The following is a 115,343-nucleotide window of genomic DNA, read 5'->3' on the forward strand; positions in this document are numbered from 1 at the left end:
AAATGCCTATTTCCACCGGGCCGATTACATTACCGCTAACACGACTTGGCGCACGGACAAGCCCCACGTCATTATTAATGCGAACAAAGTGCTTCCCGGCGCAACTACGCCTTCCTTATTTGGGGTACTCGTGGGCCAGGGTGTCACCCTAACTATTCCTAAAGGAGCCCGCATCTATTCCCACGCTGGCTCTTACATTCAGGTGAATGGTACGTTACGAGTTAACGATGACTTCGTGCCCGGCACCGGCCTTACTGATACCGTAAAGGCCAAAAATCTCAACCTCGTCCGTTTCCAGGGCGACCGGCTGGAGCCGTTCTATGCCGACATTCCCAGCCAGTGGGGCGGCATCATTTTCACCAGCACCAGCCGCAACAACAGCATCCGCTACGCGGAAATCAAGAACGCCACGTTCGGCGCATTGCTCTACAACCGCGATGCGTTGCCGGCTCACCCCAATCTGACGCTGAACAACACCGTTTTCCGGAATATCTCGGGGTCGAATGTCTCCTTTGCCAATGCGAACCCCGGCACCGGCGGCGGCGTCATCAGCTATTCCGGCGATGTTACGGCCACCAACTGCCTCTTCACCAACTGCGGCGAATACGCCATGGTAGGCATCGGCGGCACTTATAATCTGAACTTCTGCACCATCGCCAACTACACGCCCGCATTTCGGCGCGAAACCTCTTCCCTCACGTTCACCAACGTGGACGATGCCCTGAAGAACCCGCCGAAAATGACCACCAGCGTCACCATCCGCAATTCCATTGTGTGGGGTTCTTTTGAGGATGAGCTGTTTTTGCAGAACAACGGTGACGCCGGTTTCACCTTCAATATCCTGAACTCGCTGCTGCGCACCAAGGAATATCAGGCTACTACTGATGCCACCGGCAAGCCTGGCCTGGCCCTCGCCGCCCGCGCCAATATCGTCAACAAAGACCCGCTGTTCGTCCGCACCTCGCTCACCAGCAGCCAAGCCGATTACAGCCTCCAGGCTACCTCGCCGGCTACCTCGCCCCGCCAGCCCATAGCACCAGGTTCAACAATACTTTTACGCGACCTCATCAATCTGCCGCGCAACAACCCGAATATGCCCAGCCTGGGTGCCTACGAGCACAAATAAGCCGTGCCGGTAGCCTTACTCTACTCGCCCGGCCGCCGAGTAGCGCAACGTATCAAACAACACCAACTTCTGGGTTCCCACCACCTCGTAAGTGCGCAGCTGGCCATTTTCCAGCTGCACACGCAGCTGCTTCTGCGCCGAAAACAACGGGTTATTCTGAATAATAGTAGCCGCGATTTCCTGCGGCACCGCGCCTTGCTGCACCACCGTCAGGCTGGCCACGGGCGCATTGGGCTGGCCCGGTAGCCGCGTGTAGGTGTGGCGCAGCAGCCCACCGGGCAGCGCCACAGAATCCACGGCGTAAGCCCCGCGCAGGGCGGCTTTATTAATGTCGGCCTGAAAGAAGATTTGGAGCTCGTCGTTCCACTTCACGGTGGGCACGCGCACGGTTTCGGGCGCGTTGCCACGTAGGCTCACGTGCTTGGTCACGGCGGCGTGGCGCTGCTCCAGCTGCGCCACCTGCCGCGTGAGCAGGCCTTTCACATCGAAATACAGCGGCTTGCGGGCGGCGGGCGCGGCCGGGCCGGCCTCGCCGCAGCTGGCCAGTAGCACCACACCCAACGCCCACCCGCCTATCGCCAGGCCGCGCTTACGCATTCGGGGCGGTGCTGGGCCGCAGGATGCTTACGCCCGTCATCTCGGCTGGCTTGGGGATGCCCATCAGCTCCAGGATGGTGGGGGCCAGGTCGCCGAGCTTGCCATCGGCCAGGGTGCCGTGGTAGTCGTTGTCGGCCAGGATGCAGGGGACCAGGTTGGTGGTGTGGGCGGTGTTGGGCGAGCCGTCGGCGTTACGCATAAACTCGGCATTGCCGTGGTCGGCTATGATGATGCTGGCGTAGCCAGCTTCCAAGGCGGCTTCTACCACGGCGCGGGCGCAGGCGTCGGTCGTTTCCACGGCCTTCACCACGGCCTCAAATACGCCTGTGTGGCCCACCATGTCGGGGTTGGCAAAGTTCAGCACCACGAAATCAGCCGACTTGGCCTTCAGCTCCGGCACCAGCGCGTCGCGCAACTCGGCGGCGCTCATTTCGGGTTGCAGGTCGTAGGTCGCCACTTTGGGCGAGGCCCGCAGGATGCGCGTTTCGCCCTCAAACTCATTTTCCCGGCCACCCGAGAAGAAGAACGTGACGTGCGGGTACTTCTCAGTTTCGGCAATGCGAATCTGGGTTTTGCCGTGCGCCGCCAGCACTTCGCCAAGCGTATTGTTCAGGTTGTCCTTCTCAAAAATGGGCGTCACGCCCACGAACGTATCGTCGTAGTTGGTCAGCGTGAGGTAATGCAGGTTGAGGCGCTGCATCTGGAAGGCGTTCATGTCCTGCTGGGTCAGCACTTCCGTAATTTCGCGGCCCCGGTCGGTGCGGAAGTTGAAGCACAGCACCACGTCGCCCTCCTGAATGGTAGCCAGCGGCTGGCCATCGGCCCCCGTCTTCACAATGGGCTTCAGGAACTCATCCGTCACCCCTTCCTTATACTGTTCCTGAATGGTTTGAATCAGGTTTTGCGAAGGCGTGCCGATGCCGTTTACCAGCAGGTCGTAGGCAACTTTCACCCGCTCCCAGCGGCGGTCGCGGTCCATGGCGTAGTAGCGGCCCACCACCGAGGCGATTTTGGCCCCGCTGCGCACCATCGATTCTTCCAGCTCGTTCACGAAGCGCACACCGCTTTTGGGGTCGGTGTCGCGGCCATCGGTGAAGGCGTGCACGAACACGCGCCGCACACCCGCCTCGTGGGCAATGGTGCAGAGCGCCTTCACGTGGTCGATGTGCGAGTGCACACCGCCATCGGAAAGCAGGCCGATGAGGTGCAGCGGCTTATCATTGGCAATGGCGTAGTCGAAGGCTTTCACCAGCGCGGGCATCTGGCCCAGCTTACGCTCCCGAATGGACTTGCCGATGCGCACCAACTCCTGGTCGACTACGCGCCCGGCCCCAATGTTCATGTGCCCCACTTCGGAGTTGCCCATCTGGCCCTCCGGCAGGCCCACAGCTTCGCCCGACGCCTGCAGCGTGCTGTGCGGAAACCGCTGCAACAGCTCGTGAAAGAACGGCGTACTAGCCGCGTCTACTGCCGAAACTGCCGTGTTCGGGGCAATGCCCCACCCATCCAGAATTACCAATAATACCTGCTTACTCATGCTGCAAAGATACGGCGGGTCCGCGCCTCTGGTTGAAATTTTCTACCTTCGTACCCGCTTTAAGTTGGGACATTTTTCGGCTGCTTTTCGGCTCGGCTGAAGCCATTCATTACTTACTGGCACCATTTTCGCTTGACTGCTTTTGTGTATGACGCACTTATTACCCTTATAATGAAACGCTATTTAATTAGGACTCTATTCATCGGATGGCTGTTCCTGCTCGGTTCTGTCGCGGCTCACGCGCAGGCCGATAACCTCGGAGCCGTTCGGTCGGCCTTGCGCAACGCCTCTTCCCGCGAGTTGTCGCAATATTTTGCTGCTACCGTTGAAATTGGTTTCGATGGGGATAAGCAGGGCTACAACGCCACCCAGGCCGAAATTGTCATCAAGGATTTTTTCGGCAAGACCGCGCCCAGCAGCTTTGAATTTATTCATCAGGGCGAAAGCCAGGAGCATATTCAGTACGCCATTGGCCGCTACGTGGGCCGCAGCGGCACCTACCGCGTGTATGTGAAGCTCAAACCCTCGCGCGGCGCGCCGGTGATTGACACGCTGGATTTCACGAAAGAATAACCTTAGCCCCGGCCCCCACAGGCCGGGGCTTTTTCGTGAGAATCTTCCGCTTTATTGGCCGCCGCAAGGGCCGTACCTTTGCGCCGTGCAAACTCCCTCCGCTTCCTATTCTTATCTCACGCCCGAAGCGCTGACCACCTTCATCCGCACGGCTTTGGCCGAGGATGTGGGCGACGGCGACCATTCGGCCCTGGCCTCCATTCCGGCCGATGCCCGCAACCGCGCCCATCTGCTGGTGAAAGGCGAAGGCATTCTGGCCGGCATGGCCTTGGCTCCGCTCATTTTCAAGGAAGTGGATGCCTCGCTGGTGGTCACGCCCCTGCTTGCCGATGGCGACCGGGTGAAGCATGGCGACATTGCCCTCACCGTGGAAGGCCCGGCCCGCAGCATTCTCACCGCTGAGCGACTGGTGCTCAACTGCATGCAGCGCATGAGCGGCATCGCCACCTACACCGCGCACCTGAACACGCTGCTGGCCGGCACCTCGGCCAAGCTGCTCGACACGCGCAAAACCACGCCCAATTTCCGCATCTGCGAGAAGTGGGCCGTGCTCATCGGCGGCGGCGTGAACCACCGCTACGGGCTGTTCGACATGATTATTCTTAAGGATAACCACGTCGACTACGCGGGCGGCATTGCGCAGGCCATTGCGGCCACGCACGCCTACCTCGCCAAGACTGGCCGGCAGCTCCCCATCGAAATCGAAACCCGCTCGCTCGATGAAGTGCAGCAGGCCCTGGACGCGGGCGGCATCGACCGCATCATGCTCGACAACATGAACCCCGACCAGCTGCGCGAGGCCGTGGAACTCATCGCCGGGCGTTTTCCGACGGAAGCCAGCGGCGGCATCACCGAGAAGACCATTGCCGAAGTAGCCCGCACCGGGGTTGATTATATTTCAGTGGGTGCCCTCACACACTCCGTCAAAAGCCTGGATTTGAGCCTGAAGGCATTTTAGTTGTCGGTTGTTGGTTATCAGTTGTCAGGGCATGGCCCATCAAAACTGAGACTAACAACTGACAACCAACAATTAACAATTACCCCATGAACCAACCTAACCAACGCGGCGGCGGTGGCGGCTTCCGCCAGGCCCAGCAGGCTCCGTCGCTGGCCATTCGCACCAAGAAAACCCAGCTTACCACCGACACCTACACCAAAATGGTGATGGGCGAAGTGTGGAAAAAAGACTGGGTATATGCCCTCATTCCCTTCGCGCTGGGGCTGCTGCCGGCCATTTTTGTGCACTCGTGGTGGTGGATTGTGCTGGCCGTGGTGCTCACTATTCTGTTCGTGCTATTCCGCTCGGCGCAGGTGACGGGCGTGACGCAGATGGAGCAGAGCAAGCCCCTGTTTGAGCGCATGGCGTTTGAGATGGACAACAAGCAACTGTTGCTGCGCGTGGGCCCGGAGAAGGAAGGCAAAGCCATGCAGCTGACCTGGGACATGATTGGCCGGGTTCGCCGCGATGTGGATGCCTACGTACTGTACCTCAAGCCCGGCACGCCCCCGGAGGGCATGGCGGCTTGGCGTTTGTGGCTGGCGCGCACGTTCGATGTGCCGGTGTTTTTACATTTGCCTTTCAAAATTTTCAACGCCGACAACGACCGCCGCTTGTTTGAGTCGATGTTGCGCCGCAAAAACCTGCTGCCCGCCGAAGCCGGCGCGGCCACCGTCTAAATTTCAACCCCTGCTAATTTTACTTCGATGAAATTGACCTCCACCCTGTTGCTGGCTGTTTCCGCCGCTACTTTGGCCCTGACTTCTTGCAGCAGCGAGCCCTCCGACTGGCGCCCCGATGAGAAAGTATCGACCGACGTGGTAGCCCCCGGCACCCGCGACGACGAGAACTTCGACCACTCGGTGCCGAACGGCTCCATCGAAAACGCCAACTCGCCCCTGATAAAAGAGGCCAAAGGCGAAGCTGCCGAAACCGAAGCCAAGCACCCGGCCGCTGAGTCGGCCATCTCGGCCAACGCTGAGGAAGGCATGCGCAAGCGCGGCCAGTTGCACGACGCCGGCAAATCGGGCCAGGCAGACACGGCCGAAAACGGCCACCAAATCCAGCGCTAAGGCGCGCTGATTTTCAGGTTTCTCTCGTTTGGGTGGCAGCTTTGCCCGCCGGCTGGCGGTAGCAGAGCTGCCGCTTTGCGTCATTTCAGAATGAAGAATGAGGAATGAAGAATGAGGAACTGACGCTTGTGCTGTCAGTCCTTCATTCTTCATTCCTCATTCTTCATTCCTCATTCTTTACTGTATGGGGTTTGCAATTTTTCTGCTGCTGCTCACGGTGCTGGGCGCGGGCGCGGCGGCAGCCTGGGTGCCAGTGGCGCGCGGCGGGCAGTGGCTGAAGCCGCTGCTGGCCTTTAGCGGGGCGTATCTGTTCACGCTCACGGTCACGCACATTCTGCCCGAGGCGCTGCAATTGCTGCCCGAACACCCGACACGGGTAGGCTACTGGGTGCTGGCCGGCTTTTTTGGGCAATTGCTGCTGGAGGTGCTCTCGCAAGGCGTGGAGCATGGGCACGTGCACCACGAAGCCGCCCACAGCCCGCACGAGGGTGTAGGCAGGGTGCCTTTTTTGCTGCTGGCAGCGCTGGTGGTGCACTCGTTTCTGGAAGGCAGCATTCTGGTGCACAGCCCGGAAGTGGGCCAAGTGAGCCAGAATTTCTACGCCATTGTGGTGGGCGTGGCGCTGCACCACATGCCAGCGGCCTTTGCGCTGGCCACGCTGCTGCGGCTGCGGCTGGGCAGCTTCCGGCGGGTGTGGCCGGGGCTGCTGATTTTCGCGCTGGCCTCGCCGGTGGGTATTATCATCAGCAACTATGTAGTGCTCTCGCAGCTGCTGAGCAGCGGCTGGTACGCGGCGCTACTGGGGCTGGTAGCGGGCAATTTCCTGCACGTTTCGACCACCATTCTGTTTGAAACCAGCCCGGAGCACCGGCTCAACTGGCCCAAGCTGGCGGCCACGCTGGCGGGGTTGCTGCTGGCGCTGGCCGTGGCGTGAGCCGACAGGGTGAGCTTAAGTTAGAAATAGTAGCGTGGATTTTATCGTTGCGGGCAGCATGTTAAAATAACTACCCTTATTTACATCTTATTTTTCTGCTAAACACCACTCATGGTGCTTCTAAAGAGAAGGAGGTGTAACATCCAATATGCGCGATAGAATGCCTTATACGTTTACCAGTGTCCGCCTAATTGTTGGGTGGGTGCTGTGCATCGGCTTGTTCTTGGGCAGGGCAAGCAGTCCAGTCCAAGCCGCCCCTCCGCGGCACTACACCATCGGGTTCTCGCAATGCACCACCGGCGATGCCTGGCGGCAAGCCATGCTGGCCGGCATGCGTAAAGAGCTGAGCTTCTACCCGAATGTGACATTCCGCCTGAAAGACGCGCGCGACAATAGCAACCGCCAGCAGCAACAAATTCAGGAATTTCTGAAGGAGGGAATTGACCTCTTAATTGTATCGGCCAACGAAGCCGAGCCCGTAACGCCGGTGGTGGAGGAAGCTTTCAATCGCGGCATTCCGGTGGTCATCCTGGACCGGCGCATTGCCTCCAAGTTGTACACGGCCTACGTGGGAGGCAACAACCTGGAAATAGGCCAGGCTGCGGGGCGGTACATCGGCAGCCTGCTCGCTGGTCGCGGAAATGTATTGGAAATCGAAGGGCTGGCCGGGGCATCGCCGGCCGTCGACCGGCACCGCGGGCTGGCCAACGCCCTGGCGGCCTACCCCGGCCTTCACCTGGTGGCCCGGGTGCAAGGCGACTGGAAGCGGCCGTCGGTGATTACCCGCCTGCCCGCCGTGCTGCGGGCCCACCCCGAGGTGAATGTGATTTTTGCGCACAACGACCGCATGGCCCTGGGGGCCTACCAGGTGTGCAAGCAGCTGGGGCTGGACCGCCGCATCCGGGTGGTGGGCGTGGACGGGCTGCCGGGCCTGCACGGCGGCATTCAGTTTGTGCAGGACGGCGTGCTGACGGCTACGCTGCTCTACCCGCCGGGCGGCGAGGAAGCCATTCGCACGGCCATGAACATCCTGGAGCACCGCCCCTATGCGAAGGAGAATATTCTCGGCACCATGGTTATCGACTCGACCAACGTGCTGACCATGAAGATGCAAACCGAGCAGCTGTCGAGCCAGCAGCAGGACATTCAGCGGCAGCAGCGGCTGCTGCAGCAACAGCGCGATACCTACGCCAGCCAGCAAACCGTGCTGTACGTGCTGGCCGGGGCGCTGCTGGTGGCAGCGGCGCTGGGCCTGCTGGCGTGGCGCGCGCTGCGGGCCAACCGCCGCATTACCCGCGTGCTGGCCGGGCAAAACGATGAAATCCGCTCTCAGCGCAACCAGATTCAGACGTATGCCGAGCGGGCGAAGGTGGAGACCGAGGCCAAGCTGCGCTTCTTCACCAACTTCTCGCACGAGCTACGCACGCCGCTCACCCTCATTCTGGGGCCGGTGGAGGAAATGCTGACCAGCGGCACTTCCTTTGATGCGGCCCACCGCCACGACCTGGGCCTGGTGCGCCGCAACGCCCAGCGCCTGCTGCGCTTGGTGAACCAGCTCATGGATTTCCGGAAGATTGACGTGGGCAAAATGCCGGTGCACGCCACCGAGGGCAACCTCGTGGCCTTTGTGCGGGAAATCCTGGATTCCTTCGAGAAGTCGGCCCGGCAGAAGGGGGTGACGCTTTGTTTTTTGCCCGCCGAGCCCGTCATCAGCCTGCCCTTTGATGTAAACATTCTGGACAAGGTGTTCTTCAACCTGCTGGCCAACGCCCTGAAATTCACCCCGGAGCACGGGCAGGTGACCGTGAGCATTGAGGCCCTGCCCACTGAGCGCACCGTGCGGGTGAGCGTGGAAGATACCGGCCGGGGCATCAGTGAGCAGGACCAGGCGCACATCTTCGAGTGGTTTTACCAAGGGCAGCACCCGGGCGCGCAAGGCTCGGGTATGGGCCTGGCCCTGGCTCTGGGGCTCACCCGTTTGCACCTGGGGCAGCTCACGTTTGCGAGCCGGCCGGGCCAGGGCAGCACCTTTGTGGTCACGCTGCCCCTCAACCTGCCGGATGCGCTGCTGGCACCGGGCAAAGCCAGCATGCCCAGCCTGGGGCCGCTGGTAGAGGAAGCCCTGGTGGCGGCCCCGATGGCGACCGATGAGGACTTCGAAGCCCGCTTTGCCACCGGCGAAGGCCGGGACGCGCTGGTGCTGATTATCGAAGACAATGAGGAGGTTAACGCCTTTCTGGCCCAGAAGCTGCGCCCGCATTTCCAGATACGCACGGCTACCGACGGAGCGGCGGGCCTGCGCCTGGCCGCCGAGTTGATTCCCGACCTCATCGTGAGCGACGTGATGATGCCCGAAGTCAGCGGGCTGGAGCTGGTGGTGCAGCTAAAGGGCGACTGGCGCACTTCCCACATTCCCATTGTGCTGCTCACGGCCCAGGGCGCGCCCGAGCAGCAGGTAGAGGGCGTGCAGGCCGGGGCCGACCTCTACCTCACCAAGCCCTTCAACCCCACCTTCCTGCTCGAAAGCCTGCGCACGCTGCTCGGCAACCGCGAGCGGCAGCGCGAGCACTTCCGCCGCGAACTGAGCGTGGACACGGCCACCGTGGCCCCGGCCCAGCGCGTCGACCAGAGATTTCTGGCCACCTTCTCGGCCATTGTAGAGGCCAATCTGGAGCGGGCCGACCTGAGCGTGGAGGACGTGGCGCGCAGCTTGGGCATCTCGCGGGTGCAGCTCTACCGCAAGGTGAAGGCCGTGCTCGGCACCAGCCCGACGGACTTTATCCAAAGCGTCCGGCTTACCAAAGCCCGCCAGCTATTGCTTGATGAATCCCTCACCATTGCGGAGGTGGCTTATCAATTGGGGTTCAATTCGCCCTCCTACTTCTCCACCAGCTTTAAGGGGCGTTACCAGATTTCGCCTTCCGAGTACCGCGCCTTACACATTGCGCCCGTGGGCTGAACGGAAAGTGAAAGCCAGGTAACATGGGTGTAATCTGAAATAGATTCCCAATCGTTTGCAATGACGTAAGTAGTTGACAATCAAAAAACAAAATACATTTCATGCAGTGAACGAATAGTTAACGCTTTTGAGAGGATTGAGCAAGCCCGCCGGGGATTGCCGCCGGAAATTTGAATCATCAATCAACCCGCTGCTTAGGGTAGCCGGGAGGTGACTGGTTCTTTTCTCTGCTGTTTCATCCCACTCAAAAACGCATGAACTCACTGCTACATTCTCTTCCGCAAGCGGCGCTGGTGGCGCTGCTCGCCGGCGGCCCGGCCCTGGCGGCGGGCCCCGCCGAAGCCGGCCGGCCGGCCGGCCCCGCTCACGCCAAGATGGCCGACCGGCCTATCACGGGTAAGGTGACCGACGAGAAAGGCGAAGGCCTGCCCGGCGTGACGGTACTTGTGAAGGGCACGGCCCTGGGCACCAGCACCGGCCCCGATGGCAGCTTTGCCATCAGCGTACCCGACAACGCGACGCTGATTTTCTCCTTCGTGGGCTATAAAACCCAGGAGGTGCCAGTGGGCAGCCAAACGACGGTAGCGGCCCAGCTGGCCGCCGACGTGGCCGCCCTGGATGAAGTAGTGGTGACCGGCTACCAGACCCAGCGCAAGGCCGACCTGACGGGGGCTGTGTCGGTCATCAAGGTAGATGAGGTGAAGGGCATGGCCTCGAGCGACGTGACGCGCAACCTGCAGGGCCGTGTGCCGGGCGTGAACATCACCACCGACGGGGCCCCCGGCAGCGGGGCCACGGTGCGCATCCGCGGCTTCGGCACGCTGGGTAACAACGACCCGCTCTATGTCATCGACGGCATTCCGACCAAAGAGGGCATCGGGCAGATTAACCAAAACGACATCGAGAGCATTCAGGTGCTGAAAGACGCTTCGGCGGCCAGCATCTACGGCTCCCGGGCCGGCAACGGCGTGATTATTATCACCACGAAGAAGGCCAAGAAAGGCGCCACCCGCGTCGATTTCTCCACCTTTTTTACCCTGCAGAAAGCCGGGCCGCACATTCAGATGCTGAACACGCTGGACTACGGCAAGGTGTACTGGCAGGCCTCCGCCAACGACCACACTCCCCCCAGCATCCCGTTTTATAGCTATCAGTCGCACCTGGATGCCACCGGCCAGCCAGTGCTCGACCAGGTGGTAGTCCCCGAGTTCATCGATGCCGACAAGACCATGCGCTCGGCCGATACCGACTGGTTTAAGCAAACCCAGCAGGATGCCCTCATCCAGCAGTACAACCTGAGCGTGAGCAGCGGCGGCGAGCGGGGCGGGGCGCTGTTCTCGCTGAACTACTACGACAACTCCGGCACGCTGAAGTACACGGGACTGAACCGTTTCACGGCCCGCCTGAACTCGGATTACAACTTTTTCGGCGGCAAGCTGAAAGTGGGCGAAAACCTGACGCTGGCCAAAACCCAGCAGGCCCAGTACGACCTGAACCTGATACGCGACCGCAGTAGCCAGCTGCCCTCCATCGTGCCGGTCCACACTGTGGACGGCGTGGGCTGGGGCGGCCCGGTGGCCGGCATGAGCGACCGCGACAATCCGCTGCGCCTGCTCACGGATAACCAGCAGAACCGCTCCAATACCGGCCGGGCGTTCGGCAACGTGTTTGCCGATGCGGAAATCCTGAAGGGCCTGCACCTGCGCACCAGCTTCGGCGTCGACTACAGCCTGTTTAAGTACACCGAGCTGTATAAGACGTTTAAGGCCGGCTTTCTTTCCAACCAGGATAACCGGGTGACCGTCAACAATAATTTTGGGGGCAGCTGGACGTGGCAGAACACGTTGAACTACAGCGTGCCCCTAGGCGAAAAGCACCAGCTGGACGTGCTGCTGGGCAACGAGCGCATCAGCTACAATTTTGAGAGCACCTACGCCTCGCGCACCAACTTCGCCACCGAAGACCCCAACTACGTGGTGCTGGACGCCGGCTCGGCCAATAAGGACAACGGCGGCTCGGCCACGGCCTACCGGCTGGCCTCGTACTTCGCTAAGGTCAACTACGCGTTTGCCGATAAGTACCTGGCGTCGGCCACCATCCGGCGCGACGGTTCGTCGCGCTTCGGAGCAGCTAACCAGTTCGGTATTTTCCCGGCGCTGTCGGTGGGCTGGCGCCTGAGCGAGGAAGCCTTCGTGAAGAACAGCGCGCCGTTTATCTCCGACTTCAAGCTGCGGGCGGGCTGGGGCCAGACGGGCAACCAGGACATTGCCAACTTTGCCTCCCGGGGCCTGTACCAGTCCCTGCTGGGCACCCTGGACCCTAACTTCGACTACGACCACGGCACGGCCTACGACATTTACGGCAACAACACGGCCCTGCCCTCGGGCTACCGCCGCGTGCAGCGCGCCAACCCCAACCTGAAGTGGGAAACCACCACCCAAACCAATGTGGGCGTGGACTTTGGCTTCCTCGACAACAAGCTGACGGGCTCGGTCGACTACTTCGTGAAGAACAGCAAGGACATTCTGGTGAACCTGCCCTACCTAGCCGTAGTGGGCGAGGGCGGCGACCAGTTTGTGAACGGGGCCTCCATCCAAAACAAGGGCTGGGAATTCCTGCTCGGCTACCAGAACAAGCTGGAGAACGGCCTGACCTATAACATCACAGGCAACGTCTCGACCTTCCGCAACAAGCTGACTTTTCTGCCCGATGAGGTGATTAACGCCTACGGCGGCAACGGCAAGGACGTGACCCGCCTGGGCCACTCCATCAACGCCACCTACGGCTACGTGGCCGACGGCCTGTTCCAGAGCGCCGCTGAGGTGAGCGGGGCCGCCACCCAGGTGGGTGCCGCCCCCGGCCGCATTCGCTACAAGGACCTGAACGGTGACGGCAAAGTCGACAACTTCGACCAGACATGGATTTCGGAGGGCGTGCCGGCCTACAGCTACGGCCTGAACTTAGGCGCTGGCTACAAGGGGTTTGACCTGCAGGTTTTCCTGCAAGGGGTGCAGGGCCTCTATGCCTACAACAACTCCAAGTTCCGCACCGACTTCTCCTCGCTGGCCTCCGGCGAGAACTGGGGCCAGCGCCTGCTCGATGCGTGGACGCCCTCGAACACCGGCTCGACCATTCCGGCGGCCACCCTCATCAACTCCAACAATGAGGGCCGCGCTTCTACCTACTTCATCGAAAATGCTTCTTACCTGAAGCTGCGCAACGTGCAGCTGGGCTATTCACTGCCCACAGAGGTGGCCGGTAAAGTGAAGCTGCAAGGAGTGCGCATCTACGTGCAGGCGCAGAATTTCCTGCTCGGCAAGAGCAAGCAGTTCACCGGCCCCGACCCCGAAGTGACGAACTACCAATACCCGGTGCCGCTGATTTACACCACCGGCCTTAACCTCTCCTTCTAAAGCCAGCAAAATTCCCTCGCCATGAAATCGATTAAAACCCTCGCGCTGGCCTGTTCCCTGCTGTCGCTCTCCTTCGGCTGCTCCGACAAGAAATTCCTCGAAGTAGACCCCACCGGTGCACTGACCGATGAGCAGCTGAATACCCCCGCCAACATTGAGAAGCAGGTGATTGCTGCCTACTCGCAGCTGGGCAACGACGTGTACCGCACGCCCTACACCTCCATGTGGCCCTACGGCAACGTGCGGGCCGGCGATGCCTACAAGGGCGGCGGCGGCACCGCCGACGTGGACGCCTTCCACTTCTACGAAACCTTCGCTTTTAACCGCGTCGACGTGGGCAACACCGACGAGCTGTGGTTTCTGCTCTACATCGGCGTGTCGCGCGCCAACGATGCCCTGCGCCGCCTCGATGCCGTGAGCGACGCGGCCATGCCCAACAAGGCCATTCGCCAGGGCGAGGCCCGCTTCCTGCGCGGCCACTTCTACTTCCTGCTGAAAGAGGTGTTCAAGCGCGTGCCCTACATCGACCAAACCGTGGCCACGAATGACTACGCCACCGTTTCGAACGTGGCCCTGAGCAACGACGCGCTCTGGGGCAAAATTGCCGATGACTTCCGCTTTGCGGCGGCCAACCTGCCGGCCACGCAGCCCGAAGTCGGCCGGGCCACCAAGTCGGCCGCCCAGGCTTATCTGGCGAAAACCCTTCTCTACCAGGCTTACACGCAGAACGATAACAACGCCGTGACGGGCATCGACCAAGCGAAGCTGACGGAAGTGGTGTCGCTCTGCGACCAGGTGAGCACCGCCGGCTACGCCCTGAACGCCGACTACGCCACCAACTTCCTGACCGTGGGCGACAACAGCCGCGAATCGGTGTTCGCCATCCAGTTTTCGCGCAACGACGGCACGCCCAAGGGCCGCACCGACCGCGGCAACGAGCTGAACTACCCCATGAACCCCGACTACGGCTGCTGCAGCTTCCACCAGCCCAGCCAGAACCTGGTGAACGCCTACAAGACCGACGCGCAGGGCCTGCCGCTCTTCACCACCTTCAACAACAGCGACCTGCGCGCCGATGTGCCCGCCGACTTCCAGGCCAACGCCGTGGACCCGCGCCTCGACCACACCGTGGCCATCCCCACGCACCCTTACAAATACGACCCCACGTTCGTGTTTCAGAACTCGTGGGTGCGCGTGCCGCAGGTGTACGGCTACTTCATGTCGATGAAGGAGAATGTGTTGCCTTCCGACCCCAGCTTCCAGAAGAACCCGCCATTCATGAGCACTTCGAAGAACTGGACCGTCATCCGCTACGCCGACGTGCTGCTCTGGAAGGCCGAAGCCCTGATTGAGCTCAACCGGGCGGCCGAGGCACTGCCCATCATCAACCAGATTCGCCAGCGCGCCCAAAACAGCACCGCCCGGCTGAAAAACAGCGCCGGCCAGCCCATCTCCAACTACCGCATCGGCCTCTACCCCAGCAGCGGCTGGACACAGGCCTACGCCCGCGAAGCCCTGCGTTTCGAGCGCCGCCTGGAGTTTGCCATGGAAGGCTACCGCTTCTTCGACCTCACCCGCTGGGGCATCGCTGCCACGTACCTGAACACGTATTTCAGCGTGGAAAAAACCAAGCGCCAGTACCTGACCACGGCTAATTTCACGGCCGGCCGCGACGAGTACATGCCCATTCCGCTCAACCAAATCAACTTCAGCCGAGGACTATACCAGCAAAACCCCGGCTGGTAGTGCCGCGCTTACCCAACTCAGCTTCTGCCCCGCGCCCCGGCGGCGTGGTGGGAACAAGTGCCCCGGCAAGTGGGGCGGGAGTTTGAGTTGAGGCGCATGGTTTCACCTTTTCATCAATCCATTGTGAAAAATAACGTCTTCTTCTGGTCCATCGTGGTGGCGCTGGGCGGCTTCCTGTTCGGCTTCGATACGGCCGTGATTTCCGGAGCCGAAAAGGCCATCCAGCAAGTGTGGAACCTCACGGCCTGGGAGCACGGCTTCACCATTTCCATCGCCCTCATTGGCACGGTGATAGGCGCCATCTTCGGCGGTATTCCGAGCGACGCGCTGGGCCGCCGCCGCACCCTCACCTGGATTGCGGTGCTGTACCTGGTGTCGGCGGTGGGCGCGGCGCTGTCGCCGGCCTGGGTGCCGTTTATGATTTTCCGCTTTTTGGGCGGGCTGGGGGTTGGCGCGTCGTCGGTTACGGCGCCGCTGTACATCTCCGAAGTGTCGCCGCCCGAGTCGCGGGGCCGCATGGTGGGCATGTTCCAGTTCAACGTCGTATTCGGTATTCTCATGGCGTACCTGTCTAACTATCTCCTGAAAGACATCGGGCCCGACGCCTGGCGCTGGATGCTGGGCGTGCAGGCCGTGCCGAGCATCGCCTTCTTCCTGCTGCTGTTCCGCATCCCCGAAAGCCCGCGCTGGCTGCTCCGCCAGCACCGCGTGGAGGACGCCCGCGCCGTGTTCGAGCGCATCGACCCCGCCACAGCCAACGAGAACGTGCAAACCATTCTGGTGGCCAACGCCGCCGAGGCCGGCCCTGGCGAGTCGCTGTGGGCGCCGCAGTACCGGCGGCCGGTGCTGCTGGCGGTGCTGTTTGCCATGTTCAACCAGCTGGCCGGCATCAACGCCATCATTTACTACGCGCCGCGCATTTTCGAGATGACGGGGCTGGGCCAGGGCACGGCGCTGCTGTCGTCGGCCGGCATTGGGCTGGTTAATTTCTGCTTCACGCTACTGGGCGTCAATATCATCGACCGGTTTGGGCGGCGCAAGCTCATGCTGGTGGGCTCGGTGGGGCTTATTGCCACGCTGGGGCTGGTGGCGCGTGCGTTCTACCTGCAGGAGTTTGGCGGCATGCTGGTGCCGGTGCTGCTGTTTGTGTACATCGGCTTCTTTGCCTTTTCGCAGGGCGCGGTTATCTGGGTGTTTATCAGCGAGATATTCCCCAGCGCGGTGCGGGCCAAAGGGCAGGCGCTGGGCTCCAGCACGCACTGGGTGATGGCAGCGGCCATTGCCTTCACATTTCCCTGGTTTGCCGAGCACCTGGGCGGCGGCAACACGTTTGCCTTCTTCTGCGCCATGATGGTGCTGCAATTGCTGTACGTCTGGAAAATGATGCCGGAAACCAAAGGCACCACCCTCGAAGCCGCTGATAAGGCACTGGTGCTGCATTGATTTCCCATGCAATTCGCTTGTCCTGACCACAAATAACTGACTACTGCTATGGCTATGTTTCCTTCTGTTGCCTGCTTCGGCGAAATCCTCTGGGACATCCTGCCCTCCGGCAAGCAGCCGGGCGGCGCGCCCTTCAACGTGGCCGTGCACCTGCACCAGCTGGGGCTTCCCGTGCGCTTCATCAGCCGCGTGGGCGACGATGAGCTAGGTACTGAGCTGCTCGATTTCGTGGAATCAAAAGGCGTGGCCACCGACCTTATCCAGCGCGGCAAAACCCACCTTACCGGCATCGTTAAAGCCAACGTGGACGACGCCAACGAGGTGACCTACAAGATTGTGCAGCCCGTGGCCTGGGACTACATTCACTTCGACGCCGCTCTGGAAACCGCCGTGGCCGGTGCCGATGCTTTCGTCTTCGGCAGCCTAGCGGCCCGGCAGGCCAGTACCCGCGAAACGCTCTACCGCTTGCTCGAAAGCGCAAAGTTCCGGGTGTTTGATGTGAACATGCGCCCGCCGCACTACCACCGCGAGGGGGTAAAATACCTGCTCAAAAAAGCCAATCTGGTGAAAATGAACCACCACGAGCTGGCCGAAATCATCGAATGGTTTGGGGTGGCCAGCGCGCCGGCCACAGCCATTCCCTGGCTGGCCCAGCGCTTCAACCTGGATGCGGTGTGCGTAACCTGCGGGGCCGATGGGGCCCTGCTCTGGACCAACAACCAGCTCTACCGGGCGGGCGGAGTATCGGTGCAGGTGCAGGATACCATTGGCAGCGGCGATGCCTTCTTGGCGGCTCTGCTCAAGGGCTGGGTTACGGGGCAAGCCCCGCAGCAGGCCCTAGACTTTGCCTGCGCGGCCGGGGCGCTGGTGGCCACCCACCAGGGCGCCACGCCGGCCTTTGAAGAAGCCGATATCCGAGCGTTGATGAGCGCACCGGTCACGCAGTAGTTCAACCCACCAACTTTTACCGTCCATGAAACGCCTTCTCCTTTCCGTGCTTTGCAGCGTGAGTTTGCTTGCCCATGCCCAGCAGGCCCCCGTGCCGCCCGCCACCCCCCAGTACCGCCCCGGCTACCATTTCAGCCCGGCCGCGCACTGGATGAACGACCCCAACGGCATGGTGTATTATGAGGGCACATATCACCTCTTTTACCAGTATTATCCCGATGCTTCGGTGTGGGGGCCCATGCACTGGGGCCACGCCACCAGCACCGATTTAGTCAGCTGGAAGGAGTTGCCCATCGCCCTGTTTCCCGACAGCCTTGGCTATATTTTTAGCGGCAGCGCCGTGGTCGATGCCAAAAACACCTCTGGCTTCGGCAAGGATGGTAAGACGCCGCTGGTAGCTATTTTCACCCACCACGACCCCAAGGGCGAGAAGGCCGGCACCCACACCTTCCAGAACCAAAGCCTGGCTTACAGCCTCGACGCCGGTAAAACCTGGACCAAGTACGCCGGCAATCCCATGCTAAAAAACCCCGGCATTCACGATTTCCGGGACCCGAAGGTGAGCTGGAGCGAGGTGGCAAAGAAGTGGATAATGACCCTGGCCACCAAGGACCGCATCACCTTTTTCTCTTCACCCAACCTGAAAGACTGGACCAAGGAAAGTGAGTTTGGCGAGAAGCTGGGCGCGCATGGCGGCGTATGGGAATGCCCCGACCTGTTCCCGCTCACGCTCAATGGCAAAACCCACTGGGTGCTCATCGTCAATCTGAACCCCGGTGGTCCCAACGGCGGCTCGGGAACGCAGTATTTCGTGGGCAGCTTCGACGGCCACAAATTCACCCCGCTGAATGACAAGACCAAGTGGGCCGACTACGGCCCGGACAACTACGCGGGCGTAACGTGGGCCAACACCGGCGCCCGCAAGATTTTTCTGGGCTGGATGAGCAACTGGGAGTACGCCAACCAAGTGCCCACTTCGCCTTGGCGCAACGCCACCACCATCCCCCGCGAGCTGGGCCTGCGCCAGGTCGGGTCGGAAATCTACCTCACCTCGCAGCCGGTGAAAGAGCTGGCCAAGCTGTCCCCCCGGCCGGCGGTGGTGCTGCGAAACCTCAAAGCCTCTACCAGCGCGGTTAATCTGACCAACCGCCTGCAGTTTACGGGCGATAAGTTCTCCCTAGACCTGAGCACCGCGCAGCTACGCGATTTTGCGCTGGTGCTGAGTAATACGGCGGGCGAGGAATTGCGCATCGGCTACGACGCAAAGGCCCGGCAGTACTTCGTTGACCGCCGCAAGGCGGGCCCGTCGGGGTTCAGCACCAAATTTGCCGGGCGACACACCACCCCGCGCCTGGCCACGCTCCCCGCCGCCGACCTCACCCTATTCTTCGATGCTACTTCCGTAGAGCTGTTTGCCGATGGCGGCCTGAGCACGGGCACGGAGCTATTCTTTCCCAGCAAGCCGTTCACGGCCATTCGGCTGGAAGCCCCCGAGGGAATGACCATGCAGCGCCTGGCGTATAGCCAGCTAGCCAGCCCTTTGTTGAAACAGGCTGATTGATTGCTCCTTTCCCTGAACGGCTCCCTACTGCCCAATATTGGGGGAGTAGGCCTCTGCAGGGCCCGACGATTGGACAAAACCCGTCTACGAATCAACGTTTGCGAAATGCCCCGAAGGGATGAGTTTCGTAAACGTCAAACAAGAGCCGCCGGTCGTGCCCTGAGCGGAGAATAAAAACCATTCCAATCCCCAAAGCATCCGCTAAGCACCCTTTTGTTTAGCCACTTACCAGTAGCAACTGCGCCACTGCTGCCCGTTGTATTTTCCTACTGAAACAGGCTGCTCTCAGCTCTCAATATTCAGCACCTCCCCGCCGCCCAACAGGAAATTCTCCAGCTGCCGCGCCCGCGCCGTTTCACGGGCCAGGCTGGCTTGCAGGCGCACCAGCCGCTGGCGCATGGCCAGGATGATATCCAGCGCTTCCGGGGATAGGCCCAACTCATGGTGCAGGCGGGCGAGGCGGGGCAGGTCGTCAGGCTCGTCCACGATGACGGTTTCGGGGGCGGGGGCGGCGCGGAGCAGGCCGGCTTGCAGGAAGTCGCGCAGGTCAGCCGGGGCTAGGCCGTAGCGCACCGAGCATTCCTGGAAGGTGAGGGTGATGAAGGTCGTTTCCATGCTGAACAAGAGGATGGGTTAGGCTTCGGTAGGGCGCAGGGCTGCCAGCTGCTGAATCAGTTCTTTTTCCTGGTCGGTGAGGTGCTGGGGCAAGGTCAGGTTCAGGCGCAGGTAGAGGTCGCCGAACTGGCCCTCCTTTTTATACACCGGGAAGCCCTTGCCGCGCAGCCGCAGGCGGGTACCGTTGGCCGTTTCGGGTTTGAGCTTGATTTTGACGGAGCCACTGAGGGTTTCCACGGTTTGCTCGCCGCCCAGCAGGGCCTTGTAGATGCTTACGGGCACGTCCTGCGTGAGGTCGTCGCCGGTGCGGGCATAGCGAGCATCGGGCCGGATGCGGAAGGTGATGAGCAACGCGCCGTTGGGGCCGCCGTTGCGGCCGGGGCCGCCCTGGTCGCGCAGGCGGATGGTCTGGCCGTCGGCCACGCCGGGCGCGATGGTCAGGCGCAGGTTTTTGCCGTTGACGGTGATGGTGCGGGGGCCGCCGTGGTAGGCTTCCTCCAGGCTCATTTCCAACTCGGCCTGGTAGTCGGGGCCGGCGCCGGGGCGGGTGCCGCCGGGCCGCCGCCCGCCGCCGCCCATGTTGCCGAAGAGCGAGCCGAAGAAATCCGAGAAGTCTTCGCCCTCGCCAAAGGGGTTGCCGCCGCCCCCGCCGCCTTGGGTGTACTGGCTCCAGTCGAAGCCGCCGCCGGGCTGGCCGCCGCGGCCCGCGCCACCGCCGGGCTGCTGCTGGTAGCGCTGCCAGTCGGCCCCGAACTGGTCATACTTCTTCCGCTTCTCGGGGTCGCTGAGGACTTCGTTGGCCTCATTGATTTCCTTGAATTTCTGCTCTGCACCCTTGTCGTTGGGGTTCACGTCGGGGTGGTGCTGGCGGGCCAGCTTGCGGTATGCCTTCTTGATTTGCTCGGGCGTGGCATTTTTATCCACGCCCAGCGCCTTGTAATAGTCTTTGTAGTCCACGGGATGGGGGAAATGCGATGGAGTTATTCGGCGGTCAGGGGCGGCCGGCCGCCCTGCAAATTCAGCATTAATGCCCAATTTCTGCTGCGGGCAATTTTGCGGGGAGCATTACGCTACGAGCCGCCCGTTCTCGTATAGTGATTCCGGGCGATGCAGAAACGGAGACGCTTGATTTTCGGCACCAAAGTTGGATACCCTACTGAACGCAAGCGGTGCCAGAATGTTGACTTTTCGTCCCCATTAATCACAAATCCTATTTTGCACTCCTCTCTAACATAACACAACTGTTATGTTCTGAAAAAGGCTTATATTTGCCTACTGGAAGCATTTATTGTTGCGCTTTTCCTTATTCTATTTTTAAATTTTCCATGAAAATCAAAAACTCCCTCCTCGGTGCTTTTGCGTTGGCTTTGCTGAATATGGCCGTGGCGCAGGCCCAGACGGCGCGGCCGGGCCGCGTGCAGCCCAAGCCGCGCGTAGCCGCCGCTACTACCGAAGGGATTAAGGACGGTATCTCGATGCAGAAGGGCCGGGTGGTGCTCACCGAACTCGGCATCAGCAACCCGCTCACGGCCGATAAAAAGCTGATTAACGGCACCACCATCACCCCGGCCGGCGTGGTGACGGCCTCCGACGGCACCACCACCCAAATCACCGAGGGTGACTACGTGTCGCTCACCGGCCGCGTGACCAGCCGCAAGGCCATTGCTGATGCCGACAGCATTGCCAAAGTCATGGTTTTCGACGCCAAATACCCCGGTAAGCGCAAGAAAATGGAGGAAGCCGCTGCCAAAAAAGCCAAAGAGAAAGAAAAGCGCGACGAAGAAAAGGCCAAGGCGAAAGCCAAGGCCGAAAAGAAAAAGAAGAAGTAGCCCGCCGCTCATCGCAGCAGCAGCAAGCGCCGCCAAGCCCCTGGGTTTGGCGGCGCTTGGCGTTTGGGGGCGGCGCGGGCCTATCTTTCGGGGCCACACGCCGTATTCCCGCCCATGCTCTTTTATACTGTGATGAAACCGCTGGTGCAGGTAGCGCTGCGGGTCTTTTTCCGCCGCATCGAGGTGCGGCACCCCGAACGCCTGCACCTACCCGGCCCGCTCCTGCTGGCCGGCAACCATCCCAACACCCTCATGGACCCGCTGCTGGCGGCCGTGAACCGCCGCCAGCCCATCGCCTTCCTGGCCAAAAGCACGTTTTTCGTCAACCCCATTCTGCGGGCCATCATGGAATCGGGCAACTCCATTCCCATCTACCGGGCGCAGGACGCGGGCCAGGGCGGGCCAGTTACACCCGAGCAGCGGGCGGCGCAGAATGAGGCTACGTTTGGCCGCTGCTACGATTATTTGGGTAAGGGCGGCACCATCATGATTTTCCCGGAGGGCACCAGCGTGAGCGAGCGCCGCCTGCGCCCCCTCAAAACCGGCGCGGCCCGCATCGCGCTGGGGGCCGAGGCCCGGCACCACTTCAAGCTGGGCCTAAAGGTGGTGCCGGTGGCTACCAATTATTTCGACCCCAGCAAATTTCGGTCGGATGTGCTGCTAAACGTGGCCCCGCCCATCATCGTGGCCGACTACGCCACCGCCTACGCCCAGGACCCCGACCTGGCCGCCGACCAACTCACCGAGGCCATTCGGGTGGCGCTGGAACGCCGCCTGGTCATCACCCGCGACGCGGCCGAGGACACCTTTGTGCAGCAGATTGAGCGCACGTTCGGCAACCACCTCAACCCCGACGACGACCCCGACACGCTCTACGACAACTTCCAACTGAGCCGTACCCTGCTGCAAGCACTGCCCTGGGCCGAGCAGCACTTTCCCGAGCGTCTTACCGCTGCCCGCACCCAGTTTGCAACCTACCTGGCCGACCTGCGCCGCTACGGTATTACCGACGAAGCGCTTGATAGCCAGCGACGCGGCTCCGTGGTGGGCCTGCTCAACCTGGTGTTTGGCGCGCCGGTGTGGCTTTATGGGGTGATTAATAACTATTTGCCCTACATTCTGCCCTCGGCCGTGGCCAAGCGCGCCACCAAGGATGTGGAGTTTGTAGCGCCCATCATGCTGGTAATGGGTATGATAACCTTCCCGCTGGCCTATGCGCTGCAAGCAGCGGCCGTGCAGCACTACCTCACCCACGACTGGCGCCTGACGGCCCTCTACGTGCTCAGTCTGCCCCTCACCGGCTTCTACGCCCTTAGCTATTGGAACACGCTGGAAGCCCGCCTGCGGCGGCTGCGCGCCGCCCGGCTGTTCCGCCGCACTCCAGACGTGGGGGCAGAACTGCTACGGCAACGCGCTACCCTATTGGTCGAGCTGGAGGATGCCCGGATGGCTTATTTAACCGCGAAATCGGAGGTTTGAGTTAAGCCCCCATCAGCGCCCCCGCCAGCAGGGCCACGGCAATGATGACCACGCTCGGCACCTTTTCCCAGAGCAGCAGCAGGAAGGTGAGGCCCACCAGCAGCGGGTTCAGGGGAAGCGAGTCGATGGGGCCGAGGTGGAACGGCAAATCCAGCAAGCGGTAAGGCAGCGGGTGATAGAGCAGGAACGTGGCCGCGCACACCAGCCCCGCGCTCACCGCGTTGATGCCTTCCAGCGAGGCCTGCACCACCCGGTACTGCCGCAGCCGGTCCCAGAAGCGAATCACGAAGAAGATGAGGAAAGTGCCCGGCAGAAAGATACCCGCCGTGCCCACCGCCGCGCCCAGCACCTGCATGCCGGTGCCGCCCTCCGGCCGCATCGCCAGCGCCCCGATGTAGGCCGCAAAGGAAAAATTAGGCCCCGGCATGGCCTGCACCAGTCCCAGCCCCGACAGAAATTCTGGCCCCGTGAGGTACTTCTTGAACTCCACGAACTCGGCGTAGAGTAGCGGGGCCAGCACCTGTCCGCCCCCAAACACCAGCGAGCCGTTGCGATAAAAATTCTCGAACAGCCGCACCGGCAGCCAGCGCGTGTAGTGCCCCAGCACCGCCGCCCCCACCAGGATGCCAAACCAGAGGAAAAAATTGGCCCATTCTACGCGCAGGGGCTTTTTCTCCTGCACGATGGCGTGCTTGCGATAGCGCACCGTGGTCACGGCCCCGCCGGCCAGCAGCAGCAGCGGCAGCATCCAGGGCAGCTGGAAAAAGTAGGCCATCATGGCGGCGGCCACCATCAGGGCCACGGCCGTTTTGGTGTGAATAACCTTCTCCGCAATCTTATAGGCCGAAAACGCCACAAACCCCACCGCCACCGGCTGCACAAACTGCACCAGCGCCGTCACCCGGGCCGGGTCGAGGTGGCTAAGGGTAAGGCCAGCCAGCGTCATCAGCGTCACCGCCGGCAGCATCCACACCAGCAACGTGAGGTAGGCCAGATTAGGCCCCCCCAGCCGGAACCCAATCACGGTAATGGTCTGGGTCGAAGTCGGCCCCGGCAGCAGCGCGCACAGCGCCTGCAATTCCAGCAGTTCGGCCGTGCTGATGTAGCGCCGCTTATCTACCAGCAGCCGGAAAAACATGGCCATGTGCGCTTGCGGCCCGCCAAAGGCTGTGAGGGCCAGTACGGCCACATCCTTCAAAAAAATAATGCCCCGCACCCGCCGCGTGCGCTTGCCCGAGCGCCGCGGGGGCGGCGTGAGCGAAACGGGGGCGGCGGGGTGCGGGGCAGGATTCGGAACGGAGGCCGGAACGGTCATACTAGGACAAAAAAGAACGTCATGCTGAGCTTGTCGAAGCATCTCTACCGCTTCGTTGCTCCGATTGGATTACTTGCGTGGTAGAGATGCTTCGGCTACGCTCAGCATGACGTGCTGATGGCGGTTTTACCCAACCTTACTTCTTCTTCAAGCCCAGCTCAATCAGGCGCTCGTTCAGGAACTCGCCGGCCGTGATGTCGGCCTCCTTCTTGGGGTTGTCGGGCGTGATGCAGTGCTCCAGAGCCGCTAGGCTCATTTCCGAGCGCGGGTGCATGAAGAACGGGATGCTGAAGCGCGAGGTGTTCATTTTCTCACGGGCGGGGTTCACCACGCGGTGGATGGTGCTTTTCAGCACGCCGTTGGTGAGGCGCTGGAGCATGTCGCCCACGTTCACCACAATCTGGTCGGGCAGGGCCGTGATGGGAATCCACTTGCCGTCGCGGCGCTTCACTTGCAGGCCGTCGGCGCTGGCGCCCATCAGCAGGGTGATGAGGTTGATGTCGCCGTGTTCGGCGGCGCGCACGGCATCGGCGGGCACCGCATCCGGGTCTTCGATGGGGAAATAGTGAATGGGGCGCAGGATGCTGTTGCCATTTTTCACCTTGTCGTCGAAATAATTCTCGGGCAGGTGCAGGTACAGCGCGATGGCGCGCAGCACGTCCTTCCCTGCCGACTCCAAGGTGCGGTAGGTGGTCAGGGCCGTGTCTTTAAAGGTGCTGAGCTCCTCGGGCCAGATGTTGTCGGGGTATTCGCTCTTGATGGGGTCCTCGTCCTGAACTTCCTGGCCGACGTGGTAAAACTCCTTCAAGTCGCCGGTATTGCGGCCCTTGGCGTGCTCCTTGCCTTTGCTGATGTAGCCGCGCTGGCCGGCCAGCTCGGGCTTCTCGTAGCGCTGCTTGGCCTCGTCGGGCAGCCGGAAGAAGGCCTGCACGTCGGCGTATAGCTGCCGCGTTTGCTCGTCGTTGAGGCCGTGGTTTTTCAGGGCTACAAAGCCAATGTTTTGGTAAGCCTCGCCGAGCTGCTGCACGAAACGGGCTTTGCGCTCGGGGTCGCCGGAACGGAAATCGGCGAGGTCGAGCGAGGGAATATGGTCAAGAAGTTGGTCTTGCATAATAAAATTGAGTTTACTTTGGGGCCGCGTAGGCCTGTTGGTGGGCAACGGCGCAAGTTAAGCAAAACCCGGCACCGGTCCTTCACCGTAAGCGACTTCGTTTATGGTTCCTATCAAATAAACCACTACCTCTTTTTTTAAAGTTCGATTCTATGAAACGCCCCCTCTGGCTGCTGTGCAGCACTACCGTTACGCTGGCATTGCTGGCTAGCTGCGAAACGAGCAAGCCCGCCACCGACGTAAGCGCCAATGCCGGCGGCAACAGCCCCAGCGCCACCCGTGCCGGCGGCAGCGGCGAAAGCATGGAATCAAACGGTATCCGCCTCACGCCCTTCGGCGATTCGCCCAAATTCCCCGAAGCCCAGATGCAGCTGCGCGCTCCCATCGCCGGCTCTACCGTACCCAGCGGCGAAGTAGCGTTCGACTACCAAATCAGCAACTTCCTGCTCACCAAAATGAGCGGCGGCCCCCACATGGCCGAAATGGCCAACTCGATGAAAGGCCAGCACATCCACAACATCGTGGACAACGAGCCCTATACGGCCCACTACGAAACCAAATTCAGCAAACCGATTCCTGACGGCCAGCACGTGGTGCTGTCCTTCCTGTCGCGCTCCTACCACGAGAGCCTGAAGCACCGCGGCGCCTACGACCTGCGCATCATCAACGTGGGCAACACCCCGGCTCCCGCCACGCCAATCATCGACACCAAGGCTCCGAACCTGTTCTACAGCCGTCCCAAAGACACGTATTCGGGCGCTGATGCTAAGCGCATCATGCTCGATTTCTATCTGGTGAACACCACGCTGGAGCCCGGCGGAAACCGCGTCCGCGCCACCATCAACGGCACCGAGTTCATGCTCGACCGTTGGATGCCTTACATGATGGAAGGCCTGCCCGCCGGCGAAAACACCGTGAAACTGGAACTGGTAGACGCCAGCGGCACCATGATTCCCGGCCCGTACAACTCGGTAACCCGCAAGTTTACGGTAGCGCCCTAGTCTCGGAGGCGTTATTTCTTCGTTACGATTTCATCTTCAAAAGTCTCTCGGCCCGGCCGGGGGACTTTTTTGGTTAAAGCCGTTTGTTATCCCGGTTCTACCTTGCTTGCTATGCCCGTTGCCCCTGCCGAATCCACTCCGCTGCTCACCCGCGAGCAGGTGCTGCGCGCCCTGCGCCAGATAGCGCGCGAAGGCCGCCCACTGCCGCCCAGCACCGTGTATGAGCTGGTGTACCGGGGCCGGCGCTACCCACCCCGCGCCGTGGCCGAGCTGGCCTACCGCCTGGCCACCGGCAATCCCGCCGCCCGTTGGCCCCGCCCCGCCGGCGCGCCCACCAACGCCCTGCTCGAAAGCCTGGACTTCACCATCAGCACGAAGCGGCCGGTGCTCACGTCCGGCTCCGGCCCCGATGGCGAGGAAGTAGCTCACCAGCAAGCCGAGGACTTGTACACCGGCCTGGCCAAAAACGCTGATGCCCTGCCCGCCCACGTCGCCGAGCCGGGCACTGCCTACGCCGCGCCGGCTTATACCCGCGCCGATGCATTGGCCGAGCTATTTATTAATGAAGCTGACCTAGATGCGGCTTTGGCTGGCCTGACGCGCCGGCGCAACCTGCTGCTGCAAGGCCCGCCCGGCACGGGCAAAACCTTTCTGGCGCGCCGCCTGGCCTGGCTCCTGCTGGGCGCGCAGGACGAAAGCCGCATCGAGCTGGTGCAGTTCCACCCCAGCTACGGCTACGAGGATTTTATGCTGGGCTTCCGGCCCGATGCCAAGGGCCGGTTCCACCTGGTGCCCGGCGTGCTGCCGCTGCTCTGCCAGCGCGCCGCCGCCGACCCCAGCCGGCCCTATTTCCTGCTGATTGACGAGGTGAACCGAGGCAACGTGCCCCGCATTTTCGGCGAGTTGCTGCTGTTGCTCGAGGCCGACAAGCGCGGCCCGGCCCACGCCCTGCGCCTGCCCTACGCCCCACCCGACGCCCCCAAATTCTTCGTCCCGGACAACCTCTACGTCATCGGCACGCTCAACCTGGCCGACCGTTCGCTCAGCCCGCTGGACTATGCGTTGCGCCGCCGTTTCGCCTTCGTGGCGCTGGGGCCGCAGTTTGGCGCGCCGCTCCGGCAGCAGCTGGCGGCCCGCCAGATATCTACCGACCTTATCGAACGGCTCTATACCCACATGGCCGCCCTCAACCAAACCATTGCCGACGACCCCGAGCTGGGGCCGGATTTTGAAATCGGCCACAGCTACTTCTGCCAACCGCCAGCCCGGCCAGAGCAGGCTTCGGAATGGCTGCGCCTGATTTTCGAGCAGGAAATCGGCCCGCTGCTGGCCGATTACTGGCGCGAGCAGCCCGCCACGGCCGCCGCCCAGCTGCGAAAGCTGCTGGTGTAGCGCCGAATCAGATGGAGCGGCAAGCAGGTATTTCCAGGCTTCATGGATAAAATACAAGTTGCATTATCGGCAGACAGCTTGCCTCAACTTACGCTAGACATTATATTTTTGGGAATAAGCTAGACATCAAGCCGCATAACTAGCTCAAAATGCATCACAACCTGATAGCAGCTTACCCAATTTGGGAATGGCTCAACCTTGGATTAAAGGCATGCGTTTGCAAAGTATATTCAAGCCATCAAGGCATTATATTAGAATAGTCATAGGATTCTGATACGATTCTGATACGGTTGCCCTCGGGCAATGGTAGGTAGCCGATGAACTCATCTTTAACCTACCGGCAAGCATTTGCCGCCCCATGTTAAGCAACGCAATAACTGCCACGGCCGCCCATCGGACTACTGTAGCGCCCCCGGAAACGACCACTGCCCCCACTGCCCAGCACCGCTACCTGCCTTCGGCGCAACCAGGCCAGCACCCACCGGCTAAGCTCAGCAAAGCCCAACTAGTGGCCCGCATCAAAGACACGATTGCGGAGTTGGTACACCGGGAAGAACCGCTCAAAATCAAAAACTCGCTATACCTCAGCCAGCAGCTTGACCAGGAGTACGCCTACCTGGCCCGGATTTTTTCGGCTGCGACGGGCAGCACCATCGAGCGCTACATCATCGCGCAGAAAATCGGCTGGGTGAAAGAGCTGCTTTTGGAAGAAGAACTCAGCATTAGCCAAATTGCTTATCGATTGAATTACAGCAATGTTGGGCATTTGTGTAATCAGTTCAAGAAGGTGACCGGAGTCACGCCCAGTTTCTTCCAGCAGCTCATGCGCCAGCGGGCCATTTCACTGAGCTATTTGAGCCAAGAGGTGGAAAATGATGTAATTATTTTCTGTAATCCCGTAATAATCAACTTAGTCCGACACTCGAATTTTGCACCGTGAAAACAATTTCACTCGCAATCTTCCCGTTGTATGTCAGTACGTTTATCCGGATTTCTATTACCCTTGCTATGCTGTTTTTTCGCGCAGGCCAGCCAGGGCCAAGCCCTAGCTCCTCCTTTGGGCACGGCGACGGGCTTCGCCTTGTTCACGGCCGCCGGAGCCTTCAATAACTCGGGGCCAACCGTGGTACAGGGCAATATCGGTACGCAGGTTGGGGCTTTCTCCGGGTTTCCGCAAGGCACCGTTACCGGTAGCATCAACGTTGCCAATACCTACGCCGGCCAAGTGGCTACCGATGTGGCCACGGCCTACACCTACCTCACCACCTCCGTGCCCTGCGGCACCACCGCCATCTCGACACTGGGCGGCAGCCCCGCCCAAACCCTGCTACCCGGCGTGTACTGCCTGGGCGGTGCCCAAACCCTAACCGACCAGCTGATTTTGGACGGAGGCGGCAAAGCCAATGCCGTGTTCATCTTTAAGCTGGGTGGGGCGCTAACCACGGCCGATTTATCCACCATCACGCTCATCAACGGCGCTAATGCCGACAATGTGTACTGGCAAATAGGTGGCCGGGTCGACCTAGGGGCTAACTCCGTTTTTAGAGGCACGATAGTAGCCGACGGGGCCATCAACCTGATATCCGGAGCCGCGCTGCTGGGCCGGGGCTTATCCATTGCCGGGGCCATCAGCCTGGATACCAACATTGTGACTGGCCCGCTGGTGGAAGCACCCCTGCCCGTTACGCTGGTCACGTTTTCGGCTACCAAGCAAGGCCGCGCCGTGTTGCTGCAATGGTCTACGGCCAGCGAAAGCCACACCCAGGACTTCACGCCCGAGCGCAGCACCACAGGCACCACCGGCTGGGAACCCGTTGGCACGCTGCCGGCGGCGGGCAGCAGCAGCACCCTGCGCCAATACCGCATGGCCGACAACGGCGAGCGCCACCAGGCCTGCTACTACCGCCTGCGCAGCACCGATACCGACGGCACCTTTTCCTTCAGCCCGGTGCGGTTTGTGGCTTTCGACGACACCGCAGCCCCGCTGGCGGCCTTCCCCAACCCCGCCGCCAATTTTGTAGTGGTAACGGGGGCCGCCCCCGGCAGTACCCTCACGCTGGTGAACATGGCCGGCAAAATCTGGCAGCAACCTTCAGCCACTGAAAACGGGGTGAATTATCTGGAAGTCAGAAATATTCTACCCGGTACGTACCTGCTTAAGGCTGTTTCTGCAACTGGTGAAGTTACCAGCACCAAGCTGGTGAAGGAGTAGCGTCATTGGCCGGCCAGGCCACCTGATTCAGGCATAGAAAGGTCACCCAAAGGCCCGGAGTCAGAAATTTTCCATCAGTGGAAGATTTCTGACTCCGGGCCTTTGCGATATCGGGCCGGAAGCGCACCCGTAACTTTCCCCTATTGATACCGCTCCCGACCCTCTACTACTTCCTCTGCTACGCCTGGAACCGGCTGCCTGAACCCGCCGTGCTGCTGGCCAGCGAGGCCACGCCCTTCGAGCGGCCGCTGGGGCTACTGGCGCAGGTGCTGCTGCACGCCACCCGCCGCCTGCTACGCACCGGCCTGCCGCGCACCTTCGAAACCCAGCAGGCCGAACTTACCAGTCTGCGTGGCCGCGTGGAACTGGCTCCCACGCTGGGCCGGGGCCTGCTGGGCCAGGGCCGCGCCATCTGCACCTTCGATGAGTTGAGCACCGCCTCGCCCCTGCACCGCCTCATCGCCCAAACGCTGGGCGTGCTGGGCCGGGCGGCGGCTTTGCCTCCAGCATTGCGGCGCGAGTTGCACCAAATCGGCCAGCGGTTTCCGGCGGGGCTGAATGATACTACGCTACCGCCGCCGACTGCCGCCACGTTTCGGGAGCTACGGCGGCAGCGGCCGGATAGCCAAGCGGCGTTTCTGATGCACATCTGCGAGTTGGTGTGGCTCACGGCCCTGCCCGAACCTACTGCTACCGGCCGCAAGCGCTTCACCGATTTCCGGCGCGACGAGGTACTGATGGCGCGCATCTTCGAGCAGTTCACCCGCAATTTTTTCCGGCGCGAGCAGCGCCGCTACCGCGTATTTGCCGAAACCATTGCCTGGCAGGCCGAAGCCCCATTGCCCGCCCACCTCGACCTGCTGCCCACCATGCTCACCGATACCACGCTGGAGGCGCCCGACCGCAAAATCATCCTCGACACCAAATATTATGCTGCCGCCCTGCGCCCGCGCTACGACCGGCAGCGCCTCATCGCCCCGCACCTCTACCAGCTCTACGCCTACCTCCAAAACCAGCGCCCCGCCCCCGGCCAAGCCCTGGAAGGCATTTTGCTCTACCCGGCCGCCACGCAGGACGTGGACGTGCGCTACACGCTGGGCGGCCATCCGGTGCGCGTCGTCACTCTCAATCTGCACCAGCCCTGGCCCGGCATTGCCGCCGATTTGCTGGCGTTGGTAGTATGATGCGTGCCAAAGCGGTTGACCACAGCCTAAACGATTCAGAGCAAACAAATTGCTGCTTAAAAAAGCAGAGTGTTACCCTGTTGCGATATTCACTGAACCGGACAAACCCCCAAGGCTCATTCCGCTTCGATTAAGCACTTATTGCCCTTAGCTAACTGCAACTCCGCAACTGTTAATTAACCATTGAGGCAGAGCCATTTGGCTTTTGCTTTTTTTATGCCCATTTTTCCCAAAACCAATCCCGTTTTCTATGAAAAAACCATTTACTCATCTTTTCATGCTGCTGGCGCTGACTGTTGGCGCGGCCTCCTCGGCCCGGGCCCAGACGACCTACAGCCTGGTGCCGCTGACGGCGGCCAGCTTCACGGCCGACATCGTGGCCAACGGTGCGGCGGCCAGCCCGCCCACCGCCTCCACCACGGCCGATGTGGACGGGGCCGGCTACTACCTGATTTCGCAGGACTACTACACGGCTACTACATCTCATACCTCGGGCATTCCCAACAACGGGGCTATTTCGAACACCATTGTCGGACCGGCGGCCCTGACTTACCAGCTGGCTTCGCTGAGCGCCAACAACGCGCTCCGGCTGGCCGGTGCCACCAGCGGAACCCTCACGTTTGCTACGCCCATAACGGCCTCCGATGTTTATGTGCTAGGGATTAGCGGTTCGGGCGTTTCGACGGTGGACGTGACCGTGAACTACGCCGATGGCACGACCACCGCATTTACGGGCCAAACCTACCCCGACTGGTTTACGGTGGATGCTACTCGCAACGTGTTCGGCACCTCGGGGCGGGCCAGCGTGACGACGCCCGTTTCGGCTACGGCAGCGTCTAACACTGCGCCCTTCCTTACCCAACTAAGGCTAACGGTGCCAACGGCCAGCCTCAACAAGAACATTACCAGCATCACGTTTGGCAAAACCTCTATCGGGGGCGTGCTCGACCTGCTGGCCGTGAGCGTGGGCTCGACCCCGCTCTGCAACGCCGTGCCTACCGGCCTGACGACGGTGGCCAGCACCACGGCCGCCGGCGGCACGGCCCTGACCACGGCCTGCTCCGGCACCAGCATCTACTTGTCGGTGAGCGGGGTGCCGGCCAACGCGGGCTATACCTACCAGTGGCAGTCGAGCACCACCAGCGCTACCACCGGTTTCGCTAACATCAGCGGCGCTACCGGTGCCACCTACACCGCCACCGGCCAGACGGCGGCTACTTACTACCGGGTGCTGGTGGGCTGCCAGTTTGCCACCGGCAGCACGCCCACACCCTCGACGGCGGTGCAGGTGACGCAGTCGCCCGTTACGGCCTGCTACTGCACGCCCACCTACAGCAACGGCGGGAGCGGCGACATAGTGGCCCGGGTGCAGTTGGGCACGCTCGACAACAACACGACCGCCGCCGGCAACGTGGCACCGTACTACCACGACTACGCCGGCCAGCAGACTGGCACCGCACCCACGCTGCAAATTCCGACCCTGGTACCGGGCAGCACCGCGACGGCAACGCTAACGTTCGGCACGGACGGCACCCAAAACAGTGCTATCTGGGTCGATTTCAACCAGAACGGTACGTTTGAAGCATCGGAGTTTTTCGTAGGTGCCCGGGCCGGTGCCAGCGGCACAACCCCCATAGCCATAGCGGTGCCGGCCACGGCCACGGTGGGCACTACCAAGCTGCGCGTGCGGGGCGGCGACGACGCCGCCCTGACCAGCGGGCAGGCCTGCGGAGCCAGCGGCTCCAGCTACGGCGAAGCGGAGGATTACCTGGTGAGCATCTCGGCGGCGACCTGCACGCCCTCAACAGCCACCTTCAGCTACGGCAGCACCAGCAGCTATTGCGTAAGCGGCACCACCAACCCGACCGTGGTGCTGGCCGCAGGGGCCACGGCAGGCACTTTCAGCTCCACCACCGGCCTGGCCATCAGTGCCACCACCGGCGCAATTACGCTCAGCAGCAGCACACCGGGCACCTACACGGTGACGAATACCGTGGCCGGCACGGCGACGGCCTGCGCCTCAACGGCCACTGCTTCGGTAACGGTCACGGCACCTCTCACGGCGGGTTTCAGCTACGGTGCCGCACCGGGCCCGGGCGCTGCCTGCGCCGGAGGCTCGGGCACGTTTACGCCCGCGCTGGCTGCCGGAGCTACCCGGGGCACGTTTACTTCCACGGCGGGCCTGGCCCTGAACGCGACGACAGGCGTCATCAGCCTGACGGGCTCGACGGCCGGCACTTACACCATCACCAACGCGGTGGCGGCCAGTGGCGGATGCGCGGCGGCCACCAGCACGGCCACCTTTACGGTGAATGCCCTGCCGCCGAGCCCCACCCTGACCGTGAGCGGCACCCCGGCCACGGGCATCACCCTAACTTCCTCGGCCGCCACGGGCAACCAGTTTTCGCTCAATGGCACGGCCATCACCGGCGCCACGGGCCAGACTTATCTCGTCAATTCAGGCACCCGCAACGGCTCGTACACCGTGACGGTTACCAACGCGGCGGGCTGCTCGGCCACCTCGGCGGCCCAGAGCGTGACCGTGACGGCCACCGCGCCCGCACAGGCCGCCACCGGCATCACCGCATCGCCCAACCCCACTGCCGACGGCTACCTGCTGCTGGAGCTGACCGGCTTCCGCGAACCGGTGGCCCTGACGGTAGTAAACATGCTGGGCCAGCGCGTGTACGAAGGCCACGTATCGGGCACCTCCCCGAAGCAACAACAGGCCCTGGACCTGCACCGGCTGCCTACTGGCGTGTACCTGCTGCACGCCCGCACGGCCAGCGGCCTCGCCCAGACCCTGCGCTTTGCGCGCGAATAGCCCCTCGCACAGCCGCGTCCCGAGCGGCCGGGTAAAATTAAAAAAGGCCTGCCGATAATTCGGCAGGCCTTTTTTATTGCTTGCGGCAATCAGTTCCGGCACCAGCCCGCTGCCGATTTGCTGCGGCTGGTGGAATAATGACAGGCGGGCACAAAAAAACAGCCCGGACTTTCCAAAAGGAAAATCCGGGCTGTTGGCGTCGAATGACGAAGATTTGCGCTGGCCACGCGGGCCAGCAGCAAACTACTTCTTCACTTCGGTCGTAGTCGTGGTGGTAGCAGCAGGAGCAGCAGCGGGAGCAACCGAGTCAGCAGCGGGAGCAGCCATAGCGGTGGTGTCGGTGCTGGTGGTGGTGGTGGTCTCCGTGCCGGTAGCAGGGGTCTCAACGGTGGTGGTTTCTTCGGTCTTCTTTTCGCCGCACGAAGTCAGACCAGCGGTGAGGGCGAGGCCCAGGGCAGCAGCTTTAAACAGATTTTTCATCTTTGGGGGTAATTTTGGAAACGGTTAACTTTTAAACCGCCCTTTATCCCCGCTTTTCGGAAAGGTAACCCGCCCCGGAAAAAAATTATTTCGGCGGGTTACTTGTAGCCTTCGCCAGTATTAACTCCCAAAGTGAATGAGCAGGGGCAATCCAACTTCCTCTTCTTTGACTCCTACCGACGACGCGCTGATTGCCGCCATTCGCGGCGGCGATGAGCGGGCCCTGGCCCACCTCTACCGGCTGCACTGGCCCATGGTGTCGCACTTCGTGCTGCAAAACAGTGGCACCGAAGACGATGCCCAGGACGTGTACCAGGAAGGCGTGATGGTGTTTTATGAAAAAGTACGCGACGGCTCCCTCGAGCTCAGCTGCCAGATTAAAACATACCTATACGCCGTGTGTCGCCGCCTGTGGCTCAAGCGCCTGACCAGCAAAAGCCGCTTCGGTGTGCGCTTGCTGGACGACGAGGAGCACGGCCCGTACCTGAACACGGGAGCCGAAGAAGACCTGCTGGCCGCTGAGGAACAGGACCGCCGTTTCGCCACCATGAGCGAGGCCCTGAACCACCTCGGCGAACCGTGCCGCTCGCTTTTGGAAGGCTTTTACCTGCTCGATAAGTCGATGCAGGACCTCACGGCAGAATTCGGCTACACCAACGCCGACAATGCCAAAAACCAGAAATACAAGTGCCTGGTGCGCTTGAAAAAATTATTCTTCGCCCATTATAAAGAAGAGCCTATCTGATATCGTTAGCCGTCGGCAATAGTCGGCGGAACCTCCCATCCGCTTACCGCCGCCGGCCCTGGCCAGCAGCATTTACCCATGATGACTGAAGCAGACTATTACGCATTATTTGAAGCCTACTCGAACGGCGAGTTGGCCGGGCCCGCCCGCGCCAACCTCGAAGCGCGCCTGGCAGCTGACCCGGCCCTGGCCCTGCGCTATGCCGACTTCACCGAGATGACCGGCACGCTGCGGGCCTACGGGCAGCGCCAGCAGGCCCGACAGCAGCTGCGCGGCATTCACGCCGCCATGCTGGCCGCCGATGCCCCCGAAGAAATTGCCCTGCCCGCCACCGGCCTCACCCACACCGTGCACCCGATGCTGCGCATTTCGCGCACCGAGCGCAAGCTCCGCGAATTCTGGAGCGGGCACCGCGCCACCGTGGGCGTAGCCGCCTCGGTAGCCGTGATGGCGGTGTTTGCCACGCTTTTGGGCTTGGATTTGTGGAAAACTTCCCACCTGCCTGTTCCGGCCAGCTACCAAGCGCTTCGCCGCGATATAAACAACCTCAAGCACAACCAGAAGGTGCTGAACAGCACTATCAAGCGTATTGATGGCAGCGCCACGCCGCCGCTGGCCCCGGTGAGCAAGTTCAGCGGCACGGGCTTCGCGCTTACCTCGGAAGGCTATTTGGTGACCAGCTACCACGTTATTCAGGGTGCTGATTCGCTGCTAATTGAAGGCCGCAACCACCAGCGCTACCACGCCGAGCCGGTGTATTCGGACATCAAGCACGACCTCGCCATCCTGCGCATTACCGACAAGAAATTCACCGGTTTCGGCCGCCTGCCTTATGCGGTGAAGTCGGGCCAGGCCGATTTGGGCGAGCGGGTGTTCACCCTCGGCTACCCGCGTGAGGATGTAGTTTATGGCGAAGGCTCGCTGAGCGCCCGCTCAGGCTTTGAGGGCGATACCGCCTTTTACCAGGTGAGCATTCCGGTGAACCCGGGCAACTCGGGCGGCCCGCTGCTCGATGAGCGCGGCAACCTGATTGGCGTGGTGAGCGGCCGGCAGAACGACGCACAGAGCGCCGCCTTCGCTACCAAGTCGTCGTACCTCGTACGGCTCGTTGATTCGCTGGCCGCAGCTAAATCGGCTACTACCTACCCCTACCATTTGCCTCGCTTCGGCCAGCTGGCCGGCACCGGGCGGCCCCAGCAGCTCCGGAAGCTGCAGGACTATGTATTCGTAGTTAAGGTGTTTGAATAGGCTGGCATTCGAAATCTATGCTGGGCAACGGCCTGTTTCTTTATCGAAGCAGGCCGTTGTTTTGTAATGGCTTTTCGAGCGGGGCGATTATTGTGCGTAGAACATCGAAACAAGCCGGTTATTCTAGCGTTTGGGGAGGCTAATGCACGGCTTTTTCATAACCTTAGGTTCCGTAATGTAGTATTCAAGCTTAGATGAGCGGTGCTTGTCCTTCAATTCTTTCGTCTTTTTTAACCTCCGCATTCCGTGACTCAAAACCAACAAACCCCGCCGAGCAGCAACGACGTTGCTGGTTCCGCTATTTTCAAGAAGTTTCTGAATACCGCCGAGGGCTACATCAAGCAGCCCACGCGCATGAAGTCGTTGCTGACCGATGCCTATAAAAAGGCCAGCGAGAAGAACGACGTGGGCACGCTGGCCCACGAAGCCTGGGAAACCCTCCAGACCATGTTCCGGCTCATTAAGGCGTCGATGTCGGGTGAGTACACGGGTGTGCCCGGCACCACGGTGGCAGCCGCTGTAGCCGTGCTCATCTACTTCCTGAGCCCGATTGACCTGATTCCGGACTTCATTCCGGTGCTGGGCTTGCTCGATGACGTGGCCCTGGTAGCCTGGTTCTCGACCACGCTAAAGGGCGAGATGGACAAGTTTCACGAGTGGGAGCTGACCCGCCCCGCCGAGGTGAAAACCAGCGCCACGGACGTTACCAACACCGCCAGCGGCCTGACGCCGAAAACGGCGACTCCTGCCGCCCAGCCCTCGCATTCCAACGACCCGGCTGCTCCCACCGCGCACGTAGCCGAAGAATCGGCTAAGCACGCCGGCACCGGCAGCATAGCCGCCAATACCACCGACAGCAGCCGTGAGCCCAGCACCACGGCCACCGATACCGGCGGCAACGTACGTTAAGCGGCACAGCAGCCAGAAACAAAAAAGCCCCCGCAACCTGAGTTGCGGGGGCTTTTTTTACGGGTATAATAATGCTAGGCGGCGGCGGCGTGGTCGCGCACGAAGCGAACGAAGTCGCCCACGGTGTAGAGCGGCACTTCGTCGGGGATGGTGATGCTGAAGTTGCGCTCCAGTTCCAGAATAATATCTACTACGTCGAGGGTTTCGAAGCGCAGGTCGCGGGCGAGGCTGGCGGTTTTGCGCACGCGGCTGGCCCGGATGGCCTTGCGCTTGCTGATAATGCGGAATACCTGCTGCTCGATAGTAGGTGTGTGCGTGGAGCTAATGGTGGATACGTACATAATAGAGTTGCGGAAAAAGATGGTGAGGCAAGGGCTGGTGCTTGGTTTCAATAGCGCCCCGCGGCGGCGGGGGAAAGTGCCCACCGGCGGCCGCTGCTGCAACAACAGCCGACCAGCGGGCACCAACGCCAGAAACGTTAGGCTAGTACAGCCGGCGTAGCCGCCTGTATTTCTTCAGAGTCCACCTCCTCGGAAATGGTTGCAACGTTGTCGGGGTTTTTTCCGGAAATTTTTCCCTTCAGCGATTCGCTCAGCAAATACATAACTGGCACGACCAGCAGGGTGATGCCCGTGGCGAACACCAGACCGAAAATAATGGTCCAGGCCAGCGGGCCCCAGAACGTTACCGACTCGCCGCCGATGAAGAAGTGGGCGTTGCCGGAGTTGAACAGCTCGTAGAAGTCGATGTTCAGACCAATGGCCAGCGGGATGAGGCCCAGCGTGGCGGCCGTGGCCGTGAGGATAACCGGGTTGAGACGGGTGCGGCCGGCCAGCACGATGGCCTCGCGCAGCGGCATGCCCTGCGCCCGCAGCATGTCCATGAATTCGACCAGTAGAATCCCGTTTTTCACTACGATACCGGCCAGGGCGATGATGCCCACGCCCGTCATCACGATGCTGACGCTCTGACCCGTGATGGCCAAGCCCCAGAACACGCCGGCGATGGAGAACAGCACTTCGGAGAGGATGATGACCGGCTTGCTGAACGAGTTGAACTGCGTGACGAGAATCAGGAAGATGAGGCCCAGTGCGCCGATGCCAGCCAGCGGCAGGAAGTCGCTGGTTTCTTTCTGGTTTTCCTGAGCGCCGCCCATGTTGATGGTGTAGCCGGGGGGCAGCGGGAACGACTTGAGGGCCGTCTGGATGTTGCGCACCACGTCGGGGCCGGTGTAGCCGCCCAGCACGTTCGAGCTGATGGTGATGATGCGCTTGGTGTCTTTGCGCTTGATGCCGCCGTAGGTGCTGCCGTAGGTGACATCGGCCACCGACGAGATGGGCACTTGGCGTACAGCGCCGGTAGCGTCGCGGAAGGTGAGCGGAGCGTTGATTACGGCGTCCACGTCGTCGCGGTAGGGCTTGGCGTAGCGCACCTGAATGGGGTATTCGTCGTCGGCCGTTTTGAATTTGCTGGCCTCGGTGCCGTAGATGGCGGTGCGGACTTCCAGGCCAATCTGGCCGGTGCTGATGCCTTCGCGGTTGGCGCGGGTGCGGTTGATGTTGACGGCGATTTCGGGGTTGCGGTCTTCGAGGTTGGAGCGCAGTTGCTCGACGCCGCCGATTTTCAGCGAGTCGACGTAGCGAATCATCTTTTTCGAGAGGGCAGCCAGTTTGGGGTAGTCGTCGCCGGCTAGCTCGATGGCGATTTCCTTGCCCGTAGGCGGGCCGCTGGCTTCCTGGTCCACCGATACTTCAGCGCCGGGAATGCCTTTCACCACTTCGCGGATTTTATCCATGTAGGTGTGGGTGGCCGGGCCGGTACGCTCGCTGAGCTCTTTGAAGGCCACGCCGACTTTGCCCATGTGCGACTGCGACACGCCGGCGGCGGTAGCTTCGCCGGGGTCGCCGGCACCGATGGCAACGTTGGTAATCACCGATTCCACGTCGTGGTTATGCTCGCCGATTACGCCGTAGATGCGCTTTTCCAATACTTTGGTAATCGAATCGGTGACGGCTACGCGGGTGCCGACGGGCATTTTCAGGTAAGTGTAGATGAACTTGGGGTCGCCTTTGGGGAAGAAAGCAACCTGGGGCTTGCGGATGCCCACGGCCACAAACGAGCCGATGAACAGCAGGAACACACCCACCATCACCAGAACCGGGTGGCCGATGGCCCAGCGCACGAGGTTGGCGTAGCCGTTCTGGAAACGCGGCAGGGCGCGCGTCTGGAACCAGGCAATCATCTTCACAAACACGAACTTATCGAGGAAGCAAAGCAGGATAACCGTGATGGACAGGTTGCCCACGAAAGTCGAGTGCGACACGTAGCCGATGATAGCAATCAGCAAAAGCACGCCCATGGCAATCATGAAATTGCGGGTGAGCTTGGGCTTGCTGTGCAAATCCTCCTCAAAATGTTCTTCGCGCTCCATGAAGCTCACGGCGAACACCGGGTTCATGATGAAAGCCACGACCAACGAAGCCATCAGCGTGATGATGAGCGTCACGGGCAGGTAGTACATGAACGAGCCCACGATGCCGGGCCAGAACAGCAGTGGCACGAACGGCGCCACCGTGGTCAGGGTACCGGCCAATACTGGCACGAATACCTCGCCGGCGGCGAATTTGGCGGCTTTCGGCGTGGTCAGGTTGGGGTGCTCGTGGAGGAGGCGGTGGGTGTTTTCGATTACCACGATGGCGTCATCGACCACGATACCGAGGGCCAGCAGGAAGGCGAAGAGCACAATCATGTTCAGCGTGAAGCCGAACACGGGGATGACAAGGAAGGCCAGGAACATCGAAATCGGCACCGAGAGGCCCACAAATAGGGCGTTGGTGGTGCCCATGAAGAACATCAGAATCAGCGTCACCAGCAGGAAGCCGATGATGATGGTGTTGATGAGGTCGTGGAGCGTGACGCGGGTGTCGTTGGAGGTATCGCCGGTTACGGTGATGGTCAACTCCTTGGGCAGGCTAGCTTTCGATTCTTCAATCAGGGCCTTGATTTTGTCCGATGCGTCAATCAGGTTTTCGCCCTGGCGCTTCACCACGTTCAGGGTAATGGCGGGCTTGCCGTCGAGGCGGGCATAGCTTTCACGGTCCTTGAAGCCGTCGGTGACGGTGGCGATGTCGCCGAGGCGCACGGGCGAGCCGTTCAGGTTCTTAATCTGGATGTCGGCAATGTCGGCGGCCCGGACGTACTGGCCGGCCACGCGCACGGCACGTTTCTGGCCGCCTACGTCGATGGAGCCGCCCGAGATGGTGAGGTTTTCGCCGCTGATGGCGCGGGAAATGTCCGTGAAGCCCAGGCGCGAGGCGCGGAGCTTGTTCAGGTCCACGTCCACGTTCACCTGCTGGTCGAGAGCACCCACGATATCCACGCGGGTGATTTCGGGCAGGGCCTCAATCTTGTCCTGGAAGTCGTCAGCGAACTTCTTGAGTTGGGCGGCGGGGAGGTTGCCGGCCAGGTTGACGAACATGATGGGCTGCTCGGAAATGTTGATTTCCTTCACCAGCGGCGCGCTCGGCAGGTCGTTGGGCAGCTCGGTGCTGGCCTTGTCTACGGCATCCTTGATGAGCTGCTTGGCGGCCTGCACGTCCACGCCGGATGTGAATTCCACGTCCACGATGCAATAATCCTGGTTCGAGGTGGAGTTGATGTGCTTCACCCCGTTCACGGATTTAATCTCCTTTTCGAGCTGGCGCGTGACGAGGTTTTCGATGTCGGTGGGCGAGGTGCCGGGGTACACCGTGGCCACGATGATGCGCGGAATCACGATGTCGGGAAATTTCTCCTTGCCGAGCTTGATGTAGGCAAAAATGCCCGCCACGCACAGCAGCACCGTGATGATGTAAATGCTGGTCTTGTTATTAATGGACCAACTGGTTGGGCCAAATTCTTTTTCGATGTCCTGCATGGTTTCTTCTCTAAAAGCTTGAGAAATAATTGCGTCTCTACGCGCCCTGCACGGCCACTTTCTGGCCTTCGTTCAGGTTCTGGTAGCCGCCTGAGATAATCTGGTCTTCGGCGGTGAGGCCGCTGGTCACCTCTACTTTGCCGTTGTAGGTGTTGCCGGTTTTGATGACGCGCTTCTTGGCCACGGCCTTGCCGCCCTCCTGGGCCACCACGTACACGTAGCTGTTTTCCTCGTCGTGCTGCACGATATCAACCGGGATAACCGTGGCGTTGGTCGCGTTGTAGTTCTGGATGCGCACCGTGGCCACCATGTTGGGGCGCAGGTTGGCGGCTTTGGCGCTTTTCAGGCGCAGCTCCACGGTGAAGGTGCGGCTGGTGGCGTTGATGCTCCGGCTCACCACGCGCACGGTGGCGGGCATTTCCTCGTCGCCCAAGTCTGGGATGGTTACCACGGCGTTGTCGCCGGCCTTGATGCTGTTGCCGTAGGCTTCCGATACATCGGCCAGGATTTTGCCGCCGGTGCCGCTGGTCAGGCGCACCACCGGCGCGCCGGGCGCGGTGATTTCGCCCAGCTTGGGCAGTACCTCATCCACGGTGCCCGAGAACGGGGCCACTACACTGTATAGAGCGCGCTGCTGGTTGAGGGTGGCCAGGTTGCGTTGCAGGGCCTGGTAGTTGTTCTTGGCTTGCAGGTACTGGATTTCGGTGCCAATCTGCTGGTCCCAGAGGCTCTTCTGCTTCTCGTACACCGTCTTGGCGAGGTCCATGCGGGTGCGCAGCTCGGCGGCGTTCGCATCGAGGATGCTGGCATCGATGGTAGCCAGCACCTGGCCTTTGCTCACACGGTCGCCGCGCTGCACGCGGATGCTGGTGAGCGAGCCGGCGGCGCGGGCACCCACGGTAGCGTTCTGGTCAAAATCGACGCGGCCCTGCACTTCGAGGTAGCTTTTGAAGCTCTCGGGCTTGGCGTTCATCACCGAAACCGGCGTGGGGGCCACAGTGGCCGGGCCACCGGTTTTGGCTTCCAGCTCGGCAATTTTAGCCTGCGTGGCGGCCTGCTCGCTTTTTAGCTTTTCGAGCTGGGCTTTGGGGTCCTTATTAGAAGAGCCGCCGCAGGAGGCGAGCAGCAGGGTGCCGGCGAGAAACAACGCGGCGGGTTGGGTTGAGGAGAAACGCATGGGTAAGCGGGGTATTTTGAGCGTAGGGGCGGGGCCTGCCCCCGCCCGTCGTTGAACGAAATCGTTGAGATGGCGCGAACGCCGGGCGGGGACAGGCCCCGCCCCTACTCGTTATTTTTTAACCTGGTTAAACAGCTCACCAGTCGCTTTGTCACGGTCGACTTTCGCCACCAGCACGTCGTAGATGGCACCGTAGTAGTTGGTCTGAGCCGAGCGCAGGTCGGTTTCAGCCGTAATCACCTCCAGGTTGGAGCCTACGCCGGCGTTGAACTTGATGCGGGTGACGCGGGCCACGTCGGTGGCCAGGTCGAGGTTGGCTTTCTGGTTGTCCAGCACGTCGAGGGCGTTGATGAGCGTGGTGCGGCTCTGGGCGTCCTGCAAGTCAATGCTTTGCTTCAGTGTTTCGAAACCCTTCTCGATGGTTTGCTGCTGCAAGCGGCTTTGCTGCACTAGGTATTTGCGGCGGAAGCCGTCGAACACCGGTACCTGCAAGCTCAGGCCCACGTTGCCGAAACCGAACCAGTTCTGGTTGGCAAAGCCGTTGCTGTTGCGCGAGTCCGGACCGCGGAAGGCGAACAAATCACCCGGCGTTTTGGCTGAGCCGGTGAAACCGTAAGCTCCCGTGAGCACGAGGCGCGGATATGCGCCGGCCTGGCGGTTACGCAGGTCGAGGCCAGCCAAGGCCTGCTGCGTTTCGAGGGTCGAGAATTCGATACGGTTGTTGTAGTTCAGGGCACCCAGCGCGGCTATCGGCCGGCCGCCGGAGAGGGCATTCTGCTGGTCGAGCCGGTTTTGGGCGGCGACATCGGTCTGGCCGGGGGCCACGGGTGCGGTGGGTACGGCATCCAGGCCCGCGCCACCATTCGTCAGGCTGGCCGCGCCGAGGCGCTGGCGCAGGGCACCGGCATCCACCACGGCCGCGCCGAGCGAGTCGGTGAGCTGCACGGCCTGCTGCTGCGGCAGACCCATCTGAAACTTGAGCAGGGCCACGCTCAACTCGGTGAGGCGCTGGGCTTTCTGCTGCTCCACCACCAGGTTGTTGCGCTGCACGCGCAGGCGGTCCACGTCGAGCTTTTCAGCAAAACCAGCCTTGAAGGTCTGGTTGGTTTGAAACAGCACGGTGTCGAGGCGCTGCACGTTGCGGGCCAGTAGGGCGAGACGCGAGCGGGCCACCAGCGTGCTGTAATAGGCCTTGCTCACCTGCTCCACCACGTCAATTTCGGCTTGCTGGGTTTGCTTCTGCGCCAGCTCGGTGTAAACCTTAGCGGCTTTCAAACCAATCAGATACGCGCCATCAAACAGCAACTGCGATACCGAGGCGCTGGCGTTGCCGGCGTATTGCAGGCCGAAGGCGAAGGCCGACGGCGGCTGCGGCGTGCTGGGCAGCGTGATGGGCTTAATATTCACCGTCTGGCCCGACTGGGCAGCGGCAATATCGGCCGCCGTGAGCGGCGTGGCCGAGGAGCCGCCGCCGAGGGCCGAGAAATCGACCAGGCTTTTTTGCAGCTTGAAGTTGTCCGACACCGTGGCGGCCACGTTCACCTGCGGCAGGCCGGCGCTCTTGATTTCGCCAACTTTGGCGGCCGCCGTGGCCTCGCCCAGGCGGGTGGACAGCAGCGAGGGCTTATTCTGCACGGCGTAGCTGATGGCCTGTTGCAGGCTCAGGGGCATGGTGCCGGCCGTGGGCGTGGTCACCAACGCCGCGTTGGGCCGGGTTTGGGCAAGCAGCGCCTGGGGCACGGCCGCGCTCAGGGCGGCCACCAGCAGGAATCTGGTTCGTAACAGCGTGTTCATAAAAACAGCAAAAAAGAAAACGGGTAAGCGGGGAAAAGCGGGGGGTTATTCTTCGTCGGTGACGTTGCGGTACTGGTTGATGAGCCGGTGGCCCTTCAGCGTGGCCACACCGAGCATGAAGTGCTCTAGCAGCGCCACCGACACGCGCTCCTTGGCAAAGTCGCGGGGCGGGAACAGTTCTGGGTCGAACTGCAGCTCAATCTGGGCCAGGCGCAGGCGGGCCAGCACTTCCATGTCGAGGTCGGCCTGAAAAAGGCCTTCTTCGATGCCCCGACGCAGGTTTTCCTTGATTTGGGTAAGGATGAACTCGTGCTTGTGGGCCTGCCAGAGCTGCCAGGTGGTGGGATGAAACTTGCGGAGGTCGTAGAAAATGCTGGGGTGGACGTTGCCAAACTCCTGCTTAATCCAAGTCAGCATCTGAAACAGTTCGTCGATGGCCGAGGAGGCGGCTTTTATCATCACCTTGCACTCGTTCTGGGTGCCGTCGAGGTGGCGACTCATGGAGGCTTCCACAATCTGGTCCTTGTTTTCGAACCACTTGTAGAGGGTCTTTTTTGACATGGCCAGGTCGGCGGCGATGTCGTCCATGCTCACGCTTTTGATGCCGTTGCGCATGAAAAGCTGCTGGGCGTGATTGAGGATTCGGTCTTTGATTTCCATAACTAGCGCCGCAAAGATACAATGGAAACTTTTAACGTGCTCAAAGTTTCCAACGCATTTTTACGGTCTGCAACCAGTGCAAGGCCTTTTTGCGCGTAGCCAGACGCGCATGGCTCCCGTTTACTTTAGCCCAATGCGAAAAAAAGTATTCAGCCCCTTGCATGACTAACTAATTTAATTGGTAATACAAAGCTAATAAATTTAGTTTAATAGTATTCCCAAATCAGATTATTTATTTGTGACCTAAGCTCAAGCCTACCGCGCGGCGGAAGTGCCGGGCGCGGGTACTTTTGCGCCGGGCCGCGGTGGCCCGCTTGCATTCGCGCTTATGAAAATCCGGACCGGCTTCGGCTACGACGTTCACCAATTGAAAGAAGGGCTGCCCTTCTGGCTCGGCGGCATTGAGGTGCCGCACACCCACGGCGCCCTCGGCCACTCCGATGCCGACGTGCTCATCCACGTCATTTGCGACGCGCTTTTGGGCGCGGCCAACCTGCGCGACATCGGCTTCCACTTCCCCGACACCGACCCGCAGTACAAGGGCATCGACTCGAAAAAACTGCTTTCCGGCGTGATGCGCCTGCTGCGCGAGCGCGGCTATGAGGTAAGCAACATCGACTCGACCATCTGCCTGGAGCGCCCCAAGGTGAACCCACACATTCCGGAAATGCAGCGCGTGCTGGCCGCCGTGATGGGCATCGCGGAAGAGGACATTTCCATCAAAGCAACCACCACCGAAAAACTGGGTTTTGTGGGCCGGCAGGAAGGCGTGGCCGCCTACGCCAGCGTGCTGATTCAGAAAGGGCTGTAGAGACGCATAATTGCGTCTCTACAGCCCCGCACCGTTGAATACGTTTGCCGTTCAACGACGAGACGCAATTATGCGTCTCTACATCGTTCTAAATTTCCCACCATACTAATACAATGAAGCAAACCCCTCTCCTGCTGGCTTTTCTCGCGCTGGCCAGCGCCGCCCCGGCTCACGCCCAGGGCAAGGTTAAGGTGAAATCCAAGGCCGCCACCACGACCAAAATCAAAACCAAGGCCGGCGAAACCGCCGGAAAAGACTGGAGCGTGAAATACGCCGACCAGGTAACCGCCGAACGCCTGCGCACGCACCTAGCCGTGCTGGCATCGGACGAGTATGAAGGCCGCGAAACCGGCCAAAAAGGCCAGCACATGGCCGCCGACTACGTAGCCAAGCAGTTCAAAGAGGCCGGCCTGACCGGCCCGGTAACCACCGGCACCGACCCTTACCAGCAGCATTTTGATGTGGAGCAGGTGACCTGGGCCGACGGCAATACCCTGAAAGTGGGCAGCACGAGCTACGAATGGCTGACGGATTTCTATGGTCTGGGCGATTCGCCGTTCGGCCAGGAAACCAGCGTGAAGCCGGTTTTTGTGGGCTATGGCATTGAGCAACCCGGCTATTCCGACTACGCCAATGTGGACGTGAAGGGCAAGGACATTCTGGTGCTGATGGGCGAGCCCACCGGCGACGGTGGCAAAGCCCTGCTCAGCGCCGACGGCTCGCCCACCAAGTGGGGCACCGACTACCGGGGCAAGGCCCAACTGGCGGCCCAAAAGGGTGCCCGCACGGTATTTTTCGTGAGCTTCAACCCCACCAGCAACTTCGCCAAGCAAACGGCGCGCATGGCCCCATTTATCTCGCGCCCGTCGATGGTGATGGTGGGCAACGACAAGCCCGGCCGGGCGCCGTCGTTCTTTATCTCGCCGGCCGTGGGCCTGGCCGTGCTGGGCACCAATGATGCGGCGATGCAGACGTATCTGGGCAAAATCAACTCGACCAAGCAGCCGGTAGCCGCTACTTTCAACGTGGTGCCGATGCAGATTAAAGCCGAGCGCAAGCGCGAAAAGCTCGACACGCAGAACGTGCTGGGCTTCATCGAAGGCACCGATAAGAAGGAAGATGTCATCGTGATTTCGGCCCACCACGACCACCTCGGCAAGCACGAGGGCCAGGTTTTTAACGGGGCCGATGATGATGGCTCGGGCACCACAGCCATTATCACGATGGCGGAGGCTTTTGCCAAGGCCAAGAAGGAAGGCCACGGCCCGCGCCGCAGCTTGCTGTTCCTGAGCGTGACGGGCGAGGAAAAGGGTTTGTTTGGCTCGGAATATTATTCCAAGCACCCCATCTTCCCGCTGGCCAGCACCGAAGCGGACTTGAACGTGGACATGATTGGCCGGACCGACGTGGAGCACGAGGGCAAGCCCGACTACGTGTACGTAATCGGCTCGGACAAGCTGGCCTCGGAGCTGCGCGTAATTCTGGAAGCCGAAAACAAGCAGTACGACCCCATTGACCTGGACTACCGCTTCGACGACCCCGCCGACCCGAACCGCTTCTACTACCGCTCCGACCACTACAACTTCGCCGTGAACAAGGTGCCAGTGGCATTTTTCTTCAACGGCGTACACGCTGATTATCACCAGCAGAGCGACGAAATCGAGAAAATTCAGTTCGATAAAATGGAGAAGCGGGCACGGCTGGTGTTCCACACCGCCTGGGAGTTGGCCAACCGCGACGGCCGCATTGTCGTTGACTCGAATAAGCCGTAGATTAAACAGTCGTCATCCAATTCGTCTGTCATCCTGAGCACAGCGAAGGACCTTATCGCGTCTGAATAAATAGCAGTCTGTTTACTGCCAGCCCTTCAAGCGTGATAAGGTCCTTCGCTGTGCTCAGGATGACAGACGTTTTCATTTTTTCTTACTCCCGCCCACATTCCTCCTTCCTCCATGCTGAAAATGTACGCGCTGGCGGCCCTGCTGCTAGCTAGCGCTCTACCCGCCGCCGCCCAAACTGCGCCCACCAAAATCAAGGTAAAAACCAAGGGCGCACCCGCTACCCCCGCCGCGCCGGACATATCCCAAACCTACGCCGCCCTCATCCAGCCCGCCGACTTGCGCACTCACCTCACGGTAGTGGCTTCGGATGCGTTCCAAGGACGCGAGGCGGGCCAGCCGGGCCAGAAGCTGGCGGCGGATTATCTGCAGAAGCAGTTTGCGGAACTCGGCCTGCAAGGGCCGGTGGCGGGTAGCGACAACCCGTATTTGCAGCATTTCCAGCTGACGCACAGCCTCTATGCGCCGGGCGGCTACCTGAAAGTGGGCGCACAGCGCTACGAGTACCTGAGCGATTGGTTCAGCTACGGGCCGATGCCGTCACCCTTTCTCACCGAAACGACTTCGCAGCCGGTTTTTGCGGGGTTTGGGGTGGAGCAGGGGGCGTATTCGGACTACGCAGGCTTGGATGTGAATGGCAAGGACGTGGTGGTCATCATGGGCGAGCCGCAGGACGAGCGCGGCCGCAAGCTGCTGAAGCCGCTGGGCCGCAAGGATGATTACTGGGATTCGGGCCTGCGCAAGGCGGCGCTGGCCAAAGCCCACGGGGCGCGCAGCATTTTCCTGATGACGTTTGCCCCGTCCCTGACTTTCCAGAAGCAGACGAGCGAGCTGGGCGAATCACTGCGCGAAGCAGCATTTTCGCTGCCCGACCCCGGCCCGGAAATTATCGACACGGTGGCTGAAAATATCCCGCCGGGCATCGGCGTGTATTTCACCTCGCAGGAATTGGGGCTGGCAATGGCGGGCACCAGCATAAACGGGCTGCTTGACTACGTGCGGGCGCTGGGCCGCGCCGGGCGGCCAGTTCCGGCGGGCTTTCAGCCTCCGGTGGCGACCATTTATTTGCCACAAAACCAGCAGCCGCTCACCACGGAGAACGTGCTGGGCTTTCTGGAAGGCTCGGATAAAAAGGATGAGGTGCTGGTGGTTTCGGCCCACTACGACCATTTGGGCGTGAAGCATGACACGGTATATAACGGGGCCGATGATGACGGTTCGGGCACGGTGGCGGTGATGGCACTGGCGAAGGCGTTTGCGCAGGCGAAGAAGGACGGGCACGGCCCGCGCCGCAGCATCCTGTTTGTGCTGATGACGGCGGAGGAAGAGGGCCTTTTCGGCTCGGAATACTACACGGCGCATCCTGTGTTCCCGCTGGCTAATACCATTGCCGACCTTAACATCGATATGGTGGGGCGCACCGACCGCAAGCACAGCGCCAAGCGGCATTTTGTGTGCATCGTGGGTTCGGATAAGTTGTCGTCGGAGCTGCACGCCATCAACGAGGCGGCCAACCGCGACTACACGCACCTGGAGCTGGACTACCACTTCAACATTCCCGGCGAGCCGGAGCACATCTACTACCGCTCGGACCACTACAACTTTGCGCGGCGCAAAATCCCGGTCATCTTCTACACCACCGGCGAGCACGTCGACTACCACAAGGTCACGGATGACGTGGAGAAGATAGAATTCGATAAATTGGCGGAACGCGCGCAGCTGGTGTTCCACACCGCCTGGGCGCTGGCCAACCGCGAGCAGCGCATCGTGGTTGACTCCAACAAGCCCTGATTTGCCATGACCACCGCCACCAAAGCCAGCCAGTTTCAGCTCGACGCCGAGAAGAAAGCCTTCGACCGCGAGCACCGCCGCAAAATCCGCTTCAACATCGGCAAGTACGACGCGGCCGTGAGCGCGGGCATGAAGCTCTACGACCAGCACGAGCTGGCCCGCGACCGCGGCGCTTACCTCAAAGCCACCGTGCTGGAAAAGCTGGACGAGTACCTCCTGCAGTTCGAGGCGGCCTTCACGGCGCGGGGCGGGCGCGTAATCTGGGCGCGTGATGCCGCCGAGGCGCTGGCCGAAATCGGCAAGCTGACTAAGGCGCGCAACACCAAAACTGTGGTGAAGGCCAAGAGCATGACCACCGAAGAAATTCACCTCAACAAGTACCTCGCCACGCAGGGCATCGAGTCGGTGGAAACCGATTTGGGCGAGTACATTGTGCAGCTCAATGGCGAGCGGCCCTACCACATTGTGACGCCGGCCATGCACCTGAGCAAGGCCGACATCAACGATATTTTCGTGAAGCACCTCGGCACCGAAAGCACCGACGATGCCCAGAAGCTCGTGCTCACGGCCCGCCACCTGCTGCGCAATAAGTACACCGCCGCCGAAGTGGGCGTTACCGGCGGCAACTTCCTCATTGCCAAAGAAGGAGCCGTGGCCGTGACGGAGAACGAAGGCAACGCCCGCCTTTCGGCCACCTTCCCCAAGCTGCACATTGCGGTGGTGGGTATTGAGAAAGTCATTCCGCAGCTCACGGATTTGGATTTGTTCTGGCCCCTGCTCAGCACCAGCGGCACGGGGCAGCAGGTCACGGTTTACAACACGGTTTATTTCGGCCCGCGCCAGCCCGGCGAGGTGGACGGCCCGGAGGAAATGGTGGTGATTCTGCTAGATAACGGCCGCACCAACCTGCTGGCCCAGCCCGACAAGCGGGCAGCCCTGCGCTGCATCCGCTGCGGGGCCTGCCTGAACGTGTGCCCGGTGTACAAGAACATCGGCGGCCACACCTACGAAACCACGTATTCCGGCCCCATCGGCTCGGTCATCAGTCCCCACCTTTCGGGCCTGCCCGAGCACAAGCACCTGAGCTACGCCAGCAGCCTGTGCGGAGCCTGCACCAGCGTATGCCCAGTTCGCATTCCGCTGCACAACCTATTGCTGCTCAACCGCCAGCAGAGCGTGCAGGAAGGCTACGCGCCCACCGAGGAAAAACTCGCCATCGGCCTCTGGAAGTGGAGCATGCAGCACCGCTGGGCGCTGGATTTGCTGCCCGTGAAGCTGAAAGACTGGAGTCTAGGACGCCTGCTGGGCCAGGTGGGCTGGAGCAAACGGCGCGAGAGCCTGCACATCGCCGGGCCGTCGTTCCGGGAGTTGTGGAAGGCCCGGGCAGGCCACTAGGCTACCCGGGAGGGATTCATTAATTCGGCTGCCGGGGGATTTTGCGCGTATCAGGTTTTTTCGCCGCCTATGCCTTCCCCCTTGTTTTTCGCGTTGCGTGTAATCGTCGGTCTGAGCGGCATGGTGTTGGTTATTACCACCTTGTCAGCGGCCATCCGGTCGTTCGTACTGCCCCGCAACGAGGTGGTGCGCCTGAACGTGTGGGTATTCATGGGAATTCGCGTGTTTTTCGATTTGGCGGCGAAATTGTCCAATTCCTACGAGCGGCGCGATAAAATCATGGCTCATTACGCACCGGTGGCGCTGGTGGCACTGCCCATATTCTGGGAAGCGTTGGTGAGCTTGGGCTATACCGGCATGTACTGGGCCGTGGGCGAAGGCAACCTGCTGCACTGCTACCAGCTGAGTGGCAGCTCGTTGCTCACACTGGGCACCATTGATGATTTCAGCTTTATCGGGGGCGTGCTCACTTATTCGGAGGCGGCGCTGGGGCTGCTGCTGCTCACGCTGCTGCTATCGTATCTGCCCACCATCTACCAGTCGTTTTCGCGGCGCGAGGCCACGGTGGCGCTGCTGGAACTGCGGGCCGGCACGCCGCCCACGGCCGCCTGTCTGCTCATGTGGCTCAACCACGACGGCTCGGTGCAGAACGACGACCAGCAGTGGGCCGAGTGGGAGCGGTGGTTTGTCGAGATTGAGGAAAGCCATACCTCGCTGCCCATCCTCTCGTTCTTCCGCTCGCCGCAGCCGGGGCGTTCCTGGGTCACGTCGGGCGGGCTGATTCTGGACACGGCCGCGCTGCTTTTTGCCGCCGTGGATGGCCCCCAGCCCCGCCAGGCCCAGATTACCTTCAAGGCCGGCTGCCTGGCCCTGAACCGGGTGTACCGCTTCTTCGACACCAAAGCCGGGGCCGAGCCCACCAGCCTGTTGCCCGACGAAGAAGCCGACCCCGGCCGCGTCGATTTTGACCAGACCTGCCAGGAGCTGGCCGCGCACGGCCTGAAGATTTGCGAAGACCGGGCGGATGCCTGGCGGCGCTACTGCGAGCTACGCAGCCGCTACACCATGGCCCTTGGTTTCCTGGCCCGGCTCACCATGGCCCCGGGCGTAAAAAGCAGCACGTAGTACCCGGCCGAAGGCATTTTCCGGGCAGTAGCACGGTGCCAAATCAGCCAGGGCACGAAGGACAACCATGCGCCGCCTAAAAGCTTGGTTAGAATATATTTTGCGGGCAAAAACCGGCTTAAAATACTAACTGAAGGACTTTTGCATAATTTCAGCAACAAGAAGGACTACACCCTTACCAATGATAATAGCCAAGCGCTGGAATATTGATTAATTTACGCCCCCATTTACTGGCTTAATTCAACTTACTCTTTTTCTTTTTTCCTCTTCTCTCTTCACCCTCTTCCCCAACTCTATTTCCAAACCTCTATGCACACATTTTTATTAAGCAACCGGCTGGGCCGGTGGCTGGCGGTAACGCTTTTGGCGTTAATGAGCGCCACCACGGCCCATGCCCAGCTCACTGGTGCCAAGACCATTCCGGGCGACTATGCCACCGTGGCCGCAGCTATCACGGCCCTCAACGCGCAAGGCGTGGGCGCAGGCGGCGTCACGTTTAACGTGGCGGCGGGCTACACCGAAACGGCCGCCAACCTAGTCATTACGGCCACCGGCACCGCCGTTAACCCCATTGTGTTCCAGAAATCGGGCACTGGTGCCAACCCGCTCATTACGGCGGGTGTAGGCGTGAGCACTTCCGTGGATGCAGTAATTGCCCTGGCTGGCTCCGACTACGTGACATTCAATGGATTGGACGTGACCGAAAACGCCGCCAATACCACCACCACCACACAGATGGAGTTTGGCTACGCGCTGGCCCGGGCCTCGGCCACCGACGGTGCCCAGTTCAACACCATTCGCAACTGCGTGGTGACGCTGAACAAGACCAATACCGCCACCATCGGCATCGCGGGCCTGGCTTCGGCCATTGCCAACACCACGGCCGTGCCGGCCACGAGTGCAGCCGGTGCCAACTCCGGCAACAAGATTTACGGCAACGTGGTAACCAATTCGCTGGTTGGCATTTACCTGGCGGCGGGCTCGGCTACGGCCGTTGCTTACTTCGACCAGAACAACGAAATCGGGGTAACGACGGGCAACACCGTTGGCAACTTCGGGGGCACGGCCTCGGGCTACGGCGTGGGCGGCACCTACCAGAACGGCCTCAAGATTTCGGGCAACACCATCAACAGCACGCTGAACTACACGTCGGCCACGGCCTCGACGGCTGTGGCAGCCAGCACGGTTACGAGCACGCTGCGGGGCATTTACACGCCCAGCAGCACCTCCGCCACCATCGATATTACCAACAACATCGTTACGCTGGCCAGCGGGGCCACCTCGTCACAGCTGTCGGGCATCGAAAACTCATCGGGCGGTACGCCGACGACCAATACGATTACCATCAGCGGCAATACCTTGTCGATGTCCTACCTGACGGCCACTTCGGCCACGGTGTACGGCATTAACAACTCGGTTTCGCCCGCCACAATTGTTATTTCGAATAACATCATCAATAACACGACGCTCTCGACCACCGGCACCACCTACCTTATCTACAACAACCACAGCGCGGCGGTAGCAACCGTCAGCGGCAACCAGGTGTCGGGGGTGACGCGCACGGGGGCATCGGGCACGATGTACGGCTACTACAACAACGGCTCGGGGGCCGGCACGCAGTCGCTGACCAACAACGTGTACAACAACATTTCGGTGGCGGGCTCCTCGGCATTCTACGGCCTGTACAACACCAGCTCTTCGAGCGAAACGCAGCTGTGGTCGGGCAACCAGATTACCAACATCACGGCCGGCACCACGCCTACCGGGGCACTGTACGGCATCTACGATTCGTACGGCAATACTGGTTCGCAGTTCTTCAACAACACGGTGACGGGCCTGAGCGGCGGCAGCACGGTGTATGGCCTGAACATTTCCAACTCGGGACTGGCGCAGGCCGCCGCCTACGGCAACACCATTGGCGGGCTGAGCACTTCGGGAGCATCGTCGGTTTATGGCATTTACACGTCGGTTACAACGCCTACCATCTACCGCAACAAGGTGTATGGCCTGTCGGGTAGCAACGCCGGTGCGACGCTCTACGGCATTTATACCGCCGGCGGCACCACCATCACCCTGTATAACAACCTGGTGGGCGACCTCCAGGCTCCGGCGGCAACGGGCCTGACGGCCGTGAACGGCCTGTACTTCAGCTCGGGCACCACCATCAATGCCTATTTCAACACGGTATACCTGAATGCCAGCAGCACGGGGGCCACGTTCGGCACCTCGGGCATTTACTTTTCGAGCACGCCTACGACCGTAGACCTGCGCAACAACATTGTGGTGAATAAATCGACGGCCGTAGGCACGGGCGGCTACACCGCCGCCCTGCGCCGCAGCACGGGCACGGCGGGCACGGTGCCCGCCAACCTGGCCACTACCACCAACAACAACCTCTACTACGCCGGCACGCCCTCGGCCACGAACCTGATTTACGTGGAGGGCACCACCACGGCCACCAACGCCCAGCAAACGCTGGCCGCCTACAAAGCCTTCATGGTGAACCGCGACCAGGCGGCCGTGACCGAAGACGCACCGTTCCTGAGCACCACGGGCACGGCCGCAACCTTCCTGCACATCAACCCCGCCGTGGCGACGCAGGTGGAAAGCGCCGGTGCGCCCGTTAGCGGCATTACCACCGACTTCGACAACGATACCCGCAACACGACCACTCCCGACCTGGGGGCTGACGAAGGCACCTTCACCCCGCTGGATTTGACGGGCCCGACGGTTACGCTGGTTGCACTGGGCAACACCAGCAGCACGGCCAACCGCACCCTCACGGTCACCATCACGGACCCGAGCGGCATTTCGACGACGACGGCCCCACGCATCTTCTACCGCAAGGGCACGAGCGGCGCGTTCACGTCGGCCCTGGCCACGAGCGTGAGCGGCAGTGCCTACACCTTCACGCTCAACAGCGCCACGCTGGGCGGCGTAGTTATCGGCGACGTTATCCAGTATTATGTAGTGGCCCAGGATGTGCCCGGCAACGTTTCGTCGAACCCGGCGGGCGGCACCTTCAGCACCGCGCCGGCAACGTTTTATTCGTACACCATCCTCGGCACGCTGGCTGGAGTGTACTACGTAGGCGCGGGCACCTCGCCCAATCCGGCCCGGACCTACACCACCCTCACGGCCGCAGCCAACGCCTACAATACCAACGGCCTGGCCGGTGCGGTCACGTTCCTGCTGCTCGATGCCACGTATTCGACCGCTGAGACGTTCCCGATTGCTTTCTTCAACAACCCAGAAGCCAGCGCCACCAACACGCTCACCATCAAGCCCAACACGGGCGTAACGAGCACCATCACGGGCGCTTCTTCCCTACTGGCCTTCCAGAACCCGCGCTTTATCACGCTCGACGGCTCGAACGCCACCAACGGCACTTCGCGCGACCTGACCCTGACCACCACCAGCACCACCAGCGGTGCGTACCACGTATTGGTGCTGAGCCCCACCACCAACACGCTGGGCTCGACCAACATGACGGTTCGCAACCTGAACGTCGTGGGCGGCAGCGCCATCACGTCGGGCGTGCTCGGCATCGTCGCTCAAGGCTCTGATAATGACAACCTGACGGTGCAGAACAACAGCGTTGTGGGCGTTACGATTGGTATTCAGGTTAACGGCGCGGCCACGGTTTCGGCCGGTGGCAACGACAACACCGTGGTCCAGGGCAACATTGTGGGCCCGGCCACGGCCGCTACAGCTACTAACATTGGCACGACGGCCCTCTACGTGGGCAACTCGGTGAATGCCACCATCAACGGCAATACGTTGCAGAACGTCACCAACTCCACAGCCCCCTTTGGCCTGAGTGTGGTGGGCGTGACCGGTGGCACTGTAAACGGTAACACGGTGCGCGGCATTGTGAACACCGGCACCGGCGGCTACGCCTATGGCATCAACGTGAGCACGGCCTCGACGGGCCTGGTCATTGATGCTAACCGCATCAGCGGCGTGGTGGGCGTGGGCACGGGCGGCTACGGCGGCTACGGCATCCGGGTGTCGACGGCCACGGCCAACAGCAACCTGCGCATCAGCAACAACTTCATCAGCGACATTCAGGGCACCAGCTACACGACTCTGACGAGTGGTGGCACGGTGGGCCTGCTGCTGACCTCGGCGATGAGCGGCGTGAACGTGTATTACAACTCGGTGAACCTGACCGGCAACTACAACTACACTGCCGGCTTCTCGATAGCGTTTGGGGTTGATGCCTCGGTAACGGGCCTCAACGTGCAGAACAACATCTTCGCCAACTCGCAGGTGAACAGCGCCGGCGCGGGCAGTGCCTACGCCTTCTACAGCGCGGCCCCGGCTGCGGCCTACACCACGCTGAACTACAACGACTACTACAGCAGCGGTACCCAAGCTACCCTGGCGTACTTCGGCAGCGCCAACCAAACCACGCTGGCGGCCCTGCGCACGGCCACGGGCAAGGATGCGAACTCCATCAGCGCCGACCCGGTGTTCACGTCGGCCACCGACCTGCACGCCGCGGCAGTAGCCGTGAACGCCGCCGCCACGCCCATCGCGGGCATTACGACCGACTTCGACGGCGAAACCCGCAATGCTTCGACCCCCGACATCGGGGCCGATGAATTCACGCCGCTCTCCTTCGACCTCGCCGCCGTGGCGCTGGTGGCCCCGGCTACGACCAGCACCTGCTACGGCACCGCCGAACCGGTGAGCGTGAGCATTCGCAACGCCGGTACGGGTACGCTCGACTTCAGCACCACGCCGGCTACCATCAGCGTAACAGTGACGCTGCCCGGCGGGGGCACCATTCCCCTGACCACGACTCTGAGCACGGGCACGCTGGCCAGCGGGGCCACCCAGACCGTGGTGCTGCCCGGCACGCTTAACATGAGCGCCGTAGGCACGTACTCGTTCGCCGTCACGGCCACCGTGACCGGCGACGGCAACACGGCCAACGACGTACTGACGCCTGTGCCCACCCGTACGGTGGCAGCTCCGGTGGTTGGCACGCTGGCCGCAAGCTCTGCCAACCTCTGCGTGAGTGGCACCACCGTGCTCACCCTCGCGGGTGCGGCCAATGGCAGCATTCAGTACCAGAGCAGCACCGACAACGTGACCTTCACGGACATAGCCAATGCGACCAGTGCTACGTACACCACGCCGGTTCTCACGGCTACTACGTACTACCGCGCCCAGGTGCGCTGCAATACCGGCACGGCTACCTCCAACGTGAGCACCATCACGGTGAACAACCCGCTGGTGGCTTCCACCAACACGCCGGTCGCCATCTGCGCAGGCAGCACGGCTACCCTCACGGCTACGCCTTCGGCCGGCGCTTCGGTACGCTTCTTCAGCGCGGCCACGGGCGGCACGGCCCTGGCCACGGCCGGCAGCTACACCACGCCAGCCCTCACGGCCAACGCGACCTATTACGCCGAAGCCTTTACCGTGGCGGGCAGTAGCGAGACAGTAGGCAAGGCTACCTCCATTCAAACCAACGGCGGCTACAGCGGCACTGGTACGGGCGTGGTGTTCACCACCACGGGTCCCCTGACCCTGCAATCAACCACTGTATACAATGCCACGGCTACGGCCGGTTCGATGAGCGTCGACCTGGTGAACAACGCCACTGGTGCCGTTATCACGACGGTTGGGCCGTTTGCCATCCCGGCCGGCAGCACCACGGCACTGGTTCCGACGGTTCTGCCGCTGAACCTGGCCGTACCGGCGGCGGGTACCTATCGCCTCGTCACGTCGAGCACCCCCACGCCGCCCACGCTGTACCGCGACTCGGGTAGCAACACGTTCCCCTACACTTCGCCCAGCGGTCAGATATCGGTTACGGGCGGCTACATCAGCGGAGCGAGCACGACGTACTACTTCTTCTTCAATATCCAGGTTAGCACCGAGTGCGTAAGCGCTGCTGCTCGTACACCTATTCAGGTGAACGTGACGCAGCCGGCTACGGCCAGCTTCCCGGCCGCTACGGCCAGCACCTGCGGCACCTCGGCCTTCGCGCTGACGGGCACTGTGGGCGGCTCGGTTACGACCGGCACCTACAGCACCAGCGGCACGGGCACGTTCTCGCCCAATGCCACCACGCTCAACGCGACCTACACGCCTTCGGCTGCGGACGTGGCCGCCGGCACGGTAACCATCACGCTGACGTCGGCTGCCTCGGGCCCTTGCGCCGCCGCCACGGCTACGCAGACGCTGAGCATCAGCCCCGCTCCGGTGGCTACGTTCTCCTACCCCACGGCTACGACGTATTGCGCCGGCAGCACCAGCACCGTTTCGCCCACGCTGGGCACGGGTGCTACCGCTGGCACGTTCTCCTCGACCACGGGCCTGAGCATTGACCCCTTCTCCGGCATTATCATGCTGAGTGCATCGACGCCCGGCACTTATACCGTGACCAACACGGTGGCCGCCAGCGGTGCCTGCGCCGCGACCACGGCCACCGCCACAGTGACCATCACGCCGGCTACTACGGCCACGTTTGCTTACACCACAGGCACGTTCTGCGCCAGCGGCACCAACCCCACGCCCACGGTGACGGGCACGGCCGGCGGCACATTCAGCTCCACTTCGGGCCTGAGCCTGAACGCTACGACCGGTGCCATTAACCTGAGCGCCTCGACCATTGGCACCTACACCGTGACGTACACGGTGGCCGGCGCTTGCGGCAGCTCGGCCACGGCTTCGGTGACCATCACGGCGGCTCCGGTGGCTACGTTCAGCTACCCCACGGCCACGACGTATTGCGCCGGCAGCACCAGCACCGTTTCGCCCACGCTGGGCACCGGCGCTTCGGCTGGCACGTTCTCCTCGACCACGGGCCTGAGCATCGATGCCACCACCGGCGTTATCACGCTCAGCACTTCCACCGCCGGCACCTACACCGTGACCAACACGATTACGGCTTCGGGCTCGTGCGCTGCGGCGACGGCCACTACTACGGTAACCATCACGCCGGCCACCACGGCCACGTTCGCCTATTCGGGCGCGACCTTCTGCGCCAGCGGCACCAACCCCACGCCCACGGTGACGGGCACGGCCGGCGGCACGTTCAGTTCCACTTCGGGCCTGAGCCTGAACGCTACGACCGGTGCCATTAACCTGAGCGCCTCGACCATTGGCACCTACACCGTGACGTACACGGTGGCCGGCGCTTGCGGCAGCTCGGCCACGGCTTCGGTGACCATCACGGCGGCTCCGGTGGCGACGTTCAGCTACGGCACTACTTCGACCTACTGCGTGAGCGGCGCTACCAACCCCACCGTTGCCTTGGGCACCGGTGCCACGGCTGGTACGTTCTCTTCGACCACCGGCCTGACGCTGAATGCCACCACGGGTGCCATCACCCTCTCGTCTTCGACGCCCGGCACCTACACCGTGACCAACACGGTAGCCGCCAGCGGCGGCTGCGCTGCCACCACGGCTACGGCCACGGTGACCATCACGGCGGCCCCGGTTGCTTCGTTCAGCTACGGCACTACTTCGACCTACTGCGTGAGCGGGACCACGGCTCCGGCCGTTGTACTGGGCACGGGTGCCACGGCTGGTGTGTTCTCCTCGACCACGGGCCTCACGATTAATGCCACCACCGGCGCTATCACCCTGGCTTCGTCCACGCCCGGCACCTACACCGTGACCAACACGATAGCCGCTGCCAGCGGTTGTGCCGCCGCTACGGCCACCACCACGGTGACCATCACGGCTGCTCCGGTGGCGACGTTCAGCTACGCCACTACGGCGGGCTGCGCGGGTTCGACCACCGCGGTGACGCCCACGCTGGGCACCGGCGCATCGGCCGGCACGTTCTCTTCGACCACGGGCCTGGTGATTAACGCCACCACGGGTGCCATCAACCTGGCCACCTCCACGGCCGGCACCTACACCGTGACCAACACAGTAGCCGCCGCCGGTGGTTGCGCTGCGGCCACGGCCACGGCCACCTTCACGGTGAACCCCCGCCCAGCTACGCCCACCATCAGCGTGGTGTACAACGGCACGACCACGACGCTGACTTCCAGCGCCACGACCGGCAACCAGTGGTACCTCAACGGCAACATCATCACTGGTGCCACGGGTCAGACCTACGTGGTGAACGGCTTGCCCGCTCAGTACGGCCCCTACACCGTGACCACGACCAATGCCAATGGCTGCGTGTCGCTGCCCTCGACCCCGCTGGTTATCACGGCGGCTCGCAACGGCATTGCCGGGGCCAGCCTCCAGGTGTACCCGAACCCCACGCCCACGGGCCAGATGACCCTGGAGCTGACCGGCTACCGCCTCGCTACCCAGCTCACGGTGCTTGACGCCTTGGGCCGGGTTATCATCAGCGAGCTGCTGCCGGCCAACGCCGGTACCGCCACCCGCACCCTCGACCTGAAGGGTGTGGCCACGGGCGTGTACCTGCTGCGCCTGCGCAACACCGACGGCGTGGAAACCCGCCGCCTGGTGCGCGAGTAGTCGCTGGTTGGCACCCATTGAAAAGCCCCGCTGGCATTGCCAGCGGGGCTTTTTTGTGTCTTGTTGGGAAGCTTAATGGTCGGCTTCGTCGGGTAGAATATTCACGTCCTGCACCAGCACCATCTTCTCGATTTCCTTGCCGCGCTTGGTGGCGGCCAGGCCGCCGAGGGCGGTTTCCTTGTAGCGGGTTTCCATGGCCTGGCCCACTTCGCCGAGGGCTGCCACGCACTGGTCGACGGGAATAACCGGGTCGATGCCGGCGATGGCAATCTGGGCCGACGAAAAGGCAATAGCGGCGGCCGAGGCGTTGCGCACCACGCAGGGCACTTCCACGAGGCCGGCCACGGGGTCGCACACCAGCCCGAGCATGCACTGAATGGTGACGGCCACGGCGGCAAACACCTGCTCCACGGGCCCGCCCAAGCAGTACACGATGGCCCCGCTGCCCATGGCGGCGGCCGAGCCGGTTTCGGCCTGGCAACCGCCCACGGCCCCGGCCAGCGAGGCATTTTGCTCAATGATGAGGGCAATGCCGGCCGCCACCAGCAAGCCTTCCAGAATCTGGCGGTCGGATAGTTTATGCAAATCCTGAATGGTGACCAGCACGCCGGGCAGGATGCCCGAGGCCCCGGCCGTGGGCGCGGCCACTACGCGGCCCATGCAGGAATTCACCTCCTTGGCCCCCAAAGCCCTTGTGATGAGCTGCTTGAACTCGGGCGAGAGGACAGTGACGGGCGAGGCGGCAATTTTCTTGGCCCCGTTGTTTATCATGCCCGAGCGCGAGGTCATGTCGCCGGTCAGGCCTTCCTTCACGGCGTCGCGCATCACGTCGTAGGCGCGTTGCAGGCCGGCCCAGATTTCGTCTTCGGTGCGGCCCTTCTGCTCGATTTCGTAGGCGAGGACGGGCTGGTAGAGGGGCTCGCCGGTTTCGGCGCAGTGCGCGCCCCAGGAGGCGAAATCATTAAACAACAGAGACATGGCGCGGGTGGAATGGTGGGCTAAAAAGAAGTAAACGTAAAGCCCCGGTCGAAGGTGTCTTCAACCGGGGCTCAAAGCTACGGGATTGGGGCAGGGCGAGGCGGCGGGCCGCCCCAGGGCAGGGCTCAGAATTACAGCTGCTGCCAGCGGGCCTGCCACTGCCGGGTGCCGGCGCGCAGGTGCACCAGGTACAGCCCGGCCGGCAGGTTGGCGGGCAGCGCTAGGGTGCCGCGCGCGGCCTGCGCGGGTGTGCTCGTGAGCACGGCCACCTGGCGGCCCAGCTGGTCGAACACGGCCCCGCTGGAGGCGGCTACCCCGGTTTCCAGCAGAATTTGGGCCTGGGTGCCTGCTTCGCTGGGGTTCGGCACCACGGCCAGCAGCTGACGGGCCAATGCCCCGCGGCTGCTCGTCACCTGCTGGTAGTTGAACAGTATCCGCGACACATTCACGAAGGCGCTGCCCGTCCAGTCTTGGCTCGTCACCGAAGCCACGTCGCCGGCGGCATTGTAGGCGTACAAATCCTGCGAATTGACCACCCACGCGTTATTAACCCAGTTGTCGGTTGTCACCACCGAGGTCCGGTCCTGCGCGTCGTATTGGTAGGTATCGCGGGTGGAGTTGGCGTACACGCCGGTGGTGGGCGGCGCTATTTCGGTTACTATCTGCAGCGGCTTGCTTGTCGCGGTGTAGGTAGAGGTGCTGCGAGTGGATGGTACCCAGGTAGCGCCGTTGTTGATTGTATTTTGGGTTTCCGCCACTGATACCAGATTCTGAGCGTTATAAGTGTACAAGTCGCGCGAGGTGGCCAAATACGTTCGGGTCATGTAAAACTGGTGGAGCACCTGGGTGCGCTGGCCGGCCGCGTTGTAGGTATGCGTACTGCGGCTCGTCGAATCGAAGGGCACGCTGGCGGCGCTGCCCGGGGTCCGGCTCAATGTCCACTCCCAGCGCACCTGGGTGGGGGTGTTATAGGTATTCACCAGCACGACAAACGGCCCGAACGTGGGCTGTTGGAACTGGTGAATCGTGTCGGTGAGCACTAGCCCGGCCGAGTTGTAGCGCAGGTAGCTGGCCGAAGTAAGGGTCCAGGTAGTGCCAGTTCTGCGGTCGGTTTCAATGAGCCCTGGCAGCGTCCCCCGGTAGCGCGAGTACCGGGAGCGCGAAAAGTTAGCCCAGTCGCCGTTGGTGTAGTTCTGAAAAATGGCTTCCTGCAACGGCAAGGCGGTGATTTGCCGCAGGACCGTGGCAGGCACCCCGCCGGTAGCCCGGCTATCCAGGAGCCCACCCGAGGCGCTGGGCGAGGAAGTAACGGTTTGGGCCGAAGCTACCGCCCCCGCCAGAAACAAACCTGCTGCGATGGAAAAAGTACGTTTTAGCATGGCACAAGGAGTTTTGGGATAGTTTGGGATAAAAAAATGCCTGGCCAGTCAGCAGACGCTGACCAACCAGACATAAATTTACTAAATATATTAAATAGTATATATAATATACTATTCGGAAATAATTATCCGTTAGCAGGCTGTTCCTGCTGCACCAGTTTCACGCTGGCCGAGTTGATGCACAGGCGCAGGCCGCTGGGCGCGGGGCCGTCGGGGAAGGCGTGGCCCTGGTGGGCATCACACACGTTGCAGAGCACTTCGATGCGGGTCATGCCGTAGCTGGTGTCCTTCTTGTAGCGAATGGCGCTTTCGTCCACGGGCTGGGTGAATGAGGGCCAGCCGGTGCCGGACTCGAACTTGGTGCGCGAGTCGTAGAGCGGGGTGCCGCAGCACACGCAGGCGTAGAGGCCGGCTTCGTGGGCCTCGCAGTATTCGCCGGTGAAGGCGCGCTCGGTGCCGTGCTCGCGGGTGACGTGGAACTGCTCGGGCGTGAGCAGGGCGCGCCACTCTTCGGGCGTTTTCTCCACGCGGCGGGGCGAAGGGATGGGATGGTTGGCGAGGCGGATAACGTCGTTCCAGGTTTGCATATCGGGGAGTTATTTGGAGGAAAGCGGCAGGAATAAGGTAAACGCGGCCGGAGCCGGGAGGTTTTCGGCCGCGCTGGATAGACGCCTCTTCCGCTCTTTCCTTACACGCTGCGGCTCGCCGTCAACTCACCCGATACGGGTGCCACCACATTGCCGGTGCGCTGGAGCACGCCCCAGCTTTGCAGCTCGCCCTTGAGGGCGCGCAGCACCGACCGCACCAGCACCACGTACATCAGCTGGCGGTACACGAAGCGCTGGGGCAGCAGGCCCCACAGCCGGCTCCGGCGCTCGCCCTCGAAGCCGAAGGCCAGCGCCGCCGCCGCGGCATCGACCCCCAAAAAGCCCAGGTAGTAGCCCAGCACCGGGCCACCCTGCCCGGTGAAGAGCGAGTAGAGCATCAGCAAATCGGCCAGGGGATTGAGGAAAGGCAGGATGAGCTGGAACACCAGCAGATTGGGGAAGGCCACCAGCCCCAGCGCTCCGTAGCGCGGGTTGAGGCACACGGCGCGGTGCTTACAGAACGCCTGCATGATGCCGAACGACCAGCGGAAGCGCTGCTTTAGGAACATGGCCACGGTTTCGGGCGCCTCCGTCACGGCCAGGGCGCGGGGCGCGTAGGTGACGCCGTAGCCGGCCCGCTGCAGCCGGATGGTGAGGTCGCAGTCCTCCGCCAACGTATCGGTGGTGAAGCCTCCCACGGCCCGCAACGCCGCCGTGCGGAACGCGCCGATGGCCCCCGGCACCACCGTGATGCCGCCCAGCAGGGCGAAGGCGCGGCGGTCGAAATTCTGGCTGGTGATGTACTCGATGGCCTGCCAGCGGGTGAGCAGGTTGCGCTCATTGCCCACCTTCACGTTGCCGGCCACGGCCCCCACCTGCGGCGAATCGAAGTGGCTGAGGAGGTGGCGCAGGGCGGCCGGGTCGAGCTGGGTATCGGCATCGATGCAGACCACGAAGTCGCTGGCGGCGCGGGCGATGCCGTAGTTCAGGGCCGAGGCTTTGCCGCCGTTGGGCTTGGTGAGCACGCGCACCTGCGGATTATTGGCGAAGGCGGCCGATACCAGTGCATGGGTGGCATCCTTTGAACCATCGTCCACAAACACTACCTCAAAATCAGGGTAATCGAGCCGCAGCAGGCTTTCGAGGCTGCGCACGGCGTTCACCTCCTCGTTGTAAGCCGGCACGATGATGCTCAGGCGGGGCCACACGCCACCCGTCTCGGCGGGCGGGGCGGGGGCGGCGGCTTCGCGGGCGCGGGTGCGGCGGTGCTGCACCCAGGCCAGCGTGGCCACGGCCAGCTGCCGCCCCAGCGTGAGGATGATGCCCAGCAGCATGAGCGTGTAGAGGCCGTGCTCCAGGAAATAAAGGCCCACCACGGTGGCCCAGTTGGCTTCGGCCAGGTGGCGGTCGTGGTCGTTGGCGAGGGCGGGCATCAGTTCGGCTTTGGGCTTGTGCATTAGCTCCGAAACGGTGATGAAGCGGTAGCCGCGCTGCTTAAAGTAGTGGATGATGCGCGGCAGGGCAGCCACCGTGGCGGCGCGGTTGCCGCCCGCGTCGTGCAACAGAATCACGCTGCCGTTGGCCTGCTCCTTCACCACCTGATTGAAAATCTCGTCGGCCGTGACGCCCTTGCGCCAATCCTGCGGGTCGATGCTTTCGCCCACGGTGAGGTAGTTCTCGTGCTTGGCCAGCATGATGGGCTCGATTTCCTGCAGGCTCTGCGGCTCGGAGTCGGCGTTGTAGGGCGGGCGAAACAGGATGGTGCTGTGCCCGGTCACGCACTCGATGAGGCGGCGCGTGGCGTTCAGCTCCAGCTCGGCGCGCGCCGAACTCACGTTGGCAATGTTGGGGTGCGAAAAGGTGTGGTTGCCAATTTCATAGCCGTCGTCGTAGAGCTGGCGCAACAGCGGCACGTTGTTCTCGGCGTTTTCGCCCACCACGAAGAAGGCGGCCGGCACGTTTTCCTGCTGCAATATTTTGATAACCTGCGGCGTATAGGTTTCGTCAGGGCCGTCGTCAAAGGTCAGCACCACGGTTTTGGGGGCCAGGCCCAGCTTGCGCACCACGTAGCTGGTGGGCAGCACGGCATAGTTTTCCTCGCTGATGAGCTGGTCGGGCGCATTGAGCCCGAGGTCGATGCGCCCATTTTGCGGACCGCTGAGAATATCGAGCACCTCGCCTTCCCCGATATAGTCGACATCGGTCGCGCCCACCGGCCGGCGCAGGCGCTGCATGAGCACGGGGCCGGATTTCTGCAAACTATCGGCCCGCAGGCTGCGGTTGAAGAACGTCCACAGGCGCGGGTCCTCGGAGCCCAGCCGCCACACGGCCACGCCCGCCAGGCCCTGGTCGTCGGCGGCGCGCATGGCGTTGAAGTTGCTGGCCGCATCGGTGAAAAACACCTGGTGCGGGTGGTCGTGCTCGTCGGCGTAGCTGAAATCGAGGTTGTAAGTATCGTTATCGAAGTGGATTTTACCCTCTGATTCCTTGGCCGTGGTCAGGGCTTCCTGGTAGGTGAGGTCGGTGCCTTCGATGTGCTTTTTGCCGCCGTCGGTGCGCCAGTCGTAGCCGTAGGCGGCCAGGCCGAGCACCAGCTTGCGTGGGTCCACCTGTGCTTCCATTTTGGTCAGAATGTCCTCCACCCACTTGTGGGCGGCCACCGGGCCGGGGCCGCTGCCGGTTTCGTGCTGGTCGTAGGCCATCAGAATCAGGTAGTCGTTGGAGCGGGCCAGGGTGGCGGGGGCGTAGTCGTCGTTGAGCGGGGCGATGTCCTGCGTCACGAGGTAGCCGCCGGCGTGCAGGGCGGCGTACAATTCGCGCTGGAAGGTTTCGAGCGGGGCGCGGTCGTCAAGGTTCAGGCTCTCGAAGTCGATGTTCACGCCCTGAAACCCGTAGCGCCGGATGGCCTGCAACACGTTGGTGATGAACAGCTGGCGGGTGCGCTCGGTGGCAATCATGCGGCGCACGTTGCCGCCGTTCCACTTCTCCTTATAGTAGTTTGAAATCATGGGCACCACGGCCACGCCGGGGTGGCGGCGCAGCAGCGCCAGGGCGGCCGTGTCGATGTCGGTGCTGAGCTGGCCGGCCTGGTCGGGCACGAACAGCCACTCGGGCAGCACCATGTTCATCTTGTCTACCTGATGCCGCAAGGTATTGAGCGACTGCGCGTCCCAGTTCACGTAGAAGCCCGCCCGGATGGGCAGGCCGTCGCGGAAGGCCGGGGCGGGGTTTCGGCGCGGGGGCACCTGCTGGGCCAGCGGCACGGCGGCTTTGCTGCGCGGGTCGCGGTAGCCGTGGACATGCCGGGGCAGTTGCTGGCGCAGGGTCTGGTAGGCGCGGTTGTGGCGGTTGGCCAGCGTGGCGAGGTGGGCGGGGTTGAGAATCTGCTTGTAGGTTTCGTTGGGCCCGAAGGCTTTCGGCAGCAGCGTGGCCGACTGCTGGAACAAGGCCCAGGCCAGTCCCGCGCCGGCCAGCAGCAGCAGCGCCACAGCCATGCGCGCGCCCCACAGGAAGCGCTGCCAGCGCCGGGGCGAAAAACTCTGAAAAACCTGCGGGGAAGTATCGGCGGCAGACATGGCCAGGGCAGAAATAGTGAGGGTTGAGAGCAGCAAAATTCCCGCTTCAAGATGTAGGTGGAATGAATAAGCGCACCCAGTTTTTATCTCATAAGACATTCATTTAACGCCGGTTAATCTTGTCCCGAAGTCGTTGGTCTGACACCGTTGGCCGGGCCGTTTCCGTCGGCTATCGGGGCACATCTCGCGCCTCTGCTTTCGCTTCCCTCCCCTTGCTGTTTGCTATGCGCCTATTGCTTGTGTCCCTGCTGTTTTTAGCGCTGCCGGAGCTGCAGCCAGCCGCCGCGCAAAGCCCGGCTCCGCCCGCCGACTCAGTGGCCGCGCGCCGGACATTAGCCAGACCCGCCGCGCCGCCGCGCTTCATCGTGGACCTGACCACGGCCAACCGCAACGCCTACCTCATGCGCGCCCCCGACGCGGCCGATGACCACGGCTACCTCGGCACCCAGCTCACTTACCAAACCCGCAGCGGCCTGTATGCGGGGGCCTACCTCAACAGCTCCTACGGCCCCGACCAGCCGCTTTTCGACGATTACGAAGGCACCTTGGGCTACGCCCACGCCGGCCACGGCCCCACCGAGTGGAGCCTGCAATACACCCACCTCTTCGTGCCGGCCAACAGCAAGCTGCTCCGCGCCACTATCACCGACAACGTGGAAGCCAGCCTGACCCACGATTTCGATTTCGTTTACGCCAGCCTCACGGCCGATGCCTTTTTCGGCGGCACCCGCGACGTGGTACTCACCTGGAACGTGTCGCACGCTTTCCCATTGCCGGTTTTTGCCCACGATACCCTCAACATCACCCCTACTTTTGAGCTGGGCACAGGCACCCAGCGCTTCTACGCCGCCGGCCTGGCCCGCCGCGTGCAGCAGCAGATTGCCACCACCAAAAAGAACGGCCTGCCCGGCAAAACAAAAACCACCAGCGTACTGGAAACGCCCGATACGCCGGGTTTCACCAGTACCGGCTACACGCTGTCGCTGCCCATTTCGCTGGATACGCGCCGCAGCAGTTTTGCCCTCATTCCGGCCTACCTCGTGCCGCTGCACGTGCCGGAGTGGGGCAATGCCGAGAAACTGTTTTATGTATCAGTGGAGTTTACACGGCGGTTTTGGTGAGGGGGGTTGGGAGATGGAACGGAAAAAGAACGTCATGCAGAGCGCAGCGAAGCATCTTTACCGCAGCAGTAAATCAAATTACTATTGCAGTAAAGATGCTTCGCTGCGCTCTGCATGACGGCCTAAATTCCATAGCCTTTCTTCCACTCACCCCAACTCCTCCAGCAGCGCCAGTCCGGCTGGCCACTCGCCGTAGCCGCTGGCCGTGTTGATGTGACCAGCCGCGCCGATGTCGACCAGCTCGCTACCCCATGCCTCGGCAAACTGCCGGGCGCGGGCGGGCGTCACCCATTCATCATTCTGGCTGAATACGACTTTGCTCGGGAAAGGGAGCCGGACCAGCGGCATCGGGGCGAAGCCGGTGGTGGGAAAGGCGGCGTAGTGCGCGGTTTCCACGTCGCTGGGCGCTACCAGCAGCGCGCCCTTGATGCGGTGGCCATATTGCCCGGCCCAGTGCGCGATGGTGGCGCAGCCCAGGCTGTGGGCCACCAGCACCACCTGGCTCAGGTCTTCGCCATCGAGGGCATCTTCGAGGCGGGCGACCCATTCGGCGCAGTCGGGCACGTCCCATTCGCGCTGCTCGATGCGGATAAAATCCGGCTGTGCGCGCTCAAAATACGTTTGCCAATGGTCGGGGCCCGAGCTGCCGAGGCCGGGCACGATGAAGACGCGAGTGGTTTCCTGCATCCCCAAAAGTAACCCTTCCTATTCCTCCTCCCTCCCATGCACATCTTATCCGCCGCCCAAACCCACGAGCTCGACCAGGCCACCATTGAAGAGCAGGGCATTCCCTCCGTTGAACTGATGGAACGGGCCGCCGGGGCCTTTGCCGAGTGGTTCGCCCGGCACTTCACGCCGCACGCCGCCGGCGAAACCCTGGTGCTGTGCGGCCCCGGCAACAACGGTGGCGATGGGCTGGCCGTGGCGCGCCTGCTGTACCAGGCCGGCTACGCCATGCGCGTGGCCCTGCTGCCCGCCGATAAGCAGTCGGCCGACTGGCAGCACAACCGCCGCCGCCTGCCAAAAGCCGTGCCCGTGGCCGAAATCAGCGCGGAAAGCCTGCCGCATATTATGCCCGGTGCTGTGGTAATTGATGCCTTGTTCGGCACGGGCCTTACCCGGCCGCTGGCCGGCCTGCCCGCCACGGTGGTAGCCCACCTGAATACGGCGGCGGCCCGCGTGGTCGCCGTGGATATTCCCAGCGGCCTCTTCGCCGATGCTCCGCAGCCAGCCGACAGCATTATTGTGCGGGCGCAGCACACCGTCAGCTTCGGCCTGCCCAAGCTGGCTTTTCTGCTGCCGCAAAATGCCGCATTCGTGGGCCAATGGCATCTCAAGGAAATTGGCCTGAGCCCGCATTTCCTCGCCAATGCCGCCACCGACTGGCACTACACCGATGCCGCCACTGTGGCCGGGGCCCTGCCGCCGCGCCCCAAATTCAGCCACAAGGGCACCTTTGGGCACGCGCTGTTGCTGGCCGGCAGCCGGGGCAAGATGGGCGCGGCCGTGCTTTCGGCGGGGGCTTGCCTGCGCGGCGGCGTAGGGCTGCTCACGGCCCACATCCCCGGCTGTGGCTACGACATCTTCCAAATCAGCCAGCCCGAAGCCATGTGCCTGACCGATACGCAGGCCGATTTTATTAGCGAATTGCCGGAGCTGAAACCATACCAAGCCGTGGGCATCGGCCCCGGCCTGGGGCAGGAAGCCGCCAGCCTCGAAGTGCTGCGCCAGTTGCTGAAAGCGGCAGATAAGCCCCTCGAAAAAACCGGCCAGCCCCTGCCCCTCGTCATCGATGCCGACGCGCTTAACCTGCTGGGCAGCCACCGCGAGCTGCTGAAGCTGCTGCCCGAAAACACCGTCCTCACCCCCCACCCCAAGGAGTTCGAGCGCCTCACCGAGCCGGCCCGCGACGACTATCACCGCCTGGAACTGCTGCGCGACTTCGCCATCCAATATCGCTGCCTGGTGGTGCTAAAAGGCGCTTACACCTGCCTAGCCACGCCCACTGGCGAGCTGCATTTCAACAGCACCGGCAATGCCGGCATGGCCACCGGCGGCAGCGGCGACGTGCTCACGGGCCTACTGCTAGCCCTGCGCGCCCACGCCCAGATTCCGGCCTTCGAGGCGGTGCGGCTGGGGGTGTATGCCCACGGCCGGGCCGGCGATTTGGGGGCGGCGCAAACCGGGCAGGTCGGGCTGGTGGCGGGGGATATCGTGCGGCACATTGGCCCGGCACTGAGTGAGGTGTAGCACAACCCAAAGCAGCTGCTACTCTTCAGCCGCTGCCAGAAACGCCGTCACATCGCCCGTCAACAGTGGCGCGAAATGGGTGATTTTCTCGATGGGCCAGTCCCACCACGCCAGGGCCAGCAGGCAGGCGACAGTGTCGGCATCGAAGCGCATACGGATGACGCGGGCGGGGTTGCCGCCCACGATGGCGTAGGGCGGCACGTCGCGCGTGACCACGGCGCAGGCCCCGATGATGGCTCCGTGCCCAATGCTCACGCCTGGCATGATGGTGGCGCGGTAGCCAACCCACACGTCATTACCAACCGTGGTGTCGCCCTTGTTCGGGTACGTCTTGCCGGCCATGGCCCCGGCCCAGTCGCCGCCGAACACGGCAAACGGGTAGGCGCTCACGGCTTGGGCCAGGTGGTTGGCCCCGTTCATAATGAACTCGACACCCGAGGCCAGCATGCAGAATTTGCCGATGCGCAGATGGTCGCCGGTGAAATCGAACAGGTAGCGCACCCGGCGCTGGAAGTTGGCAACGTCCTCGAAGTCGTCGTAATAGGTGTAGTCGCCCACGGTAATCTGCGGGTGGTCAACCACGTTTTTCAGGAAGCACAGCCGGTCATAGCCGGCCAGCGGGAATATGGTAGAAGGGTCAACAACAGCCATAGGAGGTGTTTGGTGGAGTGAATGCGCGCAAAATACGGCCGGGCGTTACACCACGAAATACAGCACAGCCGGCACCAGCAGCACCCCATCGGCCAGGAAGGCGAAGAAGTAGTCGTTGCGCCGCTCATCAGCCAGCAGGATGACCGTGGCGGCGGACAGGCCCGTGAGCCACAACCCCAGCGGGGCCACGCCGCGCTCGAAGCCCAGCAGCATGGCGGCAGCCAGGAAAGCCAGCGCCACGGCTTTGGCCCCGGCCAGGCCCAGCACCACCGGGAAGGTGCGGGTGCCGGCCGCCCGGTCGCGGCTCAGGTCGCGGATATCGAACACGATGGTGAGGGCCAGCACCAGGCAGAAGCGCTGGCCCAGCAGGCCCGCAGCCTCGGCCAGCGGGTGGTGCAGGGCCAGGGCGGGCAGCCCCACGGTGATGGCCGACCATACCCCCGCAATCAGAAAACCCTTCAGCAGCGGCACTTCGCGGAGGGCACGGCGCTGCCCCTGCCAGCGCACCAGCGGCCACGAATACACCAGCGCCAGCACCGTGAGGGGCAGCAGCGCCGGCAGGTAGCGCCACCAGCCATCGGCCAGAAAAAAGTAGCCAGCGGCCAGCGCCGCTATGCCCGCCAGCGCGGCCAGTCCGCGCCGGTGCCGCTGCTGCCAGGCCTTGCGCCCCGAGCCGGCGGCCGGCTGCCGGTGCTTGAAGGGCAGCACGGCATCGAGGTTGTACACGAGCAGCGTGGCGGCAAACACCAGCGCCACCACGCGGCCGTTCACGCCCCCGGCGGCGGGCCAGCGGCGGAAGCTGGCCGCCGTTTGGGCAGCTGCCGCGCCGGCCAGCCACACGCTGCTAAACAGCAACGCATCGAAGGCCCGCCGCAGGAAAGGGCGGGCGGCAACGGGGGCGGCCAAAGAAGGGGAAGAATCCACGGGGCGAAGGTAAATCAGGCCGGCCGTCGGCCCCGCCGCCTTGGTGTTGCGGCAGGGCGGAGAGCCAGCTTAACGGCATTGCTGCGGCCCGCGCACGCAAAAAAGGCGAAGCTGCCCCGTTGTGGGGGTCAGCTTCGCCTTGTCGTTGGCCGGGGGCCGGTGGGGCTATTCGGCCTTGCGGTCGCCGAAGGTGTCTTGGTAGAGTTTGATGCTGTCGTTGATGATGCGGTAGGCATCTTCCTTGCCCATGAAGCGCTCCACGGTGACGTGCTTGTTGTGCTCCAGGGCCTTGTAGTCCTCGAAGAAGCGCTGCATTTCGAGCAGCGTGTGCGGGGGCAGGTCGGAGATGTCGTTGTAGTGGTTCACCGAGATGTCGTGGGCGGCCACGGCGATGATTTTATCGTCCTCCTCGTCCTGGTCCACCATCTGCATCACGCCGATAACCTTGGCTTCCACGAGGCACATGGGCACGATATCGACCGAGCAGAGCACCAGGATGTCGAGCGGGTCTTTGTCGTCGCAGTAGGTTTGGGGGATGAAGCCGTAGGCGGCGGGGTAGTGCACGGCCGAGAACAGCACGCGGTCCAGCTTCAGCAGGCCGCTCTCTTTATCGAGCTCGTACTTGCCTTTGCTGCCTTTGGGGATTTCGATGATGGACTGGACGACAGTAGGGGTTTCGTCGCCGCGCGACACGTCGTGCCAGGGGTTGAAGTGGGTCATATTCAGGGAAAGCAGCCGCCTATCTTAACGGCCAGAGACAAAATTACAAGCAGAACAGGGAGTTTGTTAATAAAAGTCGGCTTACCGGCCCAGCACTTCGCGTAGCGGCACGCCCGAGCACCCACTGGGCTCCTGGATGTGCAGAAACTGCGCAATGGTGGGCGCAATGTCCACGGTGTGAACGGAGGCCGACGACTCGCCGTGCTTCACGCCCCAACCCCAGAACAGCAGCGGCACGTGCGTATCATACGCGCCGGCCGAGCCGTGGGTGGTGCCCTTCACCACGGGGAAGGCGTAGGCCTCCAGCCAGCCGGGGGCTAGCACGGTGAGCACATCGCCGGAGCGCGGGGCGTAGAAGCCGTTTTCCTGGTACATGCCCAGGCCCTCGCTCCAGTGGGCACGCTGCAGGTCGAGGGCGGTGAGGGCCTGGGTCACGCCGGGCAGGGTGAGCAGGGCCGTGGCCACGGCTTGCTGGGCCTTGGCCAGGTCAATGTTCTTCTTCTGGAGCAGCGGGCGGTTGAGGTACACCTGCTGGTTTTCATAGCTGAGCACCCACTGGCCGGGGCCGTATTGGCGGGTGAGGGCGCGCTGCACCGAGTCGCGCATCACCGACGGGCCCACGCCCCCCCCGGGCAGGCGGTGGGCCTGCGAGAAGCCCACGGCGTGCGCGGCGGCATGGTCGGCGGTGAGGAAGACGAGGGCCTGGCCCTTGCCTACTTGCTTGTCGAGGGCTTCGAAGAGGCGGGCCAGCTCGCGGTCGAGGCGCAGGTAGGTGTCTTCGGCTTCGATGGAATTGGGGCCGAACTGGTGGCCCACGTAGTCGGTGCAGCTGTAGCTCACGGCTAGGAAGTCGGTGATGCCGCGCTGGCCCATCTGCTCCTGACGCAGGGTTTCGAGAGCGAAGTCCGTGGTCAGGCTGTTGCCGAAGGGCGTGCTGCGGATGAGGTCGAGGTTCTGGGTGGGGGGCTGGGGGCTCTTCGTTTCGCCCGAGTTCTTGAGGGCGGGCTGCACCGAGGCGGGCGCGCCGGCCGAGAGCACCGGCAAATCATGCGGGAACACGGGCTTGGCTTCGCCCTTGAAGGCGCCTTCCCAGGCCACGTCATCGGGGGAGCTTTCGGTGTAGTCGGCGATGGGCAGCAGGGTATTCCAGGGCTTGGCGAGGTAGTCGGCAGCGTGGTGGGCGGCGTTGAACTTCGCCACCCAATCCGGCAGGGCGGGCTGGTAGAAGGTGCTGCTGATGAAGGCCCCGTTGGTGCCGTCGTACCAATAGGCGGCGGTAGCCGAGTGGCCGGCGGGCAGGATGCTGCCCCGGTCCTTCATGCTCACCCCGATGGTTTTGGCCTGGAAGTTCGTGGCCAGGCGCAGCTCGTCGGTGATGGTGGTGCTCAGCATGTGGCGCGGCGACATCTGGCCGGCGGCCTCGGTGCCGCCCACGGCTTTCACGGTTTTGTCCTCGGTCACGTAGGTTTCGCGGCCTTCCTCGCGCACCCACCAGTTGTTGCCGATGATGCCGTGCACGGCCGGCGTGGTACCGGTGTACACGCTGGCGTGGCCGGGGCCGGTGTAGGTGGGCACGTAGTTGTAGTGGCAGCTTTCGTAGCTGAAGCCCTCGCCCAGCAGCCGCCGGAACCCACCCGCCGGGTACTTGCTCCAGTAGCGGTAGATGTAGTCGTAGCGCATCTGGTCGACCACGATGCCCACCACCAGCTTGGGGCGGGCCACGGGCTCGGGAGGGGTAGCCGCGAGGGTGGGCAGAACGAGACAGGCTAAGGCAAGGAGGGTCTTCATGGAATGGCAATTGAGCGAAAGCCCGGCAAAGATACCGCCGCGCCCCGCCCGCCGTGCGTACGCCAGATTATGAAACCAGCCCTCATCTTCGACATGGATGGCGTCCTCGTCGACAACACTCCTATCCAGGCCCGCGCCTTCCAGCTTCTCTTCCGCGACCTCGGCCTCAGCACCAATGCCCGCCAGCTCCTCAAGCGCCTCAACGGCATGCCGGCCGGCGACATCATCCAAAGCGTCTTCCGGCACCCCATTCCCAAAAAGCAGCTCGAACTCTACGCCGAGCAGCGGGAGTTCCTCTACCGTACCCTCTATTGGAGCAAGCGCCGCGCCCTGCCCGGCCTCGTGGCCTTCCTGCAAGCAGCCCGGGCCGAAGGCTTCCCCATCGGCCTCGGTACTGGCTCGGGCGGCCCTACCCTGAGCTACATCCTCGACCACCTCGACCTGCGACGCTACTTCGATGTCATCATCGGCAAGGACGACGTGCCCAAAGGCAAGCCCCACCCCGATACCTACACCGCCACCGCCGCCAAGCTGGGCGTGAAGTCGGCCGACTGCATCGTGTTCGAAGACGCCGTGCTGGGCGAGCAGGCCGCCTACCGTGCCGGCATGCGCTGCGTAGCCGTGGCTACCACCCTGCCGGCTGCGGCCTTCCAGGCCCCGCTCACCGTCATCAAGGACTTTACCAGCCTCACCCCCGCCCGGCTGCTGGAGCTGCTACAGCAGCAGCCCGAAGCGCCCAAGCCACAGAAGCGGCGCGGCTGAGTTACTGCTGGGTGCGCTCCCGTGATTGAGGTCTTTCAGACCGTGGAAGACCTCTGCTACGCCACGCAAGAGCTCTGCCACGCTATGGAAGACCTCTGCCATGCCACGCAAGACCTCTGCCACGCCACGCAAGACCTCTGCCACGTCGTGGAAGACCTCTGCCACGTCGTGGAAGACCTCTGCCACGCCGTGGAAGACCTCTGCCACGCCGTGGAAGACCTCTGCCACGCCGTGAAAGACCTCTGCCACGGCGTGCAAGGCATCGTTCACGGCATGGCTAGGGGTAGGCGGGGTATAAAACCATGCACAACAAAGGGCAGGCCAATGGCCTGCCCTTTGCGGGGATTGTCCGGGGCGGGGAAATGCTACTCCACCGCGAGGCGCAGGGCCTGGGTGCCGGCCCGGACCACGTACACGCCCGGCGCGAGGCCGGCCGGCAGTGGCAGCGTAGCGGTGCCGGCGGCATCGGCCGGGGCGGCCGTCACCTGGCGGCCCAGGGCGTCGAGCACCGTCACCACCGCACCGGGGAGGGTGCCCGTGAGCGTGGCCGCGCCGCCGTGGGCGGGGTTGGGGTAGAGGGCCAGGCCGGCCGCCGCACCGGTTAGGGCCACGGTGCGCACGGGCGAGTAGCTGAACGTGCCATCCACGTCCACCTGCTTCAAGCGGTAGTAAAGAGTAACGGAGCGGCTGAGTGGCTGAGTGTCCAGCAGCTCGTAGCGGCGCGGGGCGCTGCTGCTGCCGGCCGCCGCCACCGTGCCGATGATGCCGAAGACGTGCCCATCGGTGCTGCGCTCCACCTCAAAGGCTTTGCTATCTTTCTCCGAGGCCGTGGCCCAGGCCAGGCGCACGGCGGTGGGGCCGTCGGCGGTGGCGGTGAAGGCCGTCAGCTCCACGGGTAGGGCGGCCTGGGCCGGGGATACCTGCACCGGCGCGGGCGCGGTGATGGGCAGGCCCGTCTGGCCGTAGTTGTTGAGGCCCCAGGCCCAGAGGCTGCCATCGGCCTGCACGGCGATGGTGTGTACGGCGGTGGCCCCGGTGGCCACGCTCTGCCAGGTGGCCGCGCCCACGCGGGCAAACGTGGTGCGCTGAGTAGTGGTGCCGTCGCCGAGCTGGCCGCTGGTGTTGGAGCCGCTGCTCCACAGGCTGCCGTCGGGGCGCAGGCCGAAGGTCTGGTTGCTGCCGGCGGCCACCTGCTGCCAGGTGGCCGCCCCGATGGGCACCGGGGCCAGACGCTGGGTGGTGGTGCCGTCGCCCAGCTGGCCGTTGCCATTATAGCCCCAGGCCCAGAGCGTACCATCGGCCCGGATGGCGACGGCGTGGGCCGAGCCAGCGGCCACCTGCTGCCAGACGGCGGCCCCGATGGGCACCGGGGCCAGGCGCTGCGTGGTGGTGCCGTCGCCCAACTGGCCGTTGCCGTTGGTGCCCCAGGCCCAGAGGGTGCCGTCGGTGCGCAGACCCAGGGCGAAGCCTACCCCGGCGCTCACTTGCAGCCAGTTGGCATCGGTGCCCACCTGCACGGGAGCGAGGCGAGTGGTGAGGGTGCCGTCGCCGAGCTGGCCGCTGGTGTTCAGGCCCCAGGCCCAGAGCGTGCCATCGGCCCGGATGGCCAGCGTGAACTCCTGGCCGGCGCTCAGGCTTTGCCAGGTGCTGCCGGCGCTCACCGGCACGGGCGTGGACACGGGCGGGTTGTTGAAGGCCGTGTTCTGGCCGGTCTGGCCGAAACCATTCTGGCCCCAGGCCCAGAGGCTGCCATCGGTGCGGATGGCCGCGCCGTGCCGCAGGCCCACGCTGCTGCGCTGCCAGGTGGCCGCGCCGGCTACCGGGGCGGGCACGGGCAGAATCATTTTCAGGGCGCTGCCCTGGCCCAGCTGGCCGCTGATGTTCTCGCCCCAACTCAGCAGCTCGCCGGTGGTTTTGGTGGCCGTGGTGAAGTCGCTGCCCACGGCGGCGGTGGCCCAGTCGAGGGCGGTGCCCACCTGGGTGGGCGTGGCGTGGAGCGGGTTGGGCGCGTCGGGGCTGCCGAGCTGGCCGTCGGAGTTCCAGCCGAAGGCCCACACCGAGTTGTCGGTGCGCAGGGCCAGGGTTTGGTAGTTGCCGGTGGCCAGGGCCTGCCAGGTGGTCACGGAGCCCATCTGGGTGGGGGTGGGCTGGTTGGTGGTGCTACCGTCGCCCAGCTGGCCGTAGTCGTTGTTGCCCCAGCCCCAGAGGGTGCCGTCGGTGCGCAGGGCCACGGTGTAGGTGGGGCCCACCACGGCCTGCTTCCAGGTGGTGGCGCTGCCAATCTGCACGGGGCTGCGGCGCACGGTGGTGGTGCCGTCGCCCAGCTGGTTGTTCACGTTGCGGCCCCAGGCCCAGAGGGTGCCATCGGTGCGGATGGCCACACCGTGCAGGGCAAAGGGGCCGGCCGCCACGCTGCGCCAGGTGGTGAGCAGGCCGATTTGGGTGGGGCTGGGACGGGTGGTGGTGCTGCCGTCGCCGAGCTGGCTGTCGCCGTTCTGGCCCCAGGCCCAGAGGGTGCCGTCGGCTTTCACGGCCAGGCTGTGGTACTGGCCGGCGGCGATGCTGCGCCAGGTGGTTTCGGTGCCCACCTGCACGGGGTTGGGGTTCACGTTGCCGTTGGTGGTGCCGTCGCCGAGCTGGCCGAAGTCGTTGCGGCCCCAGGTCCATAGGGTGCCATCGGCCCGCAGGGCCAGAGTGTGGTTGGCCCCCACGGCCAGGCTGCGCCAGTTGGTGGCGGTGCCCACGCGCACGGGGGCCGCCCGGTTGAAGCTGGTGCCGTCGCCCAGCTCGCCCCGGTCGTTGCGGCCCCAGGCCCAGAGGCTGCCGTCGGAGCGAATGGCCTGGGTGAAGAAGCTGCCCGAGGCCACGGTCTGCCAGCGCTGGGTGCCAATGCGCACCGGCAGCGTACGGGCCTGCGGAGCCCCGCCATCGCCCAGCTGGCCGTTGCCATTGTAGCCGCTGCCCCACAGCGTGCCGTCGGCATGAATGCTGAAAGAGGTGCTACCGCCGGCCGCCACGGCCTGCGCCCGGGCCGCTACCGGCAGCAGGGCCACCAGCAGCCCCAGCACCAGGCCCAGCAGCCGGCGGGGTTGCGCCCCTCGCGGGGCCAAAGAGTAAGAATGCATCATGCAGAAAGCGAGAGTGCCACGTCCCGGCGTAAGGCACGGGCCGCAGCAGTGCGCGGGCGGCCCGGAATTAAAACTCAAAAGTGAGTATCCCGGCAAAGGTACCAGCCCACCCTCCTGCCCCACCCCGGCCGGGCGCAAAAAAGCCGCCGCCCCGGGTGGTGCAACGGCCTTTCGATGAGCCCGGCCGGCCTTTACTCTACCGTGAGGCGCAGGGCCTTGCTCCCGGCGCGCACCACGTACATGCCAGCCGGCCGGCCGGCCGGCAGCTTGATTGCGGCCGTGCCCGCCGCATCGGCCGGAGCCGATGCCACCTCGCGGCCCAGTGCATCAAACACCGTGACCACCGTGCCGGGCTGCACGCCCTTGAGGGTGGCCGTACCCGCAGGGGCCGGGTTGGGATACAGGCTCAGGCCTTCGGCCGCGCCGGTCAGGCCCACGGCCCGCACGGGCGAGTAGCTGAACGTGCCGTCGGCATCGACCTGCCGCAGGCGGTAGTAGATAGGGTCCTGAGGACTGGGGGTCTTGGGGACTTGGGTATCCGTGTGCTCGTAGGCGCGGGCGCTGCTGCTGTTGCCGGCCGCTGCAACCGTGGCGAGGCGCTCGAAGCGCGTGCCGTCCAGGCTGCGCTCCACCTCAAACTGCTGGCTGTTTTTCTCCGAGGCCGTGGCCCAGGCCAGCCGCACGGCGCTGGGGCCGCTGGCCGTGGCCGTGAACTGCGTCAGCTCCACCGGAAGGGGCGTGGCGCTGCCGGTGAGGTAGAACTCCGAGAAATGGTCGGCCACGGTAAGCTCGGCCACGAAGTAGGCCGTGCCGGCCGGCTGCGTGGCCGGGGCGGCCAAGGTGCGGTGCTCGGCGGCGGCCACGTCGTTGGCCAGGGCGCAGTCCTCGTTGGGGCCGCTGTACTGGGTGGCTTTCAGGCCTGCCAGCGTGGCGGCGGCATCGGCTGCCTGCAGGCGGGCCTGCTCGCTGGCCAGGCCGTAGAGGCGCAGGCTCACGCTGCGCCCGGCGAACGGGCCGGCGCTGGCCGTCAGGTGCCAGTTGCGGTCCAGGTAATAGTGGTTGCGGGGGTCTTTGCGCACGGGCTGGGCGGCATCGGCCCGCAGCACGTCGATGGCCAGATTGCCCAGGCTGGCGCCGGTGTAGCTGTAGGCGGCCACCACCTGGCCCGTGCCGCTGAACAGGTAGTGCCAGGCCCCGTCGTTCAGGCTGGCCGTGGCCGGCACGGCCGCCGCGCAGGCCCCCAGCGTACCCCCGTTGTACACGGCCAGCACGCTGAAGGACTGAGCAGTACTGGTGCTGCCGCTCGTCGTTACGCTTACCGGGGCACTGCCCTCGGCCAGGGCGGCGGGCACGGTGGCCGTGAGCTGGGTGGCCGATACGTACGTCACGCCGGCCCCCGTGCCCCCGAAGCTCACCGTGCTGCCGGCCGCGAAGCCCGTGCCCGTAATGGTCACCACCTTACCGGGCAGCTCGGATGCCGGGCTCACGCTCGTGATTGTGGGGGGCGGCACCACCGTAAACGTCTGGCTGCTGGCCGCGCTGGTGCCGGCGGGCGTGGTCGCGGTGAGCGTGCCGGTGGTGGCCCCGGCCGGCACGTTCAGCACGATTTGCGTGGGGGTGTTGCTGGTGAAGGTGGTCTGGGCCGTGCCGTTGAAGCGCACGTTGCTGGCGCTGCCCAGGTTGCTGCCCGTGATGGTGACGGCGGTGCCCACCGGCCCGCTGGTGGGCGTGAAGCTGGTGATGGTGGGCGTCAGGACCACCGTGAAGGTGTTGGTGCCCGAGCTGGCGCTCACGGCCAGGCCGCTGCCTTGGGCCGTGGCGTACACCGTGTGGCTGCCCGAAGCCAGCGCCGTGGGCTGTACCAACGACCAGCTGCCGCCCGCACTGGCCGTGGTGCTGCCGATGGACGCGCCGTCGACGTAGACCACGACGGTGCTGCTGGCGGCGGCCGTGCCGCTGTAGGTGGGCGTGGCCGTCGCAACCGTGCCGCTGTTGGCCGGCGCGGTCACGACCGGTGCGGCCGTGTAGGTGATGATGGGCGTGATGGTCAGGGACCCGTCGCCGAATGCCCCGCTCGTGGCGTAGCTGATGGCGGTGCCGCTGGCCATCACCCACGACGAGCCGCCGCCGCCGCCGCCGCAGTTGTAGGGACTGGTAGAGATGGTGCTTTTGCCACTGCCCCCGCCGTAGTAGCCGCCGCCGCCGTTGCCGCCGTAGGTATTGCCGGCGCCGCCCACGTTGTTGCTGGCCGCTCCGCTGGCCGAGGCGCCCACCGCCGTTTGCGAGGCTCCCGTGCCGATGTAGCCGGCCGCGCCCGTCCCGTTGCCGCCGTTGGGGGTGCCGCCGGCACCGCCGTTGCCAGAAGTGTTCTGGATGGCGAAGCTGCTACGAGCCACGGGGCCGGCATTGCCGCCGCTGCCGCCGCCGCCCGCCACCAGCAGCGCATTGCGCGACGTCAGGTAGTCGCCGGTGCTGGTGCCGCTGCGGCGCAGGTCGGTAGCCCCGCCGCCCCGGCCGCCGTCGGGCGAAGCGCCGCCGCCGTTGTAGCCACGGAAAGTGGCCCCGCCGCCGCCGCTGCCCACGCTGTTAGTAACGCCCTGGCCGCCCACCATCACGGTGAGCGTTTCGCCGGGCGTGGCGGCCACGGTAGCGCGCACCACGGCGCCGTTGTACGCTCCAGTGGCAACTACCTGCAGCTGGCTGGCTCCCGCCGGCACCACGTAGGTTTGGGGGGCGCCGGTTAACGCGAAGGAGCTGGTCTGGGCCCGGGCGGGGCCCGCCAGCAGCAAGGCCAGCAGCAGGAAACCGCCCAGCCGGGCCGGGCGGGCAACGTGGGCCGCGCGGGCCGCGCAACAGGAGAACAGGGTAAAGAGCAGCATACGCGCAGCGGAATAAAGGGAAGCAGCCACCCCCTTCCCCTGCGGGACGACGGCCAACAAATTCGTTGAAACTGAATAATCCCACAAAGCTAGGGCCTTGGGCAATGCGTCGGTATCGCATGTTGATGCGATGCCCCGGCCCGGCCCGGACATCAAAACCGCCGCCACCCCGGGGGGGACGGCGGCGGATGGAGGCGGCAGACAGGAAAGTAGAGACGCCTGCTTGCGTTTTGTCGTTGAACGACTTGCGCAGGCCGACACTTACGCGGCGCGAACGACGATACGCAGGATGTTGCGCTCCTACATCGGCCGCCGCCTGGTGCCGCCCCTACTGCTACGATGCGGCTCAACACGTCGGGGAAAGGCTGCTGGTCGGTGTCGCCGCCCACGGCGGCCACTTTGCAGTACACCTTGTCGGTGCTTTTGCACTGGCTGATGAGGGCGTCGCCGTCGCGCACTACCACCACGTATCATTCAATGTCGAGCAGGTTGGCATCGAGGGTGTAGAGGTACTTCATGGCCACGGCGTGGGGTGGGCATTTGGCTTTGGCGCAGAGCGTGCCCGGCTGGGGGCCGTCCACGAGCTGGAACCTGGTGGGCGTCTCCAGGGTGGTGTGGCGCTCGGGGATTTTGCCCAGGCTGAGGCCGGTGGAAAGCAGGGCGGCCTCATCGTCAAAACAGTTAACCCGATGCGCCGTCCGGTTAACCGGTTGTCGTAAGTAGTCGACCTGAAATGAGGGAGGGATGGGCGAATGCCCCCGGACAGGCCCCGCTCCTGCCCATACAGGACGGCCACGCTGAAACAACGAGAGGGCAAGGCAAACACGGCGCGGGTAGAGCGGGAAAGGACAGCCGGCCGGCTGAAAGCTTCAGCCTCAAGGCCTCAGCCGGGCTCGCCGGAGCCGGAAACCAAATGCAGCACGCCGCGCCAGCACCGCAAAAGTTTGGGGAGAATTAATTTCCACGAAGTAGCGGCTTAGTGCTTTGTGACACTGGTGGAGTGGCTTATTGTCCGCTACGGTCCGAATCGGGAACTGCCGCAGAGTGCGGGGTCGTCCCCTGCCAGTCGGCAGGCCGGGTGGTTGCGGGGCTACTCCACCAGCAGGCGGGCGGCCTGCCCGGCGGCGCGCACCACGTAGAGGCCGGGGGCCAGGCCGCCCACATCCAACAGGGCAGCGCCGTTGGTGGCGGGCGCAGTGCGCACTACGCGGCCCAGGGCATCATGCAACTCAGCGGTGGCGGCGGCGGGCGGCAGCACGAGCGTCACCCGGCCGGTAGCAGGGTTGGGGTAAGCCGTGAGGGTGGCGGGGGCGCGGCCGGGGGCCGTGGCCAGCGGGCCGCTGCCCCCGTTTAGGCGCACGCTCACGGTGCCCGCCGTGGTGGCGTTGGCCGTGAGCAGGTCCAGGTCGAGGTCGCCGTCCACGTCGGCCAGGGCCACGGCGTAGGGGGTGCTGGGGGCCGTGGTGGCATTGCCCACGGCCACATCGGAGCCGCCTGAGAAGATGCCGTTGCCGTTGTTGAGGCGCACGCTGGCCGTGCTGTTGCCCGAGTTGGCCGTGAGCAGGTCGAGGTCGCCGTCGTGGTCCACGTCGCCCAGCACCACCGTGGGAGGGTAGCTATCCACGGCCACGCTCTGGGTTCCCGAAAACTGCCCGCTGCCGTTGTTCATCCGCACGCTCACTATGCCGTTGAAGAGGTAGCTCACGGCCAGCAGGTCCAGGTCGCCGTCGCCGTCCACATCGCCCAGGGCCAGGCCCAGGGGCTGCCCCCCGGTGGGCACCTCCTGCCCGCCCGCGAAGGTGCCGCTACCGTTGTTGAAGCGCACGCTGGCGGTGCTGGCCAGCAGGTTGGTGGTCACCAGGTCCAGGTCGCCGTCGCCGTCCACGTCGCCCAGGGCCAGGGCCTGGGGGCCATCGCCCACCAGCACGCCCCGGCGGAGCTTGAAGTCGCCCAAGCCATTGTTCAGGCGCACGCTCACCGAGTCCACGTCGCGATTGGTTGCCACCAGGTCCAGGTCGCCGTCGCCGTCGAGGTCGCCCAGGGCCAGGCCCTGCGGGCTAAAGCCGGCGGGCACCTCGGGGCCGGGGCCAAAGGTGCCGCTGCCGTTGTTGAGCCGGATGCTCACGGTGTTGCCCGTGTCGTTGGCCGCCAGCAGGTCCAGGTCGCCATCGCCGTCCACGTCGCCCAGCAGCAGGCCGCGCACGTTGGCGGCCACGGCCACCTCGAAGCCAGCCGCGTAAGTGCCCCGGCCGTTGTTGAGGCGCACGCTCACGGTGGCCGCGCCCCGGTTGCCGGTCAGCAGGTCGAGGTCGCCGTCGTTGTCCACGTCGCCCACCACCAGGCTGTTGGGCTGCGCGCCCACCGCCACCTCCGTGCCCGGCGCGAAGCTGCCCGTGCCTGTGCCCCCCACCGCCGTGGTGAACTGCTGCACCCGCGCCGTGGCCAGCGCCCCGCCCGCACTGGCCGCAGCGCGGGTCACGGTTAGCTGCACCGTCTCGCCGGGCCGGAAGTCGTAGGCCATCGGGAAGAAGCCCAGATTAGCCCCCACCACCGTGGCCGCCCCCCCGCCCCGCAAGCCCCCGCGCTGGCTGCTGAACACCTTGAGCGCCGTGGCCGAAGCGGGCGTGAGCGGCTGGCTGAAGCTGGCCACCACCCCGCCGCTGCGGGGCGCGGCCACCGCATTGGCCGCCGGCGTAAGGTTGATGAGAACAGGGGCTTGGGCCGAGGCCAGCGAAGCCAGCAGCAGCAGGGCCGCCCCGGCACTGGCCGGCAGAAGGTAGCGAGTCAACACGATAGCAAGAGGAAAGAAGATGGCAGCACCCCGGCCTGCACCTTACGGTAGCGCAGCCGGGGCCCAAAGTTACGCCCGCCCCGGAACCGGGCGGCCGGCCATCGCCGGCGCCTACTCCACTGTCAGGGCGCGGGCCACGCGCTCGGTGCCGGCCCGCACCTGCACGCGGTAGAGGCCGGGCACGCGGCCCAGCAGCGGCACCTCGGCCGTGCCGCCGGCCGTGGTCAGGCTCACGGGCTGCTCGAATACGGTAGTGCCCTGGCCATCGGTAAGCGTCACGGTGGCCGTATCGGCCCCCGGCACCGCCGGCACCTGCACCGTGGCCCGGATGTGGGCCGGGTTGGGGTACACGCTCACCTCGGCCAGCGGGGCCAGGGCTTGGGCGTGGGCCACCGGTCCCAGCAGCTCCAGCAGGGCTGGCACGGCCAGCAGGGCCATGCGGGGCGATAACACGATGCTTCTCATAGCGGGGATAATTAGGTGATAAGGCAGGATAAAGCGGGCCGGCGCGGCCAGGATAGCGGCGCGGAAGGGCGCCGGGCAGGGGCAGCTGTTGGTTGGCCCAAGGGCTTTGTGCATCCAGGCCTCCCTGCCGGCCGCGCCCCCCTCCTACTCCACAACGGCCCCTGGTGTTGGCCCCAGCTATACGCAACCGGCCCGCCTCCAACGGAAGCGGGCCGGTTTCATTGTGTGCGCGGCGGGCAATTGCCCGGCCGGTGGCATCGCGGGGCCGCCCCCACCCCGGAGCGCAACGGGCGGGCGGCTCACCCACCGCGCCCGCCGGTGGGGGCGCTCCGGCAGCAGCCCAAAGGCCCTGCGCCGTAGCGGCGCGGCGGCTCGCTACTCCACCACCAGCACCTGGCTGCTTTGCAAGGCCCCGGCCTGCACCCGCACCCGGTAGCTGCCGGCCGCCAGCCCGGCCAGCGGGATTTCGGTGGTGGTGAGGGCGGCCCCCAGGCGCACCCGCCGCACCAGTACGGGGCGGCCCAGGGCATCCAGCAGGGTGAGCGTGGCCTCGGGCGTGGCGGCCACGGCCGGCAGCCGCACGGTGGCCGAGGCCCGCGCAGGGTTGGGAAACACCTGGAACCCGCCGGGGGCCACCGGGGCCGCCGCCGCCGTGGCGGTGGTCACCGTGAAGCTCACCGCCGCACTGTTGCCGCCGGGCGTGGTCACCATCACCGGGCCGCTCACGGCCCCGGCCGGCACCACCAGGCCGGTGAGCTGGGTGCCCGCCGCGTTCACGGCAAAGCCGGTGCGTACCGTGTTGTTGCTCGTGCCGCTGAAGGTGACGACCGCGCCCGTCAGGCCGGTGCCCGTGAGGGTGAGGGTGCTGCCCACCGCCCCGCTGCCCGGGCTGATGGCCGTGAGGAAGGGCACCGCCGGGCTGCTAAAATAGCCCAGGTTGTTCATCACCTTGCTGCCATCGCCCACCGTCCAGAACCCGCCGCCCACGTAAACGCCGGCAGCCGTGGGGGCCAGCGCCGATACCGAACCCGAGGTGCCGGTGCCCAGGGAGGTCCAGGCCGTGCCGTTCCATTTGGTGACGGCCCCGGCCGCCGTGCCGCCGTAGCCCTGCCCAAAGCCCCGCCCCACGTACACGTTGCCGCTGCCATCCACGGCCAGCCCGAAGGTAGTGGCGATGGGGTCGGGCGGCAACGGCAGCCCGGTCCAGGCCGTGCCATCCCACCGGCCCACCCCGCTCGGGGCCGGCTGGCCACCTACCGCCGTGAAGGTGCCGCTGGCATACAAGGTGCCGTTGGGGGCCACAGCTATGCGCGACACCATGCCGTTGGTACCGGTGCCCAGCGCACTCCAGGCGGTGCCGTTCCACTTGGCTATATTGGTAATGGTGCCCCCACCCGCAGCGGGGAAGGAGAAGGTGCCGCCCACGTACACGTTGCCGCTGGCATCGGCCGCTACTGACGACGCCGCACCGGGCCGGGGGATGCCCGTGCCCACCGCGCTCCAGGCATTGCCATCCCAGCGGGCAATGCCGGCGGCGGGCACGCTTCCGGCCTGCGTGAAGTAGCCGGCCGCGTAAATCGTGCCAGCCCCGTTGGTAGCCAGGCCCGTCACGCTGCTGTTGAGGCCGGCATCCAGGGCACTCCAGGCTATGCCATCCCACTTGGCAATGCGGGTCACGGGCACCCCGCCCGCCACGAAGAAATCGCCGACAGCGTAGAGGTTGCCCAGGCCGTCGAGCGCCAGATGACTCACCCGGGTGTAGGTGTTGGCGCTGAAGCCCAGCCCGGTGCCCAGCGGCTCCCAGGTCGTGCCGTTCCACTTGGCAATGTTCATGGCGGCCACATCGCCGATGGCGGCGAAGCTGCCGGCGGCGTAGAGGTCGCCGTTGGTGTCCAGGGCCAGGGCGAAGATGTCGCCCTTCTGGTTGGTGCCCCCGGCATTCACCAGGCTGCCCAGCCGGCTCCAGCCCGCGCCCGTGGCCGACCAGCGGGCCACGTTGTGCGCCACCAAGCTCCCCGCCATCATGAAGTCACCGCCCGCGTACAAGTCGCCATTGGCCGCTACCGCCAGGGCACTGCCGTACACGGGGATGTTGGTGGCCGGACGGTTGGTAGGCACCGGCCCGCTGAGGCCCGCGTCCAGGGCAGTCCAGGTGGCTCCATCCCAATGCGCAACGGCGTTGGCCGCTGCCGTACCGGCCATGCTGAAGGTGCCGCTGGCATACACGTGGCCACGGGCATCCACCGCCAGGGCATTCACCATCACCGAGCCGCTGGGGTTGGTGATGCCCGTGCCCAGGGCACCCCAGGCCGTGCCGTTCCAGCGGGCCACGCAGTTGGCCGGCGCGCCACCGGCCGCCCCGAAGTTACCCCCCGCGTAGAGGCTGTTGCTGCCGCGGTCGAACGCCAGCGCATACACAATGCCGCTGCCGGTGCTGGTGCCGATGCCCGTGCCCAGGGCACTCCAGGCCGTGCCGTTCCAGCGGGCCACGCGGTTGGCCGTCACGCTGCCCGCCGTGCTAAAAGAACCGCCCGCGTACACGTTGCCGTTACCGTCGGCCGTCAGGGCATACACCATGCCATTGAAGCCGCCGTTGGTGCTGGTCCAAGCCGTGCCGTTCCACCGCGACACGTTGCCGATGCTGAAGCTGGTGTTGAAGCTGCCGCCCGCATACACACTGCCGTTGCTATCTACCGTCAGCGCATCTACCGAGCCGTTGAAGCCGGTGCCCATCGCACTCCAGGCCAAGCCGTCCCACTTGGCTACCCGGCTGGCCGCCACGCCCCCGGCCCGGCTGAAAGAGCCGCCGGCGTAGAGGTTGCCGCTGGCATCAACTGCCAGGGCATACACATAGTCCGAGAAGATGGTCCCGATGCCTGTGCCCAACGCAGCCCAGGCGGTGCCGTCCCATTTCGCCACGTTGGTGGTGGCCACCCCGCCGGCCGTGGCAAAGTAGCCCCCGGCATATAAGGTATTGCCGGCCACCGCCAGCGCATACACCGTGCCATTGATGCCATTCAGGCCAAACCCATCCGACCAGCCCGCATCGCCGGCACCGCGCGTGCCCCGCACCCGGCGGGCCGCCAGCGGCCGGAAGGCTGGGCGGCCATCGGGGGCCGTCCCCACCTCATACCCTTTGGCATCGAACGAGCCCTGCGCCCCCGCCCGCACCGTGCCATCGGGGTTCAGAATGGTGCTGAGCGCCGTCGGTCCCTCCGCCCAGGCCGGCCCCGCCAGCACCACACAAGTCAGTAAAAGCAGCCCCAGGCGGCGGCCAAAGCAAGAAACGAGTAGAACCGTAAGAGACATAGCAACCGGGAAAGGAATGAACACCGGAAGCCGGCGGCTAAAGATATAGCCGCCGGCTTCCAGATAACCAAAGCCCTCGCCACTGCCTTCGGCTTTGTCCCGTGTTAGCTGAAGATTACCGGGTGTCCCCTCTTGCTATCCGAAGCCTTTCAGCCCAGGAGTATGCACGCAACAGAACACCGGTTAGCCAGTTGCCAGCGCCCTGATTTCGAACATCCCGGCCGTGAGGACCGCCGGCCGCAGGCGGCTGCGGGGCCGCTTGTGGACCTTGAGTAGCAGCGGTCCCGGCTATTCCACCATCAGCGCCCGGCTGGCTTGCCGGCCACCGGCCTGCATCAGCAACTGGTAGAGGCCCGGGGCGAGGCCCGCCAGCGGCACCTCGGCCGTGGCTCCGGTGGCGGGCAACGCCAGCTGCTGCGTCCTCACCGGGCGGCCCAGGGCATCCAGCAGGGTGAGGGTGGCGGTGGTGCTGCCCGGCACGGCGGGCAGGCGCACGGTGGCAGTGCCGTGGGCCGGGTTGGGGAATACGCTCGGCCCCGGCAGCGCCGCGGCCGAAAGGGCGGCCAGCGGCGTATTGGAGTAGTAGCCAATGCCCGACATAAACTTGCTGCCGTCGCCCACTGCCGTAAACAAGCCGCCCACGTACAGCCCCGTGCTGATGCTGGCCAGCGCGTACACGCTGCCGTTGGTGCCGGTGCCCAGGGGGCTCCAGGCCGTGCCGTTCCACCGGGCTACGCGGTTGCTGGCCGTGCTGCCGGCATAGGTGAAAAAGCCCCCGGCATTCAGGTTGCCACCGCCATCCAGCACCAGGCTCAGCACCGTGCCATCGGTGCCCGCGCCGAGGGCACTCCAGGCCGTGCCGTTCCAGCGGGCCACGTTGCTGGCGGCGGTGCCGCCGGCCGTGCCAAACACGCCGCCCGCGTACAGGTTGCCGCCACCGTCCACGGCCAGGGTATAAACGGTGGAGTTCATTCCGGTGCCCAGGGCACTCCAGGCCGCGCCGTTCCACTTGGCTACGCGGCTGGCCGCGCTGCCCCCGGCCGTGGTAAAGTCGCCGCCCGCGTACACGTTGCCGCTGCCATCCACGGCCAGCCCCCGCACCACGCCGTTGGTGCCGGTGCCCAGCGCACTCCAGGCCGTGCCGTTCCACTTGGCCACGTTGCCCACCGCCACGCCTCCCGCCGTGGCGAAGGCCCCGCCCGCGTACAGGTTGCCGCTGCCGTCTACTACCAGCGTAGCCGCCGCGCTGTTGATGCCCGTGCCGAGGGCGCTCCAGGCCGTGCCGTTCCACTTGGCCACGCGGTTGGCGGCCACGCTGCCGGCCGTCGTGAAGCTGCCGCTCGCGTACACGTTGCCGCTGCCGTCCACCGCCAGCGCGTTCACAATGTAATTCAAGCCCGCGCCCAGGGCGCTCCAGGTGGTGCCGTTCCAGCGGGCCACGTAGTTGGCGGCCACGCCGCCCGCAGCGGTGAAGGCCCCGCCCACGTACAGGTTGCCGTTGCCATCGGCCGCCAGTGCGTACACGTAGTCGCTGATGCCGTTGCCGGGCGGGTTGCCCAACTGCGCCCAAGTGCTGGTGCTCACGGTCCACTGCGCCACGTTGTTGGCTACGGTGCTGCCGGCCGTGCCAAACACGCCGCCCGCGTACACCGCATTGTTTGCCAGGGCCAGGGCCGAAACGGTGCCGGTGGCGCTCACGCCCGCGCCCAGCCCAGCCCAGGCCGTCCCGTTCCACCGGGCCACGTGGTTGACCACGGCCCCGGCCGAGATGTTGGAGAACAGGCCCCCGGCGTATAGGTTGCCGCTACCGTCCAGGGCCAGCGCATACACGTCGCTCGTGAGCCCCGGCCCCACGGTGCTCCACGCGGAGCCGTTCCACCGGGCAATATTGAAGGCCGTGGCCCCGCCCGCCGTCTGGAACCCGCCGCCGACGTAGAGGTTGCCGCTGCCATCCACGGCCAGCGCTTTCACGGTGCCGTTGGTGCCCGCACCAAGGGCGCTCCAGGCCGAGCCGTTCCACTTGGCTACGCGGCTGGCCGCGCCGCCCCCGGCCGTGGCAAAGTCGCCGCCCGCGTACACGTTGCCGCTGCCGTCCACGGCCAGCGTCCGCACCACCGCGTCCGTGCCGGTGCCCAGCGCGCTCCAGGTCGTGCCGTTCCATTTGGCCACCCGGTTCACAGTCACGTTGTCTATCATCGTGAAGTAGCCGCCCATGTAGAGGTTGCCGCTGCCATCCAGCGCCAGCGCGTACACGTCGCTATTCACAAATGTGCCCGCCCCCAGCGCGCTCCACGTCGTGCCGTTCCACTTGGCCACGTTGGAGGTCGTTATTCCTCCTGCCGAGAAGAAACTGCCGCCCGCGTACACGTTGCCGCTGCCATCCACGGCCAGGGCCCGCACGAAATTGCCGCTGCCGATGCCACTGCCCAGCGCACTCCACACCGAGCCGTTCCACTTGGCCACGTACTTCGCGCTGATGCCGCCGATGGTCGTGAAACTGCCGCCCACGTAAAGATTGGGGCCATACACGGCCAGGGCCAGCACGTCCGCGTTAGCCCCGTAGGCCCCAAACGCGTTCGACCAATTCGCATCGCCCACGCCCGCAACTCCCCGCACCGCCACCGGCCGAAACGCGGGCCGGCCGTCGGGGGCCGTCTCCAGCGCATAGCCGCTGGCATCGAACGAGCCGCGTGTGCCGGCGCGCACCGTGCCGTCCGGGTTCAGCACCTCGCTGAGGGGAGAGCCCACGCCCGCACCCGCCCACGCAGTTTCCGCGCCTCCCAGCAACGAAATCAAGATAACAGTTGCCCAAACCAAGGACTGAAAGCAAGCGCGTAAGAAGTTCTTCATAAGCAAATAAGATGTAGACAATTGATAGCCTTTATCAAAGATACTCTGCGACACCCCTCTTCGCCGCTCATAAATGCGCCCGAAGCAGCCGGCCCTACACCGCACACAAAAAGGCCCGCCTCCTCTCGGAAACGGGCCTTTCTACTTCGTAAAATCGAAACCAGCCTAGCCGGCCGCCAGCGCCTCAGCACCACCCACGATTTCGAGAATCTCGGTCGTGATGGCCGCCTGACGCGTCCGGTTGTAGGTCAGCTTGAGGGCCTTGAGCAGCTCACCGGCGTTGTCGGTAGCTTTGTCCATAGCCGTCATGCGGGCACCGTGCTCCGAAGCGTTACTTTCCAGAACAGCTTTATAAAGCTGAATCTTGATGGACTGCGGAATCAGCGTCTGCACGATTTCCTCTTTCGAAGGCTCGAACAGGTAATCCACGTTCGACTCCACCTTGGCCGTGGCGGGCGCTTCTTCCTGCACCAGCGGCAACAGCTGCTGGGTCCGGATAATCTGCGTGGCCACGTTGCGGAACTCGTTATAAACCATCACCACCTCGTCATAAATGCCGTTGCGGAAACCGTCCATTGCTACCTCAGCAGCAGCCCGCACCGTCTCGAACGAGAGCTTGGCGAAAACGTGCGTGTAGTCGCCCACCGTCTGGCCACGACGGCCGTAGTAGTCGTGCGCCTTCTTGCCAATGGCCATCACCGAGATGTTGGCCGTCGGCAGGTTGGAATAACGCGAAGCAATAGCCGCGTTCACGCCCTTGAACACGTTGGTGTTGAAGGCACCGGCCAGACCACGGTCCGACGTGATGGCAATGACCAGCACCTTGCGCACCTCGCGGGCCACGCCGTAGTCGCTCACGATGTCATCGTCGGCGTTGCGGGTCAGGTTGGTCAGGATGGCATTCAGGCGCTGGGCGTAGGGCCGCATCCGCACGATGTTGTCCTGGGCCCGACGCAGCTTGGCCGCCGCCACCATTTTCATGGCTTTGGTAATCTGCTGCGTGCTGCTCACCGACTGAATGCGGTTACGGACTTCTTTTAAGCTTGCCACTTGTTTTTAATTATGAGTTATGAATTATGAATTATGAGTTGATGCTATGAATTATGAGCGCCCGTTATCCGAACAACTCATAATTCATAACTCATAATTCATAATTTACTTAACTGCGTAGTTCGCCGAAACGTCTTTGGCTACCTCGCGGATGGCCTTCGTGCCAGCGTCCTCCAGCTTGCCGGCTTTCAGGGCCTTCAGCACGTCGGGGTAGCGCGAGTTCATCACCTGGCCGAACTCCTTTTCGAACTCACGCACGCGGTTCACGGGCACGGTGTCGAGCAGGCCGTTAGTGGCGGCGTAGATGATGGCCACCTGGTCCTCCACCTTCACGGGCGAGTACTGGGGCTGCTTCAGGATTTCGAGGTTGCGACGGCCGCGCTCGATGGTGAGCTTGGTCGAGGCGTCGAGGTCGGAGCCGAACTTGGCGAAGGCTTCCAGTTCACGGAACTGGGCCTGGTCGAGTTTCAGCGTACCAGCCACTTTCTTCATCGACTTAATCTGAGCGTTACCACCCACGCGCGATACCGAGATACCCACGTTGATGGCCGGGCGAACACCCGAGTTGAACAGGTTGGTCTCGAGGAAAATCTGGCCGTCCGTAATCGAAATCACGTTGGTCGGGATGTACGCCGATACATCACCAGCCTGCGTCTCAATCAGGGGCAGAGCGGTCAGCGAACCGCCGCCTTTCACCAGATGCTTGATGCTATCCGGCAGGTCGTTCATCTCGCGGGCGATTTCGTCCGAAGCGTTGATTTTAGCGGCCCGCTCCAGCAAACGGCTGTGCAGGTAGAATACGTCGCCGGGGTAAGCCTCGCGGCCCGGAGGACGACGGAGCAGCAGCGACACCTCGCGGTAAGCCACGGCCTGCTTCGACAAGTCATCATAAACCACGAGGGCGGGACGACCCGTGTCGCGGAAGAATTCACCAATAGCAGCACCCGTGAAAGGCGCGTAGAATTGCAGCGGAGCCGGGTCGGAAGCCGAAGCGGCTACTACCACGGTGTAGTCCATCGCGCCGCCCTTAGTGAGGGCCTGCACTACCTGAGCTACCGTAGAAGCTTTCTGGCCGATGGCCACGTAGATGCAGAATACGGGCTTGCCGGCTTCGAAGAATTCGCGCTGGTTGATGATGGTATCGATGGCCACGGCCGACTTGCCGGTCTGACGGTCACCGATAATCAGTTCGCGCTGGCCACGGCCAATCGGAATCATGGCGTCAATCGACTTGATGCCGGTTTGCATCGGCTCGGTCACGGGCTGACGGAAGATTACGCCGGGAGCCTTGCGCTCCAGGGGCATCTCGTACAGCTCGCCAGCGATGGGGCCACGGCCGTCGATGGGCTGGCCCAGCGTGTTTACCACACGGCCCACAATGCCCTCGCCCACTTTGATAGAGGCGATTTTGTTGGTGCGCTTCACCGTGGCGCCTTCCCGGATTTCCGAGTAGTCGCCCAGCATTACGGCACCCACGTTGTCTTCTTCCAGGTTGAGCACGAGGCCTTGCAGACCATTTTCAAACTCAATCAGCTCGCCGGCCTGGGCTTTGCTCAGACCGTAGATGCGGGCCACGCCGTCGCCCACTTGCAATACGGTGCCGACTTCTTCGAGCTCGGCTTCGGACTTGAAATTGGACAGTTGCTGCCGCAGGATTGCGGAGACTTCATCCGGACGTACTTCTGCCATTTTTGGAGGGAATAAGGTATAGGGAACAAGGGATATGGGGCGGGGACGACGGGAGCGTACTCCCCATCCCTACTTCACCTATACCCTACAGTTTTTGTTGGTAAGAATTTTCTTGCAGCGAAGTGCGCAGCTTGCGAAGGCTGGTCCGCACGGAATCGTCAATCTGGTTGTCGCCCACCCGCAGCACGAAGCCGCCGATGAGTTCAGGGTCCACTTTCTCGGTGAGCTGCACCTCGGTAAGACCGGTTTGCTTGGTTACCAGCGCCTGAATCTCAGCACGCGAAGCGGGCGTGAGCGGCGTGGCCGACGTCACCTGAGCCGACTGTACGCCCTGCATCACGTTGTACTGCGCCAGAAACTCCGGCCCAATGCCTTCGATAGCCGACTCGCGGTTTTTCTCGGTGAGGATAGTGAAGAAGCGCAGCGTCATGTCCGACACCTTGCCTTTGAAGATGGCATTCAGAATAGCCAGCTTCTTGTCGTGCTTCACAATCGGGTTGCGCAGCAACAGGCGCAGGTCGCGGCTTTCGGCCATGGTCTTGCTCAGCAGGTCCATGTCCGCTTTCACTGCGCTCAGGGTGCCCATCTCCTTGCCCAAGTCGAGGAGCGACTTGGCGTAGCGGGCCGCTACTCGTTGGTCAGCCATTGGTTGGTTATTGTAGTTGTCATGCTGAGCTTGCGAAGCATCTTATCATGCTCGCATCGCTCGGGTATTTACTAATTCTGACGGTGGCAGCGGTGATAAGATGCTTCCTTCGTCAGCATGACAGAAACTAGTTCAGTTTCACGTCTTTCAGGTAAGAATCGACCAACTGTGTTTGGGCGGCGGGGTCGGCGAGCTCGCGGCGCAGGATGCGCTCGGCGATGTCGAGCGACAGCTTGGCGGCGGTATTTTTCACTTCGGCCAGGGCCGCGTTTTTCTCCTGCTGGATGGCTTCGCGGGCTTGCTGGATGATGGTGTTGGCTTCGGCGGTGGCGCGGGCCTTTTCGGCTTCGCGGTGCTGGTTGGCCATTTGGGTGGCTTCCTGCATCATGCGGTCGCGCTCGAGACGGGCTTCGGTCAGCAACTTTTCGTTGCCGGCTTTGAGCTGCTGCATCTCGATTTTGGCCTGGTCGGCCATGCGCAGCGCACCTTCGATGTTGTCTTCACGCTCCTTGAGGGCGAGCAGAATCGGCTTCCAGGCAAATTTCCCCAGCAGGAACAAGACCAGCAGGAAAATGACCAGTTGCCAGAAAATCAGGCCGAGTTCAGGGGATAAAAAAGCTGGCAGCATTGATATGGTATTTTAAAGAAATGTCGACTAATCAAGTACTCAGATTAGGAGCAGGTAAGCCCGCCGCGCCAACTGCGTATTGCAGCAGCGGGCGGCGGGCTTCCAACTACTTCCGGGCCCGAAGCCCGGCCAGCACTAAACGAGTTTCGTCCAGATAAGCACGCAGACTACGACTGCGAACAGGCCCAGACCTTCAATCAGAGCGGCGGCGATAATCATAGCCGTCTGGATTTTGCCCGAAGCTTCCGGCTGACGGCCGATAGCATCCATGGCGCTGCCGCCGATGCGGCCAATGCCCAGGCCAACGCCCAGAGCTACCAGACCAGCACCGATACCGGCACCCATTACAGCCAGACCAGGACCGTAGTTAGCCGCCATAGCGACAGCTTGCAAAAACAAAGAGAGCAACATAAAAATTGGAAAAAGGGGAAAAAGAAAAAGTTCGTCAGTCCCGCAGCGGGGGGGGGGGGATTGCCACGGTCTGGCCGAAACAGCCAGTTGGTCGGATGGCAGGCATCCGGCCGGTTAAGTCAGATTAGTGGGAAACGTGGGTCGAGGCCGAGCCGTCGTCGTAGCCCATTTGCATGTCAGCATCGTGGTGGTCTTCCACTGCGCCACCGATATACATCGACGTCAGCAGCGTGAAGATGAAGGCCTGCAGAACGGCCACCAGCAGCTCAAGCACGTTGATGAACAGGCCGAAAGCCAGCGTCACCGGGGCTACGGCCCACGATTTGAAGATGAACACCAGGCTGATAAAGCTCAACACCACGATGTGGCCCGCCGTGATGTTGGCGAACAGACGAATCATGAGCGAGAAGGGCTTGGTGAAAATGCCAATCACTTCTACAATAATCATGATGGGCAACAGCGGCTTGGGCACGCCGGGCGTGGCGAAGATGTGGGCCCAGTAGTATTTGTTGCTCGAAGCCAGGGTGATAACCAAGGTCATCAGGGCGAGAACCATGGTCACGGCGATGTTGCCGGAGAGGTTGGCCGCGCCGGGCGTGAGGCCGAGCAGGTTGTTGAACCAGATGAAGAAGAATACGGTGAGCAGGTACGGCATGTAGCGCTCGTACTTGGGGCCGATGTTTTTCTTGGCTACTTCGTCGCGGATGAAGACGATGATGGGCTCGAAGAACGACTGGATGCCCTTGGGAGCGCGGCCGTGGTTCTTGCGGTAGCCGCTGGCGACGGCGGTGAACACGACCAGCATCAAAATAGCACTGCCGATAAGACCGGCAACGTTTTTGGTGATGGAGAAGTCGTAGAGCTTGCTGCCATCGGTGCTCACGAGCTTCTCGTGGTCGAGCTTCAGGCCGTCGTATTCCTTGGCGGGGCCTTCCGATTCGCCGTTGGAAATATGCTTCGATGAGAACACCGAAACCCCCTTGCCGGGACGGTAGGCGATGATGGGCAGGTAGGTGGTGAAGTTGCCGTTGTCGGTAGCCAGCCAATGCCACTCGTGCGAATCGCCGATGTGGTGCAAAATCATTTCACCGGGATTGAAGCCTTCGGCCTTTGCGCCTTCGGCAGCGGGTTCGTTAGCAAAAACGGACAGGGAGACGAAGCAAAGGAGAATCGAGAGTAAACGCTTCATTCAAAGTTAATTAATGACTAATTCCGGGCTAACGCATTATCATTGCGCTACTTGCTTTCCTGAAATCGGCCGCAAGTTACTCAAAGTAGCCCAGATTTCAAACCCGGCCCACGAAAAGTACAGGATGAAGAAGGCCCCGAGGAAGGTCCAGATGCCTCTTGGCTCGCGCGCAATTCCGCCCGCCAGCAGCCACGTAACGAGGCCCAGCGACACCAGCAGCCGCACCGTCATGCCGATGAGGTAGCCCGCGGCCAGGCTGTGCGGGTCGCGAGCCACGAGGCGCGCGGTGAGGCTATAGGCGAAGTAAGTGAGTGCCGCCATGACGGCAAAAATGAGCCCGGTACGCGGGTGCACCACGGACGTGCCGTAGACGCGGTGCAGGGCGTAGATGGGCAGGCCCAGCGCAGCGGTGAAGACAATAAACTGACGCAGGAACTTGGGCATGGATTTTACTAGCGTTGCGACCGCGCCTTACAGCGACTCTTTAGTGAGGCTGCGGATGACTTGGAACACGGCCACGAATACACCGAGCAGCAGCAGGCCGATGGTGAGCCAGGGCTGGGTGTGGAAACGGCCGTCGAGCCAGGTGCCCAGCCAGGCGCTGCCCCCGATGATGGCCAGCATCTGGAAGGCCAGGCCGGAATACTTCATGACGGCCTGCAGGCGGTTGGAGCCGGCGGGCTGAGGGTCGGAGGGAGTGGGCATGGGTGGGATGGGAAAGACGGTTGACAAAGTTACGGCGCGGGCGGGGCTACGTTTGCCCGGGGAAAAACGTAATTTTACCCGTGCGGCTTCGTTATCTGACAGAGCCGTCGAACATTTCCGGCTGCTTTGGGCGTTCCGGCTGCTCCGGGCCGTCCTTTCCCTTGCTTTGATTTTGACACATTATTCGCTGACATATCGCTGGGCCGCGCTGCTCACCTTCCTGCTGGGAGTGGGGGCGGCGGGCTGCGCATCGGACAAAAACCTAGTGGCGCACGCCTTCAACAACGTGGCCGCCCGCGACAACGCCTACTTTCTGGCCCGCGAGAAGCTGCACGCCGCCGAGGACAAGATGTATGCGGCGCGCGTGAACGACTACAACCAGACGCTGCCGCTGTTCCCAACGCTGGACAGTGCCAGCGTGAAGGCCAACCGGGCCGATTTGGTGGACATTATTAAGAAGGCATCGATGCCGATTCAGAACCGGCCGGGCTCGGACTGGACCGATGACGCCTACGTGCTGGTAGGCTGGGCGCGCTTTTATCAGATGCAGTTTGATGACGCGGCCCAGACATTTAAGTATGTAAACTCGACCAGCAAGGACGCCAATGCCAAGCACGAGGCGCTGATTGGGCTGATGCGCACCTTCGTGGCGCAGGGCGAGATGGAAAGTGCCAAAGCCGTATCGGACCTGCTGGATAAGGAAGAGGGCCTGCCGCAGGATGCGCGCCAGCTGTTTCTGACGCGGGCCGACTACTACATCCGCACGGAGGAGCCGGCCAAGGCCATTCCGCAGCTGGAAAAGGCCATTCCGCTGATTGAGTTCAAGAATGAACGGTCGCGCACGCGCTACATTCTGGCGCAGCTGTACCAGGATGCGGGCGAGAACAAGAAGGCGTATGAGCAGTTGGAGCAGATTATCGCCCGCAACCCGCCGTATGAGCTGGACTTTCAGGCCAAGCTGATGTTGCCGCAGGTATCGGACCTGAGCCCGACTGACCGCGTGAAGCTGAACAAGAACTTCGCCGCCCTGCTGAAAGACCCGAAGAACAAGGACTACCGCGACAAAATCTACTATGAGATGGCGCGGCTCAACTACCGCGAAAAGAACTACCCCGAGGCCCTGAAGCTGCTGCGGCAGTCCGTCAAAGCCACGACTACCAACCGGACGCAGAAAAGCTATACATACCTGCTGGCTGGCCGCATTTACTACGAGAATCTGCAGAAGTACCGCCTCGCGGCGGCGTACTACGACAGCACGGTGCAGAACCTGAACAAGGAGGCCAAGACCTACGCCGCCATCAAGGAGCGTAGCGGTATTCTGAAGGATTTTGCCAAGCAGTACACCATCATCGAAACGCAAGACAGCCTGCAGGCCTTGGCCAAGCTGGCCCCCGATGCGCTGAGTCAGCAGCTCAATACCTACGCCGAAGCTGAGCTGGCGGCCAAAAAGGCCGCCGCCGACCGCCTGGCCGCGCAGCAGAAGAAGCAGGCCGCCGCGGCTGAGTTTGCGGGGCGCACCACTTCCAGCAGCAGTGGTTTGGGCAGCAATCTGCCCGGCGGTGCCGGCAACTCCGACCCGATGGCCTTTGACCCCACGGCCGTGGCTTCGGGGGCGCAGTGGTATTTCGACAACCCCGCCACGCTGGGCACGGCCCGCGCCGACTTCATCCGCAAATGGCAGGACCGGCCGTTGCAGGACAACTGGCGCACCATCCGGACGAGCAGTAGCTCGCCCAACACGACTGCCAATGGCAGTGTGCCCCTGTCGATGACCGGGAACGACAACACGCGAGTGAACGGTGGCCGGCCCGATTCGATAGCCACGGCTGCTACTGCCAATCCCGACGCCGCCCGAAATGCCCTGGTGGCGCAGTACCGCGCCGCTATTCCCACCACGCCCGCCCAACTGGCTGCTTCTGATAAGCAGGTGGAAGGCGCGCTGTATGAGTTAGGCGGCATCTACAAGGAGCAGTTGAAGGAGCGCGAAAAGGGCTTCGAAACCTATGAGAAGCAGGTGACCCGCTACGTGCGCGGCGAGCACGCTCCTGATGCCTACTACCTGCTGTATCTCTACTACAAGGACATGCCCGACGCGGCGAAAACCGCGCAGTACGCGGCGGCGCTGCAACGCGAATTCCCTGAGTCACTCTACGCCAAGCTGATTGCCGACCCGTTGTACCGCGAGCACCAGTTGGCCCTGCACAACGCCGTAGCTAGCCGCGTCGATTCGGCCTTCACCTACTACAAAAACCAGGAATTCCGCAAGGCCACGGCCGTATTGGCCCGCACCGAGCAACAATACCCCAAGAGCGACCTCAGCGACCGGGTGGCTTACCTGAAAACGCTGCTCGTGATTCGGACCCAACCGCCGCTCACGGCCCGCTCCTCGGTGGAGAAGTTCTATAAGGACTTCCCCACCAGCCCGCTGGTGCCGCAGGCCCAAGCGCTGGCGGCCACTTATCAGAAGAAAGACGACGGCCAGATTGCCGGCGCACTGGCTTCTACCGAGAAGCCAGTGGTGTCCATCTTCCGCCCCGGCGAAATCGACAACCGGATGCGCATTGTGTACCGGGAGGGCGACAGCCCGGCCAAAGCGCTGGGGCCGACTACTCCGCCGGCTCCGGCCCCCGCGACGCCGGCTCCCACAGCGCCGGCCCCGGATGCGATGCGGGCCCTCCCCCGGCGTTCGGGCGCTGTAGAGGCCAAACCAGAAGCGGAGGCCTCGGCGGGCTCGTTGATGACTCCTTCGAAAGGAACTCCGACTACTGTTGCGGCCAAAAACGCGGCCCCCACGCTCCCGCCGGGTGAGGCACCAGTTGCAACATCGCCGGTTCGCAAGGGCCGGCCTACGCGCAAGCAGCTGGCCGATGAAGCCGCGGCGAAAAAAGCGGCTGCCGCACTAGCTACTTCCGCTACGGGTGCTTTGCCAACGACTGCAGGTAGCAGCCCGACCACTACCGCGCCCGCATCAACGACCTCACCGGTTCCAGTGGCCGCTACGAACGGTTCGCCGGCCGCAACCACGGCGGCCCCAGTCCGCAAAGGCCGGCCAACGCGTAAGCAATTGGCTGATGAGGCTGCCGCAAAAGCCGCCGCTGCCAAAGCCGCAGCAGCAAATGGTGCCACACCCGGCACCACGCCTCCTGTGCCGGGCACCACGCCTCCGACAACTTCCGCTCCGGCTCCGGCCCCGGCAGTAACGCCCACGAATGGAGCCAGCACGGCTTCCTCGGCCCCGGCCACGGCTTATACCACGCAGCTGAATAGTCCGCATGTGGTAGTGCTGGCATTTCCGAAAGACTCGCCCGCTATGGCGGGCCTGGCGGCGCAACTGGCCACGTATAACACCCGTTTCTTCAAGGCCAATAACCTGACGGTGGAATCTGCGCCGCTGGGGGCTGACCAAGAATTGGTGGTAGTGAAAACGCTGCCCTGGGCTAAAGTGGCCCAGAGCTACGCCACCAAGCTGCGCGGGCCGCAGTCGCCGCTGGCCAAGCTGCGCGGTGCGGGTTATCAGACATTAGTTATCAGCCCTGAAAATCTGGCTTTACTCCAAAGCAGCGGCGATTTGGCGGGGTATTTGACCTTCTACCAGCGTGTTTACAAATAGCCGGTTGTCGACCTAAACAGTGCTTCAAAGCCTCCGGCGCGGCCGGAGGCTTTATTTTTGCTGAATAATTCCGTTTTTGATTCCTATGCCCACTTCCTCCCCCGCCCGTCGTCCCAAGCCCATGCCCCTGAAACCGGCCCGTTCGGGGCGTTTCACGGCGTTTGTGCGCACAATGTGGCTGCTGTTTGGCGTGGGCGTGGTGGGCCTGGGCCTGTTCGTGCTGGCCGTGAGCGGCAACTTCCTGAATCTGTTCGGGCGAATGCCCAACCTCAAGAGCCTCGAAAACCCACGCTCGGAGCTAGCCTCTGAGATTTATTCGGCCGATGGCGTGCTGCTAGGCAAATACTTCCGCGAAAACCGCACTCCCGTCGATTTCAAGGACCTGCCCCAGAATTTGATTGATGCCCTCATCGCCACCGAGGACGTACGCTTCGAGCAGCACTCGGGCATCGATGCCAAGAGCGTGATGCGGGCCGTGACCGGCGTGCTCACCTTCTCGCATAACGGCGGCGGCTCCACGCTCACGCAGCAGGTGGCCAAGGTGCTGTTCCGCACCCGGGGCGACCTCAACGACGGCACCCTGAACGGCACTGGCAAGCTCGGCCTGCTCATCACCAAAACCAAGGAATGGATTCTGGCCATCCGGCTGGAGCGCAACTACACCAAGCGCGAAATCATCCGGATGTACTTCAACACTGTGGAGTACGGCTCCAACGCCTTCGGCATCAACACCGCGGCCAAGACCTTCTTTAATAAAGCCCCTAAAAATCTGAGCACGCCCGAGGCCGCCACCCTCGTGGGCATCGTGAACGCGCCGGGCCGTTTCAGCCCCGTGCTGCACCCCGACCGCTCGCGCAAGCGCCGCAACTGGGTGCTGCGCCAGATGGCCAAATCGAACTACATCACCGATGCGGAGCTGGCCCAAGACACCGCCAAGCGCATCGTGCTGCACTACTCCGTGGAGAATCCCAGCAAGGGCTTGGCCCCCTATTTCCGGGCCGAGGTGGTGAAGTCACTGCTGAGCTGGGCCAAGGAAACCGACCACGACCTGTATGCTGATGGGTTGAAAATCTACACCACCATCGACTCGCGGATGCAGGAGTACGCCGAGAAGTCGCTGGCCGAGCACATGACGCTTCAGCAAAAGTGGTTTTCGGCCCACTGGAAGGGCCAGCTGCCTTGGCGCGATGAGAACGGCAAGGTCATCCCCAACTTCCTCGTCAATTCCATGCGCCGCACCCAGCGCTACAAGTCACTGATGGCCCAGTACGACGGCAACCGCGACTCGGTGAACTACTACCTGCACCGGAAATACAAGATGCCGGTGTTCACTTGGCAGGGCGAAAAGGAGATGCTGATGTCGCCCTACGACTCGCTCGAATACTACAAGCGCTACCTCCAGGCCGGCTTCATGGCCATGAACCCCCTCAACGGCCAGGTAAAAGCCTGGGTGGGCGGCCCCAACTACAAGTTCTTCAAGTTCGACCACGTGCGCCAGGGCAAACGCCAGCCCGGCTCCACGTTCAAGCCCATCGTGTACGCCGCCGCCATCGACCAGGGCTATTCACCCTGCTACCCGCGCCCCGACGTGGCCACCACCTTCCCCGCCGTGGCCGGCCGCGCCGCCTACACGCCCCACAACTTCGAGGGCAACTTCTCGGGCCGCACCTTCACCCTGCGCCAGGCCCTGGCCCGCTCCATGAACTCCATCACGGCCTGGCTCGTGATGAAGCTCGGCCCCGAAACCATCGCCACCTACGCCAAGCGCCTCGGCATCACCTCCCCCGTCGATGCCGTGCCCTCGATGGGCTTCGGCACCTCCGATTGCAGCATTTATGAGCTGTGCGGCGTGTACTCCACTTTCGTGAACAAGGGCGTGCACACCGAGCCCATCATGGTTACCCGCATCGAGGACAAAAACGGCAACGTGCTGCGCGAATTCGTGCCCCAGACCAAGGAAGTGCTGAGCGAGGAAACTGCCTTCATCATGACCAATATGCTGCAGGCCAGCACCACAGAGCCCGGCGGCACCAGCACCATCCTGCACACCGGATTCAAGTTTCCGTATGAAATCGGGGCCAAAACCGGTACCACCAGCAACTATTCCGATGCCTGGTTCATGGGCATCACCCCCGACCTGGTGTGCGGCATGTGGGTGGGCGGCGAAGACCGTAGCATCCACTTCCGCACCGGCACCTACGGCCAGGGCGCCCGCGAGGCCCTGCCACTCTACGGCCTCTTCATGCAGAAGGTGTACAAGGACAAAGGCATCGGCATCAATACCGGCCCCTTCCCCAAGCCCGCCGCCCCGCTCAGCATCGAAATCGACTGCTCGCGCTACTACGGCGGCCAGCGCGACACCATCCCCGCCGACCAGAAGATGCAGGTGCCCGATGCCGGCGATTTGGACGACAAGGACATCTAGTAGCAGTCCGACCAAAACCAGTTGCCCTCCGAGGGCAGTGAGTTGCCTAGCAAGCGAAACTCACTGCCCTCGGAGGGCAACTGGTTTTGGTCAAAGCCGAACTAGTTTCGCTTTTCGGGCAACTAGTTCGGTTCGGAAGGCAACTGGTTCGGTTCCGAGGACAACTAGTTTAGGCCAGACCCAAACTGGTTCGGTTCCGGAGGCAACTAGTTGTCCTCGGAACCGAACCAGTTGCCTTCCGCACTTTCGGCCGTGCCGTGTGTGCCTGCGTACTTCTGCCTGAACAAATACCCCTCGTCCCAGCGTTAAGCAACACCCCCTCCTACCCCGCAATACCTCATGGCCGCCAACCCCGAACTGCAAGCCCTCATCAACGCCCTGCCCCACAAGCCCGGCGTCTACAAGTATTTCGACGACGAAGGCATCATCTACGTGGGTAAGGCCATCGACCTGCGCAAGCGCGTGAGCAGCTACTTCACCAAAAACGACCACAACAAGAAAACCCAGCAACTGGTCCGCAACATCAAGCGGCTCGAGTTTACCATTGTCGACAGCGAATCCGATGCCTTCCTGCTCGAAAACAACCTCATCAAGCAGCACCAGCCCAAGTACAACATCCTGCTGAAAGACGGCAAAACCTACCCCTTCCTCTGCCTCACCAACGAGCGGTTCCCCCGCCTCATCCCCACCCGTAACAAGATTAACGACGGTTCGCGCTACTACGGCCCCTACGCCAACGGCACCGCCCTCAACGTCCTGCTGGAGCTCATCCGCGCCCTCTACCCGCTCCGTACCTGCAACTACAACCTGAGCGCCGCCAACGTCGAAGCCGGCAAGTTCAAGCCCTGCCTGGAGCTCCAAATCGGCAACTGCAACGCGCCCTGCATTGCCAAAGAGGACGAAGCCACCTACAACACCTACATCCAGCAAATCCGCAACATCCTCAACGGCGACCTGCGCATTCCCAAGCAGTATTTCCGCGAGCGCATGAGCGCCGCCGCTCAGGATATGCAGTACGAGCTGGCTCATGCCTTCAAGGTTAAGCTCGATAAGCTGGAAGCCTTCCAGGCCAAGTCCACCATCGTCAGCGACACCCTCACCAACATCGACGTGTTCGCCATCGCCAGCAACGAGAAATCGGGCTTCATCACCTATTTAAAAGTGATGAACGGCAGCATCATCCTCACCCAATCCCTCGAAGTCACCAAAAAGCTCGACGAGGACGACGCCGAAATCCTCGCCCCCCTCATCATGCAACTCCGCCAGGAGTTCGAAAGCGAGTCGAAGGAAATCCTCACCAACGTCCCCGTCGCCCTACCGCTACCCGGCACCACCCTCACCGTCCCCCAAATCGGCGACAAGCGCAAGCTCCTCGAACTAGCCATCAAAAACGTGCTCTACGCCCGCAAGGAGAAGGAAAGCATGAACGAGAAGAGCAAGGACGTGAACGAGGTCCGCATCATGGAAACCATCAAAAAGGACCTGCGCCTCACCGAGCTCCCCAAGCACATCGAGTGCTTCGACAACTCCAACTTCCAGGGCGATAACCCCGTCGCCGCCATGGTCTGCTTCCGCAATTCCAAGCCGAGCAAGAAAGACTACCGCCACTACCACATCAAAACCGTCATCGGCCCCAACGACTTCGACTCCATGTACGAAGTCGTCACCCGCCGCTACCGCCGCCTTGTCGACGAAGGTGCCAGCCTTCCCCAACTCGTCATCGTTGACGGCGGCAAAGGCCAGCTCAGCATGGCCGTCAAAGCCCTGAAAGACCTCAACCTCTGGGGCCAGATTGCCATCATCGGCATCGCCAAACGCCTCGAAGAAATCTACGTCCCCAACGACCCGCTCCCCATCTACATCGACAAACGGAGCGAGTCCCTGCGCCTCTTCCAGCGCATGCGCGACGAAGTGCACCGCTTCGGCATCACCTTCCACCGCTCCCGCCGCGACGCCGGCACCCTCAAAACCGAGCTCACCGACGTCAAAGGCCTCGGCCCCGTCACCGCCGACAAGCTCCTGAACAAGTTCAAGTCCGTCAAGAAAATCCGCGAACTGAGCGAGTCCGAACTAATCGCCGAAGTCGGCAAAGCCAAAGCCAAAATCCTCCAAACCTACTTCGCCGAAAACGAAGCCCCCTCCCACCCCATGCCCCCCCGCCAACTATCGGCTTAGGAAAACATTAGTAAACGAAAAAGGCCACCGCATTGCTGCAGTGGCCTTTTTCGTTTTAGTAACCGAGTGAGGCTAGAAGCTCCACAGGTTGTATTCGTACTCTACCAAGTCAGCAGCGGTCTGCTGAGCAGCCAGGATTCCCTGCTGAGCACCACCGTAAATGTCATCCAAACGGCTGTCGCCAGCGTTCGATACCTTGGTGATGTAGGAGTTGAACAACCACAACTCAAACGCATCAGCGAGGTTCTTGTGCTGCGCATCATTCTCCGCGTTAAACCAGATGGCATTCTGCGGATTGTTGCGGAATACTTTCACCAAGTCGCTGTACTTGAAGTAGCCAATCGGCTTCTCAATACCCGAAGTGTTGGCGGGCAGCGTCGAAGGAACAAAAAGACCAATGGACTTAATGTCGTGATACATCCGCGACCGTTTCTTGTCGAAAATCATATCCTCTTTCAACTCCATCTCATACAGGTCCTTATACCGGTACAGGTTGGCGGGAGGGGGAGGAGGAGCTACCGGAGCAACGGCTACAGTTTCATAGATGGTTTTGCCCTTCTTGTCCTTCATCGGCTTGCCATTGGCCCCAATCTTGGGCTGGCGAACCGTTTTAGCACCAGTGGTTTTCTTTTTAGGAGCACCCCAATCATCACCGCCACCGCCCAGGTCAGCCTGGCTGAAACCAGCCGCCTTTTCCTCGTCGCTCAGTTTCACGGCTTCGTCGGCAAACGACATGTTGCCGGAAACCTCCGTCGGTGTCAAAGTAGATGTCAGCGAATCATTCTTGAATGCCTGCAATTCGCCACGCTTCACTGCCTCCAGAATCACCCGGCTGATTTCTTTGCCTTCGGAGAACATGGGCTTGTTCTGCTTCTCGCGCAGGTCTACCTGCCGCCAGATGCTCTTGCGGAACATTTGGTCCGACGGCGGAATCGGCCGGTGCGAGCCCGTGCTGCTCGCCGTAGTTGCTTGCTCTTGGGCCGAAGCCGAGAGGGAAAGCGACAGGCCCGCCGCGATGGCGGCCAAGGTGTGAATGGATTTCATAACGGGCAAAAGCAAATTGATTTTAAGATAGTTCGCTAACGTGACTACAGCGTAGATATTATAGCAGCGGGATGTTGAACTGTTTCGAAACGCTCACCGGCTCCACGTTGCCCTGGAAGGTCTGACGCTGCACCTCTTTCACTTCGATGTACAGACGGTCACCGTCGCGGTAGGCATTCACCACATCGCTCAGGTCAGCCTGCGGGCCGGTGATAGTCTTCGTCGGCAAAGCAGGACGACGACCACGTACCAGCGTCACTTCGTAGCGCGACACGCGGAACTTCGCGTCATCGGGCAGGAAGGTAGCGAAACCAGCATCCGGGATAGCGCGCAGGTTCAGCGAGCGAACAGCCGTACCGGGGGTACCCTGCTTCTCGTTGGCCTGACGGCCGCCTACCCAGCACTCGATGGTGGGCTTAGGAATGGGACGCACCTGGAAAGTCTGCGAGCCAATGGCATTGCCACCGCTGCTAACGTTCAGGGTTACTTCTTTCGAGTTCGGAATCAGCGTCACATCGCCAACCTTCGCACCCTGGATAGCCGAAGCACCCGAAGCCGAGAAGCTAGGCTTGTACTGAGCACCCAAAGCAGGCACCGAAACGTTCAGCTTGTTGCCGCACTTGAAGTACAGCGCCTGCACCGAAGCCGACTGAATCTGCATCACCGGCTTGGTGATGGTGTAAGGCACTTTCACTACGAAAGTGGTGTCGCGGCCATTCTGGTTGAATCGAATCCGACCTTCCCACGAAGCCTTAGCGTTACCGGAAGCATCGAAGTTACCCGGACGAGCCGTGAATTCCACCTTGCCGTGGCCATCGGGGCCTACCGTCAGCGGGCTGCCATTCAGCGTCATTTTCTGCTGCAGGCCGGTGGCCGAAGCAGTCAGGAAAAGCTCGGCTTTGTATTTCGTGCCAGCAGCTACCGTGTTCGACTCAGCGCTAGCGAAAGCACCGATTTTGTCGAACGAAACGATTTTGGCACCTACTTTTTTAGCTTGCTCCGAAAGGGCATCAGCTTCCAGCTTCAGCACAGCGGTTTCCTTCTGCGACAGCACTGCCAGGGCAGCTACCAGCGGCGTATTCTCAAAGTTCAGCTCAGCAAAGTCCTTGTTGCGCTGCTCCATAGTGGTGTGCTCCTTGGAGTTGATGATGCGCGAATCTTCGCGGCCGTCCAGTGCCAGCGGGGTCGCATTTGGCACGTAGGTTTTGATGAAGGTCGAGTAGTTATTCAACTCTGCCTTCAGCGGATAGGCCAAGCCATTCTTTTTGCCGCCCAGCATGATGGGCATCACTTTGTTATTGGCATCCGGGTCTTTAAAGTCGGGCGAGCCCTTCACGTTACCCGTGCCAGCGATGAGTTTGTCACGAACGTCCTGCAGATAAGCAATCATTGCCTTCGTTTTGGTCCGAATTTCTTCGCTTTGCTTCAACACGGTCACATCGCTGGCCATGTTGTGGTTCTTGTCCACTGCCGCCTGAATACCTTTCACGGTATTATCAGCCGCCAGATTCGTTTTGCCATTAACGTCAATCAAGCTGTCGTCGATGAACTTGAACTTCAGCAGAATCGCTGAGTTCACTTGGAGCGCCAGAAGAGCGGTTAGCACGAGGTACATCATGCCAATCATCTTCTGCCGCGGGGTTTCTTTTCCGCCTGCCATTATCTGTTTCCGCTAAAATTGGATGAGAACTATCTGATGCGCTGAGTCAGTGCTTAGGCCTGGGCCGGGGCACGCATGGCGTTCAGCATGTTGCCGTACACCCGGTTCAGCGACGTCAGGTTGCCCGTCAGGTCAGATACTTGCTTCTGGAATTGCTCGGTGTCTTTGCCAGCCTGGGTCATGTTGTCCATGGCCTTGCTCAGCGTACCGTAGAACTGGTTCATGGACTTCAGGTGCGTGTTGGCATCCTGCAATTCCATTTCGTACACTGCGTTCAGCGCGCCCAGGTTCTTGGTCACGTTCTGTACCTGCATGTGGTACTCTTTGGCATCCGAAGTAGCATTCGACATGGCCGAAATAGCTTCTACCGTGTTGCCGTAAGCAACGTTGATTTTGTCGAGCGAGTCAGCAGCCGAACGCACTTTCTTGGTGTATTCGTCGGTCACGTTAGCAGCTTCGCCCAGTTGCGACATCTGCGAAGTGGTGGTGCTGAGGCGGTTCAGGCCCTGGCCCAGGCTGGTGAGAGCCTCGGGAGTTACGTTAGCATTTTTCAGCATATCGTCCAGCTTCATCGTCAGGCCTTTGGCATCGTTGGCACCACCTACCTGGCGGCTGCTGGTCGACGGGTCGTAACCATCGTTCAATTCCGGGTACACCAATGCCCAATCGGGCTCGTGTGCCTGGGGCTGGAATGCGCTGAGGAAGAAGATAACGGCTTCCGTTCCCAGACCCACAATCAGCATGATGTCGGCACCCTGCCAGTGTTCAATTTTGAACAAGGCACCAACAATTACAACTGCTGCACCGATGCCATAGATTTTGGGCATCAGCGAATCATAAAGAAAACTTTTAGCTGCCATGAGGTTTAACGATTGAAAGAGGTTGAAGAAGGTGTGGGGGAGGGTGGTTAAAAGGTGGCGTCAGCCGTTTGAAATCTTAGTTGAGGGAGCTGTTCGTGCCCATGCCGATTTGAATCATCGAGCAACGGAAGCCGATGTAGGAACGAGCCGAATCCTGGTATTCGAAATTGCGGGTACCGGTTTCGAGGAAGTACGCAATGTCTTTCCACGAACCACCACGCACTACTTTGCGGGGCTCGTTGTCGTCCGGGTTGGTGGGGTTCAAGTCCCAAACCACCGGCACCGAAGCCTCCATGTAGGCATCATCGCACCACTCCGAGACGTTGCCGGCCATGTCGTACAGGCCAAAGTCATTGGGGAAGAAGGAGCCTACTTCCGAAGTGTAGGCGAAGCCGTCAGAAGCATAGTCGCCACGGCCGGGCTTGAAGTTAGCCAGCATGCAGCCCTTGCTGTTACGCAAGTAAGGACCACCCCAGGGGTACGTAGCCAAGTCACGACCGCCGCGAGCGGCGTACTCCCACTCAGCCTCGGAGGGCAGACGGAAGTTCGGGTCAGCAGCGGAGCCGGTTTCTTCGCGGGCAGCGTTGCGGAACTTGGTGCGCCAGTTGCAGAAATACTTTGCAGCAAACCAGTCGACGCCGACTACGGGATAGTCATCGAAAGCGGGGTGCGTGTAGTAGTACTCCAGCAGTGGGTCACCCATATGGTAGGTGAAGTCGCGTACCCACACCGTAGTGTCGGGGTAGAGCTCGGTCATCACGTACTCTTCGCCCAGAACATCCAAAGAGTCCTGTTTGATGGCATCGACAAACTGGCGGTATTCGTTGTTGGTAATCTCCGTTTCGTCCATGTAGAAGCCGGCGATGGTTACCTGCTTGTTCATGTTCACCATCGACGCGGAAATGTCCTGGTCGGTTTGGCCCATGTGAAACGTGCCTCCTGGGCAGGGTACCATTCCAAATGGCACTTCCTGAGGATTAAAGAACGGACGGTCTTCGGAACCAACGAGGTCACCCGTAGGGCCTTTGCCAAATCCACACCCGCCTAATAATGCCCCGGAAATAGCGAAAAGGGATAGTGCTAGAAGCTTGTTCATGAGAGTTAGAAATTCTGTTTTAATTGCCGATACCGCTAAAGTACATTTGGATGGGCTGGCAAATCTACACTTTTTTAGGTCGCGGTGCAATACCTGCCTTTCGCAAAAGGCGACCAAATTGAGGGTAAACACGCTGAATAGCGTAAATAACTCGGTTAATCCGTTTTATTCTCTGCGAGGCCGACTAAATTTTATCCTAACTGAATAGGACAATGCTCATCCTGAGTACAAGATAAGAAAATAGGAGAATTAGAAGCTATAACGAGGCGTGCGAATGGCTGGCCGGGTATTAATCGTCGCTTTGGGCAAGCGGTAGGAGAGCATAATTTCGTGCGAGCTGAACGCACGGGCATCCTGGTTGAAGGCAATGAAGTCGAACGCATAGCCCAGACGCACGGCGTTATCCTTTGCAAAGCTTAAGCCAAGAAGTCCCGAAACGGATTCCTCGGTGCGATAGTTGGCACCAATCCAGTACTTGTCATCAATGGTGGCACGAACGCCACCTTCGAAAGAGTAGTTCTTAGAGTTGTTGAATTTGCTTGAGCTGGAGAAATCGCCCGGTAATACTGCTTTCGCGAGCACCATCGGAGTCACTACAACGGAAGAAGAGGCCTCAATATTGTAGCCGGCCGTGAAGTAGGCGTGATTCTCCGCGATGTACTTGCTGGGAGTGCCTGCATTGCCGGCGCTTTTGAAGGAATACTCCGAGCGCAGCAGGTTGTTGACACTGATACCGGCGTAGAACTTCGGCGACTCGTACCAGATGCCAGCACCGGCATCGAATTTGCTGTCGGAAGCGCCGCTGGGCACGTTCACGTCATTCGCATCGATGGCGATATAGGTGCCTTTGCTCAGGTAGGTGTAGATGCCCTGGATGCCGAAGCCCAGCTTGCCCGAACCCAGCTTGACGTGCTGCGAGTAAGAAAGGGCCGTATTGGTCATTTTCGACTGGCCTACCTGGTCGTAATACACGGCCAAGCCTACCCCGCCGTTGAGGGCCAGAACGGGCAGCGAAACCGTCACCATACCTGTGCGCGGCGAACCGTTGTTGCCGTCGAAGGTGCCGTTGTAGTTGTAGTACTGGTAGCGGCCGATGAGGTTAACCTCTCCTTGGCCTTTAATACCGGCGTAGGCCGGGTTCAAATACATGCCATTCAGGCCGTAGTGCGTGAACTGGGGCTGCTGTTGGGCAAGCGCCGAGCCAGCCGCAGCTGTGAGCAGCAGAGTAACGAGTAACGTTCCTTTCATAAGGCGGGGTGGTGATGGTGAAAGAAGAGGGAGGTGGATGTGCAAAAAGTGCGGGGTGGGCACAATGTAGGAGAACAGCTTCCAAATGTAAGGGAAAAACCGTCTTTAAAAAACTTGGCCAAAAAAAACCGGCGCAATGATGGGTTGCGCCGGTTCTCAGTTGCTTACGCAAACCCCTTATCGGGTTATGCGTTTTCCGCGCTGGCTTTCCCAACATCGGTTTGGGCGTGCCGCCGAATGTAGGCTTCGATGGCTCCAGTCATGGAAGGCGCGTTGGGATGGGGCGCTTCAATATCGAGGATAAGGCCGGCATCGATGACGGCTTTGGCCGTGGTGGGGCCGAAGGCGGCAATGCGCGTGCCTTCCTGCACGAAATCGGGGAAGTTGATGAAGAGCGAACTGATGCCGGAAGGGCTAAAGAACGCAATGCAGTCGTATTTCACATCCGACAGGTCGGACAAGTCGCTGGCCACGGTGCGATAGATGACGGCCTCCGAAAACTTGAGGTTGTTGGCACGCATGAACACCGGCAGGTCATCCTTGCGGATATCGGAGCAGGGGTACAGGAACTTTTCGCCCTTGTGTTTCTTAATGACGTCGAACAAATCGGCGGCTGTGCGCTCGCCTACGAAGAGCTTGCGCTTGCGCAGGACGATGTACTTCTGGAGGTAATTCGCCGTCTGTTCGGAAATACAGAAATATTTCATTTCTGCCGGCATCTCCAGCTTGGCTTCCTGACAAATCCGGAAGAAGTGGTCGACGGCATTGCGGCTCGTAAAGATTACGGCCGTGTACTCCAGAATATTGATTTTATCCTTCCGAAAATCCTTGTAGGATACGGGCTGAACGTCAATAAACTCCCGGAAATCCACTTTAATACCGTATTTCTCGGCAATGGAAAAGTAAGGGGAAACGTCGGTGGTGGGCTTGGGCTGGGTAACCAGAATGCTGCTTATGCGCTTGGCATGCCGGCCTGTGCCCGGCTTATCTGCACTATCGGCCATACAGGTAGGAAAGGGTAATGCTTAGGACAATAAGAGAGACGAAAGGAGCTGAACGAAACTGCCGGATGAAGACAATCAATACGTAAAAACTATAAGTTTAAGTAAAACCAGTAAAGGCAGTACTTCAGTAGCACAAAGATAAGCAAACAAATGTAGATTCAGGAGGGAGGCGTAATGGTGCAGGGTGCGGGCCACCCGTAGCACCGCGCCGACCAGCAAAACACCGATGGCTGCGCTAGCAGCCCAAGCTACGGTGTGGGGCCAGTTGCCGTTGAGGCTGAGGTAGAGCAGAAGCACCAGCGGCAGAAACAAGCCGGCCAATAAGGTGGTGCGCAGAAACTCGCGGTATTGAATATCGGCTAAGGGCTCCAGACCAAAGATGTAGCCCATTATTTTGACATACAAGTACTTGCCAAAAACAAAGGTGGTGATAACGGCCGTGTAGAGCAGCACCCGGGCCACGATGGCAGTTTCGGGCACATCGAAGAAACGGCGGAGCAGAGGGAGGTTTTGCAGGTCGGTGTGGATGGCAGTGAGCAGCAGCGCAAACGACAGTGCGAAGAGCAGAACCAGCAGTAGGTTGAGCAGCGAAAAGGCTGGCTTGGTCAGGAAGGCTTGCTGGTCGCTGTTGCGGCCGAATAGCTCATCGAGCTGAAAAATGCGCGCCATACCGGGCTGGTAAGTGGTGCGCACGGCACCATAACACAGGCCCAAGACGAGGAGAAAACCTAAGTAAACGTTCTGGCCCTGGGGGCCGGGCAGGCGGGGCTGGGCCTGGCCGATACTGGCTTTGGCGGACGGGCTGGTGCCGGCGGGGGTGTTGCTCACGCCCGAGAATGAGGCCAGGGCCGGGGACCCATCGGGCTGCCATACGGCGAGCAGGTGTTTGCCGGAAGAGAGATTGGCAGGCAGCAGCCGGGCCAGGTCGAGCGAATAGTTACCAGCCTTGCCAGCCGTAAATACTAGCTGATTATCAATAAATAAGCTCAGACCACGCTGAGCGGCAAAGGACAGCGGGAAGGGCTGCGTGTGGCTGACGCGCACCCACTGGTAATAGGCATGGGCCGGCTGGTGATAGCCGGGCAGATAGAAAATGAGACGGTTGCGGCCGGCATCGTGGATTAGCCAGTCGGCGGAGAGGGATGTGGGGGAGGCCGGGGGTAGCTGGCGGTACTCGCTGGCACGCACGGGGCCAGAGCTGGCTGCGAAAGCCAGCCACAGACCGATGGCCAGCAGCCACCGCATGCGCCACGAGCCTGGGGTTTTCATCTATTGAATAGCGGCTAATTGCTGCTTTCGGCGGCCAGCAGCTGGCGGCGGGAAATTCGGCTTTGGTACACCCCGAAGAAGATGCTCAGTAGGGCGGAGAAGATGGCCAGCGCGATAATGAGCACGGTATTGCCGAGGTAGGCGAACTGGATGACGGAGAGCGTGACTAGGATATTGAGCAGGCCCAGCAGCAGCACGGTGCTGATTTGCTGGAAGCCCATGGCCAGAATGCGGTGGTGAATGTGGTTTTTATCGGGTGAGAAGGGCGACTTGCCGGCGGCCATGCGCAGGGAGAACACGCGTAGCGTATCGAACAACGGCACAAACAGGATGCCCACGGCTACTGACGGTGCCGAGGAGCCGAAAGGCTGGCCGACCCGCAGGCCCATTTCGATGAACTGGATGGCCAGCACCGACACGATGAAGCCGCAGACGAGCGAGCCCGTGTCGCCCATGAAAATAGGGGCGCGGTGGAAGTTGTAGCGCAGGAAGCCCAGCAGGCCGCCGATGAGGCAGACGGCCACGTAGGCATAGTTGCTGTAGCTGGGCCCGCCGTATTGGTAGAAATAGTAACCAAATGTGCTGCAGATAATTAGCACAATAGTGCCGGCCAGGCCGTCGAGACCGTCGATGAGGTTGATGGCGTTGGTGATACCCACAATCACGAAGAAGGTGAAGGCGTAGCTGATGCCCACCGGCAGCGTGCCGATGCCGAGGATACCCTGGAAGCTGGTGAGGCGCACATCGGCCATTATCATGACGATGCCGGTGGCCAGGAGCTGGCCCACAAATTTTTTGGAAACGGACATTCCCACCAAATCATCCTTCAAGCCCACGAAAAACAGGATGATGCAACCGGCCAGCAGCTCCTTCACGCCGTTTTCGAGGGGTGCGAAAATGGTGAGGGCCGACATGAAGCCTGCGAACACGGCCACGCCCCCCAGGCGCGGCGTGAGCGACTGGTGCACGGTGCGCCCGTTGGGCGTATCGAGCATATTCTTGAGGTGGGCAATGTAGATGATGGACGGCACCGCGAACAGAGACACCAGTAGCGCCCACATCCAGGAAAGGCCCAGTGGAATATTAAAATGACTCATAGACAATACAGTAAAAAGACAGAGAGCAGCGCCGGCCAGCCGCCAGCGCAACACGTTTAGCTATGCAGCACGCCCACGCGGTCGAGCAGGGCGATGTGGGTAAAATTATCGGCCACGATGGAATCAGGCACGAAGATGAATTTTTTGTCGAAGATTTTGGGACCGTGGTAGTAGCTCACCCAGTATTGGTTGTTGAGGTGCAGCAGAGCTGAATCCAAGGGCTCGATGGGTACGGCGGAGTGGGGCGGCACTACCTCGAAAAGGTAGCGCAGGGTGGAAGTCCGGACTTTCTCGCCGTCCTCAGGCTGACTGTAGCCGTTGGCGTTGACGATGACGTTTTCCAGCGGAAAAGCATTGTGATTGAGCAGGTAGACTTGCCAGATGGGTAGGCCGTCGGGCGTGAGGGCATTGTCCTCGGCGGGCACTACGGCCACCGAAACGCCCTCTACGGGGTCAAAAGAAATGTCTTGCTTCACGAACCGTGGATTTATCTGATTTTAACGGATTGTTGATGAGCGTCGGCGGTGGCACCGAGCAGGGCCAGCAGGTGGGGCAGCAGGCGTTCCTGCACTTCGGCTACTGATAGCGGGGCGGCGCTTCCCAATTCCTGGGCCAGGGAGGTTACGGCTTTGTCGGTGATGCCGCAGGGCACGATGTGGCCGAAGTAAGAGAGGTCGGGATTGACGTTGAGAGCGAAGCCGTGGAGCGTGACCCAGCGGCTGCATTTTACGCCGAGAGCGCAGATTTTGCGCGGGTTGGGCGCGCCTTCTTCCCAATCAAGCCACACGCCGGTGAGGCCGGCGATGCGGCCGGCGTTCAGGCCGTACTCGGCCAGGGTGCGGATGACGGCTTCTTCCAGCACACGCAGGTACCAATGGATATCGGGCCGGAAGTTATCGAGGTCGAGAATGGGGTAGCCCACCAGCTGGCCGGGGCCGTGGTAGGTGATGTCGCCGCCGCGGTTGATGCGGTGGAAGCTGGCTTCGTGCGCCGTGAGGGCGGCTTCGTCGAGGAGCAGGTGCTCGGGCTTGCCGCTTTTACCTAGGGTGTAGGTATGTGGGTGCTCGCAGAGCAGCAGGTGGTTGGGGGTAGGCTGCGGGGCTTCGCCGGTGGTTTCGGCGGCGCGGTTCTGGACCTTGATGGCCAGGGTGGCATCCATGAG

At 62.5% G+C, this 115,343-nt stretch carries 81 protein-coding genes and 1 pseudogene (2 of these 82 only partly in view); 35 read left to right on the forward strand and 47 right to left on the reverse strand.

What is annotated here, in order from left to right; all coding sequences use genetic code 11:
- Positions 1–1,126, forward strand: partial view of a hypothetical protein gene (locus ACYU70_RS18950; protein WP_342296770.1) — the 3' portion only. The gene continues 437 nt to the left of window position 1, outside the view; 1,126 of the gene's 1,563 nt are visible here — the last part of the coding sequence; the start codon falls outside the window, past its left edge; the stop codon is at positions 1,124–1,126.
- Positions 1,127–1,141: 15 nt separating this feature from the next.
- Here the strand turns inward: ACYU70_RS18950 and ACYU70_RS18955 are convergent, their stop codons facing one another.
- Positions 1,142–1,723 carry a hypothetical protein gene (locus ACYU70_RS18955; protein WP_342296771.1) on the reverse strand — a complete coding sequence of 194 codons (582 nt, stop codon included), beginning with the start codon at positions 1,721–1,723 and terminating at the stop codon, positions 1,142–1,144.
- Positions 1,716–3,260: a 2,3-bisphosphoglycerate-independent phosphoglycerate mutase gene (gpmI, locus tag ACYU70_RS18960; protein ID WP_342296772.1), complete on the reverse strand. Its 1,545-nt coding sequence runs from the start codon at positions 3,258–3,260 to the stop codon at positions 1,716–1,718. Before gpmI ends, ACYU70_RS18955 begins: the two co-directional genes overlap by 8 nt.
- 171 nt (positions 3,261–3,431) lie before the next feature.
- Between gpmI and ACYU70_RS18965 the strand changes: the two genes are divergently transcribed.
- The 11 genes from ACYU70_RS18965 (at position 3,432) to ACYU70_RS19015 (ending at position 18,907) form a co-directional block, all read left to right on the forward strand.
- Positions 3,432–3,833, forward strand: a complete 402-nt coding sequence (locus ACYU70_RS18965) for a DUF4783 domain-containing protein (RefSeq protein WP_342296773.1) — start codon at positions 3,432–3,434, stop codon at positions 3,831–3,833.
- A gap of 85 nt (positions 3,834–3,918) precedes the next feature.
- On the forward strand, positions 3,919–4,791 hold the full coding sequence (gene nadC / locus ACYU70_RS18970) for a carboxylating nicotinate-nucleotide diphosphorylase (RefSeq protein ID WP_342296775.1): 873 nt from the start codon (positions 3,919–3,921) through the stop codon (positions 4,789–4,791).
- Positions 4,792–4,877: 86 nt separating this feature from the next.
- Entirely contained in the window at positions 4,878–5,510 is a 633-nt protein-coding gene (locus ACYU70_RS18975) for a hypothetical protein (protein WP_342296776.1), read from the forward strand.
- A gap of 27 nt (positions 5,511–5,537) precedes the next feature.
- The gene (locus ACYU70_RS18980; protein ID WP_342296778.1) at positions 5,538–5,903 is read left to right on the forward strand and encodes a hypothetical protein; all 366 of its coding nucleotides are present in this window, start codon (positions 5,538–5,540) and stop codon (positions 5,901–5,903) included.
- 184 nt (positions 5,904–6,087) lie between these two features.
- Complete coding sequence (locus tag ACYU70_RS18985) at positions 6,088–6,837, forward strand: ZIP family metal transporter (RefSeq protein ID WP_342296780.1); 750 nt, start codon at positions 6,088–6,090, stop codon at positions 6,835–6,837.
- A gap of 160 nt (positions 6,838–6,997) precedes the next feature.
- The gene (locus ACYU70_RS18990; RefSeq protein WP_342296782.1) at positions 6,998–9,796 is read left to right on the forward strand and encodes a substrate-binding domain-containing protein; all 2,799 of its coding nucleotides are present in this window, start codon (positions 6,998–7,000) and stop codon (positions 9,794–9,796) included.
- Between the two features lie 254 nt (positions 9,797–10,050).
- Positions 10,051–13,209 carry a SusC/RagA family TonB-linked outer membrane protein gene (locus ACYU70_RS18995; protein WP_342296783.1) on the forward strand — a complete coding sequence of 1,053 codons (3,159 nt, stop codon included), beginning with the start codon at positions 10,051–10,053 and terminating at the stop codon, positions 13,207–13,209.
- Between the two features lie 21 nt (positions 13,210–13,230).
- Positions 13,231–14,955 (forward strand): RagB/SusD family nutrient uptake outer membrane protein, encoded by a 1,725-nt coding sequence (locus ACYU70_RS19000; RefSeq protein ID WP_342296784.1) that lies wholly within the window; start codon positions 13,231–13,233, stop codon positions 14,953–14,955.
- Positions 14,956–15,051: 96 nt separating this feature from the next.
- Positions 15,052–16,398: a sugar porter family MFS transporter gene (locus tag ACYU70_RS19005; protein WP_342296785.1), complete on the forward strand. Its 1,347-nt coding sequence runs from the start codon at positions 15,052–15,054 to the stop codon at positions 16,396–16,398.
- Between the two features lie 54 nt (positions 16,399–16,452).
- Complete coding sequence (locus ACYU70_RS19010) at positions 16,453–17,346, forward strand: carbohydrate kinase family protein (RefSeq protein ID WP_342296787.1); 894 nt, start codon at positions 16,453–16,455, stop codon at positions 17,344–17,346.
- Positions 17,347–17,371: 25 nt separating this feature from the next.
- On the forward strand, positions 17,372–18,907 hold the full coding sequence (locus ACYU70_RS19015) for a glycoside hydrolase family 32 protein (RefSeq protein ID WP_342296788.1): 1,536 nt from the start codon (positions 17,372–17,374) through the stop codon (positions 18,905–18,907).
- Positions 18,908–19,192: 285 nt separating this feature from the next.
- Here ACYU70_RS19015 and ACYU70_RS19020 read toward each other — a convergent pair whose 3' ends face one another.
- Together ACYU70_RS19020 and ACYU70_RS19025 are read right to left on the reverse strand one after the other, a co-directional pair.
- Positions 19,193–19,522, reverse strand: a complete 330-nt coding sequence (locus ACYU70_RS19020) for a hypothetical protein (RefSeq protein WP_342296789.1) — start codon at positions 19,520–19,522, stop codon at positions 19,193–19,195.
- Between the two features lie 18 nt (positions 19,523–19,540).
- The gene (locus ACYU70_RS19025) at positions 19,541–20,479 is read right to left on the reverse strand and encodes a J domain-containing protein (RefSeq protein ID WP_342296790.1); all 939 of its coding nucleotides are present in this window, start codon (positions 20,477–20,479) and stop codon (positions 19,541–19,543) included.
- Between the two features lie 368 nt (positions 20,480–20,847).
- Here ACYU70_RS19025 and ACYU70_RS19030 point away from each other — a divergent pair, with 368 nt between their 5' ends.
- Together ACYU70_RS19030 and ACYU70_RS19035 are read left to right on the forward strand one after the other, a co-directional pair.
- On the forward strand, positions 20,848–21,351 hold the full coding sequence (locus ACYU70_RS19030) for a DUF6799 domain-containing protein (RefSeq protein WP_342296792.1): 504 nt from the start codon (positions 20,848–20,850) through the stop codon (positions 21,349–21,351).
- A 114-nt stretch (positions 21,352–21,465) separates the two neighbouring features.
- On the forward strand, positions 21,466–22,830 hold the full coding sequence (locus ACYU70_RS19035; protein ID WP_342296794.1) for a lysophospholipid acyltransferase family protein: 1,365 nt from the start codon (positions 21,466–21,468) through the stop codon (positions 22,828–22,830).
- Between the two features lies 1 nt (position 22,831).
- On the opposite strand, the gene chrA is transcribed toward ACYU70_RS19035, so the two are convergent.
- Positions 22,832–24,145 (reverse strand): chromate efflux transporter, encoded by a 1,314-nt coding sequence (chrA, locus tag ACYU70_RS19040; protein WP_342296795.1) that lies wholly within the window; start codon positions 24,143–24,145, stop codon positions 22,832–22,834.
- A gap of 136 nt (positions 24,146–24,281) precedes the next feature.
- A complete protein-coding gene (locus ACYU70_RS19045; RefSeq protein ID WP_342296797.1) occupies positions 24,282–25,256 on the reverse strand; it encodes an isopenicillin N synthase family dioxygenase in 975 nt (324 codons plus the stop codon).
- A gap of 152 nt (positions 25,257–25,408) precedes the next feature.
- Between ACYU70_RS19045 and ACYU70_RS19050 the strand changes: the two genes are divergently transcribed.
- From ACYU70_RS19050 to ACYU70_RS19075, 6 genes are all read left to right on the forward strand, one after another.
- Positions 25,409–26,257, forward strand: a complete 849-nt coding sequence (locus ACYU70_RS19050) for a hypothetical protein (RefSeq protein WP_342296799.1) — start codon at positions 25,409–25,411, stop codon at positions 26,255–26,257.
- A 111-nt stretch (positions 26,258–26,368) separates the two neighbouring features.
- A complete protein-coding gene (locus ACYU70_RS19055) occupies positions 26,369–27,649 on the forward strand; it encodes an AAA family ATPase (RefSeq protein WP_342296801.1) in 1,281 nt (426 codons plus the stop codon).
- A 358-nt stretch (positions 27,650–28,007) separates the two neighbouring features.
- On the forward strand, positions 28,008–28,589 hold the full coding sequence (locus tag ACYU70_RS19060) for a helix-turn-helix domain-containing protein (protein WP_342296803.1): 582 nt from the start codon (positions 28,008–28,010) through the stop codon (positions 28,587–28,589).
- Positions 28,590–28,652: 63 nt separating this feature from the next.
- A complete protein-coding gene (locus ACYU70_RS19065) occupies positions 28,653–29,861 on the forward strand; it encodes an ice-binding family protein (RefSeq protein WP_342296805.1) in 1,209 nt (402 codons plus the stop codon).
- Positions 29,862–30,004: 143 nt separating this feature from the next.
- Positions 30,005–31,045 (forward strand): 5-methylcytosine restriction system specificity protein McrC, encoded by a 1,041-nt coding sequence (locus ACYU70_RS19070; RefSeq protein ID WP_342296806.1) that lies wholly within the window; start codon positions 30,005–30,007, stop codon positions 31,043–31,045.
- 250 nt (positions 31,046–31,295) lie between these two features.
- Positions 31,296–33,869 carry a GEVED domain-containing protein gene (locus ACYU70_RS19075; RefSeq protein WP_342296808.1) on the forward strand — a complete coding sequence of 858 codons (2,574 nt, stop codon included), beginning with the start codon at positions 31,296–31,298 and terminating at the stop codon, positions 33,867–33,869.
- A 243-nt stretch (positions 33,870–34,112) separates the two neighbouring features.
- Here ACYU70_RS19075 and ACYU70_RS19080 read toward each other — a convergent pair whose 3' ends face one another.
- Positions 34,113–34,349, reverse strand: a complete 237-nt coding sequence (locus ACYU70_RS19080) for a hypothetical protein (RefSeq protein WP_342296810.1) — start codon at positions 34,347–34,349, stop codon at positions 34,113–34,115.
- Positions 34,350–34,485: 136 nt separating this feature from the next.
- On the opposite strand from ACYU70_RS19080, the gene ACYU70_RS19085 reads away from it, so the two are divergent.
- From ACYU70_RS19085 to ACYU70_RS19095, 3 genes and pseudogenes are all read left to right on the forward strand, one after another.
- The gene (locus ACYU70_RS19085; RefSeq protein WP_198069360.1) at positions 34,486–35,094 is read left to right on the forward strand and encodes an RNA polymerase sigma factor; all 609 of its coding nucleotides are present in this window, start codon (positions 34,486–34,488) and stop codon (positions 35,092–35,094) included.
- A gap of 78 nt (positions 35,095–35,172) precedes the next feature.
- Complete coding sequence (locus ACYU70_RS19090; protein WP_342296812.1) at positions 35,173–36,342, forward strand: serine protease; 1,170 nt, start codon at positions 35,173–35,175, stop codon at positions 36,340–36,342.
- Between the two features lie 447 nt (positions 36,343–36,789).
- Positions 36,790–36,951 (forward strand): annotated as a pseudogene (locus tag ACYU70_RS19095) (YkvA family protein); the annotation flags it as partial.
- 374 nt (positions 36,952–37,325) lie between these two features.
- On the opposite strand, the gene ACYU70_RS19100 reads toward ACYU70_RS19095, so the two are convergent.
- From ACYU70_RS19100 to ACYU70_RS19120, 5 genes are all read right to left on the reverse strand, one after another.
- Positions 37,326–37,592: an acyl carrier protein gene (locus ACYU70_RS19100; protein ID WP_342296813.1), complete on the reverse strand. Its 267-nt coding sequence runs from the start codon at positions 37,590–37,592 to the stop codon at positions 37,326–37,328.
- Positions 37,593–37,729: 137 nt separating this feature from the next.
- Positions 37,730–41,167 carry an efflux RND transporter permease subunit gene (locus ACYU70_RS19105; protein WP_342296814.1) on the reverse strand — a complete coding sequence of 1,146 codons (3,438 nt, stop codon included), beginning with the start codon at positions 41,165–41,167 and terminating at the stop codon, positions 37,730–37,732.
- Between the two features lie 37 nt (positions 41,168–41,204).
- On the reverse strand, positions 41,205–42,344 hold the full coding sequence (locus tag ACYU70_RS19110; RefSeq protein ID WP_342296815.1) for an efflux RND transporter periplasmic adaptor subunit: 1,140 nt from the start codon (positions 42,342–42,344) through the stop codon (positions 41,205–41,207).
- Positions 42,345–42,455: 111 nt separating this feature from the next.
- Positions 42,456–44,138: a TolC family protein gene (locus tag ACYU70_RS19115; protein WP_342296816.1), complete on the reverse strand. Its 1,683-nt coding sequence runs from the start codon at positions 44,136–44,138 to the stop codon at positions 42,456–42,458.
- 45 nt (positions 44,139–44,183) lie between these two features.
- Positions 44,184–44,798: a TetR/AcrR family transcriptional regulator gene (locus tag ACYU70_RS19120; RefSeq protein ID WP_342296818.1), complete on the reverse strand. Its 615-nt coding sequence runs from the start codon at positions 44,796–44,798 to the stop codon at positions 44,184–44,186.
- Between the two features lie 328 nt (positions 44,799–45,126).
- Here ACYU70_RS19120 and ispF point away from each other — a divergent pair, with 328 nt between their 5' ends.
- The 6 genes from ispF (at position 45,127) to ACYU70_RS19150 (ending at position 60,218) form a co-directional block, all read left to right on the forward strand.
- A complete protein-coding gene (gene ispF / locus ACYU70_RS19125) occupies positions 45,127–45,609 on the forward strand; it encodes a 2-C-methyl-D-erythritol 2,4-cyclodiphosphate synthase (RefSeq protein WP_342296820.1) in 483 nt (160 codons plus the stop codon).
- Between the two features lie 113 nt (positions 45,610–45,722).
- Positions 45,723–47,381 (forward strand): M28 family peptidase, encoded by a 1,659-nt coding sequence (locus ACYU70_RS19130; RefSeq protein WP_342296821.1) that lies wholly within the window; start codon positions 45,723–45,725, stop codon positions 47,379–47,381.
- A 180-nt stretch (positions 47,382–47,561) separates the two neighbouring features.
- Entirely contained in the window at positions 47,562–49,238 is a 1,677-nt protein-coding gene (locus tag ACYU70_RS19135; RefSeq protein WP_342296822.1) for a M28 family peptidase, read from the forward strand.
- A gap of 6 nt (positions 49,239–49,244) precedes the next feature.
- On the forward strand, positions 49,245–50,633 hold the full coding sequence (locus tag ACYU70_RS19140; RefSeq protein ID WP_342296823.1) for a LutB/LldF family L-lactate oxidation iron-sulfur protein: 1,389 nt from the start codon (positions 49,245–49,247) through the stop codon (positions 50,631–50,633).
- Positions 50,634–50,702: 69 nt separating this feature from the next.
- On the forward strand, positions 50,703–51,758 hold the full coding sequence (locus tag ACYU70_RS19145) for a hypothetical protein (RefSeq protein ID WP_342296824.1): 1,056 nt from the start codon (positions 50,703–50,705) through the stop codon (positions 51,756–51,758).
- A gap of 309 nt (positions 51,759–52,067) precedes the next feature.
- Positions 52,068–60,218: an Ig-like domain-containing protein gene (locus ACYU70_RS19150; protein WP_342296826.1), complete on the forward strand. Its 8,151-nt coding sequence runs from the start codon at positions 52,068–52,070 to the stop codon at positions 60,216–60,218.
- Between the two features lie 72 nt (positions 60,219–60,290).
- On the opposite strand, the gene sdaAA is transcribed toward ACYU70_RS19150, so the two are convergent.
- From sdaAA to ACYU70_RS19170, 4 genes are all read right to left on the reverse strand, one after another.
- Positions 60,291–61,196: an L-serine ammonia-lyase, iron-sulfur-dependent, subunit alpha gene (gene sdaAA / locus ACYU70_RS19155; RefSeq protein WP_342296827.1), complete on the reverse strand. Its 906-nt coding sequence runs from the start codon at positions 61,194–61,196 to the stop codon at positions 60,291–60,293.
- 131 nt (positions 61,197–61,327) lie between these two features.
- Positions 61,328–62,575 carry a hypothetical protein gene (locus ACYU70_RS19160; protein ID WP_342296829.1) on the reverse strand — a complete coding sequence of 416 codons (1,248 nt, stop codon included), beginning with the start codon at positions 62,573–62,575 and terminating at the stop codon, positions 61,328–61,330.
- A gap of 125 nt (positions 62,576–62,700) precedes the next feature.
- Positions 62,701–63,162, reverse strand: coding sequence for a peptide-methionine (R)-S-oxide reductase MsrB (msrB, locus tag ACYU70_RS19165; protein ID WP_342296830.1), 462 nt, complete (start codon positions 63,160–63,162; stop codon positions 62,701–62,703).
- 101 nt (positions 63,163–63,263) lie between these two features.
- Positions 63,264–66,737: a glycosyltransferase gene (locus tag ACYU70_RS19170; protein WP_342296831.1), complete on the reverse strand. Its 3,474-nt coding sequence runs from the start codon at positions 66,735–66,737 to the stop codon at positions 63,264–63,266.
- Between the two features lie 224 nt (positions 66,738–66,961).
- On the opposite strand from ACYU70_RS19170, the gene ACYU70_RS19175 reads away from it, so the two are divergent.
- The gene (locus ACYU70_RS19175) at positions 66,962–67,858 is read left to right on the forward strand and encodes a hypothetical protein (protein ID WP_342296832.1); all 897 of its coding nucleotides are present in this window, start codon (positions 66,962–66,964) and stop codon (positions 67,856–67,858) included.
- A gap of 147 nt (positions 67,859–68,005) precedes the next feature.
- Here the strand turns inward: ACYU70_RS19175 and ACYU70_RS19180 are convergent, their stop codons facing one another.
- Positions 68,006–68,545: an RBBP9/YdeN family alpha/beta hydrolase gene (locus tag ACYU70_RS19180; RefSeq protein ID WP_342296834.1), complete on the reverse strand. Its 540-nt coding sequence runs from the start codon at positions 68,543–68,545 to the stop codon at positions 68,006–68,008.
- A gap of 36 nt (positions 68,546–68,581) precedes the next feature.
- Between ACYU70_RS19180 and ACYU70_RS19185 the strand changes: the two genes are divergently transcribed.
- Complete coding sequence (locus tag ACYU70_RS19185; RefSeq protein WP_342296836.1) at positions 68,582–70,108, forward strand: NAD(P)H-hydrate dehydratase; 1,527 nt, start codon at positions 68,582–68,584, stop codon at positions 70,106–70,108.
- A gap of 18 nt (positions 70,109–70,126) precedes the next feature.
- Here the strand turns inward: ACYU70_RS19185 and ACYU70_RS19190 are convergent, their stop codons facing one another.
- The 4 genes from ACYU70_RS19190 to pafA all read right to left on the reverse strand — a co-directional run bounded on the left by ACYU70_RS19190 (position 70,127) and on the right by pafA (position 74,191).
- A complete protein-coding gene (locus ACYU70_RS19190) occupies positions 70,127–70,759 on the reverse strand; it encodes a CatB-related O-acetyltransferase (protein WP_342296838.1) in 633 nt (210 codons plus the stop codon).
- 45 nt (positions 70,760–70,804) lie between these two features.
- The gene (locus ACYU70_RS19195) at positions 70,805–71,683 is read right to left on the reverse strand and encodes a UbiA prenyltransferase family protein (protein WP_342296839.1); all 879 of its coding nucleotides are present in this window, start codon (positions 71,681–71,683) and stop codon (positions 70,805–70,807) included.
- A 165-nt stretch (positions 71,684–71,848) separates the two neighbouring features.
- Positions 71,849–72,403 carry an inorganic diphosphatase gene (locus tag ACYU70_RS19200; protein WP_342296841.1) on the reverse strand — a complete coding sequence of 185 codons (555 nt, stop codon included), beginning with the start codon at positions 72,401–72,403 and terminating at the stop codon, positions 71,849–71,851.
- An 81-nt stretch (positions 72,404–72,484) separates the two neighbouring features.
- Positions 72,485–74,191 carry an alkaline phosphatase PafA gene (pafA, locus tag ACYU70_RS19205; protein WP_342296842.1) on the reverse strand — a complete coding sequence of 569 codons (1,707 nt, stop codon included), beginning with the start codon at positions 74,189–74,191 and terminating at the stop codon, positions 72,485–72,487.
- Between the two features lie 69 nt (positions 74,192–74,260).
- Between pafA and ACYU70_RS19210 the strand changes: the two genes are divergently transcribed.
- Positions 74,261–74,953 (forward strand): HAD family hydrolase, encoded by a 693-nt coding sequence (locus tag ACYU70_RS19210; protein ID WP_342296843.1) that lies wholly within the window; start codon positions 74,261–74,263, stop codon positions 74,951–74,953.
- Here ACYU70_RS19210 and ACYU70_RS19215 read toward each other — a convergent pair.
- From ACYU70_RS19215 to ACYU70_RS19290, 16 genes are all read right to left on the reverse strand, one after another.
- Positions 74,906–75,223, reverse strand: coding sequence for a hypothetical protein (locus ACYU70_RS19215; protein WP_342296845.1), 318 nt, complete (start codon positions 75,221–75,223; stop codon positions 74,906–74,908). The two genes, ACYU70_RS19210 and ACYU70_RS19215, sit on opposite strands and share 48 nt — an antisense overlap.
- 95 nt (positions 75,224–75,318) lie before the next feature.
- On the reverse strand, positions 75,319–78,081 hold the full coding sequence (locus tag ACYU70_RS19220) for an RCC1 domain-containing protein (protein ID WP_342296847.1): 2,763 nt from the start codon (positions 78,079–78,081) through the stop codon (positions 75,319–75,321).
- A 191-nt stretch (positions 78,082–78,272) separates the two neighbouring features.
- Positions 78,273–80,960, reverse strand: coding sequence for an IPT/TIG domain-containing protein (locus ACYU70_RS19225; protein ID WP_342296848.1), 2,688 nt, complete (start codon positions 80,958–80,960; stop codon positions 78,273–78,275).
- Positions 80,961–81,430: 470 nt separating this feature from the next.
- Positions 81,431–81,766, reverse strand: a complete 336-nt coding sequence (locus ACYU70_RS19230; RefSeq protein WP_342296849.1) for a hypothetical protein — start codon at positions 81,764–81,766, stop codon at positions 81,431–81,433.
- A 284-nt stretch (positions 81,767–82,050) separates the two neighbouring features.
- A complete protein-coding gene (locus ACYU70_RS19235) occupies positions 82,051–83,751 on the reverse strand; it encodes a T9SS type A sorting domain-containing protein (RefSeq protein ID WP_342296850.1) in 1,701 nt (566 codons plus the stop codon).
- A gap of 111 nt (positions 83,752–83,862) precedes the next feature.
- Positions 83,863–84,216 (reverse strand): T9SS type A sorting domain-containing protein, encoded by a 354-nt coding sequence (locus tag ACYU70_RS19240; protein WP_342296851.1) that lies wholly within the window; start codon positions 84,214–84,216, stop codon positions 83,863–83,865.
- Positions 84,217–84,591: 375 nt separating this feature from the next.
- Complete coding sequence (locus ACYU70_RS19245; RefSeq protein ID WP_342296853.1) at positions 84,592–87,525, reverse strand: beta strand repeat-containing protein; 2,934 nt, start codon at positions 87,523–87,525, stop codon at positions 84,592–84,594.
- A gap of 288 nt (positions 87,526–87,813) precedes the next feature.
- Positions 87,814–90,375 (reverse strand): SBBP repeat-containing protein, encoded by a 2,562-nt coding sequence (locus ACYU70_RS19250; protein ID WP_342296855.1) that lies wholly within the window; start codon positions 90,373–90,375, stop codon positions 87,814–87,816.
- 165 nt (positions 90,376–90,540) lie between these two features.
- Positions 90,541–91,425, reverse strand: coding sequence for an ATP synthase F1 subunit gamma (atpG, locus tag ACYU70_RS19255; protein ID WP_342296857.1), 885 nt, complete (start codon positions 91,423–91,425; stop codon positions 90,541–90,543).
- A 105-nt stretch (positions 91,426–91,530) separates the two neighbouring features.
- A complete protein-coding gene (gene atpA / locus ACYU70_RS19260) occupies positions 91,531–93,114 on the reverse strand; it encodes a F0F1 ATP synthase subunit alpha (RefSeq protein ID WP_342296859.1) in 1,584 nt (527 codons plus the stop codon).
- Positions 93,115–93,199: 85 nt separating this feature from the next.
- On the reverse strand, positions 93,200–93,760 hold the full coding sequence (gene atpH, locus ACYU70_RS19265; protein WP_342296861.1) for an ATP synthase F1 subunit delta: 561 nt from the start codon (positions 93,758–93,760) through the stop codon (positions 93,200–93,202).
- A 127-nt stretch (positions 93,761–93,887) separates the two neighbouring features.
- The gene (atpF, locus tag ACYU70_RS19270) at positions 93,888–94,388 is read right to left on the reverse strand and encodes a F0F1 ATP synthase subunit B (RefSeq protein ID WP_342296862.1); all 501 of its coding nucleotides are present in this window, start codon (positions 94,386–94,388) and stop codon (positions 93,888–93,890) included.
- 135 nt (positions 94,389–94,523) lie between these two features.
- Positions 94,524–94,799: an ATP synthase F0 subunit C gene (gene atpE, locus ACYU70_RS19275; RefSeq protein ID WP_168671467.1), complete on the reverse strand. Its 276-nt coding sequence runs from the start codon at positions 94,797–94,799 to the stop codon at positions 94,524–94,526.
- Between the two features lie 124 nt (positions 94,800–94,923).
- Positions 94,924–95,988, reverse strand: a complete 1,065-nt coding sequence (gene atpB, locus ACYU70_RS19280; protein ID WP_460616074.1) for a FoF1 ATP synthase subunit a — start codon at positions 95,986–95,988, stop codon at positions 94,924–94,926.
- Between the two features lie 39 nt (positions 95,989–96,027).
- The gene (locus tag ACYU70_RS19285; protein WP_460616075.1) at positions 96,028–96,432 is read right to left on the reverse strand and encodes a hypothetical protein; all 405 of its coding nucleotides are present in this window, start codon (positions 96,430–96,432) and stop codon (positions 96,028–96,030) included.
- A gap of 27 nt (positions 96,433–96,459) precedes the next feature.
- Positions 96,460–96,693 (reverse strand): AtpZ/AtpI family protein, encoded by a 234-nt coding sequence (locus tag ACYU70_RS19290; RefSeq protein ID WP_460616076.1) that lies wholly within the window; start codon positions 96,691–96,693, stop codon positions 96,460–96,462.
- A gap of 172 nt (positions 96,694–96,865) precedes the next feature.
- Here ACYU70_RS19290 and porW point away from each other — a divergent pair, with 172 nt between their 5' ends.
- The 3 genes from porW (at position 96,866) to uvrC (ending at position 104,903) form a co-directional block, all read left to right on the forward strand.
- Positions 96,866–100,303: a tetratricopeptide repeat protein gene (gene porW / locus ACYU70_RS19295; protein WP_460616077.1), complete on the forward strand. Its 3,438-nt coding sequence runs from the start codon at positions 96,866–96,868 to the stop codon at positions 100,301–100,303.
- An 85-nt stretch (positions 100,304–100,388) separates the two neighbouring features.
- Complete coding sequence (locus ACYU70_RS19300) at positions 100,389–102,728, forward strand: penicillin-binding protein 1A (protein ID WP_460616078.1); 2,340 nt, start codon at positions 100,389–100,391, stop codon at positions 102,726–102,728.
- Between the two features lie 339 nt (positions 102,729–103,067).
- A complete protein-coding gene (gene uvrC / locus ACYU70_RS19305; protein ID WP_460616079.1) occupies positions 103,068–104,903 on the forward strand; it encodes an excinuclease ABC subunit UvrC in 1,836 nt (611 codons plus the stop codon).
- A 72-nt stretch (positions 104,904–104,975) separates the two neighbouring features.
- Here the strand turns inward: uvrC and porN are convergent, their stop codons facing one another.
- The 10 genes from porN to lipB all read right to left on the reverse strand — a co-directional run.
- On the reverse strand, positions 104,976–105,947 hold the full coding sequence (porN, locus tag ACYU70_RS19310; RefSeq protein WP_460616080.1) for a type IX secretion system ring subunit PorN/GldN: 972 nt from the start codon (positions 105,945–105,947) through the stop codon (positions 104,976–104,978).
- Positions 105,948–106,005: 58 nt separating this feature from the next.
- Positions 106,006–107,607 carry a type IX secretion system motor protein PorM/GldM gene (gene porM, locus ACYU70_RS19315; protein WP_342300469.1) on the reverse strand — a complete coding sequence of 534 codons (1,602 nt, stop codon included), beginning with the start codon at positions 107,605–107,607 and terminating at the stop codon, positions 106,006–106,008.
- A gap of 53 nt (positions 107,608–107,660) precedes the next feature.
- Complete coding sequence (porL, locus tag ACYU70_RS19320) at positions 107,661–108,434, reverse strand: type IX secretion system motor protein PorL/GldL (RefSeq protein ID WP_342300467.1); 774 nt, start codon at positions 108,432–108,434, stop codon at positions 107,661–107,663.
- Positions 108,435–108,543: 109 nt separating this feature from the next.
- Positions 108,544–109,563 (reverse strand): T9SS ring complex lipoprotein PorK/GldK, encoded by a 1,020-nt coding sequence (gene porK / locus ACYU70_RS19325; protein ID WP_198069399.1) that lies wholly within the window; start codon positions 109,561–109,563, stop codon positions 108,544–108,546.
- Positions 109,564–109,812: 249 nt separating this feature from the next.
- Positions 109,813–110,811 carry a PorP/SprF family type IX secretion system membrane protein gene (locus ACYU70_RS19330; RefSeq protein WP_342300463.1) on the reverse strand — a complete coding sequence of 333 codons (999 nt, stop codon included), beginning with the start codon at positions 110,809–110,811 and terminating at the stop codon, positions 109,813–109,815.
- A gap of 185 nt (positions 110,812–110,996) precedes the next feature.
- Positions 110,997–111,815 carry a uroporphyrinogen-III synthase gene (locus ACYU70_RS19335; RefSeq protein WP_342300460.1) on the reverse strand — a complete coding sequence of 273 codons (819 nt, stop codon included), beginning with the start codon at positions 111,813–111,815 and terminating at the stop codon, positions 110,997–110,999.
- 75 nt (positions 111,816–111,890) lie between these two features.
- The gene (locus ACYU70_RS19340) at positions 111,891–113,084 is read right to left on the reverse strand and encodes a DUF4271 domain-containing protein (RefSeq protein ID WP_342300458.1); all 1,194 of its coding nucleotides are present in this window, start codon (positions 113,082–113,084) and stop codon (positions 111,891–111,893) included.
- A gap of 14 nt (positions 113,085–113,098) precedes the next feature.
- Positions 113,099–114,181, reverse strand: coding sequence for an MraY family glycosyltransferase (locus tag ACYU70_RS19345; RefSeq protein ID WP_342300456.1), 1,083 nt, complete (start codon positions 114,179–114,181; stop codon positions 113,099–113,101).
- A 56-nt stretch (positions 114,182–114,237) separates the two neighbouring features.
- A complete protein-coding gene (locus tag ACYU70_RS19350) occupies positions 114,238–114,657 on the reverse strand; it encodes a hypothetical protein (protein WP_342300455.1) in 420 nt (139 codons plus the stop codon).
- An 11-nt stretch (positions 114,658–114,668) separates the two neighbouring features.
- Positions 114,669–115,343 carry the 3' portion of a lipoyl(octanoyl) transferase LipB gene (lipB, locus tag ACYU70_RS19355; RefSeq protein WP_342300453.1) on the reverse strand. The gene runs 144 nt beyond the window's last position, so 675 of the gene's 819 nt are visible here — the last part of the coding sequence; its start codon lies off the right edge, out of view; it ends in the stop codon at positions 114,669–114,671.

The organism is Hymenobacter segetis (assembly GCF_054776495.1).

Excerpts from the sequence above, each read along its gene's own strand:
- ACYU70_RS18955 (WP_342296771.1), bottom strand. The coding sequence starts at position 1,723 with ATGCGTAAGCGCGGCCTGGCGATAGGCGGGTGGGCGTTGGGTGTGGTG.
- gpmI (WP_342296772.1), bottom strand. The coding sequence starts at position 3,260 with ATGAGTAAGCAGGTATTATTGGTAATTCTGGATGGGTGGGGCATTGCC.
- ACYU70_RS18965 (WP_342296773.1), top strand. The coding sequence starts at position 3,432 with ATGAAACGCTATTTAATTAGGACTCTATTCATCGGATGGCTGTTCCTG.
- ACYU70_RS18975 (WP_342296776.1), top strand. The coding sequence starts at position 4,878 with ATGAACCAACCTAACCAACGCGGCGGCGGTGGCGGCTTCCGCCAGGCC.
- ACYU70_RS18980 (WP_342296778.1), top strand. The coding sequence starts at position 5,538 with ATGAAATTGACCTCCACCCTGTTGCTGGCTGTTTCCGCCGCTACTTTG.
- ACYU70_RS18985 (WP_342296780.1), top strand. The coding sequence starts at position 6,088 with ATGGGGTTTGCAATTTTTCTGCTGCTGCTCACGGTGCTGGGCGCGGGC.
- ACYU70_RS18990 (WP_342296782.1), top strand. The coding sequence starts at position 6,998 with ATGCCTTATACGTTTACCAGTGTCCGCCTAATTGTTGGGTGGGTGCTG.
- ACYU70_RS18995 (WP_342296783.1), top strand. The coding sequence starts at position 10,051 with ATGAACTCACTGCTACATTCTCTTCCGCAAGCGGCGCTGGTGGCGCTG.
- ACYU70_RS19000 (WP_342296784.1), top strand. The coding sequence starts at position 13,231 with ATGAAATCGATTAAAACCCTCGCGCTGGCCTGTTCCCTGCTGTCGCTC.
- ACYU70_RS19005 (WP_342296785.1), top strand. The coding sequence starts at position 15,052 with ATGGTTTCACCTTTTCATCAATCCATTGTGAAAAATAACGTCTTCTTC.
- ACYU70_RS19010 (WP_342296787.1), top strand. The coding sequence starts at position 16,453 with ATGTTTCCTTCTGTTGCCTGCTTCGGCGAAATCCTCTGGGACATCCTG.
- ACYU70_RS19015 (WP_342296788.1), top strand. The coding sequence starts at position 17,372 with ATGAAACGCCTTCTCCTTTCCGTGCTTTGCAGCGTGAGTTTGCTTGCC.
- ACYU70_RS19020 (WP_342296789.1), bottom strand. The coding sequence starts at position 19,522 with ATGGAAACGACCTTCATCACCCTCACCTTCCAGGAATGCTCGGTGCGC.
- ACYU70_RS19030 (WP_342296792.1), top strand. The coding sequence starts at position 20,848 with ATGAAAATCAAAAACTCCCTCCTCGGTGCTTTTGCGTTGGCTTTGCTG.
- ACYU70_RS19035 (WP_342296794.1), top strand. The coding sequence starts at position 21,466 with ATGCTCTTTTATACTGTGATGAAACCGCTGGTGCAGGTAGCGCTGCGG.
- chrA (WP_342296795.1), bottom strand. The coding sequence starts at position 24,145 with ATGACCGTTCCGGCCTCCGTTCCGAATCCTGCCCCGCACCCCGCCGCC.
- ACYU70_RS19045 (WP_342296797.1), bottom strand. The coding sequence starts at position 25,256 with ATGCAAGACCAACTTCTTGACCATATTCCCTCGCTCGACCTCGCCGAT.
- ACYU70_RS19050 (WP_342296799.1), top strand. The coding sequence starts at position 25,409 with ATGAAACGCCCCCTCTGGCTGCTGTGCAGCACTACCGTTACGCTGGCA.
- ACYU70_RS19055 (WP_342296801.1), top strand. The coding sequence starts at position 26,369 with ATGCCCGTTGCCCCTGCCGAATCCACTCCGCTGCTCACCCGCGAGCAG.
- ACYU70_RS19060 (WP_342296803.1), top strand. The coding sequence starts at position 28,008 with ATGTTAAGCAACGCAATAACTGCCACGGCCGCCCATCGGACTACTGTA.
- ACYU70_RS19075 (WP_342296808.1), top strand. The coding sequence starts at position 31,296 with ATGAAAAAACCATTTACTCATCTTTTCATGCTGCTGGCGCTGACTGTT.
- ACYU70_RS19080 (WP_342296810.1), bottom strand. The coding sequence starts at position 34,349 with ATGAAAAATCTGTTTAAAGCTGCTGCCCTGGGCCTCGCCCTCACCGCT.
- ACYU70_RS19085 (WP_198069360.1), top strand. The coding sequence starts at position 34,486 with ATGAGCAGGGGCAATCCAACTTCCTCTTCTTTGACTCCTACCGACGAC.
- ACYU70_RS19090 (WP_342296812.1), top strand. The coding sequence starts at position 35,173 with ATGATGACTGAAGCAGACTATTACGCATTATTTGAAGCCTACTCGAAC.
- ACYU70_RS19100 (WP_342296813.1), bottom strand. The coding sequence starts at position 37,592 with ATGTACGTATCCACCATTAGCTCCACGCACACACCTACTATCGAGCAG.
- ACYU70_RS19105 (WP_342296814.1), bottom strand. The coding sequence starts at position 41,167 with ATGCAGGACATCGAAAAAGAATTTGGCCCAACCAGTTGGTCCATTAAT.
- ACYU70_RS19110 (WP_342296815.1), bottom strand. The coding sequence starts at position 42,344 with ATGCGTTTCTCCTCAACCCAACCCGCCGCGTTGTTTCTCGCCGGCACC.
- ACYU70_RS19115 (WP_342296816.1), bottom strand. The coding sequence starts at position 44,138 with ATGAACACGCTGTTACGAACCAGATTCCTGCTGGTGGCCGCCCTGAGC.
- ACYU70_RS19120 (WP_342296818.1), bottom strand. The coding sequence starts at position 44,798 with ATGGAAATCAAAGACCGAATCCTCAATCACGCCCAGCAGCTTTTCATG.
- ispF (WP_342296820.1), top strand. The coding sequence starts at position 45,127 with ATGAAAATCCGGACCGGCTTCGGCTACGACGTTCACCAATTGAAAGAA.
- ACYU70_RS19130 (WP_342296821.1), top strand. The coding sequence starts at position 45,723 with ATGAAGCAAACCCCTCTCCTGCTGGCTTTTCTCGCGCTGGCCAGCGCC.
- ACYU70_RS19135 (WP_342296822.1), top strand. The coding sequence starts at position 47,562 with ATGCTGAAAATGTACGCGCTGGCGGCCCTGCTGCTAGCTAGCGCTCTA.
- ACYU70_RS19140 (WP_342296823.1), top strand. The coding sequence starts at position 49,245 with ATGACCACCGCCACCAAAGCCAGCCAGTTTCAGCTCGACGCCGAGAAG.
- ACYU70_RS19145 (WP_342296824.1), top strand. The coding sequence starts at position 50,703 with ATGCCTTCCCCCTTGTTTTTCGCGTTGCGTGTAATCGTCGGTCTGAGC.
- ACYU70_RS19150 (WP_342296826.1), top strand. The coding sequence starts at position 52,068 with ATGCACACATTTTTATTAAGCAACCGGCTGGGCCGGTGGCTGGCGGTA.
- sdaAA (WP_342296827.1), bottom strand. The coding sequence starts at position 61,196 with ATGTCTCTGTTGTTTAATGATTTCGCCTCCTGGGGCGCGCACTGCGCC.
- ACYU70_RS19160 (WP_342296829.1), bottom strand. The coding sequence starts at position 62,575 with ATGCTAAAACGTACTTTTTCCATCGCAGCAGGTTTGTTTCTGGCGGGG.
- msrB (WP_342296830.1), bottom strand. The coding sequence starts at position 63,162 with ATGCAAACCTGGAACGACGTTATCCGCCTCGCCAACCATCCCATCCCT.
- ACYU70_RS19170 (WP_342296831.1), bottom strand. The coding sequence starts at position 66,737 with ATGTCTGCCGCCGATACTTCCCCGCAGGTTTTTCAGAGTTTTTCGCCC.
- ACYU70_RS19175 (WP_342296832.1), top strand. The coding sequence starts at position 66,962 with ATGCGCCTATTGCTTGTGTCCCTGCTGTTTTTAGCGCTGCCGGAGCTG.
- ACYU70_RS19180 (WP_342296834.1), bottom strand. The coding sequence starts at position 68,545 with ATGCAGGAAACCACTCGCGTCTTCATCGTGCCCGGCCTCGGCAGCTCG.
- ACYU70_RS19185 (WP_342296836.1), top strand. The coding sequence starts at position 68,582 with ATGCACATCTTATCCGCCGCCCAAACCCACGAGCTCGACCAGGCCACC.
- ACYU70_RS19190 (WP_342296838.1), bottom strand. The coding sequence starts at position 70,759 with ATGGCTGTTGTTGACCCTTCTACCATATTCCCGCTGGCCGGCTATGAC.
- ACYU70_RS19200 (WP_342296841.1), bottom strand. The coding sequence starts at position 72,403 with ATGACCCACTTCAACCCCTGGCACGACGTGTCGCGCGGCGACGAAACC.
- pafA (WP_342296842.1), bottom strand. The coding sequence starts at position 74,191 with ATGAAGACCCTCCTTGCCTTAGCCTGTCTCGTTCTGCCCACCCTCGCG.
- ACYU70_RS19210 (WP_342296843.1), top strand. The coding sequence starts at position 74,261 with ATGAAACCAGCCCTCATCTTCGACATGGATGGCGTCCTCGTCGACAAC.
- ACYU70_RS19220 (WP_342296847.1), bottom strand. The coding sequence starts at position 78,081 with ATGATGCATTCTTACTCTTTGGCCCCGCGAGGGGCGCAACCCCGCCGG.
- ACYU70_RS19225 (WP_342296848.1), bottom strand. The coding sequence starts at position 80,960 with ATGCTGCTCTTTACCCTGTTCTCCTGTTGCGCGGCCCGCGCGGCCCAC.
- ACYU70_RS19240 (WP_342296851.1), bottom strand. The coding sequence starts at position 84,216 with ATGAGAAGCATCGTGTTATCGCCCCGCATGGCCCTGCTGGCCGTGCCA.
- ACYU70_RS19245 (WP_342296853.1), bottom strand. The coding sequence starts at position 87,525 with ATGTCTCTTACGGTTCTACTCGTTTCTTGCTTTGGCCGCCGCCTGGGG.
- ACYU70_RS19250 (WP_342296855.1), bottom strand. The coding sequence starts at position 90,375 with ATGAAGAACTTCTTACGCGCTTGCTTTCAGTCCTTGGTTTGGGCAACT.
- atpA (WP_342296859.1), bottom strand. The coding sequence starts at position 93,114 with ATGGCAGAAGTACGTCCGGATGAAGTCTCCGCAATCCTGCGGCAGCAA.
- atpH (WP_342296861.1), bottom strand. The coding sequence starts at position 93,760 with ATGGCTGACCAACGAGTAGCGGCCCGCTACGCCAAGTCGCTCCTCGAC.
- atpF (WP_342296862.1), bottom strand. The coding sequence starts at position 94,388 with ATGCTGCCAGCTTTTTTATCCCCTGAACTCGGCCTGATTTTCTGGCAA.
- atpE (WP_168671467.1), bottom strand. The coding sequence starts at position 94,799 with ATGTTGCTCTCTTTGTTTTTGCAAGCTGTCGCTATGGCGGCTAACTAC.
- atpB (WP_460616074.1), bottom strand. The coding sequence starts at position 95,988 with ATGAAGCGTTTACTCTCGATTCTCCTTTGCTTCGTCTCCCTGTCCGTT.
- ACYU70_RS19285 (WP_460616075.1), bottom strand. The coding sequence starts at position 96,432 with ATGCCCAAGTTCCTGCGTCAGTTTATTGTCTTCACCGCTGCGCTGGGC.
- ACYU70_RS19290 (WP_460616076.1), bottom strand. The coding sequence starts at position 96,693 with ATGCCCACTCCCTCCGACCCTCAGCCCGCCGGCTCCAACCGCCTGCAG.
- ACYU70_RS19300 (WP_460616078.1), top strand. The coding sequence starts at position 100,389 with ATGCCCACTTCCTCCCCCGCCCGTCGTCCCAAGCCCATGCCCCTGAAA.
- uvrC (WP_460616079.1), top strand. The coding sequence starts at position 103,068 with ATGGCCGCCAACCCCGAACTGCAAGCCCTCATCAACGCCCTGCCCCAC.
- porN (WP_460616080.1), bottom strand. The coding sequence starts at position 105,947 with ATGAAATCCATTCACACCTTGGCCGCCATCGCGGCGGGCCTGTCGCTT.
- porM (WP_342300469.1), bottom strand. The coding sequence starts at position 107,607 with ATGGCAGGCGGAAAAGAAACCCCGCGGCAGAAGATGATTGGCATGATG.
- porL (WP_342300467.1), bottom strand. The coding sequence starts at position 108,434 with ATGCCCAAAATCTATGGCATCGGTGCAGCAGTTGTAATTGTTGGTGCC.
- porK (WP_198069399.1), bottom strand. The coding sequence starts at position 109,563 with ATGAACAAGCTTCTAGCACTATCCCTTTTCGCTATTTCCGGGGCATTA.
- ACYU70_RS19330 (WP_342300463.1), bottom strand. The coding sequence starts at position 110,811 with ATGAAAGGAACGTTACTCGTTACTCTGCTGCTCACAGCTGCGGCTGGC.
- ACYU70_RS19335 (WP_342300460.1), bottom strand. The coding sequence starts at position 111,815 with ATGGCCGATAGTGCAGATAAGCCGGGCACAGGCCGGCATGCCAAGCGC.
- ACYU70_RS19340 (WP_342300458.1), bottom strand. The coding sequence starts at position 113,084 with ATGAAAACCCCAGGCTCGTGGCGCATGCGGTGGCTGCTGGCCATCGGT.
- ACYU70_RS19345 (WP_342300456.1), bottom strand. The coding sequence starts at position 114,181 with ATGAGTCATTTTAATATTCCACTGGGCCTTTCCTGGATGTGGGCGCTA.